General features: G+C 65.9%; 114 protein-coding genes, 4 tRNA genes and 2 pseudogenes (1 of these 120 cut by a window edge). 56 read left to right on the top strand and 64 right to left on the bottom strand.

Annotated elements, in window-relative coordinates; genetic code table 11:
- The 7 genes from GGR90_RS18865 to GGR90_RS18835 form a co-directional block, all read right to left on the bottom strand.
- Positions 1 to 938, bottom strand: the 5' portion of a protein-coding gene (locus tag GGR90_RS18865) for a glycoside hydrolase family 130 protein (protein ID WP_167922955.1). The gene continues 370 nt to the left of window position 1, outside the view; the window shows 938 of its 1,308 coding nt (coding positions 1-938); it begins with the start codon at positions 936 to 938; its stop codon lies off the left edge, out of view.
- 74 nt (positions 939 to 1,012) lie between these two features.
- Entirely contained in the window at positions 1,013 to 2,230 is a 1,218-nt protein-coding gene (locus GGR90_RS18860; RefSeq protein ID WP_167922954.1) for a zinc-dependent alcohol dehydrogenase, read from the bottom strand.
- 10 nt (positions 2,231 to 2,240) lie between these two features.
- Positions 2,241 to 2,906 carry an SRPBCC family protein gene (locus tag GGR90_RS18855; protein WP_167922953.1) on the bottom strand — a complete coding sequence of 222 codons (666 nt, stop codon included), beginning with the start codon at positions 2,904 to 2,906 and terminating at the stop codon, positions 2,241 to 2,243.
- A gap of 96 nt (positions 2,907 to 3,002) precedes the next feature.
- On the bottom strand, positions 3,003 to 3,371 hold the full coding sequence (locus GGR90_RS18850; RefSeq protein WP_167922848.1) for a hypothetical protein: 369 nt from the start codon (positions 3,369 to 3,371) through the stop codon (positions 3,003 to 3,005).
- Positions 3,361 to 3,945 carry a DUF4142 domain-containing protein gene (locus GGR90_RS18845; RefSeq protein WP_167922952.1) on the bottom strand — a complete coding sequence of 195 codons (585 nt, stop codon included), beginning with the start codon at positions 3,943 to 3,945 and terminating at the stop codon, positions 3,361 to 3,363. The genes GGR90_RS18850 and GGR90_RS18845 overlap by 11 nt, the downstream gene beginning before the upstream one ends.
- A gap of 146 nt (positions 3,946 to 4,091) precedes the next feature.
- Entirely contained in the window at positions 4,092 to 4,847 is a 756-nt protein-coding gene (locus tag GGR90_RS18840; RefSeq protein ID WP_167922951.1) for an SDR family oxidoreductase, read from the bottom strand.
- A gap of 140 nt (positions 4,848 to 4,987) precedes the next feature.
- On the bottom strand, positions 4,988 to 5,275 hold the full coding sequence (locus GGR90_RS18835) for a hypothetical protein (protein ID WP_167922950.1): 288 nt from the start codon (positions 5,273 to 5,275) through the stop codon (positions 4,988 to 4,990).
- Positions 5,276 to 5,950: 675 nt separating this feature from the next.
- Here GGR90_RS18835 and GGR90_RS18830 point away from each other — a divergent pair.
- The 5 genes from GGR90_RS18830 (at position 5,951) to dinB (ending at position 12,007) form a co-directional block, all read left to right on the top strand.
- Positions 5,951 to 6,718, top strand: a complete 768-nt coding sequence (locus GGR90_RS18830; RefSeq protein ID WP_167922949.1) for a helix-turn-helix domain-containing protein — start codon at positions 5,951 to 5,953, stop codon at positions 6,716 to 6,718.
- 63 nt (positions 6,719 to 6,781) lie between these two features.
- Positions 6,782 to 7,828, top strand: coding sequence for a sensor histidine kinase (locus tag GGR90_RS18825; protein ID WP_167922948.1), 1,047 nt, complete (start codon positions 6,782 to 6,784; stop codon positions 7,826 to 7,828).
- A gap of 10 nt (positions 7,829 to 7,838) precedes the next feature.
- Positions 7,839 to 8,204, top strand: coding sequence for a response regulator (locus GGR90_RS18820; RefSeq protein WP_167922947.1), 366 nt, complete (start codon positions 7,839 to 7,841; stop codon positions 8,202 to 8,204).
- 206 nt (positions 8,205 to 8,410) lie between these two features.
- On the top strand, positions 8,411 to 10,738 hold the full coding sequence (locus GGR90_RS18815) for a glycosyltransferase family 4 protein (protein ID WP_167922946.1): 2,328 nt from the start codon (positions 8,411 to 8,413) through the stop codon (positions 10,736 to 10,738).
- Between the two features lie 159 nt (positions 10,739 to 10,897).
- Complete coding sequence (gene dinB / locus GGR90_RS18810) at positions 10,898 to 12,007, top strand: DNA polymerase IV (protein WP_167922945.1); 1,110 nt, start codon at positions 10,898 to 10,900, stop codon at positions 12,005 to 12,007.
- Here the strand turns inward: dinB and GGR90_RS18805 are convergent.
- Positions 12,000 to 12,461, bottom strand: coding sequence for a hypothetical protein (locus GGR90_RS18805; protein WP_167922944.1), 462 nt, complete (start codon positions 12,459 to 12,461; stop codon positions 12,000 to 12,002). The two genes, dinB and GGR90_RS18805, sit on opposite strands and share 8 nt — an antisense overlap.
- Before the next feature lie 57 nt (positions 12,462 to 12,518).
- Positions 12,519 to 14,111 carry a peptide chain release factor 3 gene (locus GGR90_RS18800; protein WP_167922943.1) on the bottom strand — a complete coding sequence of 531 codons (1,593 nt, stop codon included), beginning with the start codon at positions 14,109 to 14,111 and terminating at the stop codon, positions 12,519 to 12,521.
- Positions 14,112 to 14,187: 76 nt separating this feature from the next.
- On the opposite strand from GGR90_RS18800, the gene GGR90_RS18795 reads away from it, so the two are divergent.
- Together GGR90_RS18795 and GGR90_RS18790 are read left to right on the top strand one after the other, a co-directional pair.
- Complete coding sequence (locus GGR90_RS18795) at positions 14,188 to 14,826, top strand: hypothetical protein (RefSeq protein ID WP_167922942.1); 639 nt, start codon at positions 14,188 to 14,190, stop codon at positions 14,824 to 14,826.
- 465 nt (positions 14,827 to 15,291) lie between these two features.
- A complete protein-coding gene (locus GGR90_RS18790; RefSeq protein WP_167922941.1) occupies positions 15,292 to 16,095 on the top strand; it encodes an enoyl-CoA hydratase-related protein in 804 nt (267 codons plus the stop codon).
- Positions 16,096 to 16,223: 128 nt separating this feature from the next.
- Here GGR90_RS18790 and GGR90_RS18785 read toward each other — a convergent pair whose 3' ends face one another.
- The 3 genes from GGR90_RS18785 to GGR90_RS18775 all read right to left on the bottom strand — a co-directional run bounded on the left by GGR90_RS18785 (position 16,224) and on the right by GGR90_RS18775 (position 18,145).
- Entirely contained in the window at positions 16,224 to 16,826 is a 603-nt protein-coding gene (locus tag GGR90_RS18785; RefSeq protein ID WP_167922940.1) for an HD domain-containing protein, read from the bottom strand.
- Between the two features lie 67 nt (positions 16,827 to 16,893).
- Entirely contained in the window at positions 16,894 to 17,604 is a 711-nt protein-coding gene (locus GGR90_RS18780; RefSeq protein ID WP_245198828.1) for a COG3904 family protein, read from the bottom strand.
- Positions 17,588 to 18,145 (bottom strand): hypothetical protein, encoded by a 558-nt coding sequence (locus GGR90_RS18775; RefSeq protein WP_167922939.1) that lies wholly within the window; start codon positions 18,143 to 18,145, stop codon positions 17,588 to 17,590. Before GGR90_RS18775 ends, GGR90_RS18780 begins: the two co-directional genes overlap by 17 nt.
- A gap of 152 nt (positions 18,146 to 18,297) precedes the next feature.
- Between GGR90_RS18775 and GGR90_RS18770 the strand changes: the two genes are divergently transcribed.
- Positions 18,298 to 18,744, top strand: coding sequence for an RrF2 family transcriptional regulator (locus GGR90_RS18770; protein WP_167922938.1), 447 nt, complete (start codon positions 18,298 to 18,300; stop codon positions 18,742 to 18,744).
- A 74-nt stretch (positions 18,745 to 18,818) separates the two neighbouring features.
- On the opposite strand, the gene GGR90_RS18765 is transcribed toward GGR90_RS18770, so the two are convergent.
- Both GGR90_RS18765 and GGR90_RS18760 read right to left on the bottom strand, forming a co-directional pair.
- Positions 18,819 to 18,894 (bottom strand) — tRNA-Ala (locus tag GGR90_RS18765).
- Between the two features lie 139 nt (positions 18,895 to 19,033).
- Positions 19,034 to 19,357: a TIGR02300 family protein gene (locus GGR90_RS18760; protein ID WP_167922937.1), complete on the bottom strand. Its 324-nt coding sequence runs from the start codon at positions 19,355 to 19,357 to the stop codon at positions 19,034 to 19,036.
- Positions 19,358 to 19,481: 124 nt separating this feature from the next.
- Between GGR90_RS18760 and aroA the strand changes: the two genes are divergently transcribed.
- From aroA to GGR90_RS18740, 4 genes are all read left to right on the top strand, one after another.
- The gene (aroA, locus tag GGR90_RS18755; protein ID WP_167922936.1) at positions 19,482 to 20,810 is read left to right on the top strand and encodes a 3-phosphoshikimate 1-carboxyvinyltransferase; all 1,329 of its coding nucleotides are present in this window, start codon (positions 19,482 to 19,484) and stop codon (positions 20,808 to 20,810) included.
- Positions 20,807 to 21,436, top strand: coding sequence for a (d)CMP kinase (locus tag GGR90_RS18750; RefSeq protein ID WP_167922935.1), 630 nt, complete (start codon positions 20,807 to 20,809; stop codon positions 21,434 to 21,436). The genes aroA and GGR90_RS18750 overlap by 4 nt, the downstream gene beginning before the upstream one ends.
- 276 nt (positions 21,437 to 21,712) lie before the next feature.
- Positions 21,713 to 23,425, top strand: a complete 1,713-nt coding sequence (gene rpsA, locus GGR90_RS18745; RefSeq protein ID WP_167922934.1) for a 30S ribosomal protein S1 — start codon at positions 21,713 to 21,715, stop codon at positions 23,423 to 23,425.
- 201 nt (positions 23,426 to 23,626) lie between these two features.
- Positions 23,627 to 23,905, top strand: a complete 279-nt coding sequence (locus tag GGR90_RS18740; protein ID WP_167922933.1) for an integration host factor subunit beta — start codon at positions 23,627 to 23,629, stop codon at positions 23,903 to 23,905.
- Between the two features lie 141 nt (positions 23,906 to 24,046).
- Here the strand turns inward: GGR90_RS18740 and GGR90_RS18735 are convergent, their stop codons facing one another.
- Together GGR90_RS18735 and GGR90_RS18730 are read right to left on the bottom strand one after the other, a co-directional pair.
- Complete coding sequence (locus GGR90_RS18735; RefSeq protein ID WP_167922932.1) at positions 24,047 to 24,814, bottom strand: ABC transporter permease; 768 nt, start codon at positions 24,812 to 24,814, stop codon at positions 24,047 to 24,049.
- A gap of 112 nt (positions 24,815 to 24,926) precedes the next feature.
- Positions 24,927 to 25,862, bottom strand: coding sequence for an ABC transporter ATP-binding protein (locus GGR90_RS18730; RefSeq protein ID WP_167922931.1), 936 nt, complete (start codon positions 25,860 to 25,862; stop codon positions 24,927 to 24,929).
- Between the two features lie 87 nt (positions 25,863 to 25,949).
- Between GGR90_RS18730 and GGR90_RS18725 the strand changes: the two genes are divergently transcribed.
- The 5 genes from GGR90_RS18725 (at position 25,950) to GGR90_RS18705 (ending at position 31,802) form a co-directional block, all read left to right on the top strand.
- Positions 25,950 to 26,035, top strand: a tRNA-Leu gene (locus GGR90_RS18725).
- A gap of 105 nt (positions 26,036 to 26,140) precedes the next feature.
- Positions 26,141 to 27,460, top strand: a complete 1,320-nt coding sequence (locus GGR90_RS18720; RefSeq protein WP_167922930.1) for an alpha/beta hydrolase family protein — start codon at positions 26,141 to 26,143, stop codon at positions 27,458 to 27,460.
- A gap of 121 nt (positions 27,461 to 27,581) precedes the next feature.
- Entirely contained in the window at positions 27,582 to 29,111 is a 1,530-nt protein-coding gene (locus GGR90_RS18715; RefSeq protein WP_167922929.1) for an ABC transporter substrate-binding protein, read from the top strand.
- A 41-nt stretch (positions 29,112 to 29,152) separates the two neighbouring features.
- On the top strand, positions 29,153 to 29,575 hold the full coding sequence (locus GGR90_RS18710) for a DUF4112 domain-containing protein (RefSeq protein WP_167922928.1): 423 nt from the start codon (positions 29,153 to 29,155) through the stop codon (positions 29,573 to 29,575).
- A gap of 103 nt (positions 29,576 to 29,678) precedes the next feature.
- Complete coding sequence (locus tag GGR90_RS18705) at positions 29,679 to 31,802, top strand: prolyl oligopeptidase family serine peptidase (protein WP_167922927.1); 2,124 nt, start codon at positions 29,679 to 29,681, stop codon at positions 31,800 to 31,802.
- 10 nt (positions 31,803 to 31,812) lie between these two features.
- Here the strand turns inward: GGR90_RS18705 and GGR90_RS18700 are convergent, their stop codons facing one another.
- Genes GGR90_RS18700 through cyoA form a run of 7 tightly spaced genes read right to left on the bottom strand, consistent with a single transcriptional unit; the run spans position 31,813 to position 38,579 of the window.
- Positions 31,813 to 32,358 (bottom strand): response regulator transcription factor, encoded by a 546-nt coding sequence (locus GGR90_RS18700; protein WP_167922926.1) that lies wholly within the window; start codon positions 32,356 to 32,358, stop codon positions 31,813 to 31,815.
- The gene (locus tag GGR90_RS18695; protein WP_167922925.1) at positions 32,355 to 33,662 is read right to left on the bottom strand and encodes an ATP-binding protein; all 1,308 of its coding nucleotides are present in this window, start codon (positions 33,660 to 33,662) and stop codon (positions 32,355 to 32,357) included. Before GGR90_RS18695 ends, GGR90_RS18700 begins: the two co-directional genes overlap by 4 nt.
- Positions 33,662 to 34,363, bottom strand: coding sequence for an SURF1 family protein (locus GGR90_RS18690; RefSeq protein WP_167922924.1), 702 nt, complete (start codon positions 34,361 to 34,363; stop codon positions 33,662 to 33,664). Before GGR90_RS18690 ends, GGR90_RS18695 begins: the two co-directional genes overlap by 1 nt.
- Positions 34,360 to 34,701, bottom strand: a complete 342-nt coding sequence (gene cyoD, locus GGR90_RS18685; protein WP_167922968.1) for a cytochrome o ubiquinol oxidase subunit IV — start codon at positions 34,699 to 34,701, stop codon at positions 34,360 to 34,362. Before cyoD ends, GGR90_RS18690 begins: the two co-directional genes overlap by 4 nt.
- Positions 34,702 to 34,742: 41 nt before the next feature.
- Positions 34,743 to 35,369, bottom strand: a complete 627-nt coding sequence (gene cyoC / locus GGR90_RS18680) for a cytochrome o ubiquinol oxidase subunit III (protein ID WP_167922923.1) — start codon at positions 35,367 to 35,369, stop codon at positions 34,743 to 34,745.
- Between the two features lie 4 nt (positions 35,370 to 35,373).
- Entirely contained in the window at positions 35,374 to 37,383 is a 2,010-nt protein-coding gene (gene cyoB / locus GGR90_RS18675) for a cytochrome o ubiquinol oxidase subunit I (protein WP_167922922.1), read from the bottom strand.
- A 17-nt stretch (positions 37,384 to 37,400) separates the two neighbouring features.
- Positions 37,401 to 38,579: a ubiquinol oxidase subunit II gene (cyoA, locus tag GGR90_RS18670; protein WP_167922921.1), complete on the bottom strand. Its 1,179-nt coding sequence runs from the start codon at positions 38,577 to 38,579 to the stop codon at positions 37,401 to 37,403.
- Between the two features lie 169 nt (positions 38,580 to 38,748).
- On the opposite strand from cyoA, the gene GGR90_RS18665 reads away from it, so the two are divergent.
- The 3 genes from GGR90_RS18665 to GGR90_RS18655 all read left to right on the top strand — a co-directional run bounded on the left by GGR90_RS18665 (position 38,749) and on the right by GGR90_RS18655 (position 42,484).
- Positions 38,749 to 40,083 (top strand): MFS transporter, encoded by a 1,335-nt coding sequence (locus tag GGR90_RS18665; protein ID WP_167922920.1) that lies wholly within the window; start codon positions 38,749 to 38,751, stop codon positions 40,081 to 40,083.
- 52 nt (positions 40,084 to 40,135) lie between these two features.
- On the top strand, positions 40,136 to 41,047 hold the full coding sequence (locus tag GGR90_RS18660; protein ID WP_167922919.1) for a LysR family transcriptional regulator: 912 nt from the start codon (positions 40,136 to 40,138) through the stop codon (positions 41,045 to 41,047).
- 192 nt (positions 41,048 to 41,239) lie between these two features.
- A complete protein-coding gene (locus tag GGR90_RS18655) occupies positions 41,240 to 42,484 on the top strand; it encodes an acyl-CoA dehydrogenase family protein (RefSeq protein WP_167922918.1) in 1,245 nt (414 codons plus the stop codon).
- A gap of 31 nt (positions 42,485 to 42,515) precedes the next feature.
- Here GGR90_RS18655 and GGR90_RS18650 read toward each other — a convergent pair whose 3' ends face one another.
- Genes GGR90_RS18650 through GGR90_RS18625 form a run of 6 tightly spaced genes read right to left on the bottom strand, consistent with a single transcriptional unit; the run spans position 42,516 to position 47,314 of the window.
- On the bottom strand, positions 42,516 to 43,187 hold the full coding sequence (locus GGR90_RS18650; RefSeq protein ID WP_167922917.1) for a hypothetical protein: 672 nt from the start codon (positions 43,185 to 43,187) through the stop codon (positions 42,516 to 42,518).
- Between the two features lie 43 nt (positions 43,188 to 43,230).
- Entirely contained in the window at positions 43,231 to 44,208 is a 978-nt protein-coding gene (locus GGR90_RS18645; protein WP_167922916.1) for a copper resistance protein B, read from the bottom strand.
- On the bottom strand, positions 44,205 to 45,989 hold the full coding sequence (locus tag GGR90_RS18640; protein ID WP_167922915.1) for a copper resistance system multicopper oxidase: 1,785 nt from the start codon (positions 45,987 to 45,989) through the stop codon (positions 44,205 to 44,207). Before GGR90_RS18640 ends, GGR90_RS18645 begins: the two co-directional genes overlap by 4 nt.
- Positions 45,990 to 46,047: 58 nt before the next feature.
- A complete protein-coding gene (locus tag GGR90_RS18635) occupies positions 46,048 to 46,611 on the bottom strand; it encodes a sigma-70 family RNA polymerase sigma factor (protein WP_167922914.1) in 564 nt (187 codons plus the stop codon).
- Positions 46,608 to 47,048, bottom strand: a complete 441-nt coding sequence (locus GGR90_RS18630) for a periplasmic heavy metal sensor (protein WP_167922913.1) — start codon at positions 47,046 to 47,048, stop codon at positions 46,608 to 46,610. The genes GGR90_RS18635 and GGR90_RS18630 overlap by 4 nt, the downstream gene beginning before the upstream one ends.
- On the bottom strand, positions 47,048 to 47,314 hold the full coding sequence (locus GGR90_RS18625) for a hypothetical protein (protein WP_167922912.1): 267 nt from the start codon (positions 47,312 to 47,314) through the stop codon (positions 47,048 to 47,050). The genes GGR90_RS18630 and GGR90_RS18625 overlap by 1 nt, the downstream gene beginning before the upstream one ends.
- A gap of 141 nt (positions 47,315 to 47,455) precedes the next feature.
- On the opposite strand from GGR90_RS18625, the gene copC reads away from it, so the two are divergent.
- Both copC and copD read left to right on the top strand, forming a co-directional pair.
- Positions 47,456 to 47,845, top strand: coding sequence for a copper homeostasis periplasmic binding protein CopC (gene copC / locus GGR90_RS18620; RefSeq protein ID WP_167922911.1), 390 nt, complete (start codon positions 47,456 to 47,458; stop codon positions 47,843 to 47,845).
- 3 nt (positions 47,846 to 47,848) lie between these two features.
- Positions 47,849 to 48,763 carry a copper homeostasis membrane protein CopD gene (copD, locus tag GGR90_RS18615; RefSeq protein WP_167922910.1) on the top strand — a complete coding sequence of 305 codons (915 nt, stop codon included), beginning with the start codon at positions 47,849 to 47,851 and terminating at the stop codon, positions 48,761 to 48,763.
- A gap of 129 nt (positions 48,764 to 48,892) precedes the next feature.
- On the opposite strand, the gene GGR90_RS18610 is transcribed toward copD, so the two are convergent.
- Positions 48,893 to 48,978 (bottom strand) — tRNA-Tyr (locus GGR90_RS18610).
- 79 nt (positions 48,979 to 49,057) lie between these two features.
- On the opposite strand from GGR90_RS18610, the gene rlmB reads away from it, so the two are divergent.
- A complete protein-coding gene (rlmB, locus tag GGR90_RS18605; protein WP_167922909.1) occupies positions 49,058 to 49,825 on the top strand; it encodes a 23S rRNA (guanosine(2251)-2'-O)-methyltransferase RlmB in 768 nt (255 codons plus the stop codon).
- A gap of 3 nt (positions 49,826 to 49,828) precedes the next feature.
- On the opposite strand, the gene GGR90_RS18600 is transcribed toward rlmB, so the two are convergent.
- Entirely contained in the window at positions 49,829 to 50,146 is a 318-nt protein-coding gene (locus tag GGR90_RS18600) for a 2Fe-2S iron-sulfur cluster-binding protein (protein ID WP_167922908.1), read from the bottom strand.
- Between the two features lie 101 nt (positions 50,147 to 50,247).
- On the opposite strand from GGR90_RS18600, the gene GGR90_RS18595 reads away from it, so the two are divergent.
- Positions 50,248 to 50,865 carry a DNA-3-methyladenine glycosylase family protein gene (locus GGR90_RS18595; protein WP_167922907.1) on the top strand — a complete coding sequence of 206 codons (618 nt, stop codon included), beginning with the start codon at positions 50,248 to 50,250 and terminating at the stop codon, positions 50,863 to 50,865.
- Between the two features lie 299 nt (positions 50,866 to 51,164).
- Here GGR90_RS18595 and tig read toward each other — a convergent pair whose 3' ends face one another.
- Together tig and GGR90_RS18585 are read right to left on the bottom strand one after the other, a co-directional pair.
- Positions 51,165 to 52,808, bottom strand: a complete 1,644-nt coding sequence (gene tig / locus GGR90_RS18590; RefSeq protein ID WP_167922906.1) for a trigger factor — start codon at positions 52,806 to 52,808, stop codon at positions 51,165 to 51,167.
- A gap of 88 nt (positions 52,809 to 52,896) precedes the next feature.
- Positions 52,897 to 52,981: transfer RNA gene (locus tag GGR90_RS18585), tRNA-Leu, on the bottom strand.
- A 190-nt stretch (positions 52,982 to 53,171) separates the two neighbouring features.
- Here GGR90_RS18585 and GGR90_RS18580 point away from each other — a divergent pair.
- Both GGR90_RS18580 and GGR90_RS18575 read left to right on the top strand, forming a co-directional pair.
- Positions 53,172 to 53,369 (top strand): hypothetical protein, encoded by a 198-nt coding sequence (locus tag GGR90_RS18580; protein ID WP_167922905.1) that lies wholly within the window; start codon positions 53,172 to 53,174, stop codon positions 53,367 to 53,369.
- A gap of 197 nt (positions 53,370 to 53,566) precedes the next feature.
- The gene (locus GGR90_RS18575) at positions 53,567 to 55,249 is read left to right on the top strand and encodes an amidohydrolase (RefSeq protein WP_167922904.1); all 1,683 of its coding nucleotides are present in this window, start codon (positions 53,567 to 53,569) and stop codon (positions 55,247 to 55,249) included.
- Here GGR90_RS18575 and GGR90_RS18570 read toward each other — a convergent pair.
- The 5 genes from GGR90_RS18570 to GGR90_RS18550 form a co-directional block, all read right to left on the bottom strand.
- The gene (locus tag GGR90_RS18570) at positions 55,246 to 56,586 is read right to left on the bottom strand and encodes an amidohydrolase family protein (protein ID WP_167922903.1); all 1,341 of its coding nucleotides are present in this window, start codon (positions 56,584 to 56,586) and stop codon (positions 55,246 to 55,248) included. The two genes, GGR90_RS18575 and GGR90_RS18570, sit on opposite strands and share 4 nt — an antisense overlap.
- Before the next feature lie 2 nt (positions 56,587 to 56,588).
- Complete coding sequence (gene gatB / locus GGR90_RS18565; RefSeq protein ID WP_167922902.1) at positions 56,589 to 58,055, bottom strand: Asp-tRNA(Asn)/Glu-tRNA(Gln) amidotransferase subunit GatB; 1,467 nt, start codon at positions 58,053 to 58,055, stop codon at positions 56,589 to 56,591.
- A 108-nt stretch (positions 58,056 to 58,163) separates the two neighbouring features.
- Positions 58,164 to 59,645 (bottom strand): Asp-tRNA(Asn)/Glu-tRNA(Gln) amidotransferase subunit GatA, encoded by a 1,482-nt coding sequence (gatA, locus tag GGR90_RS18560; RefSeq protein WP_167922901.1) that lies wholly within the window; start codon positions 59,643 to 59,645, stop codon positions 58,164 to 58,166.
- A complete protein-coding gene (gatC, locus tag GGR90_RS18555) occupies positions 59,645 to 59,947 on the bottom strand; it encodes an Asp-tRNA(Asn)/Glu-tRNA(Gln) amidotransferase subunit GatC (RefSeq protein WP_167922900.1) in 303 nt (100 codons plus the stop codon). The genes gatA and gatC overlap by 1 nt, the downstream gene beginning before the upstream one ends.
- Before the next feature lie 180 nt (positions 59,948 to 60,127).
- Complete coding sequence (locus GGR90_RS18550; RefSeq protein WP_167922899.1) at positions 60,128 to 61,903, bottom strand: DUF4153 domain-containing protein; 1,776 nt, start codon at positions 61,901 to 61,903, stop codon at positions 60,128 to 60,130.
- 190 nt (positions 61,904 to 62,093) lie between these two features.
- On the opposite strand from GGR90_RS18550, the gene GGR90_RS18545 reads away from it, so the two are divergent.
- The 4 genes from GGR90_RS18545 (at position 62,094) to GGR90_RS18530 (ending at position 66,285) form a co-directional block, all read left to right on the top strand.
- A complete protein-coding gene (locus GGR90_RS18545; protein ID WP_167922898.1) occupies positions 62,094 to 63,383 on the top strand; it encodes a DUF3089 domain-containing protein in 1,290 nt (429 codons plus the stop codon).
- A gap of 98 nt (positions 63,384 to 63,481) precedes the next feature.
- Complete coding sequence (gene ruvX / locus GGR90_RS18540; protein WP_167922897.1) at positions 63,482 to 63,943, top strand: Holliday junction resolvase RuvX; 462 nt, start codon at positions 63,482 to 63,484, stop codon at positions 63,941 to 63,943.
- A 132-nt stretch (positions 63,944 to 64,075) separates the two neighbouring features.
- The gene (locus tag GGR90_RS18535) at positions 64,076 to 65,071 is read left to right on the top strand and encodes an aspartate carbamoyltransferase catalytic subunit (protein WP_167922896.1); all 996 of its coding nucleotides are present in this window, start codon (positions 64,076 to 64,078) and stop codon (positions 65,069 to 65,071) included.
- Positions 65,062 to 66,285, top strand: coding sequence for a dihydroorotase (locus GGR90_RS18530; protein ID WP_209023883.1), 1,224 nt, complete (start codon positions 65,062 to 65,064; stop codon positions 66,283 to 66,285). Before GGR90_RS18535 ends, GGR90_RS18530 begins: the two co-directional genes overlap by 10 nt.
- A 297-nt stretch (positions 66,286 to 66,582) precedes the next feature.
- Here GGR90_RS18530 and GGR90_RS18525 read toward each other — a convergent pair whose 3' ends face one another.
- The 3 genes from GGR90_RS18525 to GGR90_RS18515 are packed head-to-tail and all read right to left on the bottom strand — an operon-like array spanning position 66,583 to position 69,423.
- Positions 66,583 to 67,986 carry an SPOR domain-containing protein gene (locus GGR90_RS18525; RefSeq protein ID WP_167922895.1) on the bottom strand — a complete coding sequence of 468 codons (1,404 nt, stop codon included), beginning with the start codon at positions 67,984 to 67,986 and terminating at the stop codon, positions 66,583 to 66,585.
- 19 nt (positions 67,987 to 68,005) lie between these two features.
- Positions 68,006 to 68,686, bottom strand: coding sequence for a hypothetical protein (locus tag GGR90_RS18520; RefSeq protein ID WP_167922894.1), 681 nt, complete (start codon positions 68,684 to 68,686; stop codon positions 68,006 to 68,008).
- A gap of 14 nt (positions 68,687 to 68,700) precedes the next feature.
- Entirely contained in the window at positions 68,701 to 69,423 is a 723-nt protein-coding gene (locus GGR90_RS18515; protein ID WP_167922893.1) for an AAA family ATPase, read from the bottom strand.
- Between the two features lie 257 nt (positions 69,424 to 69,680).
- Here GGR90_RS18515 and GGR90_RS18510 point away from each other — a divergent pair, with 257 nt between their 5' ends.
- Positions 69,681 to 70,892 (top strand): SPOR domain-containing protein, encoded by a 1,212-nt coding sequence (locus GGR90_RS18510; RefSeq protein WP_167922892.1) that lies wholly within the window; start codon positions 69,681 to 69,683, stop codon positions 70,890 to 70,892.
- A 154-nt stretch (positions 70,893 to 71,046) separates the two neighbouring features.
- Here GGR90_RS18510 and bla read toward each other — a convergent pair whose 3' ends face one another.
- Positions 71,047 to 71,925, bottom strand: coding sequence for a subclass B3 metallo-beta-lactamase (bla, locus tag GGR90_RS18505; RefSeq protein WP_167922891.1), 879 nt, complete (start codon positions 71,923 to 71,925; stop codon positions 71,047 to 71,049).
- A 95-nt stretch (positions 71,926 to 72,020) separates the two neighbouring features.
- Here bla and GGR90_RS18500 point away from each other — a divergent pair, with 95 nt between their 5' ends.
- Entirely contained in the window at positions 72,021 to 72,902 is an 882-nt protein-coding gene (locus tag GGR90_RS18500; RefSeq protein WP_167922890.1) for a LysR family transcriptional regulator, read from the top strand.
- 65 nt (positions 72,903 to 72,967) lie between these two features.
- Here GGR90_RS18500 and GGR90_RS18495 read toward each other — a convergent pair whose 3' ends face one another.
- From GGR90_RS18495 to serB, 3 genes are read right to left on the bottom strand one after another with little or no spacing between them, the layout of a single operon-like run.
- On the bottom strand, positions 72,968 to 73,327 hold the full coding sequence (locus tag GGR90_RS18495; protein ID WP_167922889.1) for a DUF2200 domain-containing protein: 360 nt from the start codon (positions 73,325 to 73,327) through the stop codon (positions 72,968 to 72,970).
- A complete protein-coding gene (locus tag GGR90_RS18490; RefSeq protein ID WP_167922888.1) occupies positions 73,324 to 73,995 on the bottom strand; it encodes a DMP19 family protein in 672 nt (223 codons plus the stop codon). The genes GGR90_RS18495 and GGR90_RS18490 overlap by 4 nt, the downstream gene beginning before the upstream one ends.
- Positions 73,996 to 73,998: 3 nt before the next feature.
- Positions 73,999 to 74,883, bottom strand: coding sequence for a phosphoserine phosphatase SerB (gene serB, locus GGR90_RS18485; protein ID WP_167922887.1), 885 nt, complete (start codon positions 74,881 to 74,883; stop codon positions 73,999 to 74,001).
- Between serB and miaA the strand changes: the two genes are divergently transcribed.
- The 7 genes from miaA to bioD all read left to right on the top strand — a co-directional run bounded on the left by miaA (position 74,882) and on the right by bioD (position 81,911).
- Positions 74,882 to 75,859 carry a tRNA (adenosine(37)-N6)-dimethylallyltransferase MiaA gene (miaA, locus tag GGR90_RS18480; RefSeq protein ID WP_167922886.1) on the top strand — a complete coding sequence of 326 codons (978 nt, stop codon included), beginning with the start codon at positions 74,882 to 74,884 and terminating at the stop codon, positions 75,857 to 75,859. The two genes, serB and miaA, sit on opposite strands and share 2 nt — an antisense overlap.
- Before the next feature lie 74 nt (positions 75,860 to 75,933).
- Entirely contained in the window at positions 75,934 to 77,688 is a 1,755-nt protein-coding gene (locus GGR90_RS18475; RefSeq protein ID WP_167922885.1) for an acetolactate synthase 3 large subunit, read from the top strand.
- Between the two features lie 4 nt (positions 77,689 to 77,692).
- Positions 77,693 to 78,211 (top strand): acetolactate synthase small subunit, encoded by a 519-nt coding sequence (ilvN, locus tag GGR90_RS18470; RefSeq protein WP_167922884.1) that lies wholly within the window; start codon positions 77,693 to 77,695, stop codon positions 78,209 to 78,211.
- Positions 78,212 to 78,317: 106 nt separating this feature from the next.
- A complete protein-coding gene (ilvC, locus tag GGR90_RS18465; RefSeq protein ID WP_167922883.1) occupies positions 78,318 to 79,358 on the top strand; it encodes a ketol-acid reductoisomerase in 1,041 nt (346 codons plus the stop codon).
- Between the two features lie 89 nt (positions 79,359 to 79,447).
- Complete coding sequence (locus tag GGR90_RS18460) at positions 79,448 to 80,077, top strand: DUF6151 family protein (protein WP_167922882.1); 630 nt, start codon at positions 79,448 to 79,450, stop codon at positions 80,075 to 80,077.
- A 92-nt stretch (positions 80,078 to 80,169) separates the two neighbouring features.
- Positions 80,170 to 81,306, top strand: coding sequence for an 8-amino-7-oxononanoate synthase (locus GGR90_RS18455; protein ID WP_167922881.1), 1,137 nt, complete (start codon positions 80,170 to 80,172; stop codon positions 81,304 to 81,306).
- Positions 81,303 to 81,911, top strand: coding sequence for a dethiobiotin synthase (bioD, locus tag GGR90_RS18450; protein ID WP_167922880.1), 609 nt, complete (start codon positions 81,303 to 81,305; stop codon positions 81,909 to 81,911). The genes GGR90_RS18455 and bioD overlap by 4 nt, the downstream gene beginning before the upstream one ends.
- Here bioD and GGR90_RS19785 read toward each other — a convergent pair.
- Positions 81,910 to 81,960, bottom strand: a pseudogene (locus GGR90_RS19785) (hypothetical protein); the annotation flags it as partial. The gene bioD and the pseudogene GGR90_RS19785 sit on opposite strands and share 2 nt — an antisense overlap.
- Here GGR90_RS19785 and GGR90_RS18445 point away from each other — a divergent pair.
- The gene (locus GGR90_RS18445; RefSeq protein ID WP_381448626.1) at positions 81,959 to 83,170 is read left to right on the top strand and encodes an adenosylmethionine--8-amino-7-oxononanoate transaminase; all 1,212 of its coding nucleotides are present in this window, start codon (positions 81,959 to 81,961) and stop codon (positions 83,168 to 83,170) included. The pseudogene GGR90_RS19785 and the gene GGR90_RS18445 overlap by 2 nt on opposite strands.
- A 266-nt stretch (positions 83,171 to 83,436) precedes the next feature.
- Here GGR90_RS18445 and GGR90_RS18440 read toward each other — a convergent pair whose 3' ends face one another.
- Both GGR90_RS18440 and GGR90_RS18435 read right to left on the bottom strand, forming a co-directional pair.
- Positions 83,437 to 84,327 carry an OmpA family protein gene (locus GGR90_RS18440; protein ID WP_167922878.1) on the bottom strand — a complete coding sequence of 297 codons (891 nt, stop codon included), beginning with the start codon at positions 84,325 to 84,327 and terminating at the stop codon, positions 83,437 to 83,439.
- Positions 84,328 to 84,555: 228 nt separating this feature from the next.
- Positions 84,556 to 85,041 (bottom strand): YHS domain-containing (seleno)protein, encoded by a 486-nt coding sequence (locus GGR90_RS18435; RefSeq protein WP_209023881.1) that lies wholly within the window; start codon positions 85,039 to 85,041, stop codon positions 84,556 to 84,558.
- A gap of 153 nt (positions 85,042 to 85,194) precedes the next feature.
- Between GGR90_RS18435 and GGR90_RS18430 the strand changes: the two genes are divergently transcribed.
- The 12 genes from GGR90_RS18430 (at position 85,195) to GGR90_RS18375 (ending at position 93,331) form a co-directional block, all read left to right on the top strand.
- Positions 85,195 to 85,608, top strand: coding sequence for a hypothetical protein (locus tag GGR90_RS18430; protein WP_167922877.1), 414 nt, complete (start codon positions 85,195 to 85,197; stop codon positions 85,606 to 85,608).
- A gap of 86 nt (positions 85,609 to 85,694) precedes the next feature.
- A complete protein-coding gene (locus GGR90_RS18425) occupies positions 85,695 to 86,330 on the top strand; it encodes a YceI family protein (protein ID WP_167922876.1) in 636 nt (211 codons plus the stop codon).
- 62 nt (positions 86,331 to 86,392) lie between these two features.
- On the top strand, positions 86,393 to 86,878 hold the full coding sequence (locus tag GGR90_RS18420; protein ID WP_167922875.1) for a rhodanese-like domain-containing protein: 486 nt from the start codon (positions 86,393 to 86,395) through the stop codon (positions 86,876 to 86,878).
- Positions 86,879 to 87,081: 203 nt separating this feature from the next.
- A complete protein-coding gene (gene leuA / locus GGR90_RS18415) occupies positions 87,082 to 88,746 on the top strand; it encodes a 2-isopropylmalate synthase (RefSeq protein ID WP_167922874.1) in 1,665 nt (554 codons plus the stop codon).
- Between the two features lie 66 nt (positions 88,747 to 88,812).
- Positions 88,813 to 89,610 (top strand): HipA family kinase, encoded by a 798-nt coding sequence (locus tag GGR90_RS18410; RefSeq protein ID WP_167922873.1) that lies wholly within the window; start codon positions 88,813 to 88,815, stop codon positions 89,608 to 89,610.
- Positions 89,607 to 90,455: a DUF3037 domain-containing protein gene (locus GGR90_RS18405; protein ID WP_167922872.1), complete on the top strand. Its 849-nt coding sequence runs from the start codon at positions 89,607 to 89,609 to the stop codon at positions 90,453 to 90,455. The genes GGR90_RS18410 and GGR90_RS18405 overlap by 4 nt, the downstream gene beginning before the upstream one ends.
- Positions 90,456 to 90,550: 95 nt before the next feature.
- Positions 90,551 to 91,516, top strand: a complete 966-nt coding sequence (locus tag GGR90_RS18400) for a hypothetical protein (RefSeq protein ID WP_167922871.1) — start codon at positions 90,551 to 90,553, stop codon at positions 91,514 to 91,516.
- A gap of 302 nt (positions 91,517 to 91,818) precedes the next feature.
- Positions 91,819 to 92,025, top strand: coding sequence for a cold-shock protein (locus tag GGR90_RS18395; RefSeq protein WP_167922870.1), 207 nt, complete (start codon positions 91,819 to 91,821; stop codon positions 92,023 to 92,025).
- A gap of 3 nt (positions 92,026 to 92,028) precedes the next feature.
- Complete coding sequence (gene infA / locus GGR90_RS18390) at positions 92,029 to 92,286, top strand: translation initiation factor IF-1 (RefSeq protein ID WP_167922869.1); 258 nt, start codon at positions 92,029 to 92,031, stop codon at positions 92,284 to 92,286.
- A 23-nt stretch (positions 92,287 to 92,309) separates the two neighbouring features.
- Positions 92,310 to 92,525, top strand: a complete 216-nt coding sequence (locus tag GGR90_RS18385) for a hypothetical protein (RefSeq protein ID WP_167922868.1) — start codon at positions 92,310 to 92,312, stop codon at positions 92,523 to 92,525.
- Between the two features lie 38 nt (positions 92,526 to 92,563).
- Complete coding sequence (locus GGR90_RS18380) at positions 92,564 to 92,770, top strand: hypothetical protein (protein WP_167922867.1); 207 nt, start codon at positions 92,564 to 92,566, stop codon at positions 92,768 to 92,770.
- A gap of 27 nt (positions 92,771 to 92,797) precedes the next feature.
- Entirely contained in the window at positions 92,798 to 93,331 is a 534-nt protein-coding gene (locus GGR90_RS18375) for a GNAT family N-acetyltransferase (RefSeq protein WP_167922866.1), read from the top strand.
- 56 nt (positions 93,332 to 93,387) lie between these two features.
- Here GGR90_RS18375 and GGR90_RS18370 read toward each other — a convergent pair whose 3' ends face one another.
- The 4 genes and pseudogenes from GGR90_RS18370 to GGR90_RS18355 form a co-directional block, all read right to left on the bottom strand.
- A complete protein-coding gene (locus tag GGR90_RS18370) occupies positions 93,388 to 94,056 on the bottom strand; it encodes a DUF6445 family protein (RefSeq protein ID WP_167922865.1) in 669 nt (222 codons plus the stop codon).
- A complete protein-coding gene (locus tag GGR90_RS18365) occupies positions 94,053 to 95,345 on the bottom strand; it encodes an RNA polymerase sigma factor (protein WP_245198827.1) in 1,293 nt (430 codons plus the stop codon). Before GGR90_RS18365 ends, GGR90_RS18370 begins: the two co-directional genes overlap by 4 nt.
- Positions 95,346 to 95,462: 117 nt before the next feature.
- Positions 95,463 to 95,813, bottom strand: a pseudogene (locus tag GGR90_RS18360) (YciI family protein); the annotation flags it as partial.
- 90 nt (positions 95,814 to 95,903) lie between these two features.
- Positions 95,904 to 96,917, bottom strand: coding sequence for a GlxA family transcriptional regulator (locus tag GGR90_RS18355; protein WP_167922863.1), 1,014 nt, complete (start codon positions 96,915 to 96,917; stop codon positions 95,904 to 95,906).
- A 127-nt stretch (positions 96,918 to 97,044) separates the two neighbouring features.
- Here GGR90_RS18355 and GGR90_RS18350 point away from each other — a divergent pair, with 127 nt between their 5' ends.
- A complete protein-coding gene (locus GGR90_RS18350; RefSeq protein ID WP_167922862.1) occupies positions 97,045 to 97,872 on the top strand; it encodes an alpha/beta fold hydrolase in 828 nt (275 codons plus the stop codon).
- 52 nt (positions 97,873 to 97,924) lie between these two features.
- Positions 97,925 to 98,419: a hypothetical protein gene (locus GGR90_RS18345; protein ID WP_167922861.1), complete on the top strand. Its 495-nt coding sequence runs from the start codon at positions 97,925 to 97,927 to the stop codon at positions 98,417 to 98,419.
- 48 nt (positions 98,420 to 98,467) lie between these two features.
- Here GGR90_RS18345 and GGR90_RS18340 read toward each other — a convergent pair whose 3' ends face one another.
- Together GGR90_RS18340 and GGR90_RS18335 are read right to left on the bottom strand one after the other, a co-directional pair.
- The gene (locus GGR90_RS18340) at positions 98,468 to 99,244 is read right to left on the bottom strand and encodes a CPBP family intramembrane glutamic endopeptidase (RefSeq protein WP_167922860.1); all 777 of its coding nucleotides are present in this window, start codon (positions 99,242 to 99,244) and stop codon (positions 98,468 to 98,470) included.
- Positions 99,245 to 99,334: 90 nt separating this feature from the next.
- The gene (locus GGR90_RS18335; protein WP_167922859.1) at positions 99,335 to 100,006 is read right to left on the bottom strand and encodes a helix-turn-helix domain-containing protein; all 672 of its coding nucleotides are present in this window, start codon (positions 100,004 to 100,006) and stop codon (positions 99,335 to 99,337) included.
- A gap of 130 nt (positions 100,007 to 100,136) precedes the next feature.
- On the opposite strand from GGR90_RS18335, the gene GGR90_RS18330 reads away from it, so the two are divergent.
- Together GGR90_RS18330 and GGR90_RS18325 are read left to right on the top strand one after the other, a co-directional pair.
- Positions 100,137 to 100,556 (top strand): VOC family protein, encoded by a 420-nt coding sequence (locus GGR90_RS18330; RefSeq protein ID WP_167922858.1) that lies wholly within the window; start codon positions 100,137 to 100,139, stop codon positions 100,554 to 100,556.
- Between the two features lie 65 nt (positions 100,557 to 100,621).
- On the top strand, positions 100,622 to 101,593 hold the full coding sequence (locus GGR90_RS18325) for an NAD(P)H-dependent flavin oxidoreductase (RefSeq protein ID WP_167922857.1): 972 nt from the start codon (positions 100,622 to 100,624) through the stop codon (positions 101,591 to 101,593).
- Between the two features lie 184 nt (positions 101,594 to 101,777).
- Here the strand turns inward: GGR90_RS18325 and GGR90_RS18320 are convergent, their stop codons facing one another.
- The 10 genes from GGR90_RS18320 to ccmC form a co-directional block, all read right to left on the bottom strand.
- Positions 101,778 to 102,254 carry an AHH domain-containing protein gene (locus tag GGR90_RS18320; protein WP_167922856.1) on the bottom strand — a complete coding sequence of 159 codons (477 nt, stop codon included), beginning with the start codon at positions 102,252 to 102,254 and terminating at the stop codon, positions 101,778 to 101,780.
- Complete coding sequence (locus GGR90_RS18315; RefSeq protein ID WP_167922855.1) at positions 102,254 to 103,099, bottom strand: hypothetical protein; 846 nt, start codon at positions 103,097 to 103,099, stop codon at positions 102,254 to 102,256. The genes GGR90_RS18320 and GGR90_RS18315 overlap by 1 nt, the downstream gene beginning before the upstream one ends.
- A gap of 99 nt (positions 103,100 to 103,198) precedes the next feature.
- Positions 103,199 to 105,160: a potassium transporter Kup gene (locus GGR90_RS18310; RefSeq protein WP_167922854.1), complete on the bottom strand. Its 1,962-nt coding sequence runs from the start codon at positions 105,158 to 105,160 to the stop codon at positions 103,199 to 103,201.
- Between the two features lie 39 nt (positions 105,161 to 105,199).
- Positions 105,200 to 105,883, bottom strand: a complete 684-nt coding sequence (locus GGR90_RS18305) for a tetratricopeptide repeat protein (protein WP_245198826.1) — start codon at positions 105,881 to 105,883, stop codon at positions 105,200 to 105,202.
- Positions 105,880 to 106,305 (bottom strand): cytochrome c-type biogenesis protein, encoded by a 426-nt coding sequence (locus GGR90_RS18300; RefSeq protein ID WP_209023884.1) that lies wholly within the window; start codon positions 106,303 to 106,305, stop codon positions 105,880 to 105,882. Before GGR90_RS18300 ends, GGR90_RS18305 begins: the two co-directional genes overlap by 4 nt.
- A gap of 2 nt (positions 106,306 to 106,307) precedes the next feature.
- Positions 106,308 to 106,838 (bottom strand): DsbE family thiol:disulfide interchange protein, encoded by a 531-nt coding sequence (locus GGR90_RS18295; protein ID WP_167922852.1) that lies wholly within the window; start codon positions 106,836 to 106,838, stop codon positions 106,308 to 106,310.
- A complete protein-coding gene (locus GGR90_RS18290) occupies positions 106,835 to 108,805 on the bottom strand; it encodes a heme lyase CcmF/NrfE family subunit (protein ID WP_167922851.1) in 1,971 nt (656 codons plus the stop codon). Before GGR90_RS18290 ends, GGR90_RS18295 begins: the two co-directional genes overlap by 4 nt.
- Positions 108,802 to 109,239: a cytochrome c maturation protein CcmE gene (gene ccmE, locus GGR90_RS18285; protein ID WP_167922964.1), complete on the bottom strand. Its 438-nt coding sequence runs from the start codon at positions 109,237 to 109,239 to the stop codon at positions 108,802 to 108,804. Before ccmE ends, GGR90_RS18290 begins: the two co-directional genes overlap by 4 nt.
- A gap of 105 nt (positions 109,240 to 109,344) precedes the next feature.
- Entirely contained in the window at positions 109,345 to 109,518 is a 174-nt protein-coding gene (locus GGR90_RS18280) for a heme exporter protein CcmD (protein WP_167922850.1), read from the bottom strand.
- Positions 109,519 to 109,522: 4 nt separating this feature from the next.
- Complete coding sequence (gene ccmC, locus GGR90_RS18275; protein ID WP_167922849.1) at positions 109,523 to 110,254, bottom strand: heme ABC transporter permease CcmC; 732 nt, start codon at positions 110,252 to 110,254, stop codon at positions 109,523 to 109,525.
- Between the last annotated feature and the right edge of the window lie 177 nt (positions 110,255 to 110,431).

The raw sequence follows: 110,431 nt of genomic DNA, 5'->3' as shown, positions 1-110,431 counted from the left end.
CAGTCGGTCAGGCTGTCGGAGGCGAGCAGCGTGATATTCTTGCCATCCTGCCGCCCGACCGTCAGATAACGGCCGCCGACCTTCCTCGGAAACAGCGCCATCCCCTTGTTGCGCGCGGCGCGGCCCGAAAGCGGTTCGAGGCAGAAGCTCGCGAAATCATTGGTGCGCAGCAATTCGGAACGGATGGAATGGCCCGAATAGGCCGTATAGGTGCCGAGATATTCGGTGCTGCCGTCGTCGTGCGCGAACCGCACCAGCCGCAGATCCTCGAGCCCGTTGCGCTGCGCTTCGGTGACCGGAAACAGCACGCTGTTCGAGATCGGGCTGTCGGGTTGCCGGTGAACGGTCACCGCGTCCGCTGGCTCGAGATGATGCCGGTCGTCGGCGACCGCCGCCATCGCGGGGCCCGACTGCGGCCACAGGCTGAAGTCGCCATCGGGGCCGACGATCCCCTCGCGAAACGCGATCGAACTGATATGCCCCTCACCCACCGCGCGCATCGACATGACGAAGCGCAGCTGGTCGCGGTCGAGGCCGCTCTGGTCGGGATGCAGGACGATGCTCGGGTTCATCAGCGCCGCTGCGGCGTAGCTGTATTCGTGGCAGAAATAGGCGCCGATCAGCCGGCGCTTGACCGACGAAATCGCGCCCGCGTCGAGCATCAGATCCTCGGCGATCTCGGCGAAACGGTCGTCGAAGATGCGGCCGATCTGCCAGTGCCGCTCCGAAAAATCCTTCCAGACGAGGCCGAGCTCGAGTTCGGCCTGATCCTCGTCGAGCCGCAACAGATCCTCGACCAGTTGCGCCGAACGCGAGGGTTCCGAAACGCTCGACTGCCATGCGAGGTGAAAGGGCCGCAGCACGACTCGCGACGGATCCGCCGTCAGTTTCTCGCCAAGGATACGAAGCGGCGTCTGATCGGGTCGGCAATTGAGCATGCAGAATCCTGTCTGGGGCCCCCACGCCCAGAATGTTTTGCCGCGCGCCGATAAGCAAGTCCAAACGAACCGGCTCAGGCGTGCGCCATCTCCTGCACCGCCTCGATCGCACCTTTCGGAAGGCCCGGCTTGAGGACGATCTTGGTGTAGCTGTTCTGCTCATCGTGCCAGTGCCTGTACATTTCGGCGGCATCTTCGAGCGGGGCGTGGTGCGAAATCAGCGAGACGGTGTCGAACTTGCCGTCGCGGATCATGTCCAGAAGCTCGCCCGTATAACGCTGCACATGCGTCTGGCCGCTCTTCACGGTCAGGCCCTTTTCCATCAGCTGCCCGAGCGGGAATTTATCGGTGAAGCCGCCATAGACGCCGGGGATCGAGAGCCGCCCGCCCTTGCGGCAGGCGAGGATCGCCTGACGCAGCGCATGCGGGCGCTCGGTCCCGAGATAGAATTTGGCCTTCACCTGATCGAGAACATTGTCGACGGTGAAGCCGTGGCTTTCCATGCCGACGCAGTCGATGCAGGCGTCGGGGCCGATCCCGCCGGTCATTTCGTCGAGCGCTTCGCGCACGTCGACCTCGCGATAGTCGAGCACCTCGGCGCCATATTTGCGCGCGAGCGCGAGGCGGGTCGGGAAATGGTCGATCGCGATCACCCGCTCCGCGCCGAGCAACAGCGCGGCCTGGATCGTGAACAGCCCGACCGGGCCGCAGCCCCACACCGCGACCGTATCGCCGGGCTCGATGTCGGCGTTGACCGCCGCCTGCCATCCGGTGGGCAGAATATCGGACAGGAAGAGGACGTCGTCGTCGGACAGGTCGTCGGGAATCACGACCGGGCCGACATCCGAATAGGGCACGCGCACATATTCGGCCTGTCCGCCGGCATAGCCGCCGGTCAGATGCGCATAGCCGAAGGCGGCGCCCATCGCATGGCCCATCATCAATTCGGACGCGTCGCGCGTCTCGCTCGGGTTGCTGTTGTCGCACGCGCTAAATTGCTGCCGCTCGCAAAAGAAGCATTGGCCGCAGCTGATCGTGAAGGGAACGACGACGCGCTGCCCCTTCTTCAGCGTCGAGCCGGCGCCGGTTTCGACGACCTCGCCCATGAACTCGTGCCCGACGATGTCCCCCGCGCGCATTCCCGGGATATAGCCGTCGTAGAGATGGAGGTCCGAACCGCAGATCGCGGTCGAGGTGACGCGCAGGATCGCATCGCGCGGATTGACGATTTCGGGATCGGGGACGGTTTCGACGCTGATCTTGTGGCGTCCCTGCCAGGTTACGGCGCGCATGGCCTTCTCCTTAGATATGGGGCTGTGTGGCGGTTTCGGACGAGCGGGCGGACGGCGACGCGTTGCTCGTCACCTCGCCCGTTTCCATGAGCTGCTTGAAGCGGTGGAGGTCGCGCCGCGCCTGCACCTCGGGCTCGCGCTGGAGCAGCTTCGCGCCCAGGCGGCCGAGCGTCCCGCCCGGAGGGTCATAGGCGAGGATCAGACTGACATAGGTCCCGCGCCCGTTGGGAGCATCGGTGAAGCGAACCTCGCCACTGTTGGCGATGTCGGACTCGGGCGTGCTCTGCCAGAAGATCGATTCGCCGGGGATCGTTTCGGTGATGCGGTTCACCAGCGTGACTTCGCGCCCCGCAGGCGCCTTGATCGTCCATTTGGACACGCCGTCGCCGGCCTCTTCGACCGCGACGACATTTTCCATGAACTCGGGAAAACGCTTCGCATCCCACGCCGCGAACAGCTCTTCGCGCGGGCGATTGATCAGCAGCGACTTGCCGAAGAGCGCGCGATCGGATTTCCGTTCCTTGGTCCAGTGCGGCGCGTCGGTGGGAAAAGCGGGCCGATCCGCGTTTCGCCGGCGTTGCCAAAGCGCGAGGCCGACACCGGCCGCTGCCAATCCGACTCCCGCCGCCGCGAGCAGAAACGGATCCGGATTCGTTCGATGGGTGAAATAGGACATGATTTCCTCCCGCCCGGCGCGTGCCGGGCGTCGTTGATGGCGGCACCGCGATCGAGGCGCCTGTTTACGGAGCGAGCAAGACGGAACGCCCCAGGACTACCGGCTGCCGCCTATCGGCGCGTCGGCGCCCTCCTTCGGACCGCGGTCGGTGGGGATCGGAGCTTGACCGCCGCCGCCCTGCGGGTCGGCATCGAAATCCTCGGGGTTGCCCTTTCCGCCGGCGCCCGCCCCGCTGCCGGTGACGGGTCCGCTTCCCTTGCCGGGCCGATGGCCGCGGTTCGCGTCGGCTTCATCGAGCTTCGCGCGCCGATCCTCCGGATAGTCCTCCGACCGGACCGTACCGACATTGTCGCGATCCTCGACCTTCTCGGGCTTCAGCGATCCCGGCGTCGGAGCGACCGGGCGCTCCTGCGCGTCGGGGCGGGCGTCACCGAGCGGGCCGCGCGGTGTCGCGTCACCCGGCATTGGCCGGCCCCGCCCGCGCCAGCTTCTGCAACTCGGCGATATGCTTTTCGATCACCGGCACGATCTCGCCCGCCGCGGCCTTCAGGCCGGGCGTGTCGCCGCCCGTCGCATAGGCGCGGTGCAGGGCGAGGGCCGCGTCATGCGCCGCCTGCTGGTTACGAATATAGACGGCATCGATACTCGCGGCGTCGGCCGCCTTGATCTCGTCGAGCATCCTTTGCTGTTCGGGGTCGAGCGCGGGCGGCGGCACCGTGATCGAAGCGGCATCCGCCGCCGCTTTCACCTTGGCCGTGGACTCGCCATGATTGTCGATCATCATCTGCGCAAAGGCCTTCACATCGTCGCGCTGCGACTTGGCGCGCAGGGCCTTGGAGGATTCGATCTCCCACATGTCACCGGCTCCGGCCTTGGCGACATAGCCCGCCGCATCGGTCGGCGTTGCAGCCGCAGCCGCGGGTGCGGGCGTTTGCATGGTGGTGTCGGTTGTCGACGTATCCGCGGGCGGCGCCTGGGTGTCGCCGCCGCCGCAAGCCGAAAGCATGGCGGTGGCCGCCAGAAGAGTGAATTTTTTCAACGAACGTCTCCCAATCGTGCCCGCCCGCTCGACCAAGCAACGAGGCCCCCTACCCAAAGTTCCGTGGCTCGGCGCGGTCGCGGCATCCAATTTACCGGAAGCAAACATAGATCAGGATTTCGATCGATCGGTCGCCGCGCGCATCGTCAGGGATGTCCGAGCCGCGTTTCGACGCGCATCAGCGAGACGGCCGTGCGGCGCGGCTGGGTGAGCATGAAATGCGTCGCGACCGCGATGTCCTCGGCGCGCAGCATCTTGTCGACGTTGATCAACTCACGCTGCTTTTCAGGCGGAAACTCGGGATATTGAAAATCGGCGCCGGTGAAGCCGGGCTCGATAAGCCCGACCTTGATGTCCTGTTCGGCAAGCTCCTTGCGGAACGACGGGACGAAGCCCTGGATGCCGGACTTGGCCGCGACATAGACCGAACTGCCCGGCCCTTTCGACACCGCCGACATCGATCCGATGAAGACGATGTCGCTTCCCGCCGACATGCACCGCGCCGCTTCCTGCGCGCAGATCAGATAGGCGGTGAGGTCGGTTTCAAGCTGGTAGCGCGCCTCGCTCTCGCCGCTGTCGGCCAGCGCCGACGCCGGAATCGCGGCGTTGATGACTGCAATGTCGATCTCGCCAAGATAGGCCTTTGCGGCCTCGAAAAAGCGGTCGACATCTTCTGCGATCGACAGGTCGACATTGATGCCGTCGCCCTCTCCCACCTCGTCGATGCGCTTCAGCGCGTCGCCCAGATGCTCGGGCGTCCGGCCGCAGATGAAGACGCGGACGCCATAGCTTGCCAAGAGCACGGCGATCGCGCGACCGATCCCGGTCGTGCCGCCGGTGATGATCGCCTTGCGGCCGTCAAGGCCCGGCCGCTCGGTATGGGCATCCTGTTCGTCGATCATTTCGGGCTCCACTTGTCTCGCGCGCGCTTCGCAGGGCGCACTGCGGCATGCTCCCTCTCTGCTGAGCGACGTGCGGAACGACGCCGAAGTTCCCCGCCGATCGAGGACCGCGGCGTTTTTTCGCGATTATCTGATGCAGGTTATGAAACGGGCGCGGGGCCCATCCGCACATGTTCATGCACGCGCCGGGTCGCCACGCGCTCCTCGTTTCCGATGATCATGTTCGTGGTCGGAAGCAGCTTCCAGATATTGGCGCCCGATTTGGTCATCCGCGCCAACAGCGTCGCGCCCTGCCACAATTCGACATGGACGCCGTCGCTCTCGTTGCGGGCGATCTGGAAGGCATGATCGGGCCCCTCGGCGTGGAAATCGACGCGCCGCAGTCGGGTGCCGGCCGCATCCTGCAATATCATATGAAAGGGACGCATGGCGCTGCTCCTACTGTCGGGAGCAGGTGCGACCCAACTCTCGGCATGTCTTCGATCGGCTGGCCGTAACAACGGGACACCGCGGATATTGCCGGAACCACGCAAAGCCGATCTGGGTGGGACCGCAGCTATCGACGTCTCCATACAGGATTTTCGGCGAAAAGGCCCTAACCTAAGTCATAAATCCCGGTGAGAATCCTGCCACGACGTGCAAGCACCTGATTATGTCGTCCTATATTTTTGAGCCCACCGCCGCACGGTTGCACCGGCAACGTCGCCCGGGACGCGGCCGACGCCGCGCGCGAACCGCCGCCGCTGGCGTCCCGCCTCATGCGCGGGGTCCAGCTTTCGGCCCGAAGCGCCTTTGGTCGGGGTCGCGCTCGAAGCGGAAACCTCCCTTGATACGCTCGTTGAAAAACTGCCCGGCCGAGTCCGCCGCGCATAGCGCGTCCCCGCCGAGCGCCGTCGGTCGCGAGATGGATTCCGCCTTTCCGAATATAATCTGTGATAAGCGCGGCGGAAAAAGCCGACCGGCATATCCTGCTCCGCCGCAACCCTCGCGCGGCGCGCGCGTCCTTTAGTGGTAACGCGCGAAGGACACACGATGACGAATCATCATTCGGGCAAGGACGCCCTGGACCACCGCCTCTCCGGTTTGCGAGCCTGGATTTTATAGTGCCCCCCGAACTTGCCCCCCGCGGCCTCGACTTCCTGCTCAGAAAGCTTTTGAGCCACAGCCTTCTTTCGACCGACGACCAGAATGCGATCGCGGCGCTTCCCTTTTCGCTGCGCCGCCTCGACGCGGGCAGCGTCATCATTCGGGAAGGCGAGCGGTGCGACATTTGCCCCATCCTCCTTTCGGGCTTCGCCTATCGGCATAAAATGACCGGCGACGGCGGGCGGCAGATCGTCGCGCTCAAGCTGCCGGGCGACCCGCTCGATTTTCAATCGCTCTATTTGACCCGCGCCGATCATACGGTTCAGGCGCTGAATCCCGTCGAACTGGCGGTGATCCCCAACCGGGAGATCGAGCGGCTGATCATGGCGCGCCCGTCGCTGTCGCGCGCGGTCGTCGTCGACATATTGATCGAGGCGTCGATCGGCCGCGAATGGTTGCTCAACATCGGGCGGCGCAACGCGCTCGCGCGGCTCGCCCACCTGATCTGCGAAATTCACTACCGCCTTGCGATCAGCGCCACGAGCCTCGTCGAAAGCGACCTTCCGGTAACGCAGGAGCAACTCGCCGATCTGCTCGGGCTGACGCCGGTGCATATCAACCGCACGCTGAAGGAGCTGGAACGCGCGGGGGCGGTCGCGCGCGCGGGGCGGCGCATTCGCATCGGCAATCTCGACCGTCTCCGCGACCTCGCCGACTTCAGCGATCTCTACCTCCATTCTCCAGATGCCACCATGCACGACCGCGGCGTAATGGCGGGCGCCTAGCCGCGATCCGGAACGCCAGCCCCGCGGTGTTCGCGAATATTGTTTTGTGACGGGTTACGCGACATGACCGAACATCCTTCCGATCGGGACATGGCTTGCCAGGCGGAGACCGGTGCGCGGGCGCTGGTCGACCGCATCGCGCAAGCGGTTTGGGAGACCGACGCGCGCGGCATCGTCGTTTCGGACAGTCCCGCATGGCGGCGCCTGACCGGTCAATCGCTTGCCGACCTTCTCGATCGCGGTTGGGTTGCGGCGATCCACCCCGACGAGCGCCGCGATATCCGGCATCAGTGGCGCGCCGCGGTGGCGCGCGGGTGCAGCATCGACATCGAGGCGCGGCTCCAGGTCGAGGGGGGCGGGTATCGATGGAGCCGCCTGTACATCGTGCCGCTCCGCGCCGAGGACGGAAGCGTCCGCAACTGGACCGGCATGAGCATGGACATCAAGGCCCGCAAGGAGGCCGAGCACGTCTTGCGCGAAAGCGAGGCGCGGCTGCAAGGACTGGTCGGCGAACTGCAGCACCGCGTGCGCAACATATTGACGGTGGTGCGATCGGTTTTCTCCCGAACCGTCGAAGGCGAACGCCCGATCGAAGAGATCGCCGAACATTTCCGGGGACGGCTCGACTCGCTTGCCCGCACCCAAGTCATTCTGGCGCAGCATCCCGCAGGATCCATCGACCTGCAAAATCTGATCCGCGACGAATTGCTCAACGCGGGCGTGCAGGACGGCCCGCTGCTCGCGATCGGGGGGCCCGACGTCGGGCTCACGCCGCTCCAGGCGGAATCGCTGGCGCTCGCTTTTCACGAACTCACGACAAACGCTCTAAAATATGGGGCGCTTCGCGTCCCAGGCGGCCATTTGAACATAGGCTGGACCACCAACATAGGTTATGGCGGCGATCGCGTGCTCGACTTTACATGGACCGAACAGGGCGTTCCCGCCATTCCCGTTCGACCCACCTATCGGGGGTTTGGCATGGAGTTGATCAAGGACGCGCTTCCGTATCGATTGGGCGCCGAAACCCGGGTCGAGTTTCTGGGCGGCGGCATCCGCTGCTCGATTTCCTTTCCGCTACCCGAGCAGGACGGATCGGTATCAACAGGGTAAAGGTCGGTCCATGGGGCGCTCACTTGCCGGAAAGCATATCCTGATCGTCGAGGACGAATATTTCATCGCGGCGGATCTCGCGCGGGCGCTCGAGGCCGAAGAGGCGACGATATTGGGTCCGTTCTGCGATCTGGCTCCGGCGCTGGCATCGGCGCGCGACAACCACATCGACGTCGCCCTGCTCGACGTCAATCTCCATGGCGAACATTGCTATCCCGTCGCCGAACTGCTTGAGGACCGGACCGTGCCTTTCCTCTTTGTCACCGGCTATGATCGCGCCGCGCTGCCCGAACGATTTCGCTCGGCGCCAAGATTGACCAAGCCGTTCAGCACCGACGCCGTCCTGCGCGAAATCGGGCGGCTCGCCGCAGATTAGGTTCGAGCGAAGAACAGGCGCAAGCACTGATTTCGCAACCTGGGCTAACTCCGCCGGAATTTGGAGCTGCCGGACGCTCGCTTCGTGCAACTCGCGCCGTCGGCCCGCGTTGGCAAGATCAGGTGAAGATCAGATTTTCCGGGCTCCGACCGGCTTGCGCGGCACCGCGCGAGCGAGCGGACGTGCGCGCAACATGAGGATCGACGATGAAGCACGACAGCGAAGACCGGTTTTTCTTCCAGCTTTCCGAAGAAGATGTCCTCCCCTCCGTCGAAGCCCCCACGGCGCGCGAAGAGCGGCGGCTGGCGCTGATCGGATGCTTTCGCCCTCGCCGATGCGGCATCGCGACCTTCACCGCCGACAGCTTCGATCATCTGCGTTCGGCCGCACCCGATCTCGCCATCGATGTTTACGCGATGCGCGGCCGCCCCGCCGACGCCGACGACCCCGACGTGCGGCTGGCGATCGACGAGCGCGACCCCGCCAGCTATCGCGCCGCGGCCGAGGCCATCAACGAGAGCGGCGCCGACGCGGTCTGGCTGCAGCATGAGTTCGGCATCTTCGGCGGCCCGGCCGGCAATATGGTGCTGGAACTCGTCGACCGGATCGCGGCACCGCTGATCGTCACGCTTCATACCGTGCTGGAAAAGCCCAGCGCCGACCAGCAAGCCGTGATGGCGCGACTGGTCGCCCGCGCGTCGAAGCTGGTGGTGATGAGCGAATTCGGCCGCGGGGCGCTGATCGACATTTATGGCGCCGACGCCGCGCAGATCGAAGTCATCGAGCACGGCACCCCCGAGCGCCCGTTCGCCGCGCGATCTCCGCTGCGCGAGGCGCTGGACATCGGCGATCGCCCGATCCTGTCGACCTTCGGGCTGATTGGGCCGGGCAAGGGTCTTGAGACCGCGATCCGCGCGCTGCCCGCGATAGCGGCGCAATATCCCGACATCCTCTACCGCATCGTCGGCGCGACGCATCCCAACCTGCTCGCAGCGGAAGGCGAAGCCTATCGCGAAAGCCTGAAGGTGCTGGTCGAGGATCTCGGCGTCGCCGACAACATCGCATGGGACAACCGCTTCCTCGGCAGCCGCGACCTGCTCGACCAGATCGAGCTTTGCGACATCTACCTCGCGCCCTATCCCAATCTTCAGCAGATCACGTCGGGCACGCTCGCCTATGCGGTGGCGCTCGGCCGCGCGGTCGTCTCGACGCCGTTCGTCCATGCCCGCGAGCTTTTGCGCGGCGACGTCGGCATCATCCTGCCCGGCTGCGACAGCGACGCGATCGCGGAGGCAGTGCAGCTGCTGCTCGCCGTTCCCGAAGAACGGCGAGCGTTACAGCAGCGGGCCTATGCGCGGGGCCGGCAGACGGCGTGGAGCGTCGTCGCGGACCGGTTCGCCGCGCTCGTTTCCAAGGTGACAAGCCCGGCTTCACCCGCGCCGATAACACGCCGTTGGCCGGCGCTCGCCGGGCTGTGGGCGATGTGCGACGACGTCGGCATCCTGCAACATGGCATGGGGATCGTGCCCGATCGCAATCACGGCTATTGCATCGACGACAACGCCCGCGCGCTGATGTTCGTCCATGGTCTTCTCCCGGGAGACAGCGAGGCCGGGCAGCGCGTGCTGACATTCGCGAGCTTCATTCAACATGCGTGGAACCCCGAACGCGGCCTGTTCCGCAATTTCATGGGCTATGATCGCCGCTGGCTCGAAGAGGCGGGCTCCGAAGACAGCAACGGGCGCACGCTCTGGGCGCTCGGGCATAGCGCCGCGAAAGCGAGCGGCGCCGATTTTCGTCGCTGGGCCACCGGATGGTTCGAGCGCGCCGCGCCGATGGCGCAAAATTTCAAGAGCCCGCGCGCCATCGCCTTCGCGCTGCTGGGCGCCGATCATCTGCTCGACAGCGATCCCGGCAACGCCGCGGCGCGCGCGATCGTCGAGCACGGCGGCGCCTTTCTGTCCGCGCTCTGGAAAAGCGCGCGGCGCCCCGACTGGGACTGGTTCGAAACCGGGCTCGCCTATGACAATGCCCGCCTCGCCGAAGCATTGATCCGCGCCGGCCGCCGCCTCCCCTCGCTTTCGCACGAGGAGGCGGGCCTCGCCGCGCTCGGCTGGCTGTGCGACAGGCAGACCGCGGCCGCCGGACATTTCAGGCCGATGGGTTCGGAAGGTTTCGGGTGCGTGGGCGAATATCGGCCCTTCGACCAGCAACCGATCGAGGCCTGGGCGACGGTCGCGGCCTGCGCCACCGCCTTTGCCGCCAGCGGTCAACCGGTTTGGCGCGCGCACGCCGAGACGGCCTGGCGCTGGTTCCTCGGCGACAACGATCGCGGCGTTCCGCTCGGCGACATCGGGAGCGGACGCTGCCGCGATGGCCTGACGCCGCGAGGCGTCAATCATAATTGCGGCGCCGAATCGATCCTCGCCTTCCATCTGGCCCATCAGGCGATGGCCGGCAGCTTCTGGACGATCGAGCCGGCGCCTGCGGCCCTTCAAGCGCGCGCGCCGGGAGTTCCGGCCTTCGCGGCCTAATACGGACGCAAGGACGCATCGCGGCCGCGCGGACAAGCCGGCCTCCTCCGCCAAGCGCACCCGCCCGGTTGATTGTGACACGGATTCGTGGTTTGTTCTCCCTCGTTGTCCTCCTGCGCACCGCCCATCTTCGTGCCGGGTCGACCAAGGGGTATGTGATTGGTTGTCGATCCCGATACGACGCCGGCGGGCCGCAAGATCATCCATGTCGACATGGATGCCTTCTACGCCTCGGTCGAGCAGCGCGACGATCCGGCCCTGCGCGGAAAACCCGTCGCGGTCGGCGGATCGTCGCGGCGCGGGGTCGTGGCGGCGGCGAGCTATGAAGCGCGCAAGTTCGGCGTCCGCTCGGCGATGCCGAGCGTCACCGCGAAGCGCCAGTGCCCCGCCCTCATCTTCGTGCCGCCGCGCTTCGAGGTCTATCGCGACATCTCGCACCAGATCCGCGCGATCTTCCGCGACTATGCCGACGAGGTCGAGCCGCTGTCGCTCGACGAGGCCTATCTCGACGTCAGCGCCGACAAGGCGGGGCTGGGCAGCGCGACCGCGGCGGCGAAGCTGATCCGCGAGCGCATCCACGCCGAAACCGGCCTCACCGCGTCGGCCGGCGTCTCCTACAACAAGTTCATCGCCAAGCTCGCGTCGGACCAGAACAAGCCCGACGGCCTCACGATCATCCCGCCCGGCAAGGGCGCCGCCTTCGTCCAGACCCTGTCGATCCGCCGCTTCCACGGCATCGGCCCGGTCACCGCGGCGAAGATGGAGGGGCTCGGCATCTTCTCGGGCGCCGATCTCGCGGCGATGGACGGAGTCTGGCTCGCGACGCATTTCGGCAACAGCGCCGAATGGCTCCACAACCTCGCGCGCGGGATCGACCACCGCCGCGTCAAGTCGAACCGGCCGCTGAAGTCCTTGGGCGGCGAGCGCACCTTCTTCAACGATTTGATCACCGACACCGAAATCCGCGAGGCGCTCGCGCATGTCTGCACCGTCGTCTGGGACCGCGCGGCCAAGAAGGGCGCGCGCGGACGCACGGTGACGCTGAAGCTGCGCTACGCCGATTTCCGCACAATCACCCGAGCCAGGTCGGTCACCGCGCCGATCCTCGACGGCGCATCGTTGCTCGCCGCGGGCGAAGCGATCCTTGGCCCCCTGCTGCCGACCGAACAGGGCATCCGCCTGCTCGGCGTGACACTGAGCAAGTTCGAGGACGAAGAGGATGATGACGAGGACACCGCGGCACCCGCCGACCTGTTCAGCCTTATCTGACCGCGAGCCCCGGTGCGTGGCGCCGGACCGCCGCCTGCATTTTCGGCGACAGTGCCTTGAAATCGCAACGGATCAGCGGTTCGTTCGTCACCTGCATCCCCTCGCGGAACGGCGCCCCGACGCGATAGAGCGCCCGGTCGGTCCCGAGCGACTTCATGCGAAAATAACCCGCGCCGTCATAGCCGCCGAACTGCATCTGGGTGAAACCGTCCTCGACCGCGCGCGTCTGCGTGATCGGCCGCAACTCGGCCGCAGGCCCCAGATTGCCGGTCGGCCCGTAATAATAGAGCGAGCCCCAACGCGTCCCGTCGAAAATATAGCCATAGCGCACCGTCGCGCATTTCTGGTTGTCGTTGGTCCAGAAGCCCTTGGCGATCGGCAATTTTATCGCCGGTTGCGCCATCGCCGGCGCGCTGATCGCGATCGCCGCCAGCGCCCATATCCATCCGCGCATCGTCACCCCCCACATTGGTCCGAAGTAATGCCACGGTGGCGGAATTGGCGGGATCGATCAACCCGCGTCGGCGAAAACCCGTTCCTTCGTCGCGGTGAAGCGGATCGACGGGTTGCGCTGGGTGACATAGCCGACCTCCCACGCGTCCTTCGCCATGAACACCGGCGCCCCGTCGCGGTCGGTCGCCGCGGCGCCGCGGTTGTCGGCCTGGAATGCCTTCAGCGCCGCCGCATCGTCGCTCGCGATCCAGCGCGCGGTGTCCCACGGGGACTGCTCGAGCTTCGCCTCCACCTTATACTCGGCCTCGAGCCGGCTGATCAGCACGTCCAATTGCAACTGGCCGACGACGCCGACGATCATGTTCGCGCCGATTTCGGGGTAGAAGACCTGGATGATCCCCTCCTCGGCCATGTCGTCGAGCGCTTTCCGGAGCTGCTTGGTCTTGGTCGGGTCGACCAGCGCGACGCGGCGCAGGATTTCGGGGGCGAAATTCGGCAGCCCGGTGATCATGATGTCGGTGCGCTCGGACAGCGTATCGCCGACCCGCAGCGTGCCGTGGTTGGGAATGCCGATAATGTCGCCCGGAAACGCTTCCTCGGCCATTTCGCGGTCCTGCGCGAGGAACAGCATCGGGCGGCTGATCGCGATCGCCTTGCCCGTGCCGCCCTGCATCAGGCGCATCCCGCGCTCGAACTTGCCCGAACACAGCCGCATGAAGGCGATGCGGTCGCGGTGCGCGGGGTTCATATTCGCCTGCACCTTGAACACGAAACCGGTCACGGCATCGTCGTTTGGCTGCACCGGCGCGGGCTCGGCGGGTTGCGGCTGCGGCCCCGGCGCGTGGTTCGCAAGCCCCGCAAGCAGGTCGACGACGCCGAATTCCTTCAGCGCCGAACCGAAGAACACCGGCGTCAGGTCGCCGTTGCGGTAAGCGGCGGCGTCGAACGGCGCGTAGCAGGCCGACGCCAGCTCGGTCTCTTCCTTGAGCAGCGCGAACGCATCGGCGCTGAGCTTCGCCGCGAGCCGCGGGTCGCCCAAGCCCTCGACCGCGATCCGTTCGCCCTCATACATGCGCGACGCGTCGCCGCCGGGCACCATCAGCGCGGGGTCGACCAGATCGTAAATGCCTTCGAACTGCCCGCCCATCCCCGCGGGCCAGTTCATCGGGCAGACGTCGAGCGCGAGCCGGTCGGCGACCTCGTCGAGCAGCTCGAACGGCGTCTGTCCCTCGCGATCGACCTTGTTGATGAAGGTGATGATCGGCACCGAGCGCAGGCGGCATACCTCGAACAGTTTCAGCGTCTGCGGCTCGATGCCCTTCGCGGCGTCGATCACCATCACCGCGCTGTCGACGGCGGTGAGCGTGCGATAGGTATCCTCGCTGAAATCCTCGTGCCCCGGCGTGTCGAGCAGGTTGAAGATCAGTCCCGCATGCTCGAAGGTCATCACCGACGAGGTCACCGAAATCCCGCGCTGCTGCTCGATCTTCATCCAGTCGGAACGGGCGCGCCGCGCCTGCCCACGCGCCTTCACCTCGCCCGCGATATGGATCGCGCCGCCCGCGACGAGCAATTTCTCGGTCAGCGTCGTCTTGCCCGCGTCGGGGTGCGAAATGATGGCGAAGGTGCGGCGGTCGGGGTGCTGGGACATGGCGCGGGCGCCTAGCAGGTGGCAGGGCAAGTGGAAAGGGCTGGCGTCCCGGCGGCAGCGGACGCATGATCGCATCATGCGAACCCTGCTCCTTGCCGCCGCCCTGATCGCCGTGCCCGCCGCCGCGCAGGATTCGCCGTTCGTCGGCGAATATGCCATTGCCGAAGGACCCGACGCCGGCGGGGGCCTGCTCATCAAGGACGATGGCGGCTTCCAATATTACTTCGTCGCCGGCGCCTTCGACGAGCGCGCCGAAGGCCGCTGGGAGATGCGCGGCGCCATGGTCTGCCTGACCACCGATCCCAAGCCGGTGCCCCCGACGATGGAGAAAGGTCCGCCGATCGAGGCCGATGGCGAAATCCCGACCCTGCTCGTCACCTGGCCGAACGGCGAAGGTGTCGCCGGGGTCGATTTCGTCATCGGCTTCGACAGCGGCGACCCGGCCGAGGATTACACCCAATATGATGGCTGGACGATGCCCGCGGGCGACACGCGCGTCCCGCGCTGGGTCGAGCTGCGCGAGCCGATCTATGGCATCGCCGCCCCGCGCTACGAACTCACGGAGGCCGATGACGGCAAGCTGCGCGTGATCATCGTACCCAATGACATCGGCGTCGTCGATTTCGATGGCGCGTGCGCGGAAAAGACCGAACGCGGCCTGACGCTGCACCGCGCCGAGGGGGAGATGAGGTTCGTGCGGCTGGGCGGCGAATGAACGAGACGCAGCAGCATCTGTTCGCCCTGTTTCAGCCTTAAGCAGACAAAAGATACGCATGCGCTGCACGTTTCTGTCTCCTTTGTCGCTTCATGCGAAGGCGTGGCTATCGATGAAATCAAAGAGCCAAGCCGGAGGCTTGGCACAGCCGAGTAATCTAGGAAAAGCCGCTTTTTTGGAGGGAGAAGGTCCGCTTAGGGGTGGTGAGCTGTCTTAGCCCTCTCCCCTTCAGGGGAGAGGGTTGGGAGAGGGGGCCGAAGCGGTTCATGCCCCTCTCAACTGCGGCTAGCCGGACAAGCCGGCAAGCCTTCGTATCTCTCCCCTGAAGGGGAGAGAGCAATCGCGCTTCGGCCGCACCGGTCGTTAGCGGCCCCTCCTCCCACCCCTCCCCCCTTGCACTCCCCCCGCAAATGCGCCAAAACTTTACGTGAACGTAAAGGTAAAGCACCCGCGAGAGGAGATCCCATGACCCTTCCCACCTTCGACACGATCAAGCTCGACGTCGCCGACCATGTCGCAACGATCACGCTGAACCGCCCCGACCGGCTCAATTCGATGCCGCCCGCGATGGCCGACGACATTCGCGAGGCGCTCGATCATTTGCCGGGCCTCGGCGCGCGCGCGCTTTTGATTACGGGCGAAGGCCGCGGCTTCTGCTCGGGCGCCGATCTCGCGGGCGACCGATCGGGCGGCGGCGCGGTCAGCGGCGGGGCGCGGAGCCGCAACGCGCTGCGCAGCCACTACAACCCGATGCTGCTTGCGCTCGCCAACCTCGACATTCCGGTGATCACCGCGGTCAACGGCCCCGCGGCGGGGGTCGGTTGCAGCTTCGCGCTGTCGGGCGATTTCACCATCGCCGGCAAGAGCGCCTATTTCCTTCAGGCATTCGTCAACATCGGCCTCGTCCCCGACGGCGGCTCGTCGTGGCTGCTGCCGCGCCTCATCGGCGTGCCGCGCGCGCTGCAGATGATGATGCTGGGCGAGAAGATTTCGGCCGATCAGGCCGCCGACTGGGGCATGATCTACAAGAGCGTCGCGGACGCCGACCTGTTGGCCGAAGCCAAGGCGCTGGCCACGCGCCTCGCCAACGGTCCGACCATCGCGCTCGGCACAATGCGCAAGGTGCTGCGCGAGGGGCTGACGCAGGATTTCGCGACCACGCTCGACGCTGAGGCCAAAGGCCAGTTCATCGCCGGCGGCACCGCCGACGCGATGGAGGGCATCATGGCGTTCCAGCAGAAGCGCAAAACCGAGTTCAAGGGCAAGTAGGCGTTCGCCGAAACTCCTAAACCCGTTCATGCTGAGCTTGTCGAAGCACCGTCCTTCCCTTTTCGCAAAGAAAGGACGGCCCTTCGACAAGCTCAGGGTGAACGGAATTGGAGGTAGGTTTTGAGGCTTTACTCCGCCGCTTCCTCGACCATCACCTTCTTGTAGATGCTCGTGCGTGGATAGGAGCAGAGGCGCATCACCATCGGTTCGAAAAACTCCAAGCTCTCGCTGTCGTATTCGGGATCGAACGCCGGCGCGTCATATTTTTCGCAGAATTCGGTACACGCGGCATAATAGGGGCTATCCCTGAACTGGTCGCGCATATCGCGGTCGAGCCCGAGATAGTGAAAGAAATAATGGCCCTGAAAGACGCCGTGATGCTGGACGATCCAGAGATTCTCTTCTGACAGGAAGGGCTTGAGGATCGCCGCCGCGACGTCGGGATGGTTGAACGCGCCGAGCGTGTCGCCGATGTCGTGGAGCAGCGCCATCACGACATATTCCTCGTCCCGCCCGTCGCGGTGCGCACGCGTCGCGGTCTGCAGGCAATGTTCGAGCCGGTCGACCGGAAAACCGCCATAATCGCCGCCGAGCAGCTTCAGATGATCGAGGATGCGCTTGCCATTGTTCGGCGCGAATTCCTTCTGCTCGCGCGCGATGATGTCCCAATCTTCCTGCGTTCCGTCGATCATCGAGCGGAATTTGGCGTGATCGTGCGTCATCTCGTTCATGGCGGCCTCTCCTTATCGGCCGCCAGTCTACGACATTCGTTGCTCTTTGCAACCTGTGGACGCCGCCTCACTCCGGAGCGTAGGTCACGCCATATTTCAGGGCCTCGTCGAGCGTAAGGCACCGGCGCGTGGACTTGTCTTCGGCGGTCGCAACGGCTCGTTGCTGATACATGATATCGGTCAGCAATTTGCGCGAAACGCCCATCTTGATCAGGAACGCATTATCCTCGCTCGCCAGCAGCGCGGCATCCTGTTCGATATCGCCGATCAATTCCTTCGTGGCGTCGGTGCCCAGCGCGACGCTCATGTCGATCGCCGACCGGTCGCCGGTGCGGGTGAACATATGAACCATGAAAACGCCGCCCGGATCGATCAGCCGCGGCTGACCACCCATGAACACGAAATTGCACGCACTGAAACACGCCCACCCGGACGGAATTCGCGTCCCGAGTCCGAAATTCGACCGAATGACGCGGCCAGCCGCATTGCCCGCGCGCGCATCCCCGCCCGGCGAGCGGAGCCAGATTTCGGTGACGTCGGGATTTGCCTTGAGCGCGGCGGAAAGACGGTCGGGCAAGCCGGGATCGACACGCCCTTCAGCGAGCATCACTTTCATGCCGGCGCGCTTCTCGACCGTCAGCTTCATCGTGGGATTGTTCGACCAATCGGGATTGAGCGGACAGGTCGGATTGACCGGATCCATCCCCGTCGCCCCGGTCAATCCGCCGAACGCCAATGCCGCGAGACCTAGGCGCGCACCCTTATGCCGCCAGGACATAGCGCGCCTCGCCCGGTCCCTTGCACATCCTTTTGGTGACGCGCGTTTCTTCGCCATCGACGATGATGAAGTCGTTGACGTTCATACATTTGCGCCCGCCCCCCTCGGTGTTGATCGAAGCGACGGTCGACGACCCGCTGACATTCTCGCGCGTCGCGCTCGTCCAGTTCGCGGTCGCGCCGACCTCTTCGCCGCGCGTGACCTCCTCGGTCGCCGCCGCCGCCTGCACCTGTTCGCCGGGGTCGAGGCGGCACGCGATCGCGTCGGTCAGCGACCCGCTCACTTCCGCGATCGGCACATAGGAATAGACGCCGGCCTTGCTCGCCGCGTCGCCGACCACGTCGTTGATCACATTGCCCAGGATGTTGCGGCCGATACCGCTGCCCTTCTTGCCCTTGGGACAGCCGCCATTGTCATCCTCGCTCGGCTTGGGCGCCGGCGTCGTCACCTTGCGAAGCAGGCTGCCGAACTGCGCCTGCGCCGGCGCCACCGCGAGCAGGCATGCCGCCAGCACTGCGGGAGTCGCGAATATTTTACGCATCATCGAATCCACCCTTGTCGCGCCCGGTTCCGGGCCACCATGCGACCTTTTATATAGAGGTTCATGCCACTCGCTGTGATTTTCATCAACCGTGCAACATTTGTCATCCTGACAGGTTGAATTAAGGAAGATTATGTCACAGTAACGCCGCCATGCTCTCGCAGAAGACCCGCTATACGATCCGTGCGTTCCAGCACCTTGCCGACCATTGGGGCAAGGGGCAGGTGCAGCTTGCGGACATTGCGGATGCGCAGAATATCCCACCCAAATTCCTGACCGTGATCCTGTCCGAAATGGCGCGAGAGGGCCTCCTCATCTCGCAGCGCGGGCGCGACGGCGGCTATCAGCTCGCCCTGTCCCCGATCGACATCAGCTATGGCGATCTCGTCCGCCTGACGCGCGGCTCGCTCGCGCTCGTCCCCTGCGCGGCGCGCAACGCGCACGAACATTGCAAGAATTGCCTGCCCGAATCCGAATGCCGCCTGCGCAGCCTGATGCTCCGGGTTCGCGACGACACCGCCTCGATCCTCGACCGGATCACGCTCGCCGATCCGATCGATCTGGCGCCGCTGTTCGACAAGGAGGAAGCGGCGGAATAGCCGCACCGTCATCAGCACAACAGAAAGGCGTCAGCGCAACAAAAAAGGCCCGCTTTCGCGAGCCTTTTTGGTAATGGTGGAGCCTAGCGGGATCGAACCGCTGACCTCCTGCATGCCATGCAGGCGCTCTCCCAGCTGAGCTAAGGCCCCGTGCCATTTCGCGTGTCGCCCTCGCCAATATCTGGCTGCTGCGACCGGGACGCCGCCTTTAGCAGCGCCATCGGGCGATGCAAGGGGCCAAATCATCTTTCAATGCTTTTTTGACCCCGAACCATCGCCCGCCGACATATCAGGTTTCGACGTCGTCGTCGTCGCTCGTCGCAACGCCCAGATCGTCGTCGCCGCCGAGGTCGACGTCATTGTCCGGTGAATCGCTGTCCTCGTCGACATCGACGTCCAGATCCAGATCCTCGTCGGTGCTTTCTTCCTTGACGACCTTACCCGGCTTTTCGATCTGCTCGAACGGCATCGGCTGTTTCGATTTCAGCACCGATTCCGGGATCCAGCTATAGCCGCAATTGATGCAGCTGATCGGATCGTCCTTGGTCAAATCATAGAATCGGGTCGCGCATTTCGGGCAGCTGCGCTTCGTGCCCCATTCAGCCTTGATCATATATGCCTCATAACCCTTTGGAACAGGATAGAAATATCGGAAAAGCGACGGCGCCTGAATAGCTATCCGTCAAATCGGCGTGCGCCTTGCCAGATTGCAAGGCCGCTGTCAAAAGCCGCACGCCATGACCGATCAAACCGCCACCCCGCGCGCCTTTCCCGCTTCCGCTCCGCTGAAAGGCAGGATCGCGATTCCAGGGGACAAGAGCATCTCGCACCGCTCGCTGATGCTGTCGGCGCTCGCGGTCGGAGAAAGTCGCGTCACGGGGCTGCTCGAAGGGCATGATGTGCTCGCGACGGCCGCAGCGATGCGCGCGATGGGGGCGGCGATCGAACGCCGCGACGACGGCGAATGGCGCATCCACGGCGTCGGCGTCGGCGGGCTGCTCCAGCCCCGCGAGGCCCTCGACATGGGCAACAGCGGCACCTCGACGCGCCTCCTCATGGGCCTCGTGGCCAGCCACCCGATCACCGCCACTTTCGTTGGCGACGCCAGCCTGTCGGGGCGTCCGATGGGCCGCGTCATCGATCCGCTGGCGCAGATGGGCGCCGATATCTCGGCCTCGCCCGGCGGCCGCCTGCCGCTGATGGTGCGCGGCCTCGCCCCCGCCATCCCCCTCGCCTACCGTCTGCCGATGGCGTCGGCGCAGGTGAAGAGCGCGGTGCTGCTCGCCGGGCTCAACACGCCGGGGATCACCGAAGTCATCGAACCCGTGCCCACCCGCGACCATAGCGAGCGGATGCTACGCGGTTTCGGCGCCGACCTGACCGTCGAAGTGGGCGGCGACGGCACGCGGCATATCCGCATCCGCGGCGAGGCCGAATTGAAGCCGCAGACGATCGCCGTTCCCGGCGACCCCTCGTCGGCCGCCTTCTTCATCGTCGCGGCGCTGATCGTGCCCGGATCGGACGTCACCATCGCCAATGTCGGCCTCAACCCGACGCGCGCGGGCCTCGTCGATGTTCTGAAGCAAATGGGCGGCGACATCGAACTGCTGAACGCCCGCGAAGTCGGCGGCGAGGCCGTTGCCGACCTCCGCGTCCGCCACAGCAACCTCAAGGGCATCGAGGTCGACCCCGCCGTCGCGCCGAGCATGATCGACGAATTCCCGATCCTGTTCGTCGCCGCCGCGCTCGCCGAGGGGCGCACGGTGACGCGTGGGCTCGACGAGCTGCGCGTCAAGGAAAGCGACCGCCTGTCGGTGATGGCGACGGGCCTCCAGGCGATCGGCGCCCGCGTCCAGGAAAGCGAAGACGGCCTCGTCATCGACGGCACCGGCGGCGACCCGCTGCCCGGCGGCGCGACCATCGCGGGCCATCTCGATCACCGCATCTGCATGAGCTTCGCGGTCGCGGGCCTCGTCAGCAAGGCGCCGGTGACGATCGACGACATCGCGCCCGTCGCGACCAGCTTTCCCAATTTCGAAACTCTGTTGACGGGCTTGCAGCAATGATCATCGCCGTCGACGGACCCACCGCGTCGGGCAAGGGCACGATCGCCAAGGCGCTCGCCGCGCATTTCGGCCTGCCCGTGCTCGACACCGGGCTCCTCTATCGCGCGGTAGGCTATCAGACGCAGCTCAATCACGGCGATCCGGACAACGCCGCCGACGCGCTCGCCGCGTGCGACTTTCCCGCCAGCCTGCTCGATGATCCCGCGCTGCGCTTCGAAAGCACGGGCAGCCTCGCCAGCCGCGCGTCGGTCCACCCGCAGGTCCGCGCCGCACTGCTCCAGCGCCAGGTCGATTTCGCGAACCAGCCCGGCGGCGCGGTGCTCGACGGACGCGACATCGGCACCGTCATCGCGCCGCACGCCGACGCCAAATTGTTCGTGACCGCCAGCCCCGAGGAACGCGCGCGCCGCCGCCACGCCGAGATGCTCGCGCGCGGGGTGGACGTCAGCTTCGACGCGGTGCTCGCCGACGTCCACGCCCGCGACGCGCGCGACACCGGCCGCGCCGACGCGCCGCTCCTCCGCGCCGCCGATGCGATGCTGCTCGACAACAGCGACATGGACCGCGACGCCGCGATCGCCGCCGCGATCGCCTTTGTCGAGGAACGCCGCAAGGCACGGGGCTAGAACCGGCTTTCCGCCTTGCTTTTGCAGGGGGTGCGGACTATATGCGCGCGGTCCGACGGGCTATTTGCCGGTCGAGGCACGGACAAGCCGCCGCTCCATATCCGAGCGTCGGGCGCGACGGGGTTCACCCATCGCGCCCATTTTGCTTTGCCTGCGCCTTGGCTCGCTAGCGGTTTGAAGGATGTCCCGCCTCGCATCCGGCGGACGGGACGGATCGGCCACAAGACCAGCGGAACCAACCGCTTGGCCGGAACAATGAAGTAAGGAATACACTCTATGGCCACTACGGCTTTCCCGACGCGCGACGATTTCGCCGCGATGCTCGACGAATCGCTTGGTGGTGCCGACGGCGGCTTTGAAGGCCGCGTCGTCAAGGGCACCGTGACTGCGATCGAAAACGACCTGGCAGTGATCGACATCGGCCTGAAGAGCGAAGGCCGCGTGCCGCTTCGCGAATTCGCGATGCCCGGCCAGAAGGCCGACCTCAACGTCGGCGACGAAGTCGAAGTCTATGTCGACCGCGTCGAAAACGCCAATGGCGAAACCATGCTGTCGCGCGACCGTGCTCGCCGCGAAGCCGCCTGGGACCGCCTGGAAGAAGAATTCAACAAGGAAGCCCGCGTCGAAGGCGTCATCTTCGGCCGCGTCAAGGGCGGCTTCACCGTCGACCTCGGCGGCGCCGTGGCGTTCCTTCCGGGTTCGCAGGTCGACATCCGCCCGGTGCGCGACGTCGGCCCGCTCATGGACCTGCCGCAGCCCTTCCAGATCCTCAAGATGGATCGTCGCCGCGGCAACATCGTCGTGTCGCGCCGCGCCATCCTCGAAGAAACGCGCGCCGAACAGCGTTCGGGCCTGATCCAGAACCTCGAAGAAGGCCAGATCATCGAAGGCGCGGTCAAGAACATCACCGACTATGGTGCGTTCGTCGACCTCGGCGGCATCGACGGCCTGCTCCATGTCACCGACATGAGCTACAAGCGCGTCAACCACCCGAGCGAAGTCATCAACATCGGTGATACGGTCAAGGTGCAGATCATCCGCATCAACCGCGACACGCAGCGCATCAGCCTTGGCATGAAGCAGCTCGAAAGCGATCCGTGGGAAGGCGTCGCCGCCAAATACCCCATCGGCGCGAAACTCTCGGGCACGGTCACGAACATCACCGATTACGGCGCGTTCGTCGAACTCGAAGCCGGCATCGAAGGCCTGGTCCACGTCAGCGAAATGTCGTGGGTCAAGAAGAACGTCCACCCCGGCAAGATCGTCTCGACGAGCCAGGAAGTCGACGTCATCGTCCTCGAAGTCGACAGCGACAAGCGCCGCATTTCGCTCGGCCTCAAGCAGGCCCAGTCGAACCCGTGGGGCGCCTTTGCGGACGCCCATCCGGTCGGCTCGGTCGTCGAAGGCGAAGTCAAGAACGCGACCGAATTCGGTCTGTTCGTCGGCCTGCCGGGCGACGTCGACGGCATGGTTCACATGTCGGACATCGCGTGGGGCATCTCGGGCGAAGAAGCGCTGCACCTCCACCGCAAGGGCGAGGCCGTCCAGGTCGTCGTTCTCGACGTCGACGTCGAGAAGGAACGCATCAGCCTCGGCATCAAGCAGCTTGAAAAGGGTGCTCCGGCCGTTGGCGGCGGGACCGCTGCCGCCGGTTCGGTGAAGAAGAACGACGTCATCACCGTCACCGTTCTCGAAGTCCGCGACAACGGCCTCGAAGTTCAGGCTGGCGACGATGGCGCCACCGGCTTCATCAAGCGTGCCGACCTCGGCCGCGACCGCGACGAACAGCGCGCCGAGCGTTATCAGGTCGGTCAGAAGTTCGATGCGATGGTCATCGGCTTCGACCGCTCGAAAAAGCCGAACTTTTCGGTCAAGGCGATGCAGATCGCCGAAGAGAAGCAGGCTGTCGCGCAATATGGTTCGTCGGACTCGGGTGCGTCGCTCGGCGACATCCTCGGCGAAGCGCTGAAGGCCGGCAAGAAGGACTGATCCCCTTCCGCCGTCAGGCATCGGAAAAGGCCCGCGGAGTGTCCCTCTGCGGGCCTTTTTCTTGTCGTGATATATTTTTGACCAGACCGCGATTCGTGATACCTTCACGGGCGCGTTGGGAGGGGTCTCACGCACAAGGGCCGGCAACGACCGGAAACCCGCCTCGGCGGGAAGGCGTGACTGTATATCTAGGGGAAGCACATGATCCGGTCAGAACTGGTTCAAAAGATCGCGAGCGAAAACAGCGATTTGCGGCTTGAGGAAATCGAGCGCATCGTCGACACCTTTTTCGACTCCATCGTCGATCAGCTCGCGGCGGGCGGCCGCGTCGAGTTGCGCGGCTTCGGCGCCTTCTCGACCCGCGCGCGCGAATCGCGCACCGGCCGCAATCCCCGCACCGGGGCCGCCGTCGATGTGAAGGCGAAAAGCGTGCCCTATTTCAAACCCGGCAAGGAAATGCGCGAGCGTTTGAACGGCTGAATTTTTCGCCGCCCGCTACCCGCCATTCCAGCAATGGCCCGTCATCCCGGCGAAGGCCGGGATCTCGCCGGTGCATCAACACGATAAGGCGGGATCCCGGCCTTCGCCGGGATGACGAAGCCGGCAGAGCCCGCCGCTTGCTCAATTCTTCAGCCGATACCCCGTCCGGAACACCCAGAAGATCACCCCGAGGCACAGCGCCAGGAAGAAGGCGACCGCGCCCATGCTAACTTCGATCCCGACGTCGCCCTTGCCGAAGAAGGTCCAGCGGAACCCGCTGATCAGATAGACGACGGGATTGAACAGCGTCACCGTCCGCCAGGCCGCGGGCAGCATGTCGAGCGAGTAGAAAGCGCCGCCGAGGAACGTCAGCGGATAGACGACGAGCAGCGGAATGACCTGAAGCTGCTCGAAGCTTTGCGCCCATATGCCGATGATGAAACCGAACAGGCAAAAGGTCACCGCCATCAAAATCATGAAGGCGGCCATCAGCAGCGGATGCGCGACCTGCACGTCGACGAACAGATGCGCGGTCGCAAAGATGATCGCCCCGATGACCACCGACTTGGTCGCCGCCGCGCCGACATAGGCGATCACGGTTTCCAGCGGCGACAGCGGCGCCGACAGCATCTCGTAAATCGTCCCCGTCCATTTGGGCATATAGATGCCGAACGAGGCGTTGCTGATGCTTTCGGTGAACATCGTCAGCATCATCAGCCCCGGGACGATGAAGGCGCCATAGGGCACGTCGCCGACCTCGGTCATCCGGCTGCCGATCGCCGATCCGAAGACGACGAAATAGAGCGCCGTCGTGATCACCGGCAGCATCAGGCTGGTCCAGAAAGTGCGGCCGAAGCGCGCCATTTCGAAAGCGTAGATCGCGCGCACGCCGCGCCAGTTCGCCGTCATGCGGCCTTCTCCCAATAAATAGGGACAGTCCCTATTTTTCGTTCACCGGGTTGGCGATCGAAAAGGCTGGCTCGAGAAAAATAGGGACTGTCCCTATTTATTGACGCCCGGGTCATTCCTCGTCTCCTCCGCCATGCACCAGCCCGACGAAAATATCCTCGAGCGAGCTTTGCCTTGTATGCAGATCCTTGAACGCTACGCCGATGTCGGTCATTCGCCGCAGCAGCGAGGGCACCCCGGTCGCCTCGGCCTGGCTGTCGAATTCATACACGAGCTCATGCCCATCGCCGGCGAGCTCAAGCTTCCAGTCGGCAAGTTCGGCGGGCACGGCCTCCAGTTGTTCGGCCAGATTGAGCGTCAGCGTCTTGCGCCCCAGCTTCTTGATCAGCTCGTCCTTCTGCTCGACCAGGATCAGCCGCCCGCCGGTGATCACCCCGACGCGGTCGGCCATTTCCTCGGCCTCCTCGATATAATGCGTTGTCAGGATGATCGTGACCCCACGCTCGCGCAAGGACCGCACCATGTTCCACATGTCGCGGCGCAGTTCGACATCGACGCCGGCGGTGGGTTCGTCGAGGAACAGGATTTCGGGTTCGTGGCTCAGCGCCTTGGCGATCATCACGCGGCGTTTCATGCCGCCCGACAATTCCATGATCTTGGAATCGCGCTTGTCCCACAGCGACAGATCCTTGAGCAGCTGCTCGATGAACGCAGGATTCTTGGGCTTGCCGAACAATCCGCGCGAGAAACTCACCGTCGCCAGCACCGTTTCGAACGCGTCGGTATGCAGCTCCTGCGGCACCAGTCCGATCATCGACCGCGCCGCGCGATAGCCCTGCGCATGGTCATGCCCGCCGACCGTCACCGTCCCCGCGCTCGCCGTGACGATGCCGCAGACGATGCTGATCATCGTCGTCTTGCCCGCGCCATTCGGCCCGAGCAGCGCGAAAATCTCGCCCTTGTTGATCGAAAGGTCGACATCGCTCAGGGCTTTGTGACCGCTTTTATAGGTTTTTCCGAGGCCGGAAATCTGGAGAACCACTGTCATGCCATGCGTTTAGCCGAGCAGCCGCATCGCGTGAAGCGCCAAACATCGCTTGACCTCCACCGGCCCATCGGCTTGACCAAACCCCGCGCGGACGTGGCGAAATCGGTAGACGCAGCAGACTTAAAATCTGCCGGCCTAGTGTCATGCGGGTTCAAGTCCCGCCGTCCGCACCATCCTGGCTCTAACGGAATCGCCTTTTCCTCAGTAACTTTCAGGCGCGGGACATCATGCTGGCAACCCAATCAACGCTTCGCGGCGACAACTCCATTTTCCGGCATATGGCACGAGCCGCACTGATCGCCGCCTTGCTGATGGCGACGCCGACCGCCGCGGCGGAAAGCGACTGCGCGCAGGGTGCATATCGCCTGTCCGACGGCGGCGTCATCGACGTCGCCGCGGCGAGCGAAGGCGCGCTGCGCTGGCGCGGTCTCGATGGCGCGAGCGGCGAATTGAAACGCGATGGCGATCACTGGGCGGGCACCACCGGCTGGACGGGGCGCCCCGATGGCCTGACGGTCCGTTTCGACTGCGCGGCGAAGACGATGCAGTTCGGCGAGCGCAAGGGGCAGCAAATCGCGTTCGAAACGCGCGAGACCAGCTTCACCAGCCACGGCACCCAGCTTGTCGGCCGGCTGGTGATGCCGCCCGGCGATGGTCCGGTGCCGATCGTCGTGCTGCTCCACGGCGCGGAATTTTCGTCCGCGCGCGATTCCAATTCGCTGCAGCGCATGCTTCCCGCCGCAGGCATCGGCGCTTTCGTCTATGACAAGCGCGGCACCGGCGCGTCGGGCGACAAATATACGCAGGTCTTTTCGCTCCTCGCCGACGACGCCGTCGCCGCGCTCGCCGAAACGCGGCGGATGGCGGGCGCGCGCGGCACGCGCTTCGGTTTCCAGGGGCCGAGCCAGGGCGGCTGGATCGCACCGCTCGCGGCGACGCGCACGCAGGTCGACTTTCTGATCGTCAGCTTCGGCCTCGCGGTATCGGTCGCCGACGAGGACCGCGAAGCCATCGCCTTCCAGATGGGGCTCAAAGGCTATGGCCCCGATGTGATCGCCAAGGCGCAGGAGATCGGCGCTGCGGCGACGCGCGTATTCGAAAGTGTCGTGGCAGGTGAAACGATCGAGGGAATCGACGAACTGGATTCGGTGCGGACACGTTATCGAAACGCGCCGTGGTACAAGGACGTCCACGGCAATTTTACGCATGTCATCCTGGACATGACGGCCGAGGAAATAAGGGCAAAGGCACCTGCATACGCCTTCGGCACGCCCGTCCACTACGACCCGATGCCGACGCTCCGCGCGGTCCGCGTGCCGCAGCTCTGGGCGCTTGGCGGGCAGGATATCGACGCGCCGGCCGGCGAAACCGCGCGGCGGATCAAGGGGCTGATCGCCGCAGGCCAGCCGATCACCCTCGCCGTCTTTCCCAAGGCCGAACATGGCATGACCGAATTCGAGACCGCGCCCGACGGATCGCGCGTGTCGACCCGCTTCACCCCGGGCTATTTCCGGTTGCTGATCGACTATGCCAGGGGCGCGCCGCTCGCGTCCGCATATGGCGATGCCGAGATAACGCGCCCAGCGGCGAAGAAATGACCTCCGACGGGTCAAAATTTGCCCGGACCCCGCGCCGCCCGATCATCCGTCCGCTCCTTCCACCGGCGAACAGTCCCGATCGCCTCTTCCGGTTTTGCCGCTTATCCTTATGATGCCTGCCATGCCGCAACACGAGGACGATCACCGGGCCAGCAGTAAGCCAGGGCAGCGCCGCGCCCGCCATCTCGGCCTCGCCGTCCTGATCGCCTTGTCGCTCGCGAGTTGCGACCTGTTCGGCGAACGCGGCCCGGTGAAGATCGCCGCGATCGGCACGCTCAACCTTTCCGCAACGCCGCTTTCCGGAGAGTTGTCGGCCGCCAATGCCGCGCTGCTCGATGCGACCTCGCAGGGGCTCGTCAGCTATGACGGCGAGGGTCAGATCGACACCGGCCTCGCCGACCGCTGGACCGTGACGACCGACGGGCGCAGCTATATTTTCCGCCTTCGCGAAGCCAAATGGACCAACGGGCGCAAGGTGACGGCCGAGGATGTCGCCGAAATCCTGCGCGACTATCTCGCGCCCGCCAGCCGCCATGTCCTGAAAGACGATTTCCCGGAGGTCGATACGATCAAGGCGATGACCGACGCGGTCATCGAAATCCGCCTCTCGGTGCCGCAACCCGCGCTCCTCGAACTGCTCGCCCAGCCGTCGATGGCGATCGTCAACAAGGGCATGGGCTGGGGCCCGATGCGCGCGCGCAAGGTCGGGAATGCGGTGCTGCTCTCGCCGGTTCCCGACCCTCTCGCCGAGGATCCCGAAGCCGCCGAGGCCGCCGCGAACGATCCCGCCGCCTCGATCGAGCTCGTCGGCACCTCGCCCGAGGGCGCGGTCGCGCGGTTCAAGAACGGCTATGCCGACGGCGTGATCGGCGGCCGTTTTTCGACCCTGCCTTATTTCGTCGCGTCGAACATCGGCCGCTCGCGCCTTGTCGTCGATCCGGTGCCCGGCCTGTTCGGCCTGACGTTCGTCCGCGCCGAGGGTTTCCTCGCCACCGACGTCAACCGCGACGCGCTGGTCCGCGCGGTCCGGCGCGAGCGGCTGATCGAGGCCTTTGGCCTCACGGAATGGCAGCAGCAGGTTACGCTGCGCCCCGCGCTCTACGCGCGCGATGGCGGCCCGGTGCCGCTGGTTCCCGCCTGGGCGGAATTCGACGAAGCCTCGCGCCTTGCCCAGGCGAAGCGGGTGGTCGACGCGTGGCGCGCCGCGGGGCGCGAGATCGAGCCGGTGCGTATCGCGGTTCCGGATACGCCGGGCGGGCGCATATTGTTCGCTTATGTTGCGGCCGACTTCAACGCGATCGGCGTGCCGAGCCGCCGCGTCGCCATGGCGTCGAAAGCCGACCTCCGCCTGATCGACGAAGTCGCGCCGAACGACGATCCGATCTGGGCGCTGCGCCGCCTGTCGTGCCGGCGCGACACGCTGTGCAACCGCGAGGCGCAGGATCTGATCGCGCTGGCGACCGCCAATATCGACACCGGCCAGCGCCGCCAGCAGATCGGCGAGGCGGAGGCGGTGCTGGTGCGTTACGCCCCCTTCATCCCGATCGCGACGCCTCTGCGCTGGTCGGTCGCGTCGCAGCGCCTGACGGGCCTGCGCGCCAACGGCCGTGCGCAGCACCCATTGAATCATCTGATCGACTTACCTAACTAATACAGTGGCGCTTCACTTCGAGTGCTTTTGAAAGGACCCCGATGGCCCCTTCGCCGCCCAACCCCGACGCGATCTTCGACGCGCTGATCCAGAACCGCAGCGATCCCGCCGCGCTACGCAAGCGCGTCGAGACGCTCGAAATCCTGCTCGAACGCAGCTTCGTCATCCCCGGCATCAACCGCCCCGTCGGCCTCGACGCGATCGTCGGCCTCGTCCCCGTCGTCGGCGACGTGATCGCCGCGACGATGGGCGCCTATCTGATCTGGGAGGCGCGCAACCTCGGCATGCCGAAATGGAAGATCTGGCGCATGGTCGGCAATCTAGGCGTCGATACCGCGCTCGGCGCGGTGCCGCTCGTCGGCGATGCCTTCGACTTCTTCTTCCGCTCGAACACGCGTAACCTCAAGATTATCAAGAAGCATCTCGACAAGCATCATCCGGGCACGATCATCATCGACCAGTAATCCCACAATTCGCCCCTCCTCTTCAGAGGAGGGGCTTATATACTTCAATCTCCTGCCGAAGGACGCTAGCACAGCGCCACCACACCCCAGGGGAGACTATCGAATGATCCGCGCCAGCCTCGCCGCGCTTGCCCTCAGCTGTTCCATCACCGCCGTCGCCACCGCCGCGCCGCAGGACGCCAACGAGGAGGGGGACCCCTATCTCTGGCTCGAGGATATCGAGGGCGCGAAGGCGCTCGATTGGGTCAAAAAGGAAAATGCGGCCACCGACAAGCTGATCACCGCTCGTCCCGGCTTCGAGGCCGACCGCAAGCGCGCCCGCGCCATCCTCGACGACGAGCGCCAGATCGCCGAGCCCGGCGAGGTGATGGGCGAGACGATCACCAATTTCTGGCGCGATGCGACCAACCCGCGCGGCATCTGGCGCCAGAGCCCGCTCGACGCCTATCTCGCCGGCAAGCCCGTCTGGACGACGCTGATCGACGTCGATGCGCTCGGCAAGGCCGAAAAGCAGAGCTGGGTCTGGCACGGCGCCGACTGCCTCGCCCCTGATTATCTACGCTGCCTCGTCTCGCTGAGCCCCGGCGGCACCGACGCCGACATCGTGCGCGAATGGGACCGCACGACCAAAAGATTCGTCGAAGGCGGCTTCACCCTGCCGCAGGCGAAGAGCAGCGTGACGTGGGAGGACGCCGACACATTGCTCGTCGCGACCGATTACGGCGAGGGCAGCATGACCGCGTCGGGCTACCCGCGCATCGTCAAGCGCTGGAAACGCGGCACGCCACTCTCGGCGGCCGAAACGCTGGCCGAGGGCGAACATGAGGATGTCGGGATGAACGTGTTCGCGCTCGTCGACGGTGACAAGCGCTGGCCGATGATCAGCCGCGGCAAGACCTTCTACACCGCCGACATCAAACTGCCGAACATCGTCGCCTCGCGCTATATCTCGACAATCATCCCCGACACCGCGAGCATCCGCGACGTCGTCGACGGACAGCTCGTCATCTTCCTCAATCAGGACTGGGCGAACATCCCGGCGGGCTCGCTCGTCTCGCTCTCGATCGAGGATATGTCGGCCGACCGCAAGGTGCCGATCGTCACCGCGATGACCCCGACGAAGGCGCAGGCGATCGAAGATGTCGCCGCGACCGACAATATCCTGTGGGTCAAGGCGCTCGACGATGTAGAAGGCAAGCTCTTCGCGCTGCGCCGCGATCCCGCGACCGGGGCATGGAACCAGAAGGCGGTTCCACTCGCCGACAACGCCACCGTGACGATCGCCGGCACGATCGGCAAGCGCGACACGATCCTCGCCACCGCCGAAACGATGCTGACCCCGCCGACGCTTTTTGCCGTGACCGAGGACGCCGCGCCGAAGGCGGTGCAGAGCCTGCCCGCGACCTTCGACGCGAAGGACATGACCGTCGAAAAGCGGTTCGCGACGTCGAAGGACGGGACGAAAATCCCCTATTTCCTCGTCCGCAAGACGGGTGCGATCGGCCCCGTGCCCGCGCTGATCCACGCCTATGGCGGTTTCCGAGCCGCGCAGACGCCCGGCTATCTCACCGGCCAGCCCTATCGCGCCGGCCCGCTCGGGCTGTTCTGGGTCGAGGACGGCAACGGCTATGTCCTCGCCAACATCCGCGGCGGCGGCGAATATGGTCCGGCCTGGCATCAGGCGGCGCTGCGCGAGAAACGCCAGAACAGCTTCGACGACCTGCACGCGGTCGCCGAGGATCTGGTCAAGGCCGGCGTCAGTGCCAAGGGCAAGATCGCGATCTCGGGCCGCTCGAACGGCGGCGTGCTCGTCGGCGCGGCGATGACGCAGCGCCCCGACCTTTACGGCGCGGTGATCTCGGGCTCGCCGATCAAGGATATGTGGCGCTATGACAAGATGCTCGCGGGCGCCTCATGGGTTGCCGAATATGGCGATCCCGACGTACCCGAAGACTGGGCGTTCCTGTCGAAATATTCGCCCTATCACAACATCCGCAAGGGCGTGACCTATCCGCCGATCTTCCTCTACCTCTCGACCAAGGACGACCGCGTCCACCCCGGCCACGCGCGCAAATTCGCCGCGCGGCTGATGGAGAACGGCAACCGCGTCTATTATCACGAATATATCGAGGGCGGCCATTCGGTCGGCGCCGACCATGCCGAGGACGCGGTGCGCGCGGCGATGCTCCACGGCTTCCTGTTGCGCGAACTGGTGGAGAAGAAATAGGCGCCGCCGCTCAGCGTATCTGCCTTTTCTCCAGCTTTCGTGCCAAGGTGCGCCGGTGCATCCCCAGCCGGCGCGCGGTTTCCGAAATGTTGAAGTCGGTCTCGACCAGCACCCGGTGGATATGTTCCCACTCTACGGTCTTGATCGACGACGGGCGCGCGTCGAGCGGGGTTTCGGCATTGCCCTCCGCCCGCTCGAACGCCGCCTCGATGTCGTCGGTGTTCGACGGCTTGGCGAGATAATAGGAGGCGCCGAGCTTGATCGCCTCGACCGCGGTCGCGATGCTCGCAAAACCCGTCAGCACGACGATCCGCATCGCCGGATCGAGCGCGCGCAGTGTCTGCACGCACGCGAGCCCCGACGCGCCGCCGAGCTTGAGGTCGACCACTGCATAGCCGGGCCGGAATGTCGCCAGCAGCGCGTTCATCTCCTCGGGGCTGCGCGCGACTTCGACCGCATAGCCGCGCCGCTCGAACGAGCGTTTCAGCGTCCGCGCGAACGCCTCGTCGTCCTCGACGATCAGCAATTGGCGCGGGTCGCTTGGGGTGTGGGTCATGCCTTCTCTCCACCGGGCGGGGCGAGCGCCGAAATTGGCAGGAATATCCTGACCAGCGCGCCGCCCGCATCGCGGTTGGAGACGCTGGCGCCGCCGCCGAGCTTGCGCAATACGTTGACGAGCAGGAACAGGCCGAGTCCGCCGCCGGGCCGCCCCTTGGTCGAACGATAGGGCTGGCCGAAATTCTCGAGCATCTCGGGACTGAAACCCGGCCCGCGATCGGCGATCTCGATCACCAGCATGTCGCCGTCGCGCGACGTCGTGAAGCTGGTCCAGTCGGGCGACACCTCGGCCGCATTGTCGAGAACATTGCCGATCACCTGCCGCAGCGCCGGATCCGAAACGATCGCGACGTCGGTGCCGAAACGGTCGTTGAACTCGACCGTGCCCGGACGGCGCACCGCGCGCGTGTGCGCGACGATCTCGTTGAACGACGCGCGCATCGTCGTCAGCTGCGGCGCCTCGCCGCGCGCCTCGCCCGCCGACATCAAAATGCCGCTGACGATCGTCTTGCAGCGCTGGACGGCGGTGTCCATGTCGGCAAGATCCTCCTGCAGTTCGGGATCGTCCTTCAGCCGCGGCGCCGCTTGCCAGTCGCCGATCAGCACCGACAGCGTCGATAGCGGCGTGCCCAGTTCATGCGCCGCGCCTGATGCGAGCAGCCCCATGCGCACGATATGATCCTCCTCGGCCGCGCGCTGGCGGCTGGCGGCGAGCGCGGCGTCGCTGTCGCGCAAGTTGCGGCTGATCCGCGTGACGAAGGCGACGAGGAGCACCGCGATCAGCAGGAAGCAGACGAAGCTGCCCTGAAGATAGAGGCCCATGGGATCGTCGGCATAGGCCGGCGGCAGCACCAGCGGCGTGGGATCGACGCGCAGCGCCGCGAGCGCCGCCAATGCCGCGACGACAATCGCCCATGACGAGCGCGGAGTGAGCAGGACCGCGCCGATCACGACCTGGAGCAGAAAGAGCGAGGCGAAAGGATTGGCGAGCCCGCCACTGTGATGAAGCTGCCAGCCGAGCGCCGCGACGTCGAACAGCAGCGCCGCGGTCAGTTCGGCATTGGTCACCCCGCGGCCGCGACGGAGCAAGGCGGCGCTCGCGAAATTGATCGCGATCAGCACAAGGATCGCCCCGAGCAAGGGCGCGCGGGGCAGCGAAATTCCCATCGGCCCGCTGACGATCCCGATCGTCGCGAGCTGTCCTCCCACCGCAAGCCAGCGCAACTGGATCAGCAGCGTCATGTTGCGGCGGCCGGCTGGGGCCCGCGCGGGCGCGGTCGGCAGGATCGTCGGGTCGGTCATCATTCCCGGATACGCCACAGCCGCCACGCAAAAAAGAGGCTGAGCGCACAGAGCGCAAACCAGGTCAGCGCATAGACCATATGATGGTCGCGAAAGCGCACGACGGTGAGACCCCCGACCGGATAGCCGCCGGGGTTCGGCGACGCGTCGGCATCGACGAAATAAGGCGCGACCCTGCCCAGCCCCTTCGCCTGCGCGATGGCCGCGACATCGCGCGAGAACCAGCGATCGGCCGCGGGATCGTTCGAGCGCAGGAACGCACCGCCGGGCTCGGTGACGCGGAGCAGCCCGGTCACCGTCACCGACCCCGCGGCATTGCCCGCCGCGCGGGTCTTCGCCTCGCGCCGGTCCTTGGGCACGAAGCCGCGATTGACCAGCAAGGCGAACCCCGGCGTTTCGAGCGGCGTGACCACCCAATAGCCCGCGCCGCGCTCGGTTACCGCCTGCACCAGCGTCTCGCGGTCGTGCCGGAATGTCCCCGACGCGATGACGCGTCGATAGGCGTCATTCTTGGCATTGACCGCATCCCACCGATCGGGTCCCGGCGGCGCCACGGGCGCCGCATGAAGACGCGCATCGACCGCCGCGACCAGCTCATGCTTCCACGCGCGCCGTTCGATCTGCCAGACGCCGAGCGCCGCGAGACCGATCGCCGCAACCAGCGCCGCCGCGGCAAAGGCCGCGCGGCGGGCGCGTGTCAAAGCACCTGGCCCGTAACCTGACTGGTCGGCTCGTGCGGCATCGGCATCATATTGGTGTTGAGGTGGTGCATCACCCACAGCGACCCCGCGAGCATGATCACGACGACGATGATCGTGAAGACGAGCGAGGTCAGCGACCAGCCGCCCTCGGCCTTGGGCGTCATGTGGAGGAAAAAGACCATGTGGACGACGATCTGCACCACCGCGAAACCCATGATGATCGCGCCCGTCACGCCTGCGCTGAGCGGCATCGTCATCACCAGCCAGAAGGGGATGGCGGTGAGGATCACCGACAGCAGGAACCCGATGACATAGTCTCGCATCGACGCGTGCGGCATCTCGATCTCGTGATGGCCGTCTGTGTGGTGGAGGTCGTGGCTCACCGCAGCACTCCCATCAGATAGACAAAGGTGAAGACGCCGATCCACACGACGTCGAGGAAGTGCCAGAACATCGACAGGCACATCACGCGGCGCTTGTTCGCGGCGATCAGCCCATGCTTCGACAGCTGGAACATCAAGGTCACCAGCCAGATAATGCCGAAGGTCACGTGCAGCCCGTGCGTGCCGACCAGCGTGAAGAAGCTCGACAGGAAGGCGCTGCGCTGCGGCCCCGCGCCGATCTCGATCAGATGGTGGAATTCGTAAAGCTCGATGCCGAGGAAGGCGAGCCCGAACAGCGCGGTGACCGCAAGCCAGATCTGCACGCCCTTCACCTTGCCCTGCTGCATCTGGAGCACCGCAAAGCCATAGGTGATCGACGAGAAGAGCAGCATCGCGGTGTTGAGCGCGATCAGCTTCAGGTCGAACAGATCCTTCGGCGCGGGCCCCGCGGCATAGCTGCCGCCGAGCACGGCGTAACAGGCGAACAGGATCGCGAAGATGAGGCAGTCGCTCATCAGATAGATCCAGAAGCCCAGCATCGTGCTGTACCCCTCGGGATGCGCATGCTCGTCGAGGTCGTAGAATTGGACGGGCGCGTCGGCGGTTATCGTCTTGGCACTCATCGCATCAGGCTCCGGCCGCCAGCTGGCGGGTCCGCGCTTCCTCGACCGCGGCGACCGTCGCCGCCGGAATGTCGAAATCGCGCTTGTAGTTGAAGGTATGATAGATCGCGCCGACGATCGTCGCCGCAAAGCTCAGCGCGACGAGCCACCAGATGTGCCAGACGAGCGCAAAGCCCATGACGAGGCAGAAGCCCGACAGGATCATCCCCGTGCCGGTGTTGCTCGGCATATGGATGTCGCGATAGCCATCGACCGGACGCTGAGCCCCGCGCGTCTTCATGTCGTACCACGCGTCGAGGTCATGGATCACCGGGGTGAAAGCGAAATTATAGTCGGGCGGCGGCGAACTGGTCGCCCATTCGAGCGTGCGCCCTTCCCACGGATCGCCGCCGGTGGTGTCGCGCAGTTCCTTGCGGCGCCAGATGCTCACCGCGAACTGGACCAGCATCGCGCCGATGCCCGCGGCGACGATCAGCGCGCCGATCCCTGCGATCACGAACCAGATTTGCAGGCTCGGGTCGTCGAACACCCGCATGCGCCGCGTCACGCCCATCAGGCCGAGGATATAGAGCGGCGTGAAGGCGACCCAGAAGCCCACCACCCAGCACCAGAAGCTGATTTTGCCCCAGAAGACGTCGAGCTTGTAGCCGAACGCCTTGGGCCACCAATAGTTGATCGCCGCGAACAGGCCGAACAAGACGCCCCCGATGATCACATTATGGAAGTGCGCGATCAGGAACAGCGAGTTGTGGAGCACGAAGTCGGCAGGCGGCACCGCGAGCAGCACCCCGGTCATGCCGCCGATGACGAAGGTCAGCATGAAGGCGACCGTCCACATCATCGGCAGTTCGAAGCGGATGCGGCCGCGATACATGGTGAACAGCCAGTTGAAGAGCTTGGCCCCGGTCGGGATTGAAATCACCATCGTCGTGATACCGAAGAAGCTGTTGACGCTGGCGCCCGACCCCATGGTGAAGAAATGGTGCAGCCAGACGAGATACGACAGGATCGTGATACAGATCGTCGCATAGACCATCGAGGTGTAGCCGAAGAGGCGCTTGCCCGAAAAGGTCGAGGTGACTTCGGAGAAGACGCCGAACAGCGGCAGCACGAGGATATAGACCTCGGGGTGCCCCCAGATCCAGATCAGGTTCACATACATCATCGGCGATCCGCCGAGGTCGTTGGTGAAGAAATTGGTGCCGACATAGCGGTCGAGGCTCAAGAGCACGAGCGTCGCGGTCAGGATCGGGAAGCTGGCGACGATCAGGATGTTCGCGCAGAGCGAGGTCCAGGTGAAGACGGGCATCTTCATCAGCCCCATGCCCGGCGCGCGTAGCTTCAGGATCGTGACGACCAGGTTGATACCCGACAATGTGGTGCCGACGCCGGCTATCTGTAGGCCCCAGATATAATAGTCGACGCCGACATTGGGGCTGTAGGCGATCCCCGATAGCGGCGGATAGGCCAGCCAGCCGGTCTGGGCATATTCGCCGATGAACAGCGAGATCATCGTCAATACCGCGCCCGCGGTCGTCATCCAGAAGCTGAAATTGTTGAGGAAGGGAAAGCTGACGTCGCGCGCGCCGATCTGCAACGGCACGACATAGTTCATCAGCCCGGTGATGAACGGCATCGCGACGAAGAAGATCATGATCACACCGTGCGCGGTGAACACCTGGTCATAATGATGCGGGGTCAGATAGCCTTCGGACCCGCCGAACGCCATCGCCTGCTGCAACCGCATCATAATCGCATCGGCAAAACCGCGCAGGAACATGATGAGCCCGAGGATCATGTACATGATCCCGATGCGCTTGTGGTCGACGGTGGTGAACCATTCGGTCCACAAAGTGCCCCAGAGGCGGAATTTGGTGATCAGGCCGAGCACGGCGATGCCGCCGAGGACGACGCCGATGAAGGTGGCGACGAGGATCGGCTCGTGCAGCGGCAGCGCCTCGAGCGACAGCTTGCCAAGGATCGGACCGGTTTCGGGTGCGGGATGCGGGATCATAGGGGGTCTCGGCTCGTTCAGGACATCGGGCGGGCGGCGGGCGCGGTCAGCGCGGTGCGTTCGGGCCTGGCCGGGACCGGAAGCCCCTCGCCCTTCAGCATTTCCGGTGCCACGGGCTTCGCGTCGGGCCGGTCGTTCGACATCACCGGCGCGCTGCAATAGGCCGCGACATAGCGCATGCTCCAGCGTGCGGCGTCGACGGTGCCGCGCGCGGCGAACTTGTCATAAGCCACCTGCCGGACATTGCCGATGCCCGCGATGCCCGCACCGCCCGCGGCGTCGAGCGACATCATGTCGTGCATGCACATCTTGCCGGGCTCGACGCACATGTTGACGACGGCGTCGAACAGCTGCGGATCGCTCGCGGCGAAGCGGCGGACGGGTTCCTTGTGCGTCGGCTTCTCGAGCTTCAGATATTCGGCGCGGCTGAGGTCGCCTTCGGCCGAAGCCTTCGTCGCCGCGACCCATTGGTCGAACTCGCCGGCGGGCAGGCTCTTCACCGCGAAGCGCATGTTCGAAAAGCCCCAGCCCGAATAATTGGCCGAAAAGCCCTCATATTCGCCGGTCTTGTCGAACACGCCGTGGAGCTTGGTTTCCATGCCCGGCATCGCGTAAATCTGCCCCGCGAGCGCCGGCACGTAAAAGCTGTTCATCACCGACGAGGAGGAGATGCGGAACCGCACCGGCCGGTTCACCGGCAGCGCCAGCTCGTTCACCGTCGCCACGCCCTGTTCGGGATAGATGAACAGCCATTTCCAGTCGAGCGCGACAACCTGCACATCGAGCAGCTGGACCTCGGCCGCGACCGGCTGGCCCGGCGCCGTGCGCGCGAGCGGGCGATAGGGGTCGAGCAAATGCGTCGCGACCCACGTCACCGCGCCAAGGCAGATGATGATCAGCAGCGGCGCCGACCATATCACGAGTTCGAGCTGCGTCGAGTGATCCCAGTCGGGCTTGTAGGTCGCCTCCTTGTTCGACGCGCGATATTTCCACGCGAAGAAGATCGTCAGCGCCATCACCGGCACGATGATCAGCAGCATCAACACCGTCGACAGGACGATCAGATCGCCCTGCTGGCGCGCGACGTCGCCGGCGGGATCGAGCACGATCAGCCCGCAACCCGACAAAAGGGGCAGCGCGGCGAGCAGCGGCAACAGCCGCAATCGGGCGGAAAAACGGGGGAGATTGCTTGGCATGGCGGGTGCCTAATCCTCCTTTGTTGCACTGCACATAGGACATTTTGTCCAATCCCGCGATCGTCCATCATCGCGCAGGGGCATTTTCATTCGGGGCGATTCTGCCCTATGACCGACTCGTGCCGCCGCATCCTGCGCAAGCGGAGGCTCCAGCTCAAGGATTGTTACCATGGCTGCCGACACCGTTCCCACCACCGAGGCCGAACGCGATGCCCGCGCCCTCCACGGCGCCGAGGACGGCAGCCACCGCATCGACCCCGCCGAGATCGCGATCGGCGTCATCATCGGGCGGACGTCGGAATTCTTCGACTTCTTCGTATACGCCATCGCGTCGGTGCTGGTTTTTCCGAAGCTCGTCTTCCCACATCTCGACCCGCTCACCGGCACGCTCTGGTCGTTCGCGATCTTCGCGCTCGCCTTCGTCGCGCGCCCGGTCGGCACGATCATCTTCACCGCGATCGACCGCGCCTATGGCCGCGGCGCCAAGCTTACGATCGCGCTCTTCCTGCTCGGCGGATCGACCGCGGCGATCGCCTTCCTGCCAAGCTACGAGTCGGTCGGCGTCGGCGCGGCGCTGTTCCTCGCGCTGTTCCGCATGGGCCAGGGCGTCGCGCTCGGCGGATCGTGGGACGGCCTCGCCTCGCTGCTCGCGATCAACGCCCCCGAAAACCGCCGCGGCTGGTACGCGATGATCCCGCAGCTCGGCGCGCCCTTGGGCCTGATCGTCGCCAGCCTGCTCTTCATGTTCCTGATCTCGGCGCTGCCGGCCGAAGATTTCCTCGCCTGGGGCTGGCGCTATCCCTTCTTCGTCGCCTTCGCGATCAACGTCGTCGCGCTGTTCGCGCGGCTGCGCATCGTCGTCACCCCCCAATATGCCGAGCTGTTCGAAAATCGCGCGCTCGAACCCGCACCGCTGCTCGAAACGGTGCGGTCGGAATGGAAGACGATCCTCATCGGCACCTTCGCGCCGCTCGCCAGCTTCGCGATGTTCCACATGGTCACCGTCTATCCGCTGTCGTGGGTGTTCCTGTTCACCGACGAAAGTCCGGTCCGTTTCCTGGTGATCGAGGCGATCGCCGCGGTCGTCGGCGTCGGATCGATCGTCGCCTCGGGCATTCTCGCCGACCGCGTCGGCCGCCGCACGATGCTCGCGGTCACCGCCGCCGCCATCGCGGCGTTCAGCGGCTTCGCGCCGCAATTGCTCGGCGCGGGCGAAATCGGCGAAGCGGCGTTCATGATCCTCGGCTTCGCATTGCTCGGCCTGTCGTTCGGCCAGTCGTCGGGGGCGCTCTCGTCGAACTTCCATCCGCGCCACCGCTACACCGGCTCGGCCTTCACCTCCGACCTCGCCTGGCTGTTCGGCGCCGGCTTCGCGCCGATGGTCGCGCTGTGGCTGTCGAGCGAATTCGGGCTGATCGCCGCAGGCGCCTATCTGCTGTCGGGCGCGCTCGGCACACTCGTCGCGCTGTGGCTCAACCGCGAACTGGCGAGCACGATTGACTGATCGACGCGATCGAACCCGGGCCGGCCGCCGGTCCCGCATCTAGGAGCAGGCCTTGCGGCATCTCGCCCGGTTCGATCTCAACCTGCTGCGCATTTTCGACGCGATCTTCGCCAAGGGCGGCGTGTCCGCGGCGGCGCGGCACCTCCACCTGTCGCAGCCGGCGATCAGCCACGCGCTCGCGCGGCTGCGCACGCAGTTCGACGATCCGCTTTTCGTGCGGCAGGGCAACCGCCTCGTCCCGACCTCCGCCGCGCGCGCCATCGCGGGGCCGGTGCGCGAGGCGCTGCGCGGGCTCGACGCCGCGCTCGACGCCGCAACCGCGTTCGAGCCTGCGCAAACCACGCGCGAGTTTCGCATCGGGGTGCGGCTGTCGGGCGAAATGCCGCGCTTTTCCTCGCTGGTCGCGCGCGTGCGCGGCGAGGCGCCGCACGTCGCGCTCGCCAGCGTCACCTTCCGCCGCCGCGAGCTCGTGATGATGCTGGCGAACGGCGATCTCGACCTTGCGCTCGATGTCGCGCTGCCCGCCGACGACCGGATGTGCCGCCACTATCTCGGCGCCGAACCGCTCGTCGTCGTCGCGCGCAAGGGACATCCGCGCGTCGACGGCGCGCTCGATCTCGATACCTATCTGGCGCTGGATCATATCATCGCGACGGCGCGGCCCTATGGTCCGGGGATCGAGGATATGGCGCTCGACCGCATGGGCCTGACGCGCCGTGTCGCGGTGCGGTGCCAGCATGCGATCACCGCGTGGCAGATCGTCGCCGCGTCCGACCTGCTCTTCGCGCTTCCCAAATCGCACGCCGCGGTGCTCGACGCGATGTGGCCGATGCAGCTTCTCGACCTGCCGCTGCCGGTCGAACCCGGCGGCAGCTATCTTTACTGGCACCAGGCGGCACAGGCCGACCCGGGACTCGGCTGGCTGCGCGCGATCATCGTCGACGAATTGGCGAAACCGGCATGAACTTCTAATATCGTCATCCCGGCGAAGGCCGGGATCCCGCCGGTGCGTCATTCCGATAGGGTGAGATCCCGGCCTTCGCCGGGATGACGGGGAATATTAGATATACGAATATCCAATATTCCCACCTATCATTTTCATAGATAGCCCAGCGTCGCTAACCTCTTCCGGTAAATCCACCGGAGACCCCGCAAAATGACCGAAATCGAACTTCAGGCCGAACTCAACGACCTGCGCATGTCGAAGGAAGCGCAGCCGCTCTTCGACGCCGTCAAGCGCCACATCGCCGACAATGTCGATCCGATCACCGAAGAATTTTTCCGCCTCGGCGAAGGCCGCACCGATCGCTGGAGCTGGGCGCCGGGGCAGCTCGAACTGCTCGAAGGCGCAAAGGACAAGGCGAAGGCCGCGGGCCTGTGGAACTTCTTCCTGCCGCACGGCGACACCGGCACGCCGCTCAGCAACCTCGACTATGCCTATATCGCCGCCGAACTCGGCAAGTCGCCGCTCGCGTCCGAATCGCTGAACTGCTCGGCGCCCGACACGGGCAATATGGAAGTGCTCGAAATGGTCGGCACGCCCGAGCAGAAGGACCGCTGGCTCAAACCCCTTTTGAACGGCGAAATCCGTTCGGCCTATGTGATGACCGAACCCGGCGTCGCCTCGTCGGATGCGAGCAACTTGGAGACGAGCGCGCACCTCGAAGGCGACGAATGGGTCATCGACGGCGAGAAATATTTCATCAGCGGCGCCGGCGACCCGCGCTGCAAGATATTGATCTGCATGCTCAAGACCAACCCTGAAGCGTCGCGCAAAGGCCAGCATTCGCAGATACTGGTGCCGATGGACACGCCCGGCGTTCAAGTGCTCGGCCCGATGCGCGTGTTCGGCGCCGACCACGCGCCGCAGGGCCATATGCACATGCGCTTCGACAATGTCCGCGTCCCGCGCGAGAATATCCTGCTCGGCGAAGGAAGAGGCTTCGAGATTTCGCAGATGCGCCTCGGCCCGGGCCGCATCCATCACTGCATGCGCACGATCGGCAAGGCCGAGGTCGCGCTCGATCTGATGGTCAAGCGCGGCAATTCACGCACCGCCTTCGGCCGCCCGCTGTCGCAGCTCGGCAAGAATCTCGAAGTGATCGCCCGCGCGCGCGTCGAGATCGAGGCGATGCGGCTGATCGTGTTGAAGGCCGCAAAGGCGATGGACCTGCTCGGCAATCGCGAGGCGCGCGTCTGGGTCAGCATGGCGAAGGCGATGGTCCCCGAACGCGTCTGCCAGATCATCGACCAGGCGATTCAGATCCACGGCGCGACGGGCATCTCGCACTGGACCCCGCTCGCCGATCTTTATGCCGACGTCCGCCACCTGCGCTTCGCCGATGGCCCCGACGAGGTCCATTATATGGTCGTCGGCCGCGACGAACTCGCGCGCCACTAAAAGACGTGGGGCGGCGGCCATCCGCCGCCCGTCAGGAAGCGCCTTCGCCCAGCATGTAATCGGCCACGCTATAGGAATGGCTGGCCTGATAGGCGTTCCGGCCGCGGTTCATATGCGTCAGGTTGAATCGCCGCACGGCGCGCAGCGCGCGCGGAAGCGCGAGAAAGTCCCGGATGGCGGCGGAGCTCCGTATCTTGACGATGAAGATGTCCGGGCCGCTAGGAAAGGAATAGCTCACGTCTTCGGGCGCCCGCACGCTCCGCTCGAGAAAGGCCCGATCGATCCTCTCCGGCGCGTGCGACCCGTCGGTCGTGAAGTCCGAAAGATGGACGATGAACCGGGCGCGAAGATCGTCGCCGTCAGCGTAGAGGGTGAACAGCTCCATCCAGCTCGCGTTGACGCGGACCAAGGGCTTGTCCGAGGTCGATGGCAGGCAGGAAACCGACCAATAATATCGCTCCGTCGCGCGGGGCATGGGAAGGCAGGTCCGGCCATATAGCTCGAGAATCCCAAACAGGTCGGGCGCCTGCGGTCGGCGCAACAGCTTCTGAAAGCGGGGGGCGTATCGCATCCGCTGCTCGATCGAATCCTGCCGCTCCCCGACGTCGGCCCATTCCGCCCTGCCCTCCAGCCACGCGTCCTGCTGATCGGTATCCACAAATTGACGCAGCCCCTTGGGACTCTGGCTGGATTTCTTGCTCATACGCCCGAGAATGCGCGACGCGCGCCCGATCATCAATAGCGCCCTAGAACCAGGCTTTAACGCCCATCACGAAGCTGGCGCCGCTCCTGTCCTCGCCGGCGGCGCGCGCGAAGCGTGCGGTATCGCCGAATTTCCGCGTCCACTCGACCCCGACATAGGGTGCGAATTCGCGGACGATCTCGTAGCGGAGGCGAAGCCCAAGCTCGACGTCGGACAGACCCGACCCGATGCCGCTTTCGGGCACGTCCCGACCTGAGAAATTGACCTCGGCCATCGGCTGCAGGATCAGCCTTTGCGTGATACGCTGGTCATAGCTCCCTTCCAGCCGGGCGAGCAGATCGCCCTTGTTCGACAGGAACAGCGCCCCCTCGACCTCGAACCAATAGGGCGCCAGGCCCTCGAAGCCGACCGTCGCATAAGTGCGGTCGGGTCCGTGGCCAAAATCCTGCCGTACGCCCGCCTGCGCGTTGAAATAGGGCCCGATCGCACGGCTGTAAAGCGCCTGCGCCTCGCCGCTTTCGATGCCTTCGCCGAACGCCGTTTCGCCTTCGCTTTTCAGGGTCAGCCGGTTGATGTCGCCGCCGTACCAGGCCTCGCCTTCCCAGCGAAAGCCGTCACGCCCCTCTCGCGCCTGATATTCCGCAAGGTTCAGGCTGACGAAGCCGACCCGCTGCGCGCCGTTTTCGACCATCATCGCATGGCGCGCATGCTCCATCTCGCCTTTCGGAAAGATGCGGTCGGCATACCAATCATCGGGCGGCGGCGGCGCGGGCGCGTCGCCGGCGGGCAAATCGGTCCCCACCATCCCCGCATCCGTCGCGGGGGCTTCGTCAGCGGGTCTGCAATGGCCCATCGCTGCATGCTCGGGCGAGCAGGCGGGACTGGCTGGCGCCGGCTCTTCAGGCACGGCCACGGGCGCGGGCGGCGTTTCCCCATGCCCGGCATGTCCCGACTGCGCCGCGGCGGGCATGGCGAAAGCGATGGCCGAAAGGCCGGCGAGCAGGAAGGCGGTGCGCATCATGCCGCATCCCCCCGCGGACGCACGCTCACGACGCGCATCATGCCCGCGTGCATATGATAGAGAAGGTGGCAATGGAACGCCCAGTCGCCGAGCGCATCGGCGGTGAAGTCGAAGGTCGCGATCCCGCCGGGCTGGACGATCACCGTATGCTTGCGCGGCGCCCGGTCGCCCTTGCCCGTCACCAGTTCGAAGAAATGGCCGTGCAGGTGGATCGGGTGGCTCATCATCGAATCGTTGATCAAATTCACCCGCACCCGCTCGCCCTCGATGAAGGGGATGGGTTCGTGGTGATCGGACATCTTCACGCCGTCGAACGACCACATGAAGCGTTCCATATTGCCCGTCAGATGGATGTCGAGCGAGCGCCCCGGCGCACGCACGTCGGGATTGCGGTCGAGCGCGACGAGGTCGTGATAAGTGAGCACCTGGTGCCCCACATCCTCCAGTCCCTGCCCCGGTTCGCCCATGCGGTCGACGGGCATCGGCGAGATCGTCTGGACACTCGGGTCGCGCTTCACCTGCGGCGCGACGCTGAAGTCGCGCATGCTGTGCCGCATGCCGCCCGCGCCATGTCCCATCGCGGCATGATCGGTCGCGGGCGCGGCATCGGCGGGGGTGCAGTGCCCCATAGCCGCATGTTCGGGCGCGCAGGTCGCGTCGCCGCCCGACATGTCGCCCATGCCCATATCCTTCATCGTCGCGAGCGGGCGCGCGCGCAGCGCCGGAACCGGCGCGACCATACCCGCGCGCGGCGCGAGCGTCGCGCGCGCCATGCCCGACCGGTCGTTGACCTCGGCGACGATCGTATAGGCCCGGTCTTCGGTGGGCGTGACGACGACGTCATAGGTTTCGGCAACGCCGATCTGGAATTCGTCGATCTCGGTCGGAACGACATTGAGGCCGTCGGCCTGCACCACGGTCAAACGAAGCCCCGGGATGCGGACGTTGAAAATCGACATCGCCGACGCGTTGATGATGCGCAGCCGGACACGCTCGCCGGGCGCGAACAGCGCGGTCCAGTTGTCGCGCGGCCCATGGCCATTGACGAGGAATTGGTAGGTCGAGCCGTTGACGTCGGCGATGTCGGTCGGGTCCATCCGCATCGCGCCCCATTCGATGCGCTCGTTCAGCGGCTGATCCTCGCCCGCGAGCAGCCCCGACAGCGTCTGCCGCTGCATGTTGAAATGACCGGGATTGACCTTGAGCTTGCGAAAGATTTCTTCGGGTGCGAGCTGGCTGTGATCCGACAGCACGATCACATGTTCGCGGTCATGGCCGATCGGATCGGCGCCCGCTGGATCGATGACGATCGGCCCATAATGGCCGAGCTGTTCCTGCAGCCCCGAATGGCTGTGATACCAATAGGTTCCCGACTGGACGACCGGGAATTCGTAAACGAAGGTCGAACGCGGCTTGATCCCCGGAAAGCTGACGCCGGGAACACCGTCCATGTGAAAGGGCAGGATCAGCCCGTGCCAATGGATCGAGCTGTCCTCGTCGAGATCGTTGACGACCCGCAGCCGCGCCGTCTGCCCCTCTTTCAGGCGGATGAGCGGTCCGGGGATCGTGCCGTTGATCCCGATCGCCCGGCTGATCTTGCCGTCGACGCGCATCGTCTGCCGCGCGATCCGCAGCGTGATGTCCTCGCCCGACACGGTCGGCAACTGCGCCTTCAGCCCGGCCGAGACCGGCTGCGCCCAGGCCGGAAACCATGCGGAAAGTGCGGCCGCCGCACCGCCCCCTGCCGCCGCGCCGATAAAATGCCGCCGATCGATCCGCATAAGTCCCGCTTCTTCCTCGTGTAACCTGCAAACCATACGCGCGCGCACCGCGCACCCCTCATTCGCCCAGCATCGCGCGCAGCTTGGCGCGCGCGCGATAGAGGCGCGTCTCGACACTCTTCTCGCTCACCCCCAGCATCTCCGCGGTTTCCGCCTGGCTCAGCTCCTCGATCCCGCGCAGCACGATGATTTCGCGAAGATTGCCCGGCAGGTCGAGGATGGCCTTGCGCACCCGCCGCAATTCGGCGCGGTCGGCCGCTTCCACGTCGATCGCGGGGCTGTCGCCGGCGACATCATAAGCGCTTTCCAGCGGGAGCGCGCGCGTGAAAAAGGACCGCACCGCCCGGCGGCGCGCCCAGTCGCGGCATTTGTTGAGCGCGATGCGCGAAATCCAGACGCGAAACGGCCGCTCGCCATCATAACGCCCCAGCGCGGCGAAGCCGGCGACGAAGCTTTCCTGCGTCAGATCCATCGCATCGCCCTCGTCGCCGACATTGCTGCGGATCAGGCGAAAAACGGGGACCTTGTAACGCGTCAGAAACTCGCGATACGCGTCCTGCCGGCCGCGAAGCGCGAGCGCCGCGAGATCGCGGTCGCTATAGTGCGACAGGTCGCTCGTCACCTCGCGTCGGCGGTCAGCGCCTTGACCACGACCTTGTCGAACATCGCGGCCTGCCTGGCGTCGAGGACGCTGCGCATCGCGAAAAGATGGCGCAGCGTCTCCTTCTGCAATTCGCCCATCACCTCGTGCGTCTCGTCGATCGCCTCGGTCACGCGCGGGCCATAGCCATGCTCGGTCTCGATCGCCTGCGCCAGGCGGATGTTGGCCGCCCGCATCTCGACCTCGAGCGCGTCGCGCCGCCCCGAAAATTGCGCCTCGATCGCCTGCAACCGCGCTTCCTGCTCGTCCGACAGCGTCAGTTCGCGGTGCAGCAGCGCATGCAGCTCGGTCTCGCTCTGCCTGGGGGCGTCGACCAGCAGGCGGCCGACGAAAACGCCTGCGAGCGCGGCCACGAACGCGATGAAGCCGATGATCGCCATCCGGCGCGCGGTGGCCATCAGCGGACTTCCAACAGGGTCGAGGGTGCGAGCGGGCTTGCCGGGATCAGCGGCGTCAGCGGGCTGGCGGCAACCGCGCTCGGTACGAAGAGGCTGCCCGCCACCATGCCGCCGCCGAGCGAGAAGAGCGCGGCGACCGCCATCAGCCGGCGCGTCGCCGCCGCTTCGGCCTTCCGGACGGCGAGCGCGGCAAGGACGCGATCGTCGAGCGTTTCGAGCGCCGGTGGCAAAGCCGCCCTGTTCAGTTTCCGAAACTCTTCGTCCATCGCCTCACCGGTCCTCTCAGCTATCATACGCGCGCATTTGCGCTACCCCTCATCCTCCGCCGACGCGCCACGCCCGATTTGCGCAAGGGCTGCCGCCTCGTCCTGCGTAATAGCAGCACGACCATCCTGTTGGAGCATTTTATGATCAAAGCCGCCCTCTCCCCGCTCGCCGCGCTGGCCGCCGCCGCGCTCGCGCTTTCGCCGACCGCCGCGCTGGCCCATGCGAAGCTTGTGGCATCGACCCCCGCCGCGAATGCCAGGGTCGCCAAATTGACTTCGGTCCATTTGAAATTCAGCGAAAAGCTGATCGCTCCGACCGTAAGGGCCGAACTGGTGATGACCGGGATGCCGGGCATGGCCGAGCATCCGCCGATGAAGGTCGCCATCGCGTCGGCGATGGGCAAGGACGGCAAGTCGATGACGCTCACCCCGAAGCGCGCGCTCGTTCCCGGAACCTACAAGGTCAAATGGTCGGCCGCGGGCGCCGATACGCACCGGATGGGCAGCGAATTCAGCTTCACGGTCAGATAGTCCATGACCGACCCCCTGATGATCGGCATCCGGTTCCTGCTCTTCGCCGGCCCGATGCTGGTCATGGGGCTGGCGGCGTTCCCGCTTTATGCGCTCCGCCGCCGCGACCGCGAAGATGCACGCATCGTCGGCGGACTGACAACGCCGCAGCCGTGGCTTTGCGGCGCGGGCTTCCTCGCGTCGCTCGCGGGCATGCTCGTCCTTGCCGCGAGCATGATGGGGATATCGCTCAGCGAAGTCGATCCGGGCATGCTGCTCACAATCGCCACCGAAACCGATGTCGGCAAGGCATGGCTCGTGCGGATGGCCGCGCTCGCCATCGCGCTCGCCGCCGCCCTGCGACTCGATCGCCGTCCGTCGGCCGCCGCCTTCGCTCTCCTCTCCGCCGCTGGCACGGTCGCGCTCGCCAGCCTCGCCTGGTCCGGCCATGCCGCGGCCGGCGAAGGCTGGGCCGGAGCGACCCATCGCTTCGCCGACGCGCTCCACATGATCGCCGCCGCTATCTGGATCGGCGCGATCGCCGCCTTCCTGATCCTGCTACGCCCCGCAGCGGACGACGCACGACCGGTCAGGCTCGCGCTTGCCGCAGCCAGTCTCGACCGGTTCGCACGCGTGGGCACGGGCTGCGTCATCGTCATCGCGGCGACCGGATTGATCAATCTGCAGATGATCGTCGGCATCGCGCAGGCCGGACGGATGCTGCCCTCTTCCTACGGTTATCTGCTCATCGCCAAGCTCGCGCTTTTCGGTGCGATGCTCGCGCTGGCGGCCCTGAACCGCTGGCGGCTGGCCCCGGCGCTTGTCACGACGGGCGGCGAGACCCCGGAGCGCGCGATCCGGCATCGCCTCGCGCTCGAAGCAGGCGCGGCCGCCGGCATCCTCGCTCTCGTCGCGCTGCTGGGCGTGCTGGAACCCTGAAGCAGAGCCCGTTATCACCTTCTCGATCGCTTGGGAAAATGGCGGCAGGGCTGGATTCGAACCCGCCGGTATCGCTTTGCCGATACCGGCCAACTCCGACTCGCTGGTTCGATAACGCTGTCGTGTGGGTGGTGGACAGGGCTGGATTCGAACCAGCGTACGGAAACCCGGGCAGATTTACAGTCTGCTGCCTTTAACCACTCGGCCACCTGTCCATTGGGGCCCGCTTTGGGAAGCGGTCCAATGGCGAAACGAGGCTTGCCTGTCAATGGCAGTCATGGGAAAGGCGCGCGCATGAGACAATTTTCCCGTCACCGCCGCCCCACCGGTCAAAACACGCGCGGCCAGGCCATCCGTTTCTGGGGCCGACACGCCGTTCTCGCCGCGCTCGCCAACCCCGACCGCACCGTCAAGCGCGTCTGGGGCACCCGCGAAGCCTTAGGCCAGCTCGACCTGCCGCCGGTGATTCCGATCAGCTACGCCGAGGTCACCGACCTTGCGCGACTCGTAGCGCGCGATGCGCCGCATCAGGGGCTGGTGATCGAGGTCGACCCGCTCGACAGCATCCATCTGAGCGATCTGTTGCAGGAAGAGGTCGACGCCGACAGCAAGCGCCCGCTCGTCATCCTCGATCAGGTCACCGACCCGCATAATATCGGTGCGGTGCTGCGCTCGGCGGCGGCATTCGACGCCGCGGCGATCATCACGCAGGACCGCCACAGCCCGCCCGAAAGCGGCGTCATCGCGCGTTCGGCGTCGGGCGCGCTCGAAACCGTGCCGTGGGTACGCGTCGTCAACCTGTCGCGCGCGCTCGAGGAAATCGCCGAGGCGCAATATTGGCGCATCGGGCTGATGGGCGACACCGAAACGACGCTGGGATCGACCCTCGACGGCAGCAAGGTGGCGCTGGTGCTTGGCTCCGAAGGCGACGGCATGCGGCATAATGTCATGGAGCATTGCGACGTGCTCGCCAAACTGCCGATCTCGCCGCGGATGGAAAGCCTCAACATTTCGAACGCCGCAGCGATCGCGCTCTACGCGGTCGCGACGGCGGGGCAATAAGCCTCAATCCTCCGCCGCGATCCGCACCTTCAGCCCGTCGAGCGCCTCGCTGAACGGGATCTGGCACGACAGGCGCGAATTATCGTCGCGGTCGGTGGTCGAATCGAGCAGGTCGTTCTCGTCCTCGCTCATCGCGGGCATCGCATCTTTCGCCCCCGCCTCGACATGGACATGGCACGTCGCGCACGAGCAGCAGCCGCCGCACAGCGCGAGCAGTTCGTCGAACCCGGCGTCGCGGATATTCTCCATCACGGTCAGGCTGGTGTCGCCTTCGATCTCATGTTCGGTCCCGTCGCGCGTCACGACAATCAGCTTGGCCATGCTAGTCCCCATAGGTTTCTTGTCGCAGGCGCTATGTCGCGCGTTGCGCGCCAAATCAAGCGTTGCTATCAGCAACTTTGGGAACAAAAGGAGAATATGCGATGGGCCTCAGCCAGCAGCAGCTGAACGCGGGAATCGACGCGCTCGCGAAGCGCGACGCCAATTTCGCGCGCGCACTCGGCAATGCCGGCTACCCCGAACCGCGCATCCGCGCGCCCGGCTATACGACGCTGCTCCGCACCATCGTCGGCCAGCAGGTCAGCGTCGCCGCCGCGAACTCGATCTGGAACAAGCTCGAGGCGCAATTCGGCGAGGGCTGCCCCGCCGAAGTGATGGCGGCCGCCGAGTTCGACACGCTGCGCGGCTGCGGCCTGTCGGGGCAGAAACAGGGCTATGCCAAAAGCCTCGCGCAGCTCATCCTCGACGGCGATCTGACCTTCGACGCGCTCCCCGCCGACGATGAGGAAGCGATCGCCTTGCTCACGCGGGTCAAGGGAATCGGCCGATGGTCGGCCGAAATCTACCTGCTCTTCGCCGAAGGCCGTCCCGACATCTGGCCCGCGGGCGACCTCGCGGTGCAGGAAGCCGTCGGCCGCATCCTGCAATTGGGCGCGCGCCCGAGCGAAAAGCTGGCGCGCGAACTGGCCGAAGCCTGGCGCCCGCACCGCGGCGCCGCGGCGATCTTCAGCTGGCATTGCTATAATATGGATGTGATTTGAGGATTCATCGTCGCCCGCGCAAAGGCGGGGGCCGCCAGCAACCTTGCTCTCTACACCGGTAGCGGCCCCGCCTTCGCGGGGGCGACGATTTAGAGCGGGAGCTTAAAATCGGCATCACATCTCTTCCCGTTCGTGTCGAGCGAAGTCGAGACACCCATCGATGTAGCGCAAGACCGATGGGTGTCTCGACTTCGCTCGACACGAACGGAACGGGTCAGATTAAAGGCACGTCGTTCTAAACCAAAAAGGCCGGGTGGAGCATCCTCCACCCGGCCTTTTTGTCGATCGTCAGCCGAAGCTTATTTCTTCGCCGCAGCCTTTTTGGCCGGAGCCTTTTTGGCCGGCTCGGCCTTTTCGGCCGCAGCGGCCTTCGCCGGAGCAGCCTTTTTCGCCGCGGCGGGCTTTTCCTCGGCCTTCTTGGCGGGGGCGGCTTCGGCCTTCTTGGCCGGTGCCTTCTTGGCAGGAGCCTCGGCCTTTGCTTCCTTGGCCTCTTCCTTCACCGCGTCCTTCTTGGCGGCGGGCTTCTTCGCCGCCGCCTTCTTGGCGGGCTTCGCGTCATGGTCATGGTCATGGTCATGGTCGTGACCGCAGCCCGGGCCATGGACGTGGCCGTCGTCGTCGGCTTCGATCGCGGCCTCGATCTCTTCGCGCGTCACTTCGCGCTCGCTGATCTCGGCCTTGTCGAACAGGAAGTCGACGACCTTGTCCTCATAGAGCGGAGCGCGGAGCTGCGCGGCGGCGAGCGCGTCCTGCTGGACATATTCGACGAAACGCTGACGCTCTTCGGGGCGATATTGCTGCGCCGCCTGCATGATCAGGCGCTGCATTTCCTGGCTGCTGACCTGCACGCCATGCGCCTGGCCGATTTCCGACAGAAGCAGGCCGAGGCGCACGCGGCGCACCGCGATGCTGCGATATTCGTCGCGGTCGCTCTCGAGCTCGGCCTTCGCCGCTTCGGGATCTTCCTCGTGGCTCGCTTCATGCTCGAGCTGCTGCCAGATCTGGTTGAACTCGGCCTCGACCATCGTCGGCGGCACTTCGAAATCGTGGCTCGCGGCGAGCTGGTCGAGCAGCTTGCGCTTCATATAGGTGCGCGTCAGGCCGTTCAGTTCCTGTTCGACCTGATCCTTCATCAGCTCTTTCAGCTTGTCGAGGCTTTCAAGGCCGAGCGTCTTGGCGAACTCGTCGTCGATCTTCGACGCGGCCGGAACCTTCACTTCCTTCACCGTGATCGCGAATTCGGCGGGCTTGCCCTTCAGATTCTCGACCGGATATTCGTCGGGGAAGCTGACCTTCAGCACCTTTTCGTCGCCGGTCTTGACCCCGACGAGCTGGTCTTCGAAGCCGGGGATCAGCTGGCCCGAACCGATTTCGACCGCCATGTCCTCGCCCGTGCCGCCGTCGAAGGCGACGCCGTCGACGCTGCCGGCGAAGTCGATGATGACCTGGTCGCCGGTCGCGGCCTTCTTGGTCTTCGGCGCATCCTCGAACCGCTTCATCTGCGCGGCGAATTCCTCGATCTTGGCCATCACCGCCTTATCGTCGGCGGGAACGGTCAGGCGCTCGAGCTTCAGTCCGTCGATCGACGGCGTCGCGATTTCGGGCAGCACTTCCAGCGCGACGGTGACTTCGGCGTCCTTGCCGGTTTCATAACCGTCGGCCAGCGTCACCGCGGGCTGCAGCGCGGGGCGAAGCTTTTCCTTCGTCATCAGGTCGCGCACGCCGGCGTCGATCGCCTTGTTGAGCGCGTCGGCCGACAGCGCGGGGCCGTGCATCTTGCGGATCAGATTCGGCGGCACCTTGCCGGGACGGAAACCGGGCATGCGGACGGTCGGGGCGATGCTCTTCACCTCGTCGTCGACGCGCGCGTCGATATCCTTGGCGGTGATCGTGACGCGATATTCGCGCTTCAGGCCTTCGTTCAGCGTTTCGACGGTCTTCATTGCCTTGGTCTTATCCTTGCTCAAAATCTCGTATCGAACCCCGCCAATATGGCTGAGTTCCCCATGATCCCGGCCTGCATTGCGAAAATGGTGCGGGCGAAGGGACTCGAACCCCCACATCTTGCGATACTGGTACCTAAAACCAGCGCGTCTACCAATTCCGCCACGCCCGCAGGTGTTTTCGGCCGGGTGCACGAAATCGCGCGCTGCCGCGCACGCCCGTGCGGGCCGCGCGGGGCTATAGCAGACGCGTCGCCGAGGGCAAGGGCGCAAAGCCCGCTGTTCCGCAGGCGGAACATGCTCGACGCCCGCCACCGGAACATGCGTCGTGCCCGTTCGTTGTTCAATTCAAGGAGAATGACAATGGCCAGCAGCCCCGACCCGCTTCCCAAGCCGAAGCCGGACACGATCGAACCGCAATCGCCCCCCGAAAAGCCGGTGCAGCCGACCCCGCTCGAAGACCCCGCCGGCCAGCCGACGGAAATCCCCGGCCGCCCCGGCGGCGGCGATATCGACCAGCCGGGCCGCGGGCCCGACGAGGTGCCGCCGCAGCAGGTTTGACCTCTCTCCGTCATTGCGAGCCCTTCGACTGCCTTGCAGCCGCTCAGGATAAACTCGCGCGTCGCGCGAGCGAAGCAATCCAGAGTATGCGTAAACCGCTCTGGATTGCTTCGCTGCGCTCGCAAGGACGATAAGTTGCAAATGTGGACTTGACCCACCCCCTCCCCGGCCGCCACGATGGCCGCAGGGGAGAAAATATGAAAATCACCGCCGCCATCGCTCTGCTTCTGGCAACGACCACGCCCGCCATCGCGCAGGAGACCACCCTCTACCGCGGCGGCCCGATCGTCACGATGGACGGCGACACGCCCAAAACCGTGGAGGCCGTCGTCACCAGGGGCGACCGCATCACCTTCGCCGGGAACGAGGCCGGAGCGCGCGCCACGGCCGGCAAGGACGCCACCATCCACGACCTTCACGGCGCCACGATGCTGCCGGGATTCCTCGATGCCCATTCGCATTTTTCGGCGATGATGCAGATGGCGAGCGGGCTCGACCTCAACGATCCGTCGCTGCCGCCCGTCACCGACATCGCCTCGCTGCAGGCCGCGATCCGCACCTTCATCGACGCACGCGCGATCCCCGCGGGCGGCTGGGTCGTCGTGTGGCAATATGACGACCAGAAGCTTGCCGAAAAGCGCCACATCACCCGGGCCGAACTCGACGCCGTGTCCGCCGACCGCAACATCGTCGTGCTGCACAGCTCGCTGCATTCGCTGGTCGCCAACAGCGCCACCCTCGCCGCTGCGCATTTGACCGATGCCAGCACGCCGCCGCCGGGTGGCACGTTCCTGCGCGACGCCGAAGGGCGCCTCAACGGCGTGCTGCTCGAAACCGCCGCCTTCATCATCCACGGCGCGATGCCCAAGCCGACGCTGGACCAGCGGCTGGCGACGCTCGACGCCGCGCAGCAACGCTATTTCGCCCACGGCTACACCCATGCGCAGGACGGCGCGACGCTGTTCGGCGACATCGCCTTCTTCACCGGCGCGGCGGCGCGCGAACGGTTGAAGATCGATCTCGCGTTGCTCCCGCTCTACACCGGGCTCGACAAACTGCTCGCCGACCCCGATCTCGAATTCGGGGTCTATCGGGGCCACGCCAAGCTGCAGGGGATCAAATTCATCCTCGACGGATCGGTGCAGGCGCGCACAGGCTATTTCACCCGCGACTATGCGCTGGGCAGCCCGACGGGAGAGAATCCGTGGCACGGCCACCCCAATATCGCCCCCGACGCCTTCCGCGCCGCCGCGGCCAAGGTGAACGACCGCGGCTGGCAGATTTTCGCCCACGCCAATGGCGACGCCGCCATCGACATGGCGATCAAGACCTATGACGCGATGGGGATCACCGCCGCCGCCGACCGCCGCCCGATCATCATCCATTCGCAGTTCCAGCGCCCCGACCAGCTCGCCGCCTACAAGCGCATCGGCGTCGGCCCCGCCTATTTCACCAACCACACATGGTATTGGGGCGACACCCACCGCAGGAATTTCCCCAAGACCGTCGTCGATTTCATCAGCCCGATGAAATCGGCAAGGGCGGCGGGCTTGATCATATCGAACCACAGCGACTTTCCGGTCACCCCGATCGACCCGATGTTCATGCTCTGGACCGCGATGGCGCGCGTCTCGCCGACCGGCGTCGTCAGCGGCCCCGACGAGCGGATCGACGCCTATGCCGCGCTCCAGGCGCTCACCACCGGCCCCGCCTGGCAAATCTTCGAGGAAGATCGCAAGGGCCGCATCAAGGCCGGCCTGCTCGCCGATTTCGTCATCCTCGACAAGAACCCGCTGACGATGCCGGTGGGCGCCATCAAGGACATCAAGGTCCGCGAAACGATCAAGCAAGGCCGCAGCGTCTGGCAGGCCGCCGATTAGGGAACGACGCGCCGCGCCGCGACGTCGGCGAGCATCGCTTTCAGCGCCGCCGCGTCGTACCAACGCTCGCCCGTCATCACGCCGAGCGGCGTGCGCAAGGTCGCAGGCTTTTCCAGCGGATTATCGGCAACGAGCAGCAGGTCGGCGCGATAGCCCGGCGCCACGACGCCGAACTTCACCGCGCCCGGCACCGTCTTCGCGATGAATTCGCCCGGCGTCCGCGTCGCCGCCGACAGCGCCTGCCACGGGGTCAGCCCGGCCGCCAGCATCGCGTCGATTTCCTCGTGCAGGGCAAAGCCCGGCACCTGCCCGGGGATCGACGGCGCGTCACCGCCGGTGATCAGCGGCACGCCGGCGTCGGCCATCGCCTTCACGAAGCGCGCTTCGAACGCGACGCGGCGCGAGAGGTCGACCGCCTTTTTCTGATAGCCCGACCGCGCCCAGCCGATCCGGTCCCCCGGCGACAGATAGCGCGCCTCGGGCGCCGCGAGATAGGCTTTCACCACCTCGGGCTTGCCGAACTGCGCCGCGATGGTGCGATAGTTGAACAGGTCCGACGTGACGAAGGCGCCATGCGCCTTCACCAGCGCGATCGCATCGGCGATCCGCGCGTCGTCGGGCGGCGCGTTCGGATCGTCCGCGGGCGGCTCGGGAAAGAAGCCGTAGAAGAATTCCTCGACATGCGCGACCATCGCCTGCCCCGCCGCGAGCTGCCGCGCGAGCCCGACCGCCTTCGCATTATGCCCGACGACGCCGATCCCTTGAAGCTTCGCCTCGTCGGCGAGCCCCGCGAAAGCCTCGGCCGACAGGTTCGTGTAAACCTTCATGAAGCTGTAGCCGTTCGCCTTTGCCAGCCGCACGATCGCGCGCCCCTCGTCGGCGGTCCGCACGACGAAATGACCATATTGCGGGTCGCCATCGACGACAAAGGCCGTGAAAATCTGCGGCCCCGGCACCTCGCCCTTGTTCACCGCGATCCGCGTCCGTCCGTTGAAGGCGTTGGTCGCCTCGCCCATGTTGAGCATCGTGGTGACACCGTTCGCGAGCAGCAACGTCAGGTCATCGCGCGTCGTCACATGATTGTGCATGTCGGCGAGCCCCGGCACCAGCCACGCGCCCTTGCCGTCCACCACCTGCGTCCCCGCGGGCAGTTTCGCCTTGGCCCCGATGCTCGCAATCACCCCGTCGGCGACGATCACCGTCGTGCGCGGAATCACGCGTTCGCGGTCCATCGGCACGACGTTGACGTCGGTGAAGACGATCGTCTCGGCGCGCGCGAGCGTAGCGCCGGCGACCAGCAGCCAGAGAGCCAGAAGCGCGCGAAGAGCCGCGCGCATCCTCAGCCCAGCGCCTTTTTCAGCAGTTCGTTCACCACCTGCGGGTTCGCCTTGCCCTGCATCGCCTTCATCGTCTGGCCGACGAAGAAACCGAACAAGGCTTCCTTGCCGCCCCTATACTGCTCGACCTTGTCGGCATTGGCGGTAAGGATCTTCGCGATTTCGGCCTCGATCGCGCCGGTGTCGCTCGTCTGCCTCAGCCCCTCGCGCTCGACGATCGCCGCGGCGCCGTCACCCGTCTCGAGCATCTTCTCGAACACCGCCTTGGCGATCGTCCCCGAAATCGTGCCATCGGCGACAAGGCCGAGCAGCTCGGCGGCGTGCGCGGGCGAGACCGGCGAGTCCGAAATGTCGCGGCCCATGCGGTTCAAGGCGCCGAACAACTCGCTCGTCACCCAGTTCGCCGCCGGGGCGGGCTTCGCGCCCGCGTCGAGCAAATTGTCGAACCAAAGCGCCGCCTCGACCTCGGCGGTCAGCACGTCGGAGTTATACGGCGAAATTCCCGCCGCTAGATAGCGCGCGCGCTTGGCGTCGGGCAGCTCGGGCAAGCTGTCGCGGCACTCGGCCAGAAACGCATCGTCGAGCTCGAGCGGCAACAGGTCGGGATCGGGGAAGTAGCGATAATCATGCGCATCCTCCTTCGACCGCATCGATCGCGTCTCGTTACGGTCGGGATCGTACAGCCGCGTTTCCTGCACCACCGTGCCGCCGCTTTCGATCAGTTCGACCTGGCGCTTCGCCTCGCCCTCGATCACCGCCATCACGAAGCGCACCGAATTGACGTTCTTCGTCTCGGTCCGCGTCCCGAACTCGTCACCGGGCCTCCGCACGCTGACGTTGACGTCGGCGCGCATCGAGCCTTCTTCCATATTGCCGTCGCACGAGCCGACATAGCGCAGGATCGAGCGCAGCTTGCGCACATAGGCGCCGGCCTCGGCGGGCGAGCGCATGTCGGGGCGCGAGACGATCTCCATCAGCGCGACCCCCGAACGGTTGAGGTCGACGTACGACATCGTCGGATGCTGGTCGTGCATCAGCTTGCCGGCGTCCTGCTCGACATGGATGCGCTCGATCCCGATGCGCTTCGCTTCGGGCAGGCCCGCCTTTTCATCGGCCTCGATCGTCAGCGAACCTTCGCCGACAATCGGATGATAAAGCTGCGAAATCTGATAACCCTGCGGCAGATCGGCGTAGAAATAATTCTTGCGGTCGAACCGCGACCATTTGTTGATCTCGGCCTCGATCGCCATGCCGGTGCGCACCGCCTGGCGGATGCACTCGCGGTTCGGCACCGGCAGCATCCCCGGCATCGCGGCGTCGACCAGCGACACCTGCGTGTTCGGCTCCGCCCCGAACGCCGTCGCGGCGCCCGAGAACAGCTTGGCGTTGGAGGTGACCTGCGCATGGACCTCGAGGCCGATCACGACCTCCCACTCGCCGGTTTCGCCCTTGATGCGATAGTCAGACATCAATCAAACTTTCCTTGTGTCCCTGCGAAGGCAGGGACCCATCACCTGCCGCTTCAAACTGGCACCATCCGGAGATGGACCCCTGCCTTCGCAAGGGTACAGACTGCATTACCACCACTTCTCCGCCCGCGCCGTAAAGCCCGCCCGCTCTTCAATGGCCAGCCCGGCGTTCAGCACACCCTGCTCGTCGAACGCCTTGCCGATGATCTGCAACCCCAGCGGCAGCCCTTCGCGGTTCAGCGCCGCGGGGACCGACATCGCGGGCAGCCCCGCAAGGCTCGCGGGCACCGCGAACACGTCGTTCAAATACATCGCCAGCGGATCGGCCATCTTCTCGCCCAGCCCGAACGCCGCCGACGGCGCGGTCGGCGCAAGGATCACGTCGCACATTCCGAACGCCTGTTCGAAATCGCGCGCGATCAGCGTCCGCACCTTCTGCGCCTGCGTGTAATAGGCGTCGTAGAAGCCCGCCGACAGCACATAGGTGCCGATCATGATGCGGCGCTTGACCTCGGGCCCAAAGCCGTCGGCGCGCGTCGCGGCGTACATGTCCTGCAGCCCCGCGCCCTGCGGCAGATCGCGCAAACCGTACCGCACGCCGTCATAGCGCGCGAGGTTCGACGAGGCTTCGGCGGGCGCGATGATATAGTAGGCGGGCAGCGCATATTTGGTGTGCGGCAGGCTGATCTCGACCACGTCCGCGCCCGCATCCTTCAGCATCGCGATCCCGGCATCCCACATCGCGTCGATGTCGGGATCGATGCCTTCGAGGCGATATTCCTTGGGAATCCCGACCGTCTTGCCCTTGAGATCGCTCGACAAAGCGGCTTCCCAATTGGGCACGGGCAAATCGAGGCTCGTCGCGTCCTTCGGATCGAAGCCCGCCATATTCTCGAGCATGATCGCGCAGTCCTTGACGTCGCGCGCCATCGGCCCCGCCTGATCGAGCGAACTCGCGAACGCCACGATGCCCCAGCGCGAGCAGCGGCCATAGGTCGGCTTGATCCCCGAAATGCCGGTGAACGCCGCGGGCTGGCGGATCGAACCGCCGGTGTCGGTCCCCGTCGCCGCCGGGCACAGCCGCGCCGCGATCGCCGACGACGAGCCGCCCGACGAGCCGCCCGGCGCGAGCGCCGCATTGCCGCCATCCTTGCGCTTCCACGGGCTGATGACATTGCCAAAGTAGGAGGTCTCGTTCGACGATCCCATCGCGAACTGGTCGAGGTTGAGCTTGCCGAGCATGCCGCAACCGGCGTCCCACAGCTTTGCCGAAACGGTCGATTCATAGCGCGGGACGAAGCCTTCGAGCATGTGGCTCGCGGCGGTCGTCTGGACGCCGTTCGTCGCGAACAGGTCCTTCATCCCGATCGGCACGCCCGACAGCGGCTTCAGCGTCCCCGCCGCGCGATCGGCATCGGCCGCCTTCGCCGCCGCGATCGCATGTTCGGGCGTCTCGACGATGAACGCATTCAGCGCCTTCGCGCCCGCGACATTGGCGTTGAACGCCTCGGCCACCTCGACGGCGCTGAAATCGCCTGCGCGGTGCCCGTCGCGGATCTCGGCGACGGTCAGGTTGGTAAGCTCGGTCATCACTCGATCACCTTGGGAACGCCGAAAAACCCGTGCTGCGGCGCCGGCGCATTCGCCAGCACATCGTCGCGACGGCCGCCGCCGGTCAGCGGGTCGGCGTCGACGACATCGTCGCGCAGCCGCAGCGTGTTGGGGATCACCGCGGTCATCGGTTCGACCCCGGTCACATCGACTTCGCCGAGTTGCTCGACCCAGCCCAAAATGCCGTTGAGTTCGCCTTCCATCGCGGCGGCTTCCGCATCGCTGATCGCGATGCGCGCCAGCGACGCGATTTTCCTTACTGTTGCCTGATCGATTGCCATGATCGCCCTAACTTTAACGAAGCCGCGCCGCTAGCATCCCCGCTGGATTGCATCAAGCCGCGGCCATAGAAACTCGGCAAAAACCCTCGTCATTCCCGCGAAAGCGGGAACCCAGCCGGCCCGCCGCTCATGGGTTCCCGCTTTCGCGGGAATGACGAGGGAGGGATTGTTCGGGAGAAGCTAGTCGAACGCCCCCGATTCCGGCTCGCCGTTCACCAGCACGCGGCGCTGCGTCACCGTCTCGACCTCGATCCGCGCTGTCGACAAATCGACCGCCGGCTTTTTCCCCGGCGCGGGCTTGGCCCAATCGCCCTGCACCCATTGTCCGGCGTCATTCTGCGTCACGAAGTCGAAATTCAGCGCATCGCCGGGCTCGTTCTGCCCGAGCACCCCGATCCTTTTGTCGTCGAGCCACACCGCGACGCACGCCTTGGCGCGGCTGCACATATAACTTCCCGCGATCCGGTCGAGCGCCGCGGCGGGCAGGGCGCGGCCCGCGGGAATGACACGCAACCGATCGGCAAACGGCTTCAGCAACACCGCCCCGCGCGGCCCGCCCAGGTCCCAGCGGTTCTTCGCCGCCAGCGCCGCCTTCGCCGCGTCGGCACGCGGCTTCCGCGGCGAGCGCGCTAGCTCCGTCAGCGCCGCGCGCCCGCTCGGCCCGAAATCATAGGCCATCGCCGCCCAGTCGAACTTTTCGACCGGCGTCGCCCCCGATTTCAGCCGCGCCACCTGATCGCGCGTCGAAATCGCCCCGAAATCGAGGATCGGCAGCGCGAGGAACAGCGCGAGCAGCGCCAGCCCGATCGCGAGCTTTTGCTGCAACGGCCGCAGCAGATCGTCGAAATCGCGCCGCCCCTTCACCACCGCCCACAGGCCAGCGATGCCATAGGCGAGCGCGATCAGCGCCGCGATCACGCCCCAGATGCGCTCGGGCGTCCAGCCATATTGAATCACCCGCAAGTGCATCGAATAATAAGCGATGCCCGCCAGCGGCAGCACCGCGACCGCCAGCACCGGCGCCGCCCAGCGCAGCGCCGGATTGGTCGCGCGGTCGTCGCCGCCATTGCCGATCACCGCATTGGCGAGCAGCACCGCGAACGCCGCGACCGCCATCATCACCGCCGCGGTCGAAAAGCCCGAATCCCACAGCTTCTGCAATCCCGTCTCCGCGAGCGAGAGCAGGAACAGCACCAGCGCGACCGCGAGCGCCGGTGCGAGCACCGCGAGTATGATCATCACCAGCCGCTGCAAGGTCGCAACGAGCTTGTCGCGCTCGCGCAGCAGCCCGACCGCGCCGCCGAACGCCGCGCCCGCGAGCATCCAGCCAAACCATTCGCCGTTCAAAAGGTCGAAGATCAAATTGATCCCGATCAGCTTGAACATCTGCCCGATCAGCACGGTGAGCAGAAAGGTGATGCCGACGAACGCCAGGCTCGCCGCGCCGATTACCGCGTCGGTCCACGCATGGCTGTGCAATCGCTGGTACGGCATCTGCCACAGCTTCCAGAAGCGCCAGTCGGGCGCGACGTCGCGCCGCGTCTGGAACAAAGGCGTCGCGACGAGCACCGCGAGAATGCCCGACCAGAAGGGCCATTCGACCGGATTGCCCTGGATATTATAGGCCGCTGTCGCCCGCGCGATCAGCCCGAGGATCACGCCCCAGCCGAGCGCGAAACCCAGCGCCCAGTGCCAGCGGCGCAGCTCGACGCCGAGCACGAGCACCACCGTCGCCGCCGCGATCCCCGCCGCCAGCGCGCTGCGCCAATGCGCGAGCGCATCGTCATAATGGTGGTCGATCAGCAGGTGAAAGGCGAGCCCCGCGGCGGCACAGATCGCCGCCATGATCCATGGGCGCAGCGGCCAGGGCGGATCGCTGTCGTCCAGCCGCACCGAAACGCTTGACGATCGGGCGGGCGAATCGGCGGCGGCGGCGGTTGCAACTGCGTCGGTCATGCCCACATCTGGGCTTGTTTCGTGGCGCGCGGCAAGCCAAAGCTGCGCCAGAGCCCACAATAAATAGGGACAGTCCCTATTTAATTAGAAGAGACGTTCGAATGCTTTCGCATCGCGCCGATTAAATAGGGACTGTCCCTATTTATTGCCCGCAGGCGAAGACCTGTCCCCCTCCCCATGGAGCGCCCATTTGGCCCGCAAGTTTCTCTACATCATCGCCGCGATCATCCTCCTCATCCTCGCCGCCGGGGTCGTCTACCAGCTGTTCCCCGGCTGGATCGCGCGCACCGCCTTCGTCCCCAGCACCGAATTCAAGCCGCAGGCCGCGGTCGCGCCCAACGCCTATGACGACCCCAAAATGTGGTTCGCGCGCCCCGGGATGGAAAAGGACCCGTCGGCCTGGCGCCCCGCCGCCGACGGCAGCGAAACCCCCGGCACCGAGCTTCCGGGCGAAAAGGCGGCCGGTCAGCTCATCCCCCCCGCAAAGGCGGCGCAGACGGCCGCCGAAGCCCCCTTCCCCCGGGGCAACGCCGCGGTCTTCTTCGTCCACCCGACCAGCTATTACAGCCGCTCGAGCTGGAATGCCCCGCTCGAGGATCGCGATTCGGACCATCGCGCCAACCTCTTCGTCCAGGGCATGGCGAGCGCCTTTGCCGACGCGGGCGAAATCTGGGCGCCGCGCTACCGCCAGGCGACGCTCGGCGCCTTCCTCGCCGAGGACCGCGTGACCGCGGGCAAAGCGATCGACGCGGCCTATCGCGATGTCGAGGAAGCGTTCGACGCCTTCCTCGCCGCGCAGCCCAAGGATAAGCCGATCATCCTCGCCGGCCACAGCCAGGGCGCGCTCCACCTCACCACCTTGCTCAAGACCCGGATCGCCGGCACCCCGCTCGCCAAGCGCATCGTCGCCGCCTATGTGATCGGCTGGCCGGTCAGCCTCGAAACCGACATCGCCGGCCTCGGCCTGCCCGCGTGCCAGACGCCCGAGCAAAAGGGCTGCATCCTCGGCTGGGCGAGCTTCGCCGAGCCCGCCGATCCCATCATGGTCACCGACGCCTATGACGGCACGATCGGCTTCGACGGCCGCCCGCGTGCGGGCACGCGGATGCTGTGCACCAATCCGCTCACCGGCATTCCCGATACCGCCGCGCCGCCCGAAGCGAATATCGGCACGCTGAGGCCGACCGAAGGCTTCAAGTCGGGGTCGCTGATCGCGGGCAAGATCGGCGCCACATGCGACGACACGCGCGGCTTCCTGATGATCGGCGACGCCGACATCGCGAAGGAGTATGTCGTCGCGGGCTATGTCCTCCCCGGCAACAATTATCACGTCTATGACATCACCCTCTTCTGGGCGAACGTCCGCGCCGATGCGCTGCGCCGCCTCGCGACCTATGAAGGCAAGCCGTCGCCGGTGCCGCCGGCTACGGAGCCGATTGCACCAGCCTCGGCTCCGGTAACTGCGGCACCGAAAACCTGATTCCGTTCGCATCGAGCGAAGTCGAGATGCCCATCGTCAGTGCGCGCCCCCACGGTGTCTCGACTTCGCTCGACACGAACGGGTAAGGGAGGCAGGCCATGATCACCACCGCCGCCCCCGACTTCGCCGCCCACTTCCCCAACGGCGGCCGTCTCATGGGCCTCGACGTCGGCACGAAGACCATCGGCGTCGCTTTCTGCGACACGAACTGGAGCTTCGCGACCCCCGACAAGACGATCATCCGCAAGAAATTCTCGGTCGACTTCGAAACGCTGAAATCGCTCATCGCGCAGCATGTTATCGTCGGCCTCGTCGTCGGCCTCCCGCTCAACATGGACGGCAGCGACAGCCCGCGCACGCAGAGCACCCGCGCCTTCGCGCGCAACCTCGCCCCGCTCGCTCTCCCGCTCCTGCTCTGGGACGAACGCTGGTCGACCGCCGCGGTCGAGCGCGCGATGATCGCCGCCGACGTCAGCCGCGCCAAACGCGCGACACGCGTCGACAGCGCCGCCGCGGCCTTCATCCTGCAGGGCGCGATCGACGCGATGACGCGTAGCTAAAACCGTCGCCCCCGCGAAGGCGGGGGCCGCTGGCAACCTTACGCTACGCCGATAGCGGCCCCCGCCTTCGCGGGGGCGACGGCCTATCTTCACTTGCGATTTCCGTAACTCGTGCGTAGACGCTCCCCTTTAATGACAAACTCCACCACCCGACCCGCCAGCGACTATCCGCCCGGCGGCGATGCCTTTCGCCATCGCCACCTCACCGGCATCGCCCCGCTCACCCCGTGGGAAATTTCCTACGTGCTCGACGCCGCCGAAGAGTGGGTCGAACTCAACCGCAGCGGCGCCGCCAAGCATGACGACCGCCTCGCGGGCCTGACGATCATCAACGCCTTTTTCGAGAACTCCACCCGAACGCTTCTGTCGTTCGAGATCGCCGGAAAACGCCTCGGCGCCGACGTCGTCAACATGCACGCCGCGCAGTCGAGCGTGAAGAAGGGCGAGACGCTGATCGACACCGCGATGACATTGAACGCCATGCGCGCCGACGCGATCGTCATCCGCCACGCCTCGTCGGGCGCGGTGCAGCTCATCGCCGACAAGGTCGACTGCCCCGTGCTCAACGCCGGCGACGGCCGCCACGAGCATCCGACGCAGGCGCTGCTCGACGCGCTCACCATCCGCCGCCGCCTCGGCCGCGTCGAGGGGCTCACCATTGCGATCTGCGGCGACGTTCTCCACAGCCGCGTCGCGCGCTCGAACATTCTCGCGCTCACCCTGCTCGGCAATGAAGTGCGCGTCGTCGCGCCGCCGACGCTCACCCCGCCCGCGATGGAGCGCATGCACGTCACCAGCTTCACCGACATGGACGAGGGAATCCGCGACGCCGACGTCGTGATGATGCTCCGCCTCCAGAACGAGCGCATGGACGGCGCCTATCTCCCCTCGGCGCGCGAATATCACGCGCTCTACGGCCTCACGCCCAAACGGCTCGAAAAGGCCAAGCCCGACGCGATCGTCATGCACCCCGGCCCGATGAACCGCGGCGTCGAGATCGACAGCAGCATCGCCGACGACCCGGCGCGCTCGACGATCACCGAACAGGTCGAAATGGGCGTTGCGGTGCGCATGGCATGCCTCGACATCTTGACGCGCCGCCAGCGGGGAGTGCCGGGATGGAACTGAAACCGCTTCACATCGTCAATACCCAGTTGATCGACGGCGACACGCCCCGCCCCGGCAGCCTGCTCGCGGTCGATGGCCGCATCGCCGCGCTCGACCCCACCGACATCCCCGACGGCACCGAAACCGTCGACGCCAGGGGCCAATGGCTCGCCCCCGGGATCATCGACCTCGGCGTCTTTGCGACCGACAAGCCCGCCTTCCACTTCGGTGGCATCACCCGCGCCGCGCTGATGCCCGACAGCGGCCCGCTCGACGGCGCCGGGCTCGTCGAGCGCGCCGCCAAAGGCGGCAAGCCCGACCTCTGGGTTCACCCGCTCGCCGCGGCGACTAAGGGGCTCGAAGGCAGGGAGCTCGCCGAGATCGGCCTGATGAAACAGGCGGGCGCGCGCGCCGTCGCCACCGGCCGCGCGCGCATCGCCGACAGCGGCGTGATGCGCCGCGTGCTGTCCTACGCGGCCTCGCTCGGCCTCGTGACGATCATCCACGCCGAGGATGAAGGCCTCACCGCGGGCGCGGTCGCGACCGACGGCGAAATGGCAACGCGCCTCGGCCTCGCTTCCGCCCCCGCCATCGCCGAGGCGATGGCGATCGCGCGTGACCTCGCGCTCGTCGAGGAAACCGGCGCGCCCGTCCATTTCCGCCAGGTCACCACCGCGCGCGGGCTCGACCTGATCCGCGCCGCCAAGGCGAAGGGCCTGCCCGTCCTCTGCGGCATCACCCCCGCGCACCTGCTGCTTTCCGACACCGCGATCGGCGATTTCCGCACCTTCGCGCGCCTGTCGCCGCCGCTCCGCAGCGAGGACGACCGCCACGCCTGCCTCGCCGCGATCAAGGACGGCACGATCGACATCTTGTCGTCGGGCCACGATCCGCGCGGCCCCGAGGACAAGCGCCTCCCCTTCGCCGAGGCGCAGCCCGGCATGGCGGGCGCCGAAACGCTGCTTGCGCTCGGCCTCGGTCTCGTCCGCGACGGCCACATCTCCCCCGGCCGCCTGTTCGAACTGCTCGCCGCCACCCCCGCCTGCCTGCTCGGCGTCGACGCCGGGAAACTCGCGCCGGGCAAGGAAGCCGACCTCATTCTCGTCGATGACGGCACCCCGTGGCAGGTCGACGCGAAGAAGATGGCGGCCTGGGCCGGCAACACCCCCTTCGACGGCATGCCCGTCCAGGGCCGCGCGACGATGATGTGGAAGGGTGGCGTGCGGATACGCTAGGTTGGCTTGGGGCGGTGAGCGGACGTTGCGGTCCATTGAGCCCCTCCCCTACAGGGGAGGGGCTTTCATCTCCCTACGGCAGCTTCCGGTCGTTAGCCGCCCCTCTTTCCCCGTTCGTGTCGAGCGAAGTCGAGACACCCATCGAGAGAACGCCTGCCCGAGGGGCATCTCGACTTCGCTCGATGCGAACGGGCTAGGTGGGCATTGCGGCCGCTACCGACCGCCCCGTCACCCCCAAAAAACAGAGAGGCGCGGCCTCGCGGCCACGCCCTCCCCCCTTATTCTCGAAAATCCGCTTTATCGCGACGCGAGCCGCATCGAACCCGCCTTCGCCGCCCACTGGATCGTCTCGCCGCCGCCCATCGCGCGGATGAAGCAGGTCTGGCCCTGCGCCTTCAGCTGATTGCACAGGCTCGTCGCGTCGCTACGCGACGCTAGGCCGTTGACCGTCAGGCGATAATAGTTGCGCCCCTTCACCGTCGCGGCGTGGCTCGACGCCGGGAAATTCCCGAGCATGGCATTGCGTTTTTTCAGCGTGCCCCATTTTTCCTTCGCGATCGCCAGGCTGTCATAGGCGCCCAATTGCACCGCCCAGCCGTCGGGATTTTTCGCATCGAAACCCATCGCCTTGGGGATCAGCACCGTCGCGAGTTCAAGCGCCTGCTGCTGCGCGGGGCGGATACGCCCCTCGCCCTGGGCGCGCGGCGCGGCGCGATAGGGTGTGGTTTCGGCTAGGATTATCTCGCCCGCCGGCTGCGGCTGCGGCAATTCGGTGACCGGCACGACGCCGCCTTCACCGCGCACCGGCATCGGCAATTCGACGCTGCGGATCGCGCTGCTCGCGTCAGCGAGCACCGGTGGCGGCGGCGCATAATCGGCGACCGGCGCCGGATCGACGCTCGCGAGCTGGGTCGCGGGCTCGCTTACCGGCTCGGCGGCGGCCATTTGCGTATCGGCGAAATTGCTGAGTGCGAGGCGTACCGGCATCCCGGCGTCCTGCTGCGCCTCGGTGCCGATCAGGCTCGCGACGCGAACCTGCGCATTCGGCTGTTCGGCGAGTTTCGACCATTCGGCCATCCGGCCTTCGAGCTTGTCGAGCGACAGATCCTGCGACGCGACGATGCGCGCCTGCGCCCAGCGGCCCGACAGCGCGAGCGCGAGCGCGAAATTCTGCCGCGTCCGCGCTTCGGCACCCTCGGCGCGCGCGGCTTGGCTCAACACATAGAGCGACCCTTCGGCATCGCCCGCCAGCGCGAGCGCCAGCCCCAGGTCCGACGCCGGAACCGTGTCGCGATGCCGCGTCAGCAGCGCGACCGCCTCGGCATTCCTGCCCTGCGCAATTTCCGACAACGTCAGCGACAGGATCGTGTTGCTGTCCGCCGCACCCAATTCCATCGCTTCGGTCAGCGCCGCGCTCGCCGATGCGAAGCGGCCGTCACCCAGGTAAGCCTGACCCAGCAGCGCGCGAAAGCCCGCGTCGCGCGGGCTGCCCGCGACCGCGGCTTCGGCGAGGCCGACGGCCTTGCTCGCCTTGCCCGCTTCGAGCGCGGCACGCGCCTTGTCGGCCGATTTGGCGGCGAGCGCGGGCACGCCGGCTGCGCGCGACGGCGCGTCGGCCATCTTGCCCATGCCGCTGCATCCGGTCGCCACGCCGAGGATGAAGCCCGAAAGGGCCAGATTCTTCAGCAATTTGCGGTTCATGTCAGTCCCCCCAATATTTTCAGCGCCGGACGCGCGCCGGACGTGCGGCCGGCAGGCGGCTCGCCATCGCGTCGATTTCGGGCAGCGACGCCAGATATTCGTCGAGCAGGTCGGTCAGGATCACCTGCGACGACCGGTTCGTCACCGCGCTCGCGAGGCGCAAGCGCAAATGACGCTCGGCGTCGAGGCGCAACGTGAAGGCCGCCTTTTCGCGCGCCCGCAGCGCGCGCGGCGCCTTTTCCTTCTTCGGTGCGGGTGCCGGACGCGCCTCGACCTTGCGCGCCACCGCGGCGACGCGTTCGATCAGCGATTCCTGCTGGCGGACGACCTCGGGAACTTCCACCGCTTCGGCTTCGAACTGGTCGGCGCCATAATCGTCGCTCAGCCCGCTATATTCGGTTGAAAATTCAGGCTCCGGCTCGTGATGCACGCTATCGTCGACCGCCTGTTCGGCCTCGACATTATGCGCCAGCACCGATCCGGTGAGCAAAGGCTTGAGGTCGAGCATCCGCGCGGGTTCGCTCGACTGGTCGGGATCGACATCATAACCCATGTCGTTCCAGCCAAGATCGTCATAGCCGCCGGTGTTGAGCGGCGCGGGGCCGCTGCCGAGCGGTTGGCGGCGCATCGCGGGACGCGCTCCGCCCTTGCGGGCCAACAGGCCGGCGCTCAGCGATGCGAGGGGTTTCGGTTCGCCCATGGTTCCCGCTCCCGTCACTGACCGGCGATGCGGCGGCCAAAGCCACCGCCCATCGGGCGGACCGCGCCGTAATTGCCCTGCGTCGGGACCGGCGCGGCAAAGATCGTGCGGCGGAAATTCTTTTCGAGGCGATCGTTCATATAGGTCCAGAGCTGCCGGATCTCGTCGGCCGAGCGGCCGTTCGGATCGACCTCCATCACCGTGCGCCCGTCGATCATCGACGCGGCATAGTCGGTGCGGTGGTGCAGCGTGATCGGGGCGACGGTGCCGTGCTGCGACAGCGCGACGGCGGCCTCGCTGGTAATCTTCGCTTTCGGCGTCGCGCCGTTGACGACGAACACCAGCGGCTTGCCCGCGCGTTCGCACAGGTCGACGGTGGCGCCGACGGCGCGCAGATCGTGCGGGCTGGGGCGCGTCGGGACGACGATCAGCTCAGCGACCGAAATCACGCTCTGGATCGCCATGGTGATCGCCGGCGGCGTGTCGATGACGGCGAGTTTGAAGCCCTGCTGGCGCAGGATTTCCAGGTCGGAGGCGAGCCGCGCGACGGTGGTCTGGGCAAAGGCGGGAAGGTCGGTCTCGCGCTCGTTCCACCAGTCGGCGAGCGAGCCCTGCGGATCGATGTCGATCAGGACGACGGGGCCGGCGCCGGCAAGCTGCGCCTGCACCGCCAGGTGCCCCGACAGCGTCGTCTTGCCCGACCCGCCTTTCTGTGAAGCCAATGCCAATACGCGCACTGCGTTACCCCCTCGGAAATCCAAAAATCGGCGAAGGAATGCCATGCGGGGCGCTAAAATTGGGTTAACGATGATAAAAAGAGGTTGAACGACTTACTCGCGAATATGGTAAACAAACCCTCAACCCCAACCTGTCCCGGAACGGATCAAGTTCGGTCAGGCCGCATTTGTCGCTAACGCCGTGTTAGCCAATTGGCGCTATGAAGCATCCGGGGACTGCAGCCGCTGTCATGCCGCGCAAGTCATTGGAGAATAAGATGCCTTCTTTCCGCACCGCCGCTTTGCTGGCCTTTCCGCTCGCTTTGGCTTCGATGCTGGCGGCGCCCGCCCTCGCCGACGTCAAGGACGGCGTCGATGCGTGGCAGGCGGGCAATTATCAGGCGGCGGTCGCCGAATGGCGCCCGCTCGCGATCGGCGGCGATGCCGATGCGCAGTTCAATCTCGGCCAGGCGTACAAGCTCGGCCGCGGCGTCCCGACCGATCTCAATCAGGCCGAAGCCTGGTATCGCCGCGCCGCGAAGCAGGGGCATTTGCAGGCGGAGGATAATCTCGGCCTCGTGCTCTTCACCGCTAACCGCCGCCAGGAGGCGATGCCCTTCATCACCCGCTCGGCGGCGCGCGGCGAACCGCGCGCGCAATATGTCCTCGGCACCGCGCACTTCAACGGCGACCTCGCGGCCGAGGACTGGCCGCGCGCCTATGCGCTCACCAAGCGCGCGAGCGACGCGGGACTCGCCATCGCGTCGGCGCGTCTCGTCCAGCTCGACAATCTGATCCCGCTCGACCAGCGCCAGCGCGGCCTCGCGATGATCCCCGACATCGAGCGCAGCGAACAGCGGGCGCGCCTCGCCGCGGTCAGCGCCGCCGCGCCGCCCGCGCCAAAGCCCACGCCCGCCCCGACGATCAAGACCGCGAGCCTGCCCGCCTCGACCCCCGGCACGAGCTACACCCCGCCGCCGGTAATCAAGCCGCAGCCCGCGCCCGCACCCACGTCGAAGGTTCCCGAACCGATCCGCAGCGTCGCCGTGCCGCCCTCGCCCGCCGCCAGCGCCGCTGCGGCGGCTGCCGCCGAAGCGACCGCCGACGCCGTCGCCGCGACCGCCCAGCCGGGCACCACCTACGCGCCCCCGCCCGAAAGCGGTGCGCTGCCCCCGGCGAAACCCGCGCCCGCAAAGGCCGAACCGGCCAAGACCGCCCCGACGCCCGCCCCCGTCCGCGTCCACAACGCCGCCGCCGCCAGCGCGTGGCGCGCGCAGCTCGGCGCCTTCGGCGTCGATGGCAACGCGCGCAAACTCTGGGCCACGCTCGAAAAGAAGAACCCCGCCGTCGCCGCGCGCCAGCCCTATCTGGTCAAAAACGGCAAGCTCACCCGCCTCCAGGCCGGCGGCTTCGCGAACAAGGCCGAAGCGGATAGTTTCTGCGCGGCGCTGCGCAAGGACGGTCAGGCCTGTCTGGTCGTCGATAAATAGCAGCGGGCGCCAATCCGATCATCGCGGATCGAAACGCCGCCTCTTCTTCTCCGTTATCCCGGCGAAGGCCGGGATCTCGCCGGTGCGTCAAAACGATAGGGTGAGATCCCGGCCTTCGCCGGGATGACGAATGAGAGAAATGAGCAGTCGACCGCTATTTCGCCCCCGCCCGCTCCTCGGCCAGCCGCTTCGCCAGCCGTTCGCGCGAGCGGTCGGCATAGGCGCGGCATGCGCCCGGCGCGTCGCTATACCGCCCCGGCCCCGCATTGTCCGGATGCGCCGAAATCAGCACGTCGCACGGCATCGCATCCATCTTGCGATAGCTTTCCTCGAAGCCGGCGACGAACGGCGCGCCGGCCTTTGAGGTAAAGCGATAACCCTCCGCCGACACCGGGTTGAGGCTCGATGCGAACACGACCGTCTTGCACGCCCCGCCCCCATTTTCTTCGGCGCACGCCGGCCAGTGCCAGCTCATGCTGCCCATCGTGTGCCCCGGCGTCGCGACCGCGGTGATCGCCGCCCGGCCAAGCTTCAGCACCTCGCCATCCGCGACGACGCGCACCTCGGCCACCGCCGGCCAGCTCCCGCCGTATGCGAGCTGCGGATCGTCCTTCGCGTGCCGCCCCGAGCGCAGCCCCTCGGCGCCGCGCTCGCTCGCCACCACTGTCGCGCCGGTGTCGCGCGCCAGCGCCGCCAGCCCGCCCGCATGGTCGAAATGCGGTTCGGTGCTCAGAATAAATTTAATGTCTTTGGGGTCGAACCCCAGCTTGCGGACATTGGCGAGGATCGCGGGTGCCGCCTGCGGCAGCGCGCCATCGACCAGCACCAGTCCGTCGCCCGTGTCGATCAGCGCGACGCTCATCCCGCCGAACCCGACCAGATAGGTGCCGCCGAAGATTTTCTCCGGCTCCGCGGGCGCCAGCCATTCGGCGGCATAGGACGTCTCGATCGGCCGCGTCAGCGGATCGACCGCCGGCACCGGCGCCCCGATCACGCCCGCGAGCCATGCGAACAGGCTGATTGCATCGAACATCTTCGTCTCCCTTCGCCCCCGAAATGCCAAGCGACGCGCCCCGCGACAAAGCATCATTTCTCGACAAAGCCATGAGAATAATTGATGACTTGGCCATGGACCGCGCCCAACTCCCCTTGAACGCTCTCCGCGCCTTCGAGGCCGCGGCGCGCCACCTCAATTTCACGCGCGCGGGGCTCGAACTCCATGTCAGCCAGGGCGCGGTCAGCCATCAGGTCGCCGAGCTCGAACGCCGTCTCGGCACGCGGCTCTTCCACCGCCTGCCGCGCGGGCTCGCGCTCACCGATGAAGGCCATGCGCTCGTCCCCGTCATCGCCGAGGCGTTCGACCGCGTCGCCGCGACACTCGACCAATATGCCGACGGCCGCTTCCGCGAGACGCTCAAGCTCGGCGTCGTCGGCACCTTCGCGACCGGCTGGCTCCTCCCGCGCCTCGACGCGTTTGCGCGCCTGCACCCCGCGATCGACCTCCGCATCGCGACGAACAACAACCGCGTCGATCTCGCGGGCGAGGCGCTCGACTATGCGATCCGCTTCGGCGACGGCGCCTGGCACGGCACCCAAGCCGAGCGCCTCCTCGCCGCGCCGCTGGCGCCGCTCTGCACCCCCGCGATCGCCGCGCGCCTCAAGACCCCCGCCGACCTGATCCCCGAGCGTCTGCTCCGTTCGTACCGCGCCGACGAATGGGCGCTCTGGTTCGCCGTCGCGGGCGTGCCCGTCCCCGTCCTGCGCGGCCCGGTTTTCGACAGCTCGGCGCTGATGGCGGCCGCCGCCGCTTCGGGCCAGGGCGTCGCGCTCGCCCCACCGTCGATGTTCGCCCACGACCTCGCCGCCGAACGGCTCGTCCAGCCCTTTGCCGTCGAAATCGACGCCGGCCGCTACTGGCTCACCCGCCTGATGTCGCGCCCCGAGAGCGAAGCGATGCGGCGGTTTCGGGAGTGGCTGCTGGAAGAGACCGCCGCGCCGGACGCCGCGTAAACCAACCCGATGTTGACGTCGTTAATATTACGACATCGCCATGGTAACATCGTAAACATTGAAGGCTATTCCGCCGGACGCCGCAATATCTTCGCCATCGCCTTCCCCTTGGCGAGTTCGTCGATCAGCTTGTCGAGATAGCGCAGCTCGCGCATCAACGGCTCTTCGATATTCTCGACCCGGATGCCGCAAATCACCCCGGTGATCAGCGACCGCGCCGGATTGAGCTTCGGCGCCGCGGCGAAGAAATCCTCAAAAGTCGTGCCCTTCGCCAGCTCGGCCTCCAGCGCCGTCTTATCATACCCCGTCAGCCAGGGAAAAATCTCGTCGACCTCGGCCTTGGTCCGCCCCTTCTTCTCCGCCTTGGCGATATAGTGCGGATACACGCTCGCGACGCTGATCGAATAGATGCGGTGCTTGGTCATCGGCTGCCCCATCTGCCGAAACGCTCGCGCAGACGAAGAAAGGAGGCGATTGTCTCTCCGTGCATTTCCGCCGTCCGCCGGCGTATATTGGCTGCATAGCGCTTGGCCTGCTCCGGATGCGGGGGAACACGCTGCTTAAGCCTGTTGAAAGTAAGCGGTTCGAGAGCGGGATCGACCGTCAGCCACGGCTGCTGCAACAACCAATCGTGGAGATGCGAATGAAGCGCCCCCGACTCCTTCTCAAGAGCATCAAACCGATCGTCGAACGGATAGAAGCTGCGGATGGCTTCCAGTTCCTGCCCGCTGCGGGTGAGCTCCTCGATCATATCTTCGTTCAGTGTCGCGAAGGCGATAAAATCGTCCAGCAGCTGCTGATACTGGAAAAGCCCCATATGGTCGAGCAATTGGGAAGCGCGTGCCCACGCCGCCGGGTCGGGAATATTCCCCGCATATTGGGCGTGCCCGCCGTTCTTATACTCCCCATGGTAGGTCCACAGGTCGTAAAAATGCCCGGCGTAGGGAGGAAGTTCTTCCGTCTTGTAGCCCCCTTGGCTTTCGCCAAGCGCATAGTCGACGTAACAGCCGATCCACAGGCATAGCGACTGATGTTCGGGTTCGTTCGCCTCGGAAGGCGACACGATAAAGGTTTCGATCCGCCCCTCGACCACGCCCTACCCCATCACCCACTGCCGCCGCGAATAGCCCTGCGCCCAAAGCAGCGCGGTCAAATCATGATGCCGGATCACCGCCGCCGCCGCTTCGCCCGCCGCGGGGTGCGGGTAATAGCCGATCCCGAGGCCCGCGCTCGTGATCATCGGAATGTCGTTCGCGCCGTCGCCGACCGCCAGCGTTTCGGCGAGCGGCAGGCCGTGCTTCGCCGCCTCGGCCTTCAGCGTCTCGAGCTTCGCCGAGCTGTCGACGATCGGCTCCAACACCCTGCCCGTCAGTTTGCCGCCCACAATCTCCAACTCGTTCGCAACCACCTTGTCGAACCCGATCGCTTCGCCCACCGGTCCGGCAAAGGGCATGAAGCCGCCCGATACCAGCACCGACCAGGCCCCATGCGCCTTCATTGTCTGCACCAAGGTGCGCGCGCCGCGCGTCAGCCGCACGCGCTCCATCCGGCAATCGACCAGCGTGCTCTCGGGCATCCCGCCGAGCAGTCCGACCCGCTCCTCCAGCGCCGCACGAAAATCGAGCTCGCCATTCATCGCGCGCTCGGTGATGGCCGCGATCTGCGGCTTCAGCCCCGCATAATCGGCCAGCTCGTCGATGCACTCGACCGTGATCATCGTCGAATCCATGTCGGCGATGATCAGCTTCTTGGTCCGGTCGCCCAGCGGCTGGACGACGATGTCGAGCGCGCCATGGTCCATGGCCGCCAGTTCCTTGCGCGCGCTGACCAGACTGCCGTGAAAGACGATGTCGGCCGCATCGCCGACGTCGAGCCAGTGCGGCGCGCCGACATCGTGCCCCGTCGCCGCCAGCCGGTCGATCCCTTCGCGAACCACCTCGTCGGTCAGCTTTCCGGCTGCTATCAGCGTCGCGACGAACATGGCATCTCCTTCTTTCTCGACCGCCAATGCGCGGCTGCCCGTGGCACTTATCGCCGGACCCACCGCCAGCGGCAAGAGCGCTTTGGCGGTTGCACTCGCAAAATCGCTCGGAAACGGGACGCCCGGACACGCAATGGTCGTCAACGCCGACGCGAGTCAGGTCTATGCCGACCTCGCCATCCTCTCGGCCCGCCCGACGGACGACGAGATGGACGGTGTGCCGCACCGCCTCTTCGGCCATGTCGACGGATCGCAAGCGCATAATGCCGCGCGCTGGGCGGGCGAAGCGCGCGGCGCCATCGCCGAGGCCCACGCGGCAGGCCGGGTTCCGATCCTCGTCGGCGGCACCGGCCTTTACCTGCGCACCTTGCTCCATGGCATCGCGCCGGTGCCTGAAATCGACCCGCAGGTCCGCGACGCCGTGCGCGCGTTTCCGGTGGCCGAGGCCCATGCCGCGCTGGCGGTGGCCGACCCCGCCGCCGCCGAACGCCTCAATCCCGCCGACACCACGCGCGTCGCCCGCGCGCTCGAAGTCGTCCGCGCAACCGGCCGCACCTTGGCCGACTGGCAACAGGCGCGCGAGGGCGGCATCGCCGACACCATCGCCCTCGCCCCGCTGATCCTGCTGCCGCCGCGCGACTGGCTGCGCGCGCGCTGCGATGCCCGTCTTGTCCAGATGTTCGAGGGCGGCGCCATCGAAGAAGTCGAAGCCCTGCTCGCGCGCGAACTCGACCCCGATCTCCCCGCGATGCGCGCGATCGGCGTGCCGCAGATCGCCGCTCATCTGCGCGGCGAAATCAGCCGCGCCGACGCGCTCGAAGCCGCGCAGGCGGCGACCCGCCAATATGCGAAGCGCCAATATACGTGGTTCCGCCACCAGCCACCCGCCGACTGGCCGCGCCACGAAGAGTCATTAAACATCGATTCTATTGATCAATTAGCAATAATATTACGTGATAGACTGTTGACAGGATAGAATCATACACCTATTGCCCGCAACCCTGTTGCAGCGCACAAGCGCTGCGTTTTTGCGTTGAAAGGAGTTTCGTCGTGACGGAAATGAGCGGTGCCGACATGGTGGTTCAGGCGCTGGTCGACCTCGGGGTCGATACGGTGTTCGGCTATCCGGGCGGCGCGGTCCTTCCGATCTATGACGCGCTCTATAAGCACCCGACGATCAAGCACATCCTCGTCCGCCACGAACAGGCGGCGACGCATGCGGCGGAGGGCTATGCGCGCTCGACCGGCAAGCCCGGCGTCGTGCTCGTCACCTCGGGCCCCGGCGCGACCAACGCCGTCACCGGCATCACCGACGCTTTGCTCGATTCGATCCCGATGGTCGTGCTGACGGGCCAGGTGTCGACCGCGCTGATCGGCACCGACGCGTTCCAGGAATGCGACACCGTCGGCATCACGCGTCATTGCACCAAGCATAATTATCTCGTGATGGACCCCGACCGGCTCGGCGCGATCCTGCACGAGGCGTTCCACATCGCAACGCACGGCCGCCCCGGCCCCGTCGTGATCGACATCCCGAAAAATGTGCAGGTCGCGACGGGCGAATATGTCGTGCCCGAAAAGATCCTGCACAACAGCTACCGCCCGCAGGTCGAACCCGACGCCGACGCGATCAGCCAAGCGATCGACATGATCGCCGCCGCCGAACGCCCGGTCTTCTACACCGGCGGCGGCGTGATCAACGCGGGTCCCGATGCCAGCGCGGCACTCCGCCAGCTCGTCAGCCTGACCGGCGCGCCCGTCACCTCGACGCTGATGGGGCTCGGCGCCTTCCCGTCGGACGACGACAAATGGCTCGGCATGCTCGGCATGCACGGCACCTATGAAGCGAATATGGCGATGAACCGCGCCGACCTGATCATTGCGGTCGGCGCGCGCTTCGACGACCGCGTGACCGGCCGCCTCGACGCCTTTTCGCCCGATTCGAAGAAGATCCACATCGACATCGACCGCAGCTCGATCAACAAGATCGTGCCCGTCGACCTCGCGATCGTCGGCGATGCCGGCCGCGCGCTCGATGCGCTGATCGCGGGCTGGCAGGCGAAGGGCCTCAAGGCGCGCGATCTTGGCGAATGGTGGCGCCGCGTCGACGGCTGGCGCGCGACGCGCTGCCTCGACTTCCCCGAAAAGAAGGAAGCCGACGCCGACATCATGCCGCAGCGCGCGGTGAAGGCGCTGTTCGACGCGACGCGCGGCCGCGACCCGATCATCACGACCGAGGTCGGTCAGCATCAGATGTGGGCGGCGCAGCATTTCGGCTTTTCGGCGCCGAACCGCTGGCTCACCAGCGGCGGGCTCGGCACGATGGGTTACGGCTTCCCCGCCGCGGTCGGCGCGCAGATCGCGCATCCCGACCGCCTCGTCATCTGCATCGCTGGCGAGGCCTCGCTCCAGATGAACATTCAGGAAATGGGCACCGTCGCGCAATACCGGCTGCCGGTGAAGATCTTCATCCTCAACAATGAATGGATGGGGATGGTCCGTCAGTGGCAGGAACTGACCTATGAAAGCCGCTATTCGAACAGCTATTCGGACAGCCTGCCCGATTTCGTGAAGCTCGCCGACGCCTATGGCTGGACGGGCCTGCGCATCGACAATCTGGGTCAGCTCGAGGACGGCATCAAGCAGATGATCGAAACGCCGGGTCCGGTGATCGTCGACTGCCGCGTCGCACAGCTCGCCAACTGCTTCCCGATGATCCCGTCGGGCGCCGCGCACACCGAAATGCTCCTCCAGCCGAACGACATCACCGGCACGATGGACGACGAAGCCAAGGCACTGGTGTAACATCATGAAAATCAAGACCGAAGCCGGCGAGCGCCATGTGCTCGCCATCACCGTCGATAACGAAGCTGGGGTGCTCGCCAAGATCACCGGGCTGTTCACCGCGCGCGGCTATAATATCGAAAGCCTGACGGTGGCGGACATCACCGCCGACCACGCGCTGTCGCGCATCACCATCGTCACCTCGGGCCCGCCGCCGATCATCGACCAGATCATCGCGCAGCTCGACCGGCTCGTCCCCGTGCACAAGGTCATCGACCTCAACGACGCGGGCGAGGCGCATGTCGAACGCGAAATCGCGCTCGTCAAGGTCGCGGGCACCGGCGACAAGCGCATCGAGGCGCTGCGCATGGCCGACGTCTTCCGTGCCAAGGTCGTCGACACGACGCTGACCAGCTTCATCTTCGAGATCACCGGGAACAGCGACAAGGTCGACCGCTTCATCGCGCTGATGCGCGAATGCGGGCTGGTCGAGGTTGGCCGCACCGGCGTCGTCGCCATCGCCCGCGGGTCGGAGGCGCTCTGAGTTTTAACAGGAATGACGGTCCAACCTTCGTCACCCCGGACTTGATCCGGGGTCCATGGATGCCGGATCAAGTCCGGCATGACGAAAGAAAATAGGGAAGAATGACATGCAGGTTTATTACGATCGCGACGCCGACCAGGATCTGATCAAGAGCAAGAAGGTCGCCGTCGTCGGCTATGGCAGCCAGGGTCATGCGCACGCGCAGAATATGCGCGACAGCGGCGTGCGTGAAGTCGCGATCGCGCTCCGCCCCGGTTCGGCAACCGCCAAAAAGGCCGAAGCCGCGGGCTTCAAGGTGCTTTCGAACAAGGAAGCCGCCGAATGGGCCGACGTCATCATGATCGCCGCCCCCGACGAGCATCAGGCGAAAATCTACGCCGACGACATCGGCCCGAACATGAAGCCCGGCGCCGCGCTCGCCTTTGCGCACGGCCTCAACATCCACTTCGGCCTGATCGACGCGCGCGCCGACATCGACGTCTTCATGGTCGCGCCCAAGGGCCCCGGCCACACGGTGCGCAGCGAATATCAGAAGGGCGGCGGCGTCCCCTGCCTGATCGCCGTCGCACAGGAAGCGCAGGGCGCGGGTTCGTCGGGCAACGGCTTCGCCAAGGCCCTCGCCCTCTCCTACGCGTCGGCGGTCGGCGGCGGACGCAGCGGCATCATCGAGACGACCTTCAAGGAAGAGTGCGAAACCGACCTCTTCGGCGAACAGGCCGTGCTCTGCGGCGGCATCACCCACCTGATCCAGGCGGGTTTCGAAACCTTGGTCGAGGCGGGCTACGCCCCCGAAATGGCCTATTTCGAATGCCTCCACGAAACCAAGCTGATCGTCGATCTCCTCTATGAAGGCGGCATCGCGAACATGCGCTATTCGATCTCGAACACCGCCGAATATGGCGACATCAAGACCGGCCCGCGCATCATCACCGACGAAACCAAGGCCGAAATGAAGCGCGTCCTCGCCGACATCCAGTCGGGCCGCTTCGTCAAGGACTTCGTGCTCGACAACCAGGCCGGCCAGCCCGAACTGAAGGCGAGCCGCAAGGCGGCCGCCGCGCATCAGCTCGAAAAGACCGGCGCCGAACTGCGCGCGATGATGCCGTGGATCGCCAAGAACCAGCTGGTGGACAAGTCGAAGAACTGACGGCCCCAACAGGCCGTCACCCCGGACTTATCCGGGGTCCAGCCTGCGAAGGCCTTCCCCAGTCGCGGGCGAGGAGCTAGGGCCGGATCATGACATCCGACCTCTCTTTCGCCTGCGACTGCGGGACCGTTTCGGGCATGTTGATCGATGTCGGCCCCGATCAGGGCGATCATGTCGTCTGCCACTGCACCGACTGTCAGGATCTTGCCCATTATCTCGGCCACGCCGGGCGAATACTCGACGCGCATGGCGGATCGTCGCTTTACCAGTCGCGATGCGCGCACCTCCGGCTCGACACCGGTCGCGACCAGCTTGCCTGCGTCCATTTGACCGACAAGCCGATGCTGCGCTGGTACGCTACGTGCTGCCGCCTGCCGCTATTCAACAGCCATGCGAACGGCAAACTCCCCTTTTTCACGGCGCAGTTCGTCGCTTGCGACCCTGCGACGCGCGATCGACTCATCGGTCCGCCGCGCGGGCATCTCTTCCTTCAGGAAGGCGTCGGTGACACCAGCGGCTTGCCCAAAATGAGGACAGCTACGATGATACGGCGTTTTTTTGTGCGCGTGATCAAGGACTTGATCTCGGGCGATCGTCGGCGGTGCGCCCTGTTCGACGCCAAAACCCTCGAACCGATCGCCACCCCGCACCGGCTGACCGGCGAAGAACGGCAGGCGCTGAAAGGGCGTCGAACCGACGCGAACTTCGACCCCGTTTAGAAACATCGTCATTCCCGCGAAAGCGGGGACCCAGCGAGCTGAGGTTGCTACTGGGTTCCCGTTTTCGTGGGAATGGCGAAGGATAGGACAGAATGCCGAACTCTCCCTTCGACGCCCACCGCCGCGACCTCGCCGCGCTCGCGCACGACAGCCGCCGCCGCACGCTCGCGCCGCGCGCCGGCCGCGATTTCGCCTCGAACGACTATCTCGGCCTCGCCGATAGCGACGCCCTGCGCACCGCGCTCGCCGCGGGCATCGAGCGCGGCCTTCCCGCGGGCTCGGGCGGCTCGCGCCTACTCCGCGGCAACCACAAGGAGCATGAGGCGCTCGAAGCCCATGCCGCGCGCCACTACGGCAGCGAGGCCGCACTCTTCTTCGCGACCGGCTTCGCCGCCAACGCCGCACTGTTCGCGACGCTGCCGCAGCGCGGCGACCTTATCGTCCACGACGCCCTCATACACGCGAGCGCGCACGACGGGATGAAGCTCGGCCGCGCGGGAACCGTCGCCGCCGCGCACAACGACGCGCAGGCGTTCGACGACATCATCGCGCGCTGGCGCGCCGGCGGCGGCGCCGGGACGCCGTGGATCGCGGTCGAAAGCCTCTACAGCATGGACGGCGACCGCGCCCCGCTCGCGCAACTCGCCGAGGTTGCCGACCGCCACGACGCCGTGCTCGTCGTCGACGAAGCGCATGCGACTGGGGTCTACGGAACCGCGGGTCAGGGCCTTGCGCATGCGATTTCGGGCCGTGATAACCTCGTCACGCTCCACACGTGCGGCAAGGCGCTGGGCTGCGAGGGCGCATTGCTCTGCGCGCCGCAGATCGTGCGCGACTTCATCGTCAACCGCGGCCGCCCCTTCATTTTCTCGACCGCGCCTTCGCCCTTGATGGCGTGGCTCGTCCGTCAGGCACTCGAAATCGTCGCGAACCAGCCCGAACGCGCCGCGCGCCTCGCCGCGCTCGTTCGCTACGCCGAAAAACGCCTCGCCGCACTCGACCTGCCCGCCAGCGGCTCGCAGATCATGCCCGTCGTGATCGGCGACAATGCGCGCACGATGCGCATTGCCGCCGCGCTGCAGGCGGCCGGCTTCGACGTCCGCGGCATCCGTCCGCCCACCGTGCCGCACGGCACCGCGCGGCTACGCATCGCGATCACACTCAATGTTGACGAAGCCAACATTGATGCGATGACCGACGCGCTCGCGCAGGCGATGGCGGCGGCATGACGCGCTTCATCGTCACCGGCACCGACACCGGCATCGGAAAAACCATATTTTCCGCGGGGTTGGCACAGGCGACCGGCGCGCCTTACTGGAAACCGATCCAGTCGGGCCTCGAAGAGGAGACCGACAGCGAGACCGTCGCGCGCCTCGCCGGCGTGCCGGTCGGCCCCGAAGCCTACCGCCTCGTCACCCCCGCCTCGCCGCATTGCGCCGCCGAAATTGACGGTGTTAACATCGACATCGAAATGCTCGCCCCGCCGCCCGGCGACCTCATCGTCGAGGGCGCCGGGGGTGCGCTCGTCCCGGTAACCCGGACCACGCTCTACGCCGACCTGTTCGCGCGCTGGCAGATCCCCGTGATCGTCTGCGCACGCACCGGTCTCGGCACGATCAACCACAGCCTGCTCACGATCGAGGCCCTGCGCGCCCGCGGCGTCCCGATCCACGGGCTCGCCTTCCTCGGCGATGCGGTGGAGGACAGCGAGGCGATCATCTCCGACATTTCGGGCGTGCGTCGTCTCGGGCGCCTGCCGGTCGTCGCGCCGCTGACGCCGGAAACGCTGGCGCAGGCGTTCGCCGCCAATTTCGACTGCGCGGATTTCGCATGACTTCCCCCGTCTGGCACCCCTTCACCCAGCACGGCCTCGGCGATCCCATCCCGCTGATTTCGCACGCCAAAGATGCCAAACTCTACGCCACCGATGGCAACAGCTGGATCGACGCGATCTCCAGCTGGTGGGTCACTACCCACGGCCACGCGCATCCGCGCATCATGGCCGCGATCCGCGACCAGTCCGAAAAGCTCGACCAGCTCATCTTCGCCGGCTGGACGCACGAGCCCGCCGAGACACTCGCCGCCGAACTGGTGCGCATCACCCCCGCCCCGTTGACGCGCGTCTTCTTCTCGGACTCGGGCTCGACCAGCGTCGAGGTCGCGCTCAAGATGGCGCTCGGCTACTGGTTCAACATCGGCGAGGCGCGCAGCCGCATCCTCGTCCTCGAACACAGCTATCATGGCGACACGATCGGCACGATGTCGGTCGGCGAGCGCGGCGTCTACAACCGCGCCTGGCAACCCCTGCTCTTCGACGTCGACACCATCCCCTTCCCGCACGAAGGCCTCGAACAAACCACGCTCGACGCGCTCGAAGCCGCCTGCCTGCAAAAACCCGCCGCCTTCATCGTCGAACCGCTCATCCTCGGCGCCGGCGGTATGCTCATCTACCCCGCATGGGTGCTTGCCGAGATGCGCGCCATTTGCGCGCGTCACGGCGTGCTTTTTATCGCCGACGAGGTGATGACCGGCTGGGGCCGCACCGGCACGCGCTTCGCCTGCGATTCTGCGGGCGTCATCCCCGACATCGTCTGCCTCTCCAAAGGTCTGACCGGCGGCGCGCTCCCGCTCGCGGTGACACTGTGCATCGAGCCGATTTTCGCGGCCCATCTCTCGACCGACCGCGCCAAAACCTTTTATCATTCGTCGAGCTACACCGCGAACCCGATCGCCTGCGCCGCCGCCAACGCCAATCTCGAAATCTGGCGCGACGAACCCGTCCAGCAGCGCATCGACGCGCTCGCCGACGCACAGGCGGCGCATCTTTCGCTGCTTTCACATGATCGGCGCGTGCAAAACCCGCGCCGCCTCGGCACGATCGCGGCGCTCGACATCGTCGTCGCGGACTCGGGCTATCTCTCGAACCTCGCCCCGCGCCTCATCGCCTTTTATCGCGACCGCGGCGTCCTGCTCCGCCCGCTCGGCAACACGCTCTATGTGATGCCGCCCTATTGCACGACGCCGGACGAACTGGCGCAGGTGTGGGACGCGATCGGCGCGTCGCTCGATATTCTCGGGGGCTCTCCAGGCTAAAACCGACCTCTCGATCCTCCCTGTGGCGAAGCCATGGGGAGGGGGACCGCGCCCGCAGGGCGTGGTGGAGGGGCTGCGACGGTGCGCCATTGGCCCCTCCGTCAGCGCGTCGCGCTGCCACCTCCCCATCGCTTCGCGACAGGGAGGAGCTTAGGGCAGATCACCACCCCAAAACCGGCGCCTCCGGCGGGTTTACAGTCGATATAATCAAAAAAAACGGGGCGAGCCAAAGGCCCGCCCCGCATATCTTGCCCTGTCATCCAAGCTTACATGCCGTCCAGGCCCTTGCTGACCAGGATGTTCACCGCGACGCGGCGGTTCTGCGCCTTGCCCTCGGGGGTGGTGTTGTCTGCCGCCGGATCGGCTTCGGCCATGCCCGTCGGGCTCAGCATGCGATAGGGTTTCCAGCCGCAGGCCTGCTGCAGATGGTTGACCACGCGGCCGGCCCGCTTTTCGCTGAGCTCCTGGTTGAGCTCCTGGCTGCCGGTGGAATCGGTGTAGCCGACGACGAGCAGCAGCGCGTTGTCCATGCCCTCGGCCTGGTTTGCCGCGCTGCACAGATCAGCCTTCGCCTGTTCGGTCAGCACCGCCTTGCCGGTGTCGAAGTTCACGTTCGTCGTGGCTTTGACATTATACTGGTCGATGTCGCCCACGCGGCCGCGAAGCGCCTCGGTCGCCGCCGTCTGCTGCGCGAAACGCTGGTCGGTGCCGGTGTGGATCATCGACGCGGTGCGCAGGTCCTTGCTCTTGAGGTTGACCTCGTTCGCCACCAGGCCGCCATCCCATTGCAGGGTGTCGACCTCGACCGGCAGGCCGTTGAGCAGCGAATTCGCCGCGAGCTTGTCGCGGTCGAGGCCCAGAAAGCCGCCGCTGCTCTTGATCTTGGTATAGTCGGCGATCGCGATCGCCGTGTTGTTGCCGTCGGCGGTCGTCACCTGCATCCGGCCGTCGCTGCGCGCGGAGATGATGCCTTCGACCTTCGGTCCCTTGGTCATCTGATCGGGCGAAGGCAGCTGACCGTAAACGGTCGTCATCACTTCGCTATCGGACGTCTCTTGCGCCTGCTCTTGCGCCTGCGCGGTCAGGCCGCCCGTCGCCGGTGCGGCGAGCATCGCCAGCATCAGCATTGCGCCTGAACTCTTCGAAACGGCACCCATATCCTACTCCTTCAATTGAACCCAGCTGCCCCCGCAGCAAGGGCCCGCCTGCTGACGTGGCCCTTTCTGGGACATGAATACTCGCGGGCCCCGCGAAAGTTGCGCAGGTCGTCGGGGGTCCTGCACGACACGGCGATAAGGCCGTGCCGCACAATCGAAATTTTTTCGTTCGCGGATCGATGGAAGGGAACCGGGGGGATCGAAGGCGCTCCCCGGCCCCCGTCGCTCTCACTCGCCGAATTTGGCATCGTCGGGCATCGCCGCCCAATTCTTCTCTGCCGCCGCGATATGGCCCGCCCGGTCCATATCCCACTTCGCCTTCACCTCCTGGTTGAAGTTCAGGTAAAGCTTGCCGTCGACGATCGCATAGGCCAGCGGATCGCCCGTCGCGAGATAGCCGCGCGACATCGCCCACGCGCAATGCCCGCCATATCGCGGCATGAACGCCGCCGGGTCGGCGCGGAATTTCGCCGCATGTCCGGCGCTCGCGAAATGATAGATCGCGCCGTCATGCTCGACGGCAAAGGCGGCGTCGCCCTTCACCGGCACACCGTCGCCCTCGAAATAGCTCACCGCATCATAACCGCTCACCGCGATGTTGCCACCGTCAACACCGACATAGACCGGCTTGGCATAGGCCTCCGGCGTGAAAGCCGCGACCGACAGCGGCGCGAGCACCGCGGCGAGCAGCGCGAACAGGGCTTGGTTTTTCATGATCTATCTCCATCTTGGTCGCATCGGCCCCGCCGGCCTCCGTCGCCACCCAATTCGCACCGAAAGCGCAACAGGTTACGGCGACAGTTCGGCTTAGGTTCATCTGCGGCGCTTCATCTGCCATGCAGGGGACCGGGGTCTGGGAACGCGATTGTGACGAAGAAAAAAACCGGCCTCCTCCCCCTCCTCGCGGCGCTCGCCTTTACCGCGCCGGCGCTCGCGCAACAGGATGACGGCAGCCTCGCGCAGTCGAGCACGCCGCCCGAGCGCACCTCGGTTCTCTATACCTATGGCGACGAGCCCTGCCCCGAAGCGCAGGAGGGCGAGATCGTCGTCTGCGCGCAGCGGCCCGAAAGCGAACGCTATCGCGTGCCCCAGGAATTGCGCGAGGAATTGAAGGAGGAAGAGGCCGTCGGCGGCGGCAGTTGGGCCTCGAAGGTCGAAGGCTATGAAAATGTCGCGCGCGCCAGCCGCCCGAACAGCTGCTCGCCCGTCGGCAGCTACGGCTTCAGCGGCTGCGCCGCTGCGGCGCTGCGCGACTGGTTCGAAGCGCGCCGCGCGCCCTGATCAAAGAAACGCTGCGTTTCTCCGCCGCTTGTTGACGTCGTCCACCGCCTTCGCCTAGCCTCCGCCGTCCCAACAGGAGATCGCCCATGCGCCGCATTGCCCCCCTCGCCGCTATCGCCCTCATCGCCGCCGTCGCCACCCCGATCGTCCTCGCGCAGGGCGGCTCCGCCCCCGGCGCCCCCGACAAATCGCGCGTCACCGCGGGCACCTATGCCGCCGACCCCGGCCACACGATGGTCGTCTGGGAAGTCGACCATCTCGGCTTCAGCAAATATACCGGCATCTTCGGCGACGTGACCGGCACGCTGGTCATCGACCCCGCCAACCCCGCGGCCGCCAAGGTCGACGTGACGATCCCCGTCGCCAAGGTCACGACCGCCAGCGCCGGCCTGACGAGCCACCTGCTGCGCGCCGGCAAGGACGGCGGCAAGGCCGACTTCTTCGGCGCCAACCCCGCCGACGCCAAATTCGTCTCGACCAGCGTTGTGCTCGACGGCGACGAAGCCAAAGTCACCGGCAATCTCACGCTCAACGGCGTGACCAGGCCCGTCACCCTCGACGTCGATTTCCACGGCGCGGGCGTCGGCATGAACAAGAAGGAAACCGTGGGCTTCGAGGCCGAAACCACGATCAAGCGCAGCGACTTCGGCGTCTCGATGGGCATCCCCTACGTCAGCGACGCCGTCGAACTCGAAATCCACGCCGCCTTCGAAAAGCAGTAAGGCGCGTTCATCGCCGAGCCAGAAAGGTGCGCGCATGATCCCTCCTTCAAGGGAGGATCATCATGCGCAGCCTGCTTCTAGCCCTCACCCTCACCACCACGCCCGCCCTCGCGCAGGCGAACCCCCAGATCGACTATCCCGCCTTCCTGGCGCTGACCGCCAGCGTCGCCCCCGAACGCGCGCAGCGCCTCATCGCCTTCGACGCCTTCAAGGCCGAGGCCGCGAAGCCCGAAGCCCTCCTCCTCGACGCCCGCTCGAAGGACGCCTTCCAGCGCGGCCACATCCGGGGCGCGGTCAACCTCCCGCTCACCGACTTCACGGCGACAAGCCTCGCCGCGGTGATCGGCGCCAATCCCGACCGCCCCATCCTCATCTATTGCAACAATAATTTCTCGAACCACCAGAGCCCCGTGCCGCTCAAACGCGCCGCGCTCGCGCTCAATATCCAGACCTTCATCAACCTCGTCGGCTATGGCTATCCGAATGTCCGCGAACTCGCCGGCGTCGTCGATTTCACCGATCCGAAGGTCGAGTGGGTGACGGGCTGAGCCTTCCCGCGACGCAATTTTCGCGCTCCCCCCTTGCCAAGCACGACATTTTGCATCACTAGAGCGCCCATGCGCGGCAACGCCCTTCTTCTTCTGCGACTTACACGCCCTTGGGCGTGACACTGGCTGCGCGCTAGTCGCGGCCACCCGCTCAAGGGTCCGATCGACAAGCACTCGCAACCACCAGAAGAAGTTCAAACCCCATGACCATGCTCCGCGACCCGTCCGCGAAATATTCCGCCTTCCCGCAGGTTCCGCTCACGAACCGCGAATGGCCCGCCCGCGTCACCACGAGCGCGCCGATCTGGCTCTCCACCGACATGCGCGACGGCAATCAGGCGCTGATCGACCCGATGGATGCCGAGAAAAAGGCGCGCTTCTTCGACCTGCTCGTCCGCATCGGCCTCAAAGAAATCGAAGTCGGCTTCCCCAGCGCCGGCGCGACCGAGTTCGACTTCATCTCCGGCCTCGTCCGCGATGGCCGCATCCCCGAAGACGTCACCCCGCAGGTGCTGACGCAAAGCCGCGCCGACCTCATCCGCACCAGCTTCGACAGCCTCGCGGGCGCGAAGACCGCGATCGTCCACGTCTATAACGCGGTCAGCCCCGCGTGGCGCAAGATCGTCTTCGGCATGGAGATGGACGAGATCAAGGGCATCGCGATCGACGGCGCGAAGCAGCTGCGCGACAACGCCGCGCGCCTGCCCGGCACCGACTGGCGCTTCGAATACAGCCCCGAAACCTTCTCGACCGCCGAAATCGATTTCAGCATCGAGGTGTGCGAGGCGGTGATGGATATCCTCCAGCCGACCGCGGACAAGCCGATCATCCTCAACCTCCCCGCGACGGTCGAGGCCTCGACGGCGAACATCTACGCCGACCAGATCGAATATTTCTGCAAGAACCTCCCCAACCGCGACCGCGCGATCATCAGCCTGCACACCCACAACGACCGCGGCACCGGCGTCGCGGCGGCCGAGCTCGGCCTGCTCGCGGGCGCCGACCGCGTCGAGGGCTGCCTGTTCGGCAATGGCGAGCGCACCGGCAACACCTGCCTCGTCACCGTCGCGCTCAACATGTACACGCAGGGCGTCGACCCAATGCTCGACTTCTCGAACATCGACGAGGTCATCCAGACGGTCGAATATTGCAACAATTTGCCCGTCCACCCGCGCCACCCCTATGGCGGCGAGCTCGTCTACACCGCCTTTTCGGGCAGCCATCAGGACGCGATCAAGAAAGGCTTCGCCGCGCGCGAGCGCCAGAATGATCAGCGCTGGGAAGTCCCGTATCTGCCCATCGACCCCGCCGACCTCGGCCGCAGCTACGAAGCGGTGATCCGCGTCAACAGCCAGTCGGGCAAGGGCGGCGTCGCCTGGGTGCTGGAACAGGACAAGGGCCTGAAACTCCCCAAGAAAATGCAGGCGAGCTTCAGCCATGTCGTGCAGGCGGTCGCCGACAGCACGAGCCGCGAACTCGGCGCCGAGGATATCTGGCACGCCTTCGAGCGCCAATATCTGACCACCGAAGCCAAACGCTTCCAACTCGTCGACTGGTCGGAAAGCCATGCAGGAAGCGACCGCATCTTCGCCGGCAAGCTCACCATCGACGGCACCCCGCGCAGCGTCAGCGGCCGCGGCAACGGCCTGATGTCGAGCGTCATCGCCGCGCTCGCCGAAAGCGGCGGCCCCGTGATGGACATCGTCGACTATAGCGAGCACGCGATCGGCCAGGGCAGCAATGTGCAGGCCGCGGCTTACGTGGAGTGCCGCACCGCGGACGGGAAAAGCCTGTTTGGGTGCGGGCTGGATACCGACGTTGCTACGGCGAGCGTGCGGGCGATCCTTAGCGCCGCGAACGGGGCTTAAATCTAGTTTCAAGCAAAGTGCTCGACAGCTTCGTATATCAAGGTAATTAAGCCCGTAAGGGGCAACATGATCAGACATATCGAAGCTCTCGAGTATCTTGGCTTAGCGGCCGGCGGCCGGAACGAACCGTTACAGGTGACGGGCGTCGACGGAGAAGGCGAGTTACTCGATCTATACCTTAAGCCGTCCGGTCGACCCGAACTTGGATTTGAAGGCCTCTCCAACGAGCTTCTTGCAGCGATGATCGCCGGCGAGCTGGGCCTTCCAGTTTGCGAGCCCCTCATTGTCAGCATGACCCCTGAATGGATAGCAACAATTCCAGACGACAGCCTCCGAGCAGTGCTTCAGCAGAGCTGCCCTTTGGCTTTCGGGTCAAAGGGTGCTGGCAAAGGCTGGAAGCTGTGGTCCGATGGCGACACCATTTTGTCGGACCGTCGCGCGACCGCCCTTTCAATTTTCGCCTTTGACGCGTTTACCGGCAACGCCGACAGAAGAGACGTCAAACCGAATCTGTTGGTACGTGGCCCCGATCTCAGAATTATCGATCACGAACTTTGCTTTGGACTTCGAATGAAGCTGTTTCCTCGTGTAGCCCCTTGGGAGCTGGGAAACCTGTCTCATCTCACCAACGCCAACCAGCATATCCTTGGCCCATTGCTAAAGGGCAATAGGGCGCTAGACTTCGCGGCGCTACGGACACCGTGGGCCGATATCGCCGACGACCGCCTAGCCGACTTTGAGGCTTGCATTCCTATTGAATGGTCGGCAGCAGCGGCCGCGATGACTGACGCGATAACTCACGTTAAGACTGTGCGTGATAGAATCGACGACTGCCTCGTAGAAATCGAACGGACTTTGCGATGACCATCCGCAATCCATATTCATATGTGCTGCTGCGATATCGGCATGATCCGTTATCGGGCGAATTCCTCAACGTCGGCGTAATCCTTTACGCCCCGGAAACTCGTTTTCTGGGCGCAAAGATGCGCAAGACGCTCGGCAGACTTGGCAAAGCCTTTCCCGGCATTCAGAAAGCCGAGGTCACGCAGGCCTTGGGCGCAATCGAGCGCGCCATCGATCGTAAGCGCAAACAACTGAAAGAACAGTATCTTTTTGGTGATGACCTGAAGGATGCGTTGGCTATCGCTAGCTCGGTTCTTCCCGTTGATGACAGCAGCTATGTGTGGAGCCCTCTTCGCACCGGCTTGACCGATGATCCGACCAAAGCTCTTCAGATTATATACGACCGGTTCGTCTCCCAGTATGACGAAGAGAACAAGTCGGGCCGCGATGACGCCGCCGTTTGGCAGCCTGTAAAAGAGATTCTGTCCGCTCGAAACTTGATCGATCGATTGCATCCGAAAACGATCACCTCGCCCGTTGATGAGGTAGAATTCGTCAACGCGTGGAAAAATGGCGTGTGGCATTGCTATCAGCCGCTTTCGTTTGACCTCAGCACGTCTGAAGGAATCCGTGAGAAGGCAGCAAGGTGGTCGGGGCATATGACCGGCCTGTCGAAATCTGATGAACATATACAACCCTACTTCATCGTGGGCGCTCCGGCGCACGCCGAGCTTAAAAAGGATTACAGCCGGGCAATCGAGCTACTCAAGGCCAGTGCGCTAGAGCCAAGAGTATTCGAGGAAAATCAATCCGATGAGTTGGCTGATCTGATTGCCTCACAAATGAATAGGAGTGCGCGGGCCTAAACGCCAACGCAGGGGATCAAACGGAAAAACCCCTTTCCTACATTTCACCCATATGGTTCATTCTATCGGTTTCACCCAACCGAAAGGACGAATCGATGGACGTCTCCCAAAACCCCGCCGATATCCCCGCACCCGCCAGCTATCACTGGACCCTCGTGCTCCAGCGCGCGTTTCTCGAGCATCTCGCCGCCACCGGGTCGGTGAAGCTCGCCGCCCAGCGGGTGAGCATGTCGACCGGCGCGGTCTATCAGCTTCGCCAGCGGCCCGAGGGCGCCGCGTTCAAGCTCGGCTGCGGCGCGGCGGTGCTGATCGCGCGGGCGCGGCTCGCCGACGAGCTGCTCGACCGCGCGATCTGGGGGCATGAGGAGACCGCCGAGCTGATGCGCGAGGACGGCCGCAGCTATGCCAGGCGCCGCCGCCTCGACGCGCGGCTCGGCCTCGCGATGCTCGCGCGGCTCGACCGCATGGCCGAAACGCGCGCGCTCGCCGGCGAGGATATGCTCGCGCAGATCATCGCCGGCGACTGGCCGGGTTTCCTGTCGCTTTTCGACGCCGCGGCCGCCGCGCACGACGCGGAGCGGACGGAGGACCAGCCGGATCGCCATCCCGAGGGCCTCGCCGCCGCCCTCGCCCTCTGGCTCGCCGCGCGCGACGATCGGGCGAATCCGCTCGCCGCTCCCGGGCAGGACAGCGCGATCGCGAGTGAAGTTCCGCAGTTTTCCGACGATTTCGATGGTGATCGCGAAGACGCCGAAACCCCCGAACAGGCCGCCGCCGCGATGACCGTCTGGTTCGACGACCGCGCCGGCGACTGGCGCACCGACTTCCCGCCGCCCGACGGTTTTTACGGCCATGAGGAGGGCCAGTTCGGCGACCCCGCCTATGCCCGCGCGCTCGACGACGACGAGCTCGACCTCTACGCGCTGCTCCGCGATGCCCAGGCCACCCCCTTGCGCCTCGCCGGCGAAGCCGCGCGCCGCGCCTTCTTCGGCATGCCCGAACCCGCGAACGATCCGGCGCCCGATTGCGGACTGAAGGCACGGAAAGGTGCGAGCGGCTGACGCCCTCCCCACCCTGTCATCCCCGCGGAAGCGGGGACCCAGCGAAACAAGCTAAACAGCGCGGCAGCGCTGTAAGGAAACGTCGCATCTGGGTCCCCGCTTTCGCGGGCATGACAAAGGTTTGGATGCTCGAAAATCCTCCAATCTTGACTTTTTGGGAAAAACCGCCATATTCGCCAAGCTATCGTCGCCTGCGACGGAAATTTACGGCCCTTCGGGGTACTATCTTCCCTTCACACGCTACCAGCTCCGCCGGTGCTTTTGCCGGTGGATTCCCGTTTCTCGTGAAAGGAAACACTCTCATGGCCATCGGCACCGTAAAATTCTTCAACAGCGACAAGGGTTACGGCTTCATCGAAAATGAAGACGGCTCGGGCGACAGCTTCGTCCACATCACCGCGGTCCAGGCCGCGGGCATGGACACGCTCCACAAGGAACAGCGCGTCTCCTATGACCTCGAAACCGGCCGCAATGGCAAGGTTTCGGCGATCAACCTCCAGTCGGCCTGATTATTGGCCAAAGAGGAACTGATGACCTTCGAGGGGCAGATCGACGAGATCCTGCCCGACGGTCGCTTCGGCGTCGTGCTCGAAAATGGTCATCGGGTGATCGTCTATACGGCAGGCCGGATGCGGCGTTTCCGCATCCGGTCGGTCGTCGGCGACGCCGTGCGCGTCGAAATGACGCCCTATGACCTGACCAAGGGCCGCCTCGTCTACCGCGAACGCGGGGGCGCGCCGGTCGGTCCCGGCCAGCGCCAGCGGCGCTGACCCGGGCCCGTGGGGCCGGCGCCATGGCGCCGACCCTGAACGACAACGACAATGACAACAATGATTTGCAATCAAAAATAAAGATGATGAATATGTTTACCAATCAATCGATTATCCCGCGCCTCGCGGGACTCTCGCTCGCCGGCAAGGCGATCACCCTTCCCCCGGCACCGCGCCGCCGTTCGCCGACGCTGTCGCGTCGCGAACTGCGCCGCCTGATCGCCGATATGGTCGACTGACCCCAGTCGACCGACTGAAACCGAAAGGCCCGCTTGCAATGTCCGCCACCCGCGAATTCTATCTGGCCCAGGCCGCCCAGTGCGACGCCGCAGCCGCGGAAACCGCGCTGGGGCAGGTCCGCGACCGCAATTTGCGCGCCGCCGCCGCATGGCAAGCGATGGCCGACAAGCTCGAACGCGCCGAAACCGCGCGCGCCGAGCGCGAAGAGGCGGTCGCAAAGCTCCGCGCCGCCGCCGCTTCCTGAATCGGCCCACCCGCTATAGCCAAAGCGATGCTGGCCCACCGCCTCGCTACCGCCGCCGACCTGGGCGCCTTGCGCGAGGTGATGGCGATCGCCATCGCCGAACTGCAAAAGGGCTTCCTCTCCGCCGAACAGATCGCGGCGAGCCACGCCGTCATGGGGCTCGACACCCAGCTGATCGCCGACGGCACCTATTTCATCGTCGAGAAAGAGGGCCGTATCGCCGGCTGCGGCGGCTGGTCGCACCGTGCGACGCTCTATGGCGGCGACCATAGCGCCGATCTGCGCGACCCCGCCCCGCTCGACCCCGCCATCGACGCCGCGCGCATCCGCGCCATGTATACCCACCCCGGCTTCGCACGGCGCGGCGTCGGCCGCATGGTGATGAGCCTGTGCGAGGATGCGGCGCGCGCCGCGGGCTTCCGCCGCGCCGAGATGATGGCGACGCTGTCGGGCGAGCCGCTCTACCGCGCGTGCGGCTATGTCCCGATCGAACATGTCGAGGCGCCCGGGCCGAACGGGGTCGTCGTGCCGCTGGTCCGCATGGGAAAGGCGCTCGATTGATGGCGGGGCGGCCGCTAATCGACGACCCAATAGTCCGTCGCGCCGGCGGGCACCGATCAGCCGACCGACACGAAAGCCGTCACCGTCAGCCGCCCGGCAACCGGATCCGCTGTCAACGCGCTCACCGCCGAAATCGCCCCGCTGTGCAGGTTCCAGCTGCGATAGAGCAAGGCGCGATTGTAGCGCGCCGGCTCGGTCCGGACGCATTCGAACAGCGGCGTGTCGCCGAGCATATATCCGGGCGGCGGCGTCCCGCCATGGCGTATCTCGGTATCGAGGTGACGGAAGAAAAGATCGCGCCGCCCCTCGGTCACCGTCTCGAAACCCGTCGCGCGGTGGCGGAAGAAGGCGGTGCCGTCGCCGCCTTCGGGCGACAGATAATGGACAAGCGCGATGCGGTCCTCGGTAAAGGCGTCGACATGCGGCAGCCGCTGCGGGATCGTCAGCTCGCCGGGCGGGGTCGACACGATCGAAAAGCTCGCATCGACGACGTGCAGCGGCCCTTGCCGCCCGAAGGCGGCCGCAGCCGCGGCGATCACGGGAAGCTGCGTTGCCAGATAATTCTCGGGCAGCGTCGCGCGCACCCCGGGATAATGGTTGAGCGCCGGGGCGAAGTCCGCGGCCGCGGCAAACTGACGCAGCGCATCGGGGTCGGGCGCGAAATCGTCGAGTATGACCAGCGGCTGCGCCTCGCTTCCGATCGTCTCGACGCGCATGCCGGTCATTTGCCGCACGCCGCCGCGCGGTCCAGCAGGAAATCGCGCTCGCGCTCGTTCGCGGTCAGCGCCGCGGCGGCCTCGAACGCCGCCTTCGCCTCGTCGCGGCGCCCGGCGCGGAACAGGAAATCACCCCGCGCGGCGGGAAGCGGCGCATAGTTGCGCAGCGTCGCCGCGTCGGCGATCTGGTCGACCAGCCGCAGCCCGGCCTCGGGTCCGAATGCCATGCTGTGCGCCACCGCGCGGTTCAGTTCGACCACCGGCGACGGCATCACCTGCCCCAGCCGGTCGTAGAGGCCGGCGATACGCCGCCAGTCGGTCGCTTCCGCGGTGCGCGCCCGCGCATGGCACGCCGCGAGCGCCGCCTGCAGCGCATAGGGCCCGTCGGCGCCGCCCAGCGCCGCCGCCCGATCGAGCGCATTCAGCCCGCGGCGGATCAGCAGCTGATCCCAGCGCGCGCGATTCTGCTGCGTCAGCGGCACGAAACGCCCGTCGGACCCGGCGCGCGCCGACAGTCGCGACGCCTGAATCTCGACCAGCGCGAGCAGCCCCAGCACCTCGGGCTGTTCGGGCATCAACCCGGCCAGGATGCGCGCCAGCCGCTGTGCCTCGGCGCAAAGCGGCGGGCGGACGAGCGACGGCCCCGCCGTCGCGGCATAGCCTTCGTTGAAGATCAGATAGACGACCTCGAGCACCGACCCGAGCCGGGTCTGAAGTTCGGCACCGCGCGGCACCTCGAACGCCAAGCCCGCCTTGGCGATCGCCTTCTTGGCGCGCGTGATCCGCGCCGCGATTGCCGCCTCATTCGACAGGAAGGCCCGCGCGATTTCCTCGACCGTCAGTCCGCCGACCAGCCGCAGCGTCAGCGCGGCGCGCGCCTCGGGTGAAATCACGGGATGGCAGGCGGCAAAGATCAATCCGAGCAATTCGTCGCCCAGCGGATCGTCGAGCGCCGCCTCTGCGGCTTCCACGCGCATATCCTGTTCCTCGTCGAGCTCGCGGCCGATTTCGGCCTGTTTTCGCGAGCGCATCGCATCGTGCCGGACGCCGTCGATCAGCCGCCGCTTCGCCGCCGCGGTCAGCCAGGCGCCCGGCCGGTCGGGCACGCCGGTCTTCGGCCATTCGGTCAACGCAATCAGCAGTGCGTCCTGCGCCAGTTCCTCGGCCCGGTCGACGTCGCGCGTCATCCGGGCGAGCGATGCGAGCAGCCGCGCCCGCTCGATCCGGAACACCGCCTCGATCGCCCTATGGGTTTGGTCGCGGGTCTCGTCCTTCGCCATGCCTGCCTTCTCGGGCAAGGGAGCCGGGGAGGCAAGCATGGCGACCGGCATCGATTATTCGCCGCTGAGCCTGTCGCGCAGTTGCTGCTCGCGTTCGGCGAGTTCGGGGGTCAACGCGTCGCCGAAATCTTCCATTTCATAGAAGGGACGGATTTCGAGTTCGCTCGGTCCCGGCATCGGATTCGGGCAGCGTTTCGCCCAGGCGACCGCCTCGTCCATATCCTTGACCTCCCAGACCCAATAGCCCGCGACCAGCTCACGCGCCTCGGCGAACGGCCCGTCGATCACGGTGCGGCTCGCGCCGTCGAACGCGATGCGCTTGCCTGCGGAAGAGGGCTTGAGTCCGTCGCCGTCGACCATGACGCCGGCATTGACGAGCTCCTCGTTATACTTGCCCATCGCCTCGAACATTTCGGTCATTTCCTCGGTCGGCGGCAGGCCCTTTTCGCTGTCCTCGGTCGCTTTCACGAAAACCATCACACGCATTTTTCGTCTCCTTTTGATCGGGCCAACAGCGGCTCCTGTCCTGACGACGAACGAGCCGTCGCCAAATCGACACGAGCCGGAGAAATAATTTCAAGCGACCTCCGCCAGCGACCGCGGCGTCGAAAAACGCTGCCGATACTCGTTCGGCGACAGGCCGATCAGGCGGTGGAACAATTTGCGGAACGCCGCCGCATCCTCGTAACCGACGCTCCACGCGATCTGGTCGACCGTCCGCTTGGTGAACTCGAGCAGCTCGCGCGCCTTGCCGACGCGCAGATGCTGGACATATTCGACCGGCGTCATCCCCGTCGCCGCCTTGAACCGGCGCTGGAACGTGCGCTCCTCCATCCCCGCCTCGCGCGCCATCTCGGGCACAGCGACGGGCCCGACACCCTTGGCCTGCAACCAATGCTGCACCTTCAATATCGCCTCGTCGCCATGCGTCAGCCTCGGCGCGAAGCTCGCATAATGTTTCTGCTCGCGCCCCGACGGGTCGATCAGCAGGAAGCGCGCGGTTTCCATCATCACCGTCGGGCCGAGCAGCCGCTCGACGATGCGCAGCCCCAGGTCGGTCCACGCCATCAGCCCGCCGGCGGTGACGATGTCGCCGTCGTCGACCACCATCCGGTCGGCCTCCATCCGCACGTCAGGAAAACGGCTCCGGAACTCCTCGGCGAAGAACCAGTGCGTCGTCGCCGGCCGCCCCGCGAGCAACCCCGTCGCCGCGAGCGCAAAGGCGCCGCCGCAATTCGACGCGAGCACCGTGCCCTGCGCGTGCCGGTTGAGCAGCCAGCGCGCATAGGGTTCGACCTCGCCCGGCTCGAGCAGCTTGTGCAGGCTGCCCGGCGCGATCAGCACCGCGGGTGAATTGCCCGCCGCTTCATCGGGATGGCTGTCGTACCAGCGCGCGAAGCCGCCGCCCTCCTGCAAATGCCAGTGGCTGACGCGGAGCGGACGCCGGCCATGATCCACCGCAAAGCGCCCCGCGACGTCGAACAGGTCGGTGATCCCGTGCACCATGCCCATCTGACAATCGGGATAGGTCATCATCCCGACCTCGATCAGCGGCCCATGGGCTGCGTCCGGCACCTTCAGCTTCGGCATGGTGGCTCCTTTGTCGGAATCGGCCCGGATAATGTCGCGTCCGCCAATCCCGAGCAAGCGCGCATCGCCGTATCTGTTGTTTCACCGGGACGGACACCCCGCCCTCCAGACGGAAAGGAACCATAGCATGACCACCATCACCACCAAGGACGGCACGAACATTTTCTTCAAGGACTGGGGTCCGAAGGACGCGCAGCCGATCCTCTTCTCGCACGGCTGGCCGCTGTCGGCCGACGCCTGGGACGCCCAGATGGTCTTTTTCGCCAACCGGGGCTTCCGCACCATCGCCCACGACCGCCGCGGCCACGGCCGCTCGGATCAGGTCTGGGACAACAACACTATGGACCAATATGCCGATGACCTCGCCGAACTGATCGAACAGCTCGACCTGAAGGACGTCATCCTCGTCGGCCACTCGACCGGCGGCGGCGAAGTTACCCGCTACATCGGCCGCCACGGCACCGCGCGCGTCGCCAAGGTCGCGCTGATCGGCGCGGTGCCCCCGCTGATGCTCAAGACCGAAGCCAATCCCGGCGGCCTCCCGATCGATGTCTTCGACGGCATCCGCAAGGGCACCTTCGACAACCGCCCGCAATTCTTCAAGGACCTGACGCTGCCCTTCTACGGCTATAATCGCGACGGCGCGGCGGTTTCGGAAGCGGTGCGCGACGAATTCGTGCGGCAGGGCATGAACGGCGGTCTCAAGGGCCTGCTCGACAGCATCCGCGCTTTTTCGGAAAGCGACTTCAACGAGGACCTCAAGAAGTTCGACAAGCCCACGCTCGTCCTTCACGGCGACGACGACCAGATCGTGCCGATCGGCGCCGCGGCGCTCTCGACGGTCCAGATCGTCAAACAGGCGGTGCTCAAAGTCTACGAAGGCGGCGCCCATGGCCTCACCGTCACCGAGCAGGACCGCTTCAACGCCGACCTCCTCGATTTCATCAATAGCTGATCCGGACATGCGGGGCGACGGTCAGTCGTCGCCCCCAACAGGGAGTAAAACCATGATCCTCGGCCTCACCATCCCGCAGTTCACCGCGCTCCATGTCGCGATCAGCCTGATCGGCATCGGCGCGGGCCTCATCGCCCTCCCCGCGTTCGCGCGCGGGCGCCTCCTCCGCCGCACCACCCATATCTTCCTGTGGGCGACACTCTTCACCAGCCTCACCGGCTTCCTCTTCCCGATAGTCGCCTTCACCCCCGCCCTCGGCACCGGCATCCTCTCGACGCTGATCCTCATCTTCGCATTCGTAGCCTATTACGGCCGCAAGCTCGCCGGCCGCGCCGCCACCGTCTATGCGGTCAGCGCCACCGCCGCGCTCTACCTCAACCTCTTCGTGCTCGTCGTGCAGTCGTTCCTCAAGGTCCCCGCGCTCAACGCACTCGCCCCCAACGGCACCGAACCGCCGTTCGCCGCGGCCCAGCGCGCGCTCCTGCTCGCCGCGATCCTCTTCGGATATTTCGCGGTCAGGGCCAGCTGGCGCCCTATCGCTGCCTAATCATCGCCGAAACGACGCAAGGGCGGCCCCGCGGCCGCCCTTGTCGTGTCAGACCCACATCGCATTGAGTGCGATCACGATCGCCACTTCGGTAAAATTCCCCATCCCGTGCGCGACCATCGGCGCGAGCAGGCTCCGCGACCGCTCCATCAGCCAGACGTAGATGAGGCCCCAGGCAAAAGCGTAAATCTGCTGCGCCATCGCCTGGTAAAAGGGATCGACGGTGAAGGATTTCCAGTGCGCCACCCCGAACATCAGCGCGACGATATAGGCCGCGACGGGCAGATCGAGCGCCCCGATCCGCAGCCGCCCCGGGACGAGCACCACGAGCATGCCGACCAGCAGCCCACGAAAGATCGTCTCCTCCGCCAGCCCCGTGGTAATCATCCCGAGCAGATAGCCCGCCGAATCGAGCGGATATTTCGAATAGCTCATATCGGGCGCGGTCTGCGCCGCAATTGCGGGCCAATAATCGGCGACGAGCATCACCAACCCCATTGCGATCCCGATCAGAAAGGCGAGCCCGGCATAGCTGCGCCCCGACGGCCAGCGCAGATGATCGTCGGCAGCGGGAAGCAACCGGCGCATGATCAGGATCGCGACGAGGCCAAGCAGGGCCTGAAAGGCGATGGCAAAGAGCAGGAATACCGAGACATGATCGGTCCACAGCGTTTCGCCAGCCCGGTAGATCGCGCGCGCGGGAACACGCCCGAGTTCGAGCAGCCCTTCCATGAGCAGCGCGGCGAAGAGGATCGGCCAGAGGCGGAAACGGAAGCCGGAAAGCGCCACAGTGGGGCGCGGCGAGGCGGGAGAGAGGCTGGTCATGCCGGCAGTCTAACGCGCGGGCCCTACCCCTTCTTGAACAAATGTGACTTGCGACGACTAACGACCGGTAGTTGCCTCACTTTCATCGGCTCAGCGCACCGCTACCCGCCAGCGCCGCGGCGACATCCCGGTCAGCCCCGTCACCGCCCGCGTCATATGCGCTTGGTCCGCGTAGCCCGCCTCAACCGCGATCCCGGCAAGGCCGTCGCCACTCCCGACGATCATCCGCCACGCGCGTTTCGCCTGGCAATCGGCGCGATAAGCGGCGGGCGTGACGCCATAGAGCTTTTCGAAACTGCGCGCGACATGCTCGCGCGAGCGGCCGCGCGCCGCCGCCCATTCGCCGATGCGCGGCGATGCCGACGTGCGCAAAGCGGCCGACAACTGGTCGGGCAAGTCCTCTTCCTCGGCCGCCAGCGTGGGTGCTAGGTCGCTCAGCAGCGCCGCCACCGCCTCGACCGGATCGCGTTCCGCCAGTCGAACGATCCGGTCGGGATCGGCGATCCGCGCGCGCGCCGGCCAGTCGCGGCCGTCGAACGGCAGCGGCAGGTCGAGCACCACCGTCCGCTGGGCCGAAATCCGGTCGCGGTGTGCCGAAAAGGGCGCGTGGAGCAGCACTTCGCCCGCCCGCGCCGCCATCCGCCCGACATCGCCGGCTTCCTCATATGCGCCGGTCAGCACGACCGTCGCATAGGGTTCGCGATGATAGTGGCGCGCGATTTCGGCCGCGGCGGGCAACTGGCTGGGCTGGAGCAACCGCATCGCCCGATAATGTCGCGCCCCGCGGTCGAGGGCAACCGCCACCGGACCAACCCCCGTCTCCGCTCGATGGACAGCGAGGGCACGCACAAGTTAGGACGTCCGCTCACAGAACATGCGAGGAGCGACCGCGATGAACACACCTCCCTTCACCCTTCGCGCGATCGACCATGTGGTCCTTCGCGTCGTCGATCTCGACCGCATGGTGGCCTTTTACCGCGAAGTTCTCGGCTGCACCGACGAGCGCGTGCAGGCCGAAATCGGCCTCTATCAACTGCGCGCGGGCGATTCGCTGATCGATCTCGTCACCATCGACGGCAAGCTGGGCGCGATGGGCGGCGCGGCGCCGGGGCGCGAAGGCCGCAACCTCGACCATTTCGCGATCGCGATCGCGCCGTTCGACGAGCCGGCCATCCGCTCCCACCTCGCGCACCACAACGTCGCGATCGAACAGGCCGGCCCGCGTTACGGCGCCGAAGGCGAAGGCCCGTCGATCTACATCAGCGACCCCGAAGGCAATATCGTCGAACTCAAGGGTCCCCCGTTCGATTGAATATCTTGCACAGCTTTCCGTTTACGTTAAGGTCAGTTTCAATTGGCAACCGGAGAGACTGATTCATGGCCCTTCCCCCGATTTTCGACCGCCTGCGCCTGCCCGTCATCGGATCGCCATTGTTCATCGTATCGGGTCCCGACCTCGTCATCGCGCAGTGCAAGGCGGGCGTGGTCGGCAGTTTCCCGGCGCTCAACGCGCGGCCGCAGTCGCTCCTCGACGAATGGCTGCATCAGATCACCGAGGAACTCGCCGCGTGGGACCGCGACAATCCCGACCGGCTGTCGGCGCCCTATGCGGTCAACCAGATCGTCCATAAATCGAACGACCGGCTCGAGGCCGACATCGCGACCTGCGCCAAGTGGAAAGTCCCGATCACCATCACCTCGCTCGGCGCGCGCGAGGAACTCAATCAGGCGGTGCACGGCTGGGGCGGCATCACGCTCCACGACGTCATCGACGACCGCTTCGCGCGCAAGGCGGTCGAAAAGGGCGCCGATGGTCTGATCCCCGTCGCCGCGGGCGCGGGCGGCCACGCCGGCCGTCAGTCGCCCTTCGCGCTGGTGCAGGAAATCCGCGAATGGTTCGACGGCCCCGTCGCGCTGTCGGGCGCGATCGGCCATGGCCGCTCGGTCCTCGCCGCGCAGGCGTGCGGCGCCGACCTCGCCTATATCGGCAGCGCTTTCATCGCGACCGCCGAAGCCAACGCCGATGAGGGCTACAAGAACGGTATCGTCGAGGGCCGCGCCGCCGACATCGTCTATTCGAACCTGTTTACCGGCGTCCACGGCAATTACCTCCGCCAGTCGATCGTCTCGGCCGGCATGGATCCCGAGAATCTGCCCGAAGGCGATTTGAAGACGATGAACTTCGGTTCGGGCGGCAATACCAAGGTCAAGGCGTGGAAGGACATCTGGGGTTCGGGCCAGGGCATCGGCCCCGTCACCGCGGTGCGCCCGGTCGCCGAATATGTCGCCGAACTCGAAGCGCAATATCTCGCGGCGCGCCGTGAGCTCGAAGCGAAGGTGCGGTTGTAAGCCCGCCTCGCCAAGCCGTTCGGCGAATGTCGGCTTTGGGGTGGTGAGCGGACACGCCAAACATTCGTCATTCCCGCGAAAGCGGGAACCCAGTGCGGGATCAGCTTACCCGCGCTCTGGGTCCCCGCTTTCGCGGGAATGACAATGTAAAAGACGGCAGCAATCGGCCCAAAGCCGACCTCATCTACCCCCCGAACAACCGGTCGATCGCCTCGTCCAGATAGGGACGGTCGACGAACAACCGCATCGGATCGCGCCGGTTCAGCCAGAACCCCCCTCCGTGTCCGTCGGTCAGCGCCCGCCGCGTCGTGTCCTGCAACAGCCGCAGGCGCATGACGGCGGTGCGGCGCGCTGCCCGGATGTCGGCCGGCGCCTGTAACGCGAAATGCGCCCTGATCCCTTCGACCCGCGCCGCGACGACATCGCTGTAACCCCGATGCGGTCCGCGATGCAGCGCATGACCCGATCGCAGCGCGGCCGGCTCGCACGCCGGCAACACCAGCCCATTGGATGCGAAATTCTGGAGCGCGAACCCTTCGCCGTGGAGGTGATCGAACATCGCCGCCATCTGCGCGCGTCGGAGCAAGGCGATCGGGATCAAATGGTGGCGCTGAAATCCGGACAGCGGCGGCGGCGCCCCATGCCAGCCGCGCCCCGGCATCAACCGTCGCGGCCGAATTCGACGATCACCGTCGATCTTTGGCTCGCGCCATCCATCGGCGGCAACAGGTCGATCCACTCACCCGCATCCAGCCCGCGCATCGTCCGCGCGGTGCGGACCGGGCCGTTGAGCATCATGTCGAGCGCGAGCCGCGACAGCCGCCGTACCATTTCGGCGACCGTCCAGCCCCCCGGGATGCGCGCTTCCAGCTCCTGCCCGGCGAAAAGCGCCAGCCCGCGCGTTCCGATGCTCGCGCCGCTCGCCGAATCCTTGCGGCGAAAGGCGACCAGGTGCAGCACCGGCGGCATCCCGCTCGCCAGCATTTCGGCGATCGAGGCGCGAAACTGCGGCGCATCGGACCATAGCCGCGCGGGCGACCAGAAGAGATGGCTGGCATCGAACAGGTCAATCAGCAGCACCATCATCTTGAAGAATTCGCGCATCCGCGTCGTCTGCGACGACGATACGGCGCGATCACTTTCGGGAATGAAAATCCAGCAATCCCCGCTCTCGCGCCATCCGCGCGGCAGGCTGGCGGCGAGCAGGCTCGTCGACGGATGATCGGGATCGGCCAGATCGAGCGCCGCGCCGGCGGCGGGGCCGGCGAGGACCGACACCGCCCCGAACGCCATGCGAAAACAGGGCGCGGCGATCCGCGCGTCGGGGGCCGTGCCCGCATCGCCGATCCGCTCGGGCTGCAATCCCATATGCCGAAGCGATGTTTCGATCGCGTTGCTCGATGCGCCGCGCATCGCGGGTCCGAGGATCAGCGCGAAGGGTTCCGGCGGAACCGGCAGGATCAACGCATCGCGGTTATCGGCATCCATCTGCTGCGCGCCCTTCATGGGTTCGCCGCTTGCATCGCAAGACCGACCGGAATGTTCAAACGCTTATTGGCGTATGTCGGAAAGTTAATCGGGCGCGCCCATGCCTCGCCGGCGACGTCAGATCGCAACCTGACTGCCCAGTTCGACGACGCGGTTCGTCGGCAGGCGGAAATATTCCATCGCACTTTCCGAATTGCGCAGCATCCAGGCGAACAATTTTTCGCGCCAGATCGGCATGCCCGGCTGGCTCGCCGCGATCAAAGTCTGGCGCGACAGGAAAAAGCTCGTCTCGAGCATCTTGAACTCGCCGCCGCAGCTCGTGACGCGCCCCAGCGCGGCGGGCACGTCGATCGGCTGCATGAAGCCGTAATTCAGGATCAGCCGGTGAAACCCCTGCCCCAGATCGTCGAGCGCGCAATGATTTTCCGCGCGCACATAGGGAACGTCGGCGATCTTGATCGTCAGCAGGATGATGCGCTCGTGCAGCACCTTGTTGTGCTTCAAATTGTGGAGCAGCGCGTGCGGCACGCCGTCGGCGCTCGACGTCATGAACACCGCGGTCCCCGGGACGCGCGTCGCGCTGTTCGCCGCCGATTTGACGAACACCGGGATCGGCATCGCGCCCTCGGCCATTTCCTGCTGCATCAGCTTGCGTCCGCGCGACCAGGTCGTCAGCATGGTGAATATCGTCAGGCCGATCGCCAGCGGCACCCAGCCGCCGTCGGGGACCTTGATCAAATTCGCACCGAAATAGGCGATATCGACGATGAAGAAGACCGCGAGGATCGGCAGCGCCTTCCACGCCGGCCATTTCCACAGCGTGAACAGCACGACGCTCAGCAGGCAGGTATCGATGAACATCGCCCCCGTCACCGCGATGCCATAGGCGGCGGCGAGGTTGCTCGACGATCCGAAGCCGAGGACGAGGATGATCACCATCACCATCAGCCCCCAATTGACCATCGGGATATAGATCTGCCCCTGCGCCGAGGCGCTCGTATGCTCGACACGCAGCCGCGGCATGAAGCCCAGCTGGATCGCCTGCTGGGTCAGCGAGAAGGCGCCCGAAATCACCGCCTGGCTCGCGATGATCGTCGCGAACAGCGCGAGGATGACGATCGGCACCCGCCACGCATCGGGCATCATCAGGAAGAAGGGATCCTGGATAATGCCGAGCCGCGCGCCCATTTCGGCTTCAAGCACCATCGCGCCCTGCCCCATATAGTTGAGCATCAGCGCCGGCAGCACGAAGGTCAGCCAGCTGAGCCCGATCGGGCCGCGCCCGAAATGCCCCATATCGGCATAGAGCGCCTCGGCGCCCGTCACCGCCAGCACGACCGCGCCCAGCGCGATGAAGGCGGTGAAACCGTCGACATAGAAGAAGCGCAGCGCGTTCACCGGGTTCAGCGTTTCGACGATGATCCCCGGATGATCGACGATATGGATGAGCCCGAGGATCGCCAGCATCGTGAAATAGGCGAGCATGATCGGCCCGAACAGCATCCCGACCTTCGCCGTCCCGCGCGACTGGATCGCGAACAGCCCGATCAGGATCGCGAGCGCGATCGGTACGATATAGGGCTCGAACCCCTTGTTGACGTAGGAAAGCCCCTCGGTGGCCGAGAGCACCGACATCGCCGGCGTGATCATGCTGTCGCCATAGAAGAGCGCGGTCGCGAACACGCCGAGCAGGATGATCGGCCAGGTCCAGCGCTTCTCGCCCGACGAGCGGCTGATCAGCGCGAGCAAAGCCAGACTGCCCCCCTCGCCCTTGTTGTCGGCCTTCATAATCGTCAGCACATATTTGAAGGTGACGACGAGCATCATCGACCAGAAGACGAGGCTCAGCACGCCATAGATGTGCAGCCGGTCGGCATCGATCGAATGGTGGCCCGCAAAGGTCTCGCGAAAGGCGTAGAGCGGGCTGGTGCCGATGTCGCCGAACACGACCCCGATCGCGCCGACGGCCAGCTTCAGCTTGCCATCGCCCTCATGCCCATGGCCGTAATGGCCGGTGTCGGCGGCGGCTTCGAGGGCAGCTGCGGCGCCCCCGCCCGCCTGTTGCGACTCAGCAGTCATCGCGCGCCTTTAGACGAGCCCGCGCCTTTGGAACAGGTTTCAATTCGCGGCGTCCCCGGCCGGTGCATCGGCCGGGGTTTCGCCCGAGGTTTCGGGAGGAAGCCGCGGCCCCAGCGCCTGCCGCAGCTGCGCCAGCCGCACATCGAGATCGCGCCGCCACGGCGCATCGGCGGGGCTGCGCGCGAGCAGCCCGCTCCACACCGCCTCGGCGCCCTTCAGGTCGCCGCCCTGCGCGAGCGCGAGCCCCGCGAAGAAAGGCGGCGCCGGATGCGACGGATCGCGCTTCGCCGCCTCGTCAAACGCGAGCGCCGCCGCGGGCGACATCATGCCGCCGCCATGCGCGGCGAGCGCGTTGCCGAGCCCGACCCACAGGTCGACATTGTCGGGATATTTCTCCAGCCCTTTTTCGAGCGTCTTCGCGGCGAGCTCGGTCTTGCCCGTGCGCGCGAAGCCGTCGGACATGCCGAGCCATTGCGCCGCGGGACCAAAACGTTCGGCCATGCCCTGCCGCTGGTCGGTGATCGCCTCGCCAAAGCCGTCGGGCTCCTCAGCCGTCACAACGGGCTTGCCCGGCAGCGCCGGATTCCCCTGCAACGCATAGCCCGCGAGCCCCAGCATCACCGCCGCCCCGGCGAGCGGCCGCGCCGCCGTGGGCAGCTTGCCGAGCCAGAATATGCCGCCGATCGTCAGCGCCGCGGCGAGCAGGACCCAAAGCCAGATCATGCGGCGTCCTCCGTATCATCCTTGCCGCGCCGGAACCGGCCGAACGCCAGCCATCCGCCGATCGCGAGGAACAGCAGCGGGCCCAGCCAAAGCAATGCCGTCGCGCCGTCGAACGGCGGGTCATAGCTCACCCAATTGCCATAGCGCGCGACGAGCCAGGCCTTGATCTCGCCCGGACTCTCGCCCGCCGCGATCTTCGTCCGCACCTCGTGCCGCATGTCGCCCGCCAGCGGCGCGTCGCTGTCGGCGATCGATTGTCCCTGACAGACGAGGCAGCGCAATTCCTCCATCAGCGCCTTGGCGCGCGCTTCCTGCGCCGGATCCTTGAGCTGCTGATAGGCATAGGGCGCGGGCGGCAAGCGGTCCTGCGCCGCCAGCGGCAGCGCCAGCGCGCCGAGCAGACAGAGAAGGGTCAGCCGCAATGTCACTTCATCGCCTCGAGCTTCGCAACGATCTCCGGCACCTGGTCGGCCAGGATCACGCCCTGGATCTGCTCGCGGATGATGCCCTTGCCGTCGATCAGGAAGGTTTCGGGCACCCCCGACGATCCCAGCGCGATCTGGACGCTGCTCTGCATGTCCGCCCCGATGCGGTCGAACGGATTGCCATATTCGCGCAGGAACATCGCGACATCGTCGGGCCGGTCGCGGATCGCGATGCCGTCGATCGGCACCCCCGCGGCCTTCAGCGCCTCGAGCTGCGGCGCCTCGGCGCGGCACGGGATGCACCAGCTCGCGAACACGTTGACCAGCCGCGGCTTGCCGTCGGCGAGCTGACTGCTCTTCAGCCCCTCGACCCCCGCCGTCGCGGGCGGCAGGTCGAACAAGGGCATCGGCTTGTCGATCCACTGCGACTGGATCAGCGTTTCGGCGGGCGTCACCAGCCGATAGATGAAGGCGCCGAACAGCAACCCCATGATCGCCAGCGGCACGAACAGGACCCAGCGATTTGTCATGGCGCGAAACGTTCCTCCAATTTGCGGGCACGCCGCGCGCGCCAGATCGCCAGCAATTGCGCGCGCCCCAGCATCGACAATGTCGCGCCGACCGCGATCAGCGCGCCGCCGAGCCAGATCCACCACACCAGCGGTTTCCACCACAGGCGGATCTGGTAGCGGTCGGCGCGGCCGTCGTCGCTCGTCACCGGCTGGCCCAGCACGGCGTAAAACTGCCCGCCCGGGCGCGTCAGCAGCGCCGCTTCATTCGTCTCGGTCGGCGCGGTGCCCATCAGCCCGGGGAAAGTCCGCGCCTCGGGTTTCATCGTGAAACGGCTCCCCGACGAGGTCGTCGCGACCAGCGTGCCCTCGATCGCGGTATAATTCGGTCCCGCGACGGGCTTCACCCCGGCGAACTTCACCGAAAAATCGCCGATCCTGATGTCGTCGCCGGGAGCCGCCGCGACCAGCCGTTCCTTGATGAAGGCGCTTTCGGCACCCATGCCGGCAAGGCACACCGCGACGCCGAAATGCGCGATGACCATGCCCCAGGTCGGCAGCGGCGTGCGGCGGAGGTTGCGTCCCCACAGCGGCGCGAGGCTCGCGACCGCGACGATGCCCGCGACGGTCATGCCGAGCAGCGGCAAGATGCCGACCTTGCCGCCGAACAGGATCAGCGCGAACAGCACCGCCGCCCCCGCGAACAGCGCGAGCGGCAGGCGGGACCAGAGCCTTTTGCCGTCGTCCTTGCGCCAGCTCAAAAGCGGCCCCGCCACCATCACGAGGCAGAGGATCAGCGCGAGCGGCCCCGCGACGCGGTTGTAATAGGGCGGCCCGACCGAAATCTTCTCGCCCATCGCCTCGGCCACGATCGGATAGAGCGTGCCGAGCAGCACGAGCGCGAGGATCGTCGTGAGCAGCAGATTGTTGATCACCAGCGAGCCCTCGCGGCTCAGCAGCGCGAATTTCTTGCCTTCGGCGACCGCCCCGGCGCGCAGCGCGAACAAGGTCAGCGCGCCGCCGATATAGATCGCCATCAGCACGAGCAGGAAGGTGCCGCGCTCGGGATCGACCGCAAAGCTGTGGACGCTCGTGAGCAGCCCCGACCGCACGATGAAGGTCCCGACCATCGACATCGAAAAGCCGATCACCGCGAGCATCACCGTCCACGCGCGCAGCGCGTTGCGCGTGGCGGTCACCGCGACCGAATGGAGCAAGGCCGCGCCCGCGAGCCACGGCACGAGCGACACATTCTCGACCGGGTCCCAGAACCACCAGCCGCCCCAGCCGAGCTCGTAATAAGCCCAATAGCTGCCGGCGGTGATGCCGAGCGTCAGGAATATCCAGCTCCCAAGCACCCACGGCCGCATCGCGCGCGCGAAGGCCGGACCGATTTCGCGCGTAATCAGCGCGCCGACGGCGAAGCTGAACGCGACCGACAGCCCGACATAGCCGACGTAGAGCGTCGGCGGATGGAACGCCAAGCCGATGTCCTGGAGCAGCGGGTTGAGCCCCTGCCCGTCGGGCGGCGCCACCGGCAGCCGCTTGAACGGGTTCGACGAGAAAAGCAGGAAGGCGAAGAAACCGAGGCTCAGCGCCGCCTGCGCCGCGAGGGTCGCAACCAGCGTGTCCTCGCGCAGCCTTTTCTCGAAAATAGCGATCAGTCCGCCCGACAGCGACAGGATCATCAGCCACAGCAGCATCGACCCTTCGTGGTTGCCCCACGTCCCCGCGATCTTGAAGATCATCGGCTTCAGGCTGTTGCTGTTGCGCGCGACCAGCTCGACCGACATGTCCGACCGCACGAACAGCGCGATCAACAGCCCGAACGCGGCGGCGGTGAGCACGCCCTGCGCAACGCTCGCCGGCCGCACGAGCGCCGCCAGATCCTTGGACCCGCCGCGCAGGAACAATGTCCCCGCGACCAGCGACAGGCACGCGAGCGCGGCGGCGATCCAGAGGAGCGCGAGACCGAGTTCGGCGATCATACCCCCGCCGCCGCCTTCATATTCTTGGGCATGTCGCCCATCTGCGGCGGCATATAGCGCTCGTCATGCTTGGCGAGGATGCGGTCGGCGACGAAAGTCCCGTCGGCGCGCATCCGGCCGTCGGCGACCATGCCGCTCTCCTCGCCGAACAGGTCGGGGACGATGCCCTTATATTCGACCGGCACCGACGCCTTGCCGTCGGTCGCGACGAAACGGATCGTCAGGCCGTCGGCCTGGCGCACGATGCTGCCTTTGGCGACCATGCCGCCCAGCCGCATCGCCTCGCCGACTTCGGCCTTGCCGTCCTCGATCTCGACCGGCGTGCGAAAATAGGCCGCCTCGTCGCTGAGCGCGCTCGCTGCGAGCACGCCCGCGCCCGCAACGCCGCCCAGCGCGACCAGCGCCAGAATCAGCCGTTGATGCTTGGCCTTCACGGGCATCCCCTCAAAAAATAGGGACAGTCCCTATTTATTTGCAAGGCGCGCGCAACGCGCTCCACTGATCGCGGATAATAAATAGGGACAGTCCCTATTTTTTGCTCACCGCCCATCTTGTAGTTCCCTGCGATCCCTACGCAGCGCATCGCTGCGCTTCTCGGCCTTTTTCATCGCGCGCCAGCTCGTCCACAACACCGCGCCGGTCAGCAGCGCCGTCAGCCCATAGGCTGCGGCGACATACGCCCATTGCCCGCCCCCGCTGATCACCCCCGTCACGCCTCTATCCCTCCTCGTCGGCCAGTCGCCGCAATCGCGCCGCGACGCGGTTGTCGGCGATGATCCGCCGCATCCGCATCAGCACGATCGCCCCGAATAGCAGCGAAAAGCCGAGCACCGTCAAGCCCAGCGGCCACAGCAGCGCATTGTCGATGCTCGATCCGCCTAAGGTGATGCTCGGCCCCTGATGCAGGCTGTTCCACCACACGACGCTGCGGTTGATGATCGGGATGTTGATCGCGCCGACGAGCGCATAGATCGCCGCGCCGCGCGACAGCGAACCGCCTTGCCGCTGTCCGTCATCGCCGCTCGTCAGCGCGATGAAGCCCGCGTAGAGGAAGAGCAGCACGAGCATCGAGGTCATCCGCCCGTCCCACTCCCACCAGGTGCCCCATGTCGGCTTGCCCCAGATCGACCCGGTCGCGAGGCACAGCGCGGTAAAGAGCATTCCCGGCACCGCGATCGCGCGCGCCGCGATGCCCGACAGCGGATGCCGCCACACGAGCTGCACCAGCCCGGCGATCGCGAGCGAGGTCCAGCCGCCCATGCCGAGCCACGCCGACGGGACATGGACATAAAGAATCCGCGCGGTCTCGCCCTGCTTGTAATCGCCCGGCACCATCGTCAGCCCGGCCCACGCGCCGCCGAGCACGAAGAGCAGCCCGACGCCGAGCAACCACGGCGTCAGCGGCTTGGCGATCGCCAGAAAACGGGTCGGATTGGCATAGGCGTGCATCGGTTTCGCGTCGTCCTTAGGCGAGCCGGACAGGAGGGTCCAGCAATTTGCCCGGCGCGACTTGGCGAATGACGGGTTTCGGCGGTGGGTTCAACGGGTCGCCGCAACACGCTCAGCGAACATTTCAGCCGGTGTCTGATACATCAAGGTTTTTCTGGGGCGCTCGTTGAGCTGGCG

It is taken from the genome of Sphingopyxis italica (assembly GCF_011926545.1).
Classification (GTDB): domain Bacteria; phylum Pseudomonadota; class Alphaproteobacteria; order Sphingomonadales; family Sphingomonadaceae; genus Sphingopyxis; species Sphingopyxis italica.
This window is presented reverse-complemented; position numbering and strand designations above follow the sequence as displayed.

Excerpts from the sequence above, each read along its gene's own strand:
- GGR90_RS18860 (WP_167922954.1), bottom strand. The coding sequence starts at position 2,230 with ATGCGCGCCGTAACCTGGCAGGGACGCCACAAGATCAGCGTCGAAACC.
- GGR90_RS18855 (WP_167922953.1), bottom strand. The coding sequence starts at position 2,906 with ATGTCCTATTTCACCCATCGAACGAATCCGGATCCGTTTCTGCTCGCG.
- GGR90_RS18850 (WP_167922848.1), bottom strand. The coding sequence starts at position 3,371 with ATGCCGGGTGACGCGACACCGCGCGGCCCGCTCGGTGACGCCCGCCCC.
- GGR90_RS18840 (WP_167922951.1), bottom strand. The coding sequence starts at position 4,847 with ATGATCGACGAACAGGATGCCCATACCGAGCGGCCGGGCCTTGACGGC.
- GGR90_RS18835 (WP_167922950.1), bottom strand. The coding sequence starts at position 5,275 with ATGCGTCCCTTTCATATGATATTGCAGGATGCGGCCGGCACCCGACTG.
- GGR90_RS18825 (WP_167922948.1), top strand. The coding sequence starts at position 6,782 with ATGACCGAACATCCTTCCGATCGGGACATGGCTTGCCAGGCGGAGACC.
- GGR90_RS18820 (WP_167922947.1), top strand. The coding sequence starts at position 7,839 with ATGGGGCGCTCACTTGCCGGAAAGCATATCCTGATCGTCGAGGACGAA.
- GGR90_RS18815 (WP_167922946.1), top strand. The coding sequence starts at position 8,411 with ATGAAGCACGACAGCGAAGACCGGTTTTTCTTCCAGCTTTCCGAAGAA.
- GGR90_RS18805 (WP_167922944.1), bottom strand. The coding sequence starts at position 12,461 with ATGCGCGGATGGATATGGGCGCTGGCGGCGATCGCGATCAGCGCGCCG.
- GGR90_RS18800 (WP_167922943.1), bottom strand. The coding sequence starts at position 14,111 with ATGTCCCAGCACCCCGACCGCCGCACCTTCGCCATCATTTCGCACCCC.
- GGR90_RS18795 (WP_167922942.1), top strand. The coding sequence starts at position 14,188 with ATGCGAACCCTGCTCCTTGCCGCCGCCCTGATCGCCGTGCCCGCCGCC.
- GGR90_RS18790 (WP_167922941.1), top strand. The coding sequence starts at position 15,292 with ATGACCCTTCCCACCTTCGACACGATCAAGCTCGACGTCGCCGACCAT.
- GGR90_RS18785 (WP_167922940.1), bottom strand. The coding sequence starts at position 16,826 with ATGAACGAGATGACGCACGATCACGCCAAATTCCGCTCGATGATCGAC.
- GGR90_RS18780 (WP_245198828.1), bottom strand. The coding sequence starts at position 17,604 with ATGTCCTGGCGGCATAAGGGTGCGCGCCTAGGTCTCGCGGCATTGGCG.
- GGR90_RS18775 (WP_167922939.1), bottom strand. The coding sequence starts at position 18,145 with ATGCGTAAAATATTCGCGACTCCCGCAGTGCTGGCGGCATGCCTGCTC.
- GGR90_RS18770 (WP_167922938.1), top strand. The coding sequence starts at position 18,298 with ATGCTCTCGCAGAAGACCCGCTATACGATCCGTGCGTTCCAGCACCTT.
- GGR90_RS18760 (WP_167922937.1), bottom strand. The coding sequence starts at position 19,357 with ATGATCAAGGCTGAATGGGGCACGAAGCGCAGCTGCCCGAAATGCGCG.
- aroA (WP_167922936.1), top strand. The coding sequence starts at position 19,482 with ATGACCGATCAAACCGCCACCCCGCGCGCCTTTCCCGCTTCCGCTCCG.
- GGR90_RS18750 (WP_167922935.1), top strand. The coding sequence starts at position 20,807 with ATGATCATCGCCGTCGACGGACCCACCGCGTCGGGCAAGGGCACGATC.
- rpsA (WP_167922934.1), top strand. The coding sequence starts at position 21,713 with ATGGCCACTACGGCTTTCCCGACGCGCGACGATTTCGCCGCGATGCTC.
- GGR90_RS18740 (WP_167922933.1), top strand. The coding sequence starts at position 23,627 with ATGATCCGGTCAGAACTGGTTCAAAAGATCGCGAGCGAAAACAGCGAT.
- GGR90_RS18735 (WP_167922932.1), bottom strand. The coding sequence starts at position 24,814 with ATGACGGCGAACTGGCGCGGCGTGCGCGCGATCTACGCTTTCGAAATG.
- GGR90_RS18730 (WP_167922931.1), bottom strand. The coding sequence starts at position 25,862 with ATGACAGTGGTTCTCCAGATTTCCGGCCTCGGAAAAACCTATAAAAGC.
- GGR90_RS18720 (WP_167922930.1), top strand. The coding sequence starts at position 26,141 with ATGGCACGAGCCGCACTGATCGCCGCCTTGCTGATGGCGACGCCGACC.
- GGR90_RS18715 (WP_167922929.1), top strand. The coding sequence starts at position 27,582 with ATGCCGCAACACGAGGACGATCACCGGGCCAGCAGTAAGCCAGGGCAG.
- GGR90_RS18710 (WP_167922928.1), top strand. The coding sequence starts at position 29,153 with ATGGCCCCTTCGCCGCCCAACCCCGACGCGATCTTCGACGCGCTGATC.
- GGR90_RS18705 (WP_167922927.1), top strand. The coding sequence starts at position 29,679 with ATGATCCGCGCCAGCCTCGCCGCGCTTGCCCTCAGCTGTTCCATCACC.
- GGR90_RS18700 (WP_167922926.1), bottom strand. The coding sequence starts at position 32,358 with ATGACCCACACCCCAAGCGACCCGCGCCAATTGCTGATCGTCGAGGAC.
- GGR90_RS18695 (WP_167922925.1), bottom strand. The coding sequence starts at position 33,662 with ATGACCGACCCGACGATCCTGCCGACCGCGCCCGCGCGGGCCCCAGCC.
- cyoD (WP_167922968.1), bottom strand. The coding sequence starts at position 34,701 with ATGCCGCACGCGTCGATGCGAGACTATGTCATCGGGTTCCTGCTGTCG.
- cyoC (WP_167922923.1), bottom strand. The coding sequence starts at position 35,369 with ATGAGTGCCAAGACGATAACCGCCGACGCGCCCGTCCAATTCTACGAC.
- cyoB (WP_167922922.1), bottom strand. The coding sequence starts at position 37,383 with ATGATCCCGCATCCCGCACCCGAAACCGGTCCGATCCTTGGCAAGCTG.
- cyoA (WP_167922921.1), bottom strand. The coding sequence starts at position 38,579 with ATGCCAAGCAATCTCCCCCGTTTTTCCGCCCGATTGCGGCTGTTGCCG.
- GGR90_RS18665 (WP_167922920.1), top strand. The coding sequence starts at position 38,749 with ATGGCTGCCGACACCGTTCCCACCACCGAGGCCGAACGCGATGCCCGC.
- GGR90_RS18655 (WP_167922918.1), top strand. The coding sequence starts at position 41,240 with ATGACCGAAATCGAACTTCAGGCCGAACTCAACGACCTGCGCATGTCG.
- GGR90_RS18650 (WP_167922917.1), bottom strand. The coding sequence starts at position 43,187 with ATGAGCAAGAAATCCAGCCAGAGTCCCAAGGGGCTGCGTCAATTTGTG.
- GGR90_RS18645 (WP_167922916.1), bottom strand. The coding sequence starts at position 44,208 with ATGATGCGCACCGCCTTCCTGCTCGCCGGCCTTTCGGCCATCGCTTTC.
- GGR90_RS18640 (WP_167922915.1), bottom strand. The coding sequence starts at position 45,989 with ATGCGGATCGATCGGCGGCATTTTATCGGCGCGGCGGCAGGGGGCGGT.
- GGR90_RS18630 (WP_167922913.1), bottom strand. The coding sequence starts at position 47,048 with ATGGCCACCGCGCGCCGGATGGCGATCATCGGCTTCATCGCGTTCGTG.
- GGR90_RS18625 (WP_167922912.1), bottom strand. The coding sequence starts at position 47,314 with ATGGACGAAGAGTTTCGGAAACTGAACAGGGCGGCTTTGCCACCGGCG.
- copC (WP_167922911.1), top strand. The coding sequence starts at position 47,456 with ATGATCAAAGCCGCCCTCTCCCCGCTCGCCGCGCTGGCCGCCGCCGCG.
- copD (WP_167922910.1), top strand. The coding sequence starts at position 47,849 with ATGACCGACCCCCTGATGATCGGCATCCGGTTCCTGCTCTTCGCCGGC.
- rlmB (WP_167922909.1), top strand. The coding sequence starts at position 49,058 with ATGAGACAATTTTCCCGTCACCGCCGCCCCACCGGTCAAAACACGCGC.
- GGR90_RS18600 (WP_167922908.1), bottom strand. The coding sequence starts at position 50,146 with ATGGCCAAGCTGATTGTCGTGACGCGCGACGGGACCGAACATGAGATC.
- GGR90_RS18595 (WP_167922907.1), top strand. The coding sequence starts at position 50,248 with ATGGGCCTCAGCCAGCAGCAGCTGAACGCGGGAATCGACGCGCTCGCG.
- tig (WP_167922906.1), bottom strand. The coding sequence starts at position 52,808 with ATGAAGACCGTCGAAACGCTGAACGAAGGCCTGAAGCGCGAATATCGC.
- GGR90_RS18580 (WP_167922905.1), top strand. The coding sequence starts at position 53,172 with ATGGCCAGCAGCCCCGACCCGCTTCCCAAGCCGAAGCCGGACACGATC.
- GGR90_RS18575 (WP_167922904.1), top strand. The coding sequence starts at position 53,567 with ATGAAAATCACCGCCGCCATCGCTCTGCTTCTGGCAACGACCACGCCC.
- GGR90_RS18570 (WP_167922903.1), bottom strand. The coding sequence starts at position 56,586 with ATGCGCGCGGCTCTTCGCGCGCTTCTGGCTCTCTGGCTGCTGGTCGCC.
- gatB (WP_167922902.1), bottom strand. The coding sequence starts at position 58,055 with ATGTCTGACTATCGCATCAAGGGCGAAACCGGCGAGTGGGAGGTCGTG.
- gatA (WP_167922901.1), bottom strand. The coding sequence starts at position 59,645 with ATGACCGAGCTTACCAACCTGACCGTCGCCGAGATCCGCGACGGGCAC.
- gatC (WP_167922900.1), bottom strand. The coding sequence starts at position 59,947 with ATGGCAATCGATCAGGCAACAGTAAGGAAAATCGCGTCGCTGGCGCGC.
- GGR90_RS18550 (WP_167922899.1), bottom strand. The coding sequence starts at position 61,903 with ATGACCGACGCAGTTGCAACCGCCGCCGCCGCCGATTCGCCCGCCCGA.
- ruvX (WP_167922897.1), top strand. The coding sequence starts at position 63,482 with ATGATCACCACCGCCGCCCCCGACTTCGCCGCCCACTTCCCCAACGGC.
- GGR90_RS18535 (WP_167922896.1), top strand. The coding sequence starts at position 64,076 with ATGACAAACTCCACCACCCGACCCGCCAGCGACTATCCGCCCGGCGGC.
- GGR90_RS18530 (WP_209023883.1), top strand. The coding sequence starts at position 65,062 with ATGGAACTGAAACCGCTTCACATCGTCAATACCCAGTTGATCGACGGC.
- GGR90_RS18525 (WP_167922895.1), bottom strand. The coding sequence starts at position 67,986 with ATGAACCGCAAATTGCTGAAGAATCTGGCCCTTTCGGGCTTCATCCTC.
- GGR90_RS18520 (WP_167922894.1), bottom strand. The coding sequence starts at position 68,686 with ATGGGCGAACCGAAACCCCTCGCATCGCTGAGCGCCGGCCTGTTGGCC.
- GGR90_RS18510 (WP_167922892.1), top strand. The coding sequence starts at position 69,681 with ATGCCTTCTTTCCGCACCGCCGCTTTGCTGGCCTTTCCGCTCGCTTTG.
- bla (WP_167922891.1), bottom strand. The coding sequence starts at position 71,925 with ATGTTCGATGCAATCAGCCTGTTCGCATGGCTCGCGGGCGTGATCGGG.
- GGR90_RS18500 (WP_167922890.1), top strand. The coding sequence starts at position 72,021 with ATGGACCGCGCCCAACTCCCCTTGAACGCTCTCCGCGCCTTCGAGGCC.
- GGR90_RS18495 (WP_167922889.1), bottom strand. The coding sequence starts at position 73,327 with ATGACCAAGCACCGCATCTATTCGATCAGCGTCGCGAGCGTGTATCCG.
- miaA (WP_167922886.1), top strand. The coding sequence starts at position 74,882 with ATGGCATCTCCTTCTTTCTCGACCGCCAATGCGCGGCTGCCCGTGGCA.
- serB (WP_167922887.1), bottom strand. The coding sequence starts at position 74,883 with ATGTTCGTCGCGACGCTGATAGCAGCCGGAAAGCTGACCGACGAGGTG.
- ilvN (WP_167922884.1), top strand. The coding sequence starts at position 77,693 with ATGAAAATCAAGACCGAAGCCGGCGAGCGCCATGTGCTCGCCATCACC.
- ilvC (WP_167922883.1), top strand. The coding sequence starts at position 78,318 with ATGCAGGTTTATTACGATCGCGACGCCGACCAGGATCTGATCAAGAGC.
- GGR90_RS18460 (WP_167922882.1), top strand. The coding sequence starts at position 79,448 with ATGACATCCGACCTCTCTTTCGCCTGCGACTGCGGGACCGTTTCGGGC.
- GGR90_RS18455 (WP_167922881.1), top strand. The coding sequence starts at position 80,170 with ATGCCGAACTCTCCCTTCGACGCCCACCGCCGCGACCTCGCCGCGCTC.
- bioD (WP_167922880.1), top strand. The coding sequence starts at position 81,303 with ATGACGCGCTTCATCGTCACCGGCACCGACACCGGCATCGGAAAAACC.
- GGR90_RS18440 (WP_167922878.1), bottom strand. The coding sequence starts at position 84,327 with ATGGGTGCCGTTTCGAAGAGTTCAGGCGCAATGCTGATGCTGGCGATG.
- GGR90_RS18435 (WP_209023881.1), bottom strand. The coding sequence starts at position 85,041 with ATGAAAAACCAAGCCCTGTTCGCGCTGCTCGCCGCGGTGCTCGCGCCG.
- GGR90_RS18425 (WP_167922876.1), top strand. The coding sequence starts at position 85,695 with ATGCGCCGCATTGCCCCCCTCGCCGCTATCGCCCTCATCGCCGCCGTC.
- GGR90_RS18420 (WP_167922875.1), top strand. The coding sequence starts at position 86,393 with ATGCGCAGCCTGCTTCTAGCCCTCACCCTCACCACCACGCCCGCCCTC.
- leuA (WP_167922874.1), top strand. The coding sequence starts at position 87,082 with ATGACCATGCTCCGCGACCCGTCCGCGAAATATTCCGCCTTCCCGCAG.
- GGR90_RS18410 (WP_167922873.1), top strand. The coding sequence starts at position 88,813 with ATGATCAGACATATCGAAGCTCTCGAGTATCTTGGCTTAGCGGCCGGC.
- GGR90_RS18405 (WP_167922872.1), top strand. The coding sequence starts at position 89,607 with ATGACCATCCGCAATCCATATTCATATGTGCTGCTGCGATATCGGCAT.
- GGR90_RS18400 (WP_167922871.1), top strand. The coding sequence starts at position 90,551 with ATGGACGTCTCCCAAAACCCCGCCGATATCCCCGCACCCGCCAGCTAT.
- GGR90_RS18395 (WP_167922870.1), top strand. The coding sequence starts at position 91,819 with ATGGCCATCGGCACCGTAAAATTCTTCAACAGCGACAAGGGTTACGGC.
- GGR90_RS18385 (WP_167922868.1), top strand. The coding sequence starts at position 92,310 with ATGGCGCCGACCCTGAACGACAACGACAATGACAACAATGATTTGCAA.
- GGR90_RS18380 (WP_167922867.1), top strand. The coding sequence starts at position 92,564 with ATGTCCGCCACCCGCGAATTCTATCTGGCCCAGGCCGCCCAGTGCGAC.
- GGR90_RS18375 (WP_167922866.1), top strand. The coding sequence starts at position 92,798 with ATGCTGGCCCACCGCCTCGCTACCGCCGCCGACCTGGGCGCCTTGCGC.
- GGR90_RS18370 (WP_167922865.1), bottom strand. The coding sequence starts at position 94,056 with ATGACCGGCATGCGCGTCGAGACGATCGGAAGCGAGGCGCAGCCGCTG.
- GGR90_RS18355 (WP_167922863.1), bottom strand. The coding sequence starts at position 96,917 with ATGCCGAAGCTGAAGGTGCCGGACGCAGCCCATGGGCCGCTGATCGAG.
- GGR90_RS18350 (WP_167922862.1), top strand. The coding sequence starts at position 97,045 with ATGACCACCATCACCACCAAGGACGGCACGAACATTTTCTTCAAGGAC.
- GGR90_RS18345 (WP_167922861.1), top strand. The coding sequence starts at position 97,925 with ATGATCCTCGGCCTCACCATCCCGCAGTTCACCGCGCTCCATGTCGCG.
- GGR90_RS18340 (WP_167922860.1), bottom strand. The coding sequence starts at position 99,244 with ATGACCAGCCTCTCTCCCGCCTCGCCGCGCCCCACTGTGGCGCTTTCC.
- GGR90_RS18335 (WP_167922859.1), bottom strand. The coding sequence starts at position 100,006 with ATGCGGTTGCTCCAGCCCAGCCAGTTGCCCGCCGCGGCCGAAATCGCG.
- GGR90_RS18330 (WP_167922858.1), top strand. The coding sequence starts at position 100,137 with ATGAACACACCTCCCTTCACCCTTCGCGCGATCGACCATGTGGTCCTT.
- GGR90_RS18325 (WP_167922857.1), top strand. The coding sequence starts at position 100,622 with ATGGCCCTTCCCCCGATTTTCGACCGCCTGCGCCTGCCCGTCATCGGA.
- GGR90_RS18320 (WP_167922856.1), bottom strand. The coding sequence starts at position 102,254 with ATGCCGGGGCGCGGCTGGCATGGGGCGCCGCCGCCGCTGTCCGGATTT.
- GGR90_RS18315 (WP_167922855.1), bottom strand. The coding sequence starts at position 103,099 with ATGAAGGGCGCGCAGCAGATGGATGCCGATAACCGCGATGCGTTGATC.
- GGR90_RS18310 (WP_167922854.1), bottom strand. The coding sequence starts at position 105,160 with ATGACTGCTGAGTCGCAACAGGCGGGCGGGGGCGCCGCAGCTGCCCTC.
- GGR90_RS18305 (WP_245198826.1), bottom strand. The coding sequence starts at position 105,883 with ATGATCTGGCTTTGGGTCCTGCTCGCCGCGGCGCTGACGATCGGCGGC.
- GGR90_RS18295 (WP_167922852.1), bottom strand. The coding sequence starts at position 106,838 with ATGACAAATCGCTGGGTCCTGTTCGTGCCGCTGGCGATCATGGGGTTG.
- GGR90_RS18290 (WP_167922851.1), bottom strand. The coding sequence starts at position 108,805 with ATGATCGCCGAACTCGGTCTCGCGCTCCTCTGGATCGCCGCCGCGCTC.
- ccmC (WP_167922849.1), bottom strand. The coding sequence starts at position 110,254 with ATGCACGCCTATGCCAATCCGACCCGTTTTCTGGCGATCGCCAAGCCG.